Genomic DNA, 112,853 nt, shown 5'->3' on the forward strand with positions numbered 1-112,853 from the left:
GTACCCGGCGGCGCCCAGGGGGGCGAGCAGCATGCCGACGACGCGCCGCACGCGCTCGCCGGGGACCGGGGCCCCGCCGCGGTCGCGCACGAACGCCGCGGTCCCGGCCGCCCACACCGCGGCCACCACCGCGAGACCGACCGGGCGGGTCAGTCCCGCAAGCAGGGCCAGCGTCCCCGCCGTCACCCAGCGGCCGGTGAGGACCGCGTACAGCGACCAGGCCGCCAGCGCCGTGAACAGCGACTCGCTGTACGCCATCGACTGCACGATCCCGACCGGCAGGACGGCCCACAGCAGCACGGCGCAGACGCCCGCCCGGACGCCGTACGCGTGCTCCGCCACGGCGAAGATCCCCCAGGCCGCGGCGAGCGAGGCGAGCAGGGCGACCACGAAGCCGGCGTCGGCGTACGACAGCGGCGACACCGCCGCACCGAGCCACTCCAGCCCGGGCAGCAGCGGGAAGAACGCGAGACTGGAGTGCACGTCCCCGCCCGGCAGCCGCACCTCGTAGCCGTAGCCCAGCTCGGCCACCCTCGTGTACCAGAGCGCGTCCCAGCGGGCGGTCAGCAGCGTGTACGCGCTCTTGTCGCGTGCGGCGCTCCACAGGGCCAGGGCGATCAGGCCCAGGGCGCGTACGGCCGTGTAGCCCAGGAGCGCCGGGGCGGCCCGGCGCAGGGCCGGGAAGCGATCGGCCGTCACCCGCATGTCAAGATCGGTCACGGACCCGATTATCGGCATCGGTCACGGGCCCGATCACCGGCGGCCTCCGGAACCGGCAGGTCGGCCGGGCCGGCGCAGCGGACGAGCGCAGTGGCGTACGCCACATGCGTTACGCGCAACCGGTGAGAGGTCCGCCACGCGAGCGGCGCCCGGACTCGCGTACGCTGACGAGTCACTCGCGTTGCGCTGCGCGGCCCGGAGACCACCGCTCCGCTCCGGGCGAGCCGCGGGGAGTCCCCACCCCGCACAGCCCCGCCGGACGCGAGGGGACATCTGGGAGGTACGTACATGTCCGGGACGACCACGGCTGCCGTCGGGCTGCGCCGTCGGGCGGCCGGGGCCGGTGCCAACCGCTGGGTGGTGCTCGTCGTCCTCTGCGTCAGCCTGCTGCTGGTCGCCGTCGACGCCACCGTGCTGCACGTGGCGGTGCCCGCCGTCACCGAGGACCTCAGGCCCGGCGCGATAGAACTGCTCTGGATCGTCGACGTCTACCCGCTCGTCTGCGCCTCGCTGCTGATCCTGTTCGGCACGCTCGGTGACCGGGTGGGCCGCAGACGGATCCTCCTTCTGGGGTACGCCCTCTTCGGCGTCGCGTCCGCGCTGGCCGCCGTGGCCGACAGCGCGCAGGTCCTCATCGTGGCCCGGGCACTGCTCGGCGTCGGCGGCGCGATGATCATGCCCGCGACGCTGTCCATCCTGCGGCAGGTCTTCCCGGACCGGCGGGAGCGGGCGCTCGCCATCGGCGTCTGGAGCGCGGTGGCGGCGGTGGGCGCGGCGGTCGGGCCGCTGGTGGGCGGCTTCCTGCTGGAGCACTTCTGGTGGGGCTCGGTGTTCCTGGTGAACATCCCGCTGATGCTGGTCAGTCTGCCGGTGGGACGGCTGCTGCTGCCCGAGTCGAAGGGGGACGGCCAGGGCCCCTGGGACGTGGTCGGCGCGCTGATGGCGGCGGCCGGGCTCTTCGGGATGGTGCTGGGGGTGAAGCGGCTCGGCGGCGGGGAGCCGGTGGCGAGCGTGCTGACGGTGGTGCCGCTGGTGGTGGGCGCGGGGCTGTTGGTGGCGTTCGTACGGCGCCAGCGGCGGCGCCGGCATCCGCTGGTCGACCTGCAGATGTTCCGGCGGGCCGCGTTCAGCACGTCCGTCGGGTGCATCGTGCTGGCGATGCTCGCGCTGGTGGGTCTGGAGCTGATCGCGGCGCAGTACCTGCAACTGGTGCTGGGGCTGTCCCCGCTGGAGACCGGGCTGCGGCTGCTGCCGCTGACCTTCGCGGCGATGGCGGCCGGGCTGGCGGGGGCGCGGATGCTCCGGCGGTTCGGGCCGCGGCGGATGGTGTGCGCGGGGTTCTGCCTGACGGCGGGGGCCGTGGTGCTGCTGACGGCGATGGGGCGGGACGACAACTGCGCGCTGCTGCTCACCGGTTTCGTGCTGCTCGGGTTCGGGCTGGAGACGACGCTGTTCGGGGCGTACGAGTCGATGCTGAGCGAGGCGCCGCCGGAGCAGGCGGGCGGGGCGGCGGCGATCGGCGAGACGTCGTACCAGCTCGGGGCCGGGATCGGGATCGCGCTGCTGGGGAGCGTGATGAACGCGGCGTACGCGCCCGGGCTGGCGGGGGTTCCCGGGGTGCCGGCGTCGGCGTCGGCCTCGGCGGCGCATTCGCTGGGCGAGGCGTACGAGGTCGCTGCGCAGCTCGGCGGGCCGGTGGGGGCCGCTCTGCGGGAGGCGGCTCGGGATTCGTTCGTGCACGGGCTGCATGTGACGCTGCTGGTGAGCGCGGGGTTGTTGGTGCTGGGGGCGGTGATGGCGCTGCGGTTGCCGCGGGGGATGCAGTGCGAGGCGGTGAGTGTGCCGGCGCCCAGGGACGCGGTGGAGTCCCGCGTATCGGTGTGACCGCGGGGGCGTCGCCCACCCACGCGCCATCCGTTCACCGCCGATCGGCAGCCGAACGTCGCCCGTGGGGGTGCGCTCTCGCCGGCGGCCGCGGCCCCCGTCAGGCATCGGGCTCACCGCCCTACTGGCTGGTGAGCGGACGGCGCGTGGGTGGGCGAGGGACGCACAGGGAGAGTGGACGGGGGATGTACCGGCGCCGTAACGTCGGCACGAGTGCTTTAGCTAGCGGTGCTAGTTAACGAGTTCCGGGAGGATATGACATGGCCTCGTCCTCGAAGCCCCCCGCCTTCGACCCCGCCGACCCCCTCGGCCTCGACGACCTGCTCGAACCCGAGGACCTGGCCGTCCGGGACACCGTCCGCTCCTGGGCCGCCGAACGCGTGCTGCCCCACGTGGCCGAGTGGTACGAGCAGGGGGAGCTGCCCGGCATCCGCGAGCTCGCGCGCGAGCTGGGCGGGATCGGGGCGCTGGGCATGTCGCTCGACGGTTATGGCTGCGCCGGCGCCAGCGCCGTGCAGTACGGCCTCGCCTGCCTGGAGCTGGAGGCCGCCGACTCCGGCATCCGCTCCCTCGTCTCCGTCCAGGGCTCCCTCGCCATGTACGCCGTCCACCGCTTCGGGAGCGAGGAGCAGAAGCAGACCTGGCTCCCCCGTATGGCCGCCGGTGAGGTCATCGGCTGCTTCGGGCTCACCGAGCCCGACCACGGCTCCGACCCGGCCTCGATGCGGACCCACGCCAAGCGCGACGGGTCCGACTGGGTGCTCAACGGGCGCAAGATGTGGATCACCAACGGGTCGGTGGCCGGCGTCGCCGTCGTGTGGGCGCAGACCGATGACGGCATCCGCGGATTCGTCGTACCGACCGACACGGCCGGCTTCTCCGCACCCGAGATCAAGCACAAGTGGTCCCTGCGGGCCAGTGTCACCAGCGAGCTGGTCCTCGACGACGTACGACTGCCCGCCGACGCCGTCCTGCCGGAGGTCACCGGGCTGCGCGGTCCGCTCAGCTGCCTCTCGCACGCGCGGTACGGGATCGTCTGGGGTGCCATGGGGGCTGCTCGGAGCTGTTTCGACGCGGCCGTGGAGTACGCGAAGTCGCGGGAGCAGTTCGGGCGGCCCATCGGCGGATTCCAGCTGACGCAGGCCAAGCTCGCCGACATGGCGGTCGAACTGCACAAGGGGATTCTGCTCGCCCATCACCTCGGGCGGCGTATGGACGCCGGCCGCCTGCGTCCCGAGCAGGTCAGCTTCGGCAAGCTCAACAACGTACGGGAGGCGATCGGGATCTGCCGTACGGCCCGGACCATTCTCGGGGCCAACGGGATCTCCCTCGAATACCCCGTGATGCGGCACGCGACGAACCTGGAATCGGTGCTCACCTACGAGGGCACCGTCGAGATGCACCAGCTCGTGCTGGGCAAGGCGCTCACCGGAATCGACGCCTTCCGGTAAGCCGCGAAAGCGGACTGGAAGACGGTCGGAAGAGGACCGGGAGAAGACCAGAAGAGACCAGAAGAGGCCGGAAGAAGGCCCGGAAGGCCGGAAGGCCGGAAGAGGCGGGATGAGGCCGGAAGAGGCCGGAAGAGGGACGAGGGGCAGGGCCGGCGGTCGCGCGGCCCTGCCTCAGCTCTGGTTGAAGAAGCCGTCCGAGCGGTGCGCGGCCGGCTCGCCGCTGATGATCTGGGTGTCGGACGGGCTCAGCAGGAACACGCGGTTGGACACGCGCTCGATCGAACCGCGCAGACCGAAGATCAGTCCGGCCGCGAAGTCCACCACGCGCTTGGCGTCGGCGGGCTCCATGGCCGTGAGGTTCATGATGACCGGGACCCCGTCCCGGAACAGCTCGCCGATGGCACGCGCGTCCCGGAAACTGTCCGGGGTGACCGTGCCGATGCGACGGCCTCTCTCCTCGGCGACGTCCGCGGCCACCTTCACCCGCGGGTCCGTGACCCAGGCGTCCCCGGAGCCGGTGCCCTCGGAGTAGTCGTCGTCGTAGTAGCGCTCGTCTTCGTTGTCGTCGACGAGGCCGAGCCACGCACTCGCCTTGCGTACCGATCCCATGGACGCCTCCTCTCACAGCGGTCTTTCGTTCTTTCCGCATCCCTATGGTCATCCATGATGCGGACGTCGCGCCAAGTGGATAGACGCCGCGCGGGGGGTTTGTGACGGTACTGGTGCACAGCGAATCCGTCGAGAGTCCGTGTGTCCCAAGGGTCGTTTCCCAAACGGCTGCTGACTGTGAGTGAAATATGATTCTTCTCGGCGTACGGGTGATGTGCGGGGCGTCCGGGTGAACGGGCGGGCCGAGACGATGCCGCAGCTCAGCGTTCGCGTATCGGTGTTGACGGGGACTCAGACCGGTCCCGGCACCCCGCTGCCGCCGGACCGTGGAAGGGTGGCCCCATGACGACGACGGACGACGCGGCCGGCGCATCCGGCTCCTGGCGGCGATGGCACGAGCAGCGCGTCGCCACGGTGTCGGCGCCCTACGGGCCGCTCGCGCTGACCGGCACCCACTGGCCGGAGGACAATCCGGACGGTCGACTTCCGGACATCCCCGGGAACTGGCGTGCGGACGGTGACGCGGTACTGCTCACGGCCGCCGCGGCGGACGGGCTGACGGTCGACGGACGCCCCCTCGACGGTGCGGTGCGGCTCGCGGCCGACCCGGGACCGGCGAGCGCGGCCCGGGTCGGGGTCCCTCCACCCGAGCGACGCCGGGAGCGGGGGAGTACGGCGAACGGCGTCTGGTCGTGCTGGTCCGGGAGGGTGTCTGGGGCGTGCGCGACTTCGACCCCGCCGCCGAGGCCCGGCGGACGTTCCGCGGCATCGAGGCCACGCCGTACGATCCGCGCTGGTCGGTGCCGGGGCGCTTCACCCCGTACGACGCCGGGCGGCGTGAGGTGCGGGTGCCCAGCGCCGACGGGCGCGAGCGCGGGCTCGGGCTGGGCGGTGAGCCGGCCTTCACTCTGGCCGGGCGGGAGCTGACGCTCCAGGTGACGGTCGAGGAGGACGGCTCGCTGTGGGCCGTGTTCGCCGACGCCACCAGCGGCGACGGCAGTTACGGCTTCCGGTTCCTGCGCCCGGCCGCGCCGGACGCCGACGGCCGTACGACGGTCGATTTCAACCGCGCGCTGCTGCCGCCGTGCGCGTTCGCCGACCACTTCGTCTGTCCCTTCCCGCCCCCGGGGAACACGCTGGACGTCGCCGTCGCGGCGGGGGAGCGGAAGCTGCTCCAGGGGCCTGCTGCGAAAGCGGCGTCTGCCGCGCGACGTCCGGCCGAACCCCCACAGATCGTTCAAAGCTTGACGGCCGAAAGGCACCCTTGCGCCGACCGTCCGTTCGGCCGAATACTCCCCCTCAGCGCTTGTCAGGGGCACGGCGTGTACGAAATCCGGACACCCGGTGTTTGCCTGGCTGCGCCTCACGGGCCCGCAACCCCACGAAAGGGCCCCCGACTTCCCCTGTGGAGGAACGAAAAGTGAGGATCAAGCGCACCACCCCCCGCAGCGGCATCTCGAGACGGACTCGGCTGACCGCCGTATCCGCCGGCCTCGTGGCCGCCGCCGCGATCGCGGTCCCCAACGCGAACGCGTCCGACACTCCCGCCACCTTCAGCTCCGCCGAACTCAAGAGCGCGAGCGGCGCGGTGCTGAAGGCCGACGTCCCGGGCACCGCCTGGGCCGTCGACAGCAAGTCCGGCCGGGTGCTGGTCACCGTCGACAGCACCGTCTCCCAGGCCGAGATCGCCAAGATCAAGAAGCAGGCCGGCAACAACGCCGACGCGCTCACCATCAAGCGCACCCCCGGCAAGTTCACCAAGCTGATCCAGGGCGGTGACGCCATCTACGCGAGCAGCTGGCGCTGCTCCCTCGGCTTCAACGTCCGCAGCAGCAACGGCACCCAGTACTTCCTGACCGCCGGCCACTGCACCGACGGCGCGGGCACCTGGTACGCCAACTCCGGCCGTACCACGGTCCTCGGCTCGACCTCCGGGTCCAGCTTCCCGGGCAACGACTACGGCATCGTCCGGTACACCAACTCGTCCATCAGCAAGCCCGGCACCGCCAACGGCGTGGACATCACGCGCGCGGCCACGCCGAGCGTGGGCACCACCGTCATCCGCGACGGCTCGACCACCGGCACCCACAGCGGCCGGGTCACCGCCCTCAACGCCACCGTCAACTACGGCGGCGGCGATGTCGTCTACGGCATGATCCAGACCAACGTCTGTGCCGAGCCCGGCGACTCCGGCGGCCCGCTCTACGGCAGCAACGGCACCGCCTACGGTCTGACCTCCGGCGGCAGCGGCAACTGCCGCACCGGCGGCACGACCTTCTTCCAGCCCGTCACCGAGGCCCTGAGCGCCTACGGCGTCAGCGTCTACTAGGCGTCCGCCCGGCCGGACGCCGGACGCGGCCGGCAGCACCACCTCCGCCCCCGCACGCAACCACCGTGCGGGGGCTCCCTTCTGTGCGGGTGCGGCGTTTGCGCCTGGGGTACGAGCGCGCTCGCGACTGCGGGGCAGGAGTGCCGGGTGAATGGTGAAGGCGGTGTGCGCGCCTTGGAGTTGTCGTGCGCACGTCTTCAAGTCGGCCTTGTGTGCTACTGGCGGGTTAAGGAGAGTAAACGCTCGTCAACCAGCCTTCCGGTCCCCGAGGCCCCCACAGCCTCCCGGACCGACCCCCCACAGGAGGACGTGAGTTGAAGCACCGACGCATACCCAAGCGGCGGGCAGCCGTGGCAGGTGCGGGCATCACCGCACTGGTCGCCGCGGGAGTCACCTTCCAGAGTGCGAACGCCAGCGAGCCCACGACCCCCGCGCCCCGGACCCTGTCGGTCGCGGCGGCCGGAGAGCTCGCTTCCGCCCTCGTCGAGGACCTGGGCGCCGGCACGGCGGGCGCGTACTACGACGCCGAGGCCAAGAGTCTCGTGGTGAACGTGCTCGACGAGGCCGCCGCGCAGGCCGTCGAGGAGGCCGGCGCCAAGGCGAGAGTCGTCGAGAACTCGCTCGCCGAGCTGAGGAGCGCGCGCACCACCCTCAAGCAGGACGCGACCATCCCGGGCACCTCCTGGGTCACCGACCCGACCGCCAACAAGGTCGTCGTCACCGCGGACCGCACGGTGTCGAAGGCCGAGTGGGCCAAGCTCACCAAGGTGGTCGAGGGCCTGGGCGCCAAGGCGGAACTGAAGCGCACCGAGGGCGAGTACAAGCCCTTCATCGCGGGCGGCGACGCCATCACGGGCAACGGCGGGCGCTGCTCGCTCGGCTTCAACGTGACCAAGGGCGGCGAGCCGCACTTCCTCACCGCCGGGCACTGCACGGAGGGCATCTCCACCTGGTCGGACTCCTCCGGCAGCGCGATCGGCGAGAACGCGGCCTCCAGCTTCCCGGGCGACGACTACGGCCTGGTGAAGTACACCGCCGACGTGGCCCACCCGAGCGAGGTCAACCTCTACAACGGCTCCACGCAGGCCATCTCGGGCGCGGCCGAGGCCGCCGTCGGCATGGAGGTGACCCGCAGCGGCTCCACCACCCAGGTGCACTCCGGCAAGGTCACCGGCCTGGACGCCACCGTGAACTACGGCAACGGCGACATCGTCGACGGCCTGATCCAGACCGACGTCTGCGCCGAGCCCGGTGACAGCGGCGGCGCGCTCTTCTCGGGCGACAAGGCGGTCGGCCTCACCTCCGGCGGCAGCGGCGACTGCACCTCCGGCGGGGAGACCTTCTTCCAGTCGGTGACGGAGGCCCTGTCGGCCACCGGGACGCAGATCGGCTGATCCCCCCACGCACCACGTGAAGTCCCGCCCCGCGCGCGAGGGCGGGACTTCCGCGTGTCAGGCCACCTGGGTGGGCAGCTCCTCGTCCTGCCGTCGGCGGCGCAGCCCCGCCGCCAGCATCGTGACCAGGACGCCGCCCGCCGCCCACGCCGACAGCACCAGCAGCGGGCCGGTCAGGGCGTTGCCCTCGAAGTACGCGATCGAGCGTGCCGCCCAGGTGCCCGCGCCCGGCGGCAGCGCCGGGCCGATCGCCTCCCAGAACGGCGGCAGCATCGGCAGCGGGAAGGCGCCGCCCGCGCTCGGGTTGCCCGCGATCACCACGAGCAGGATCGCCAGCCCGATGCCGACGACCCCGAAGACGCCCTGGAGCGCGAGCGTGGCGGCGCCGACCGCGAAGGTGGTCAGCGCGCCGAGCCCCCACAGCGCCGCCACGCTGCCGGGCAGGGCGCCCAGGATCGGCCCGATGATCACCGCGCCGCCGAGGCCGCCGACGACCGACACCAGCGCCATCGCGATCAGCCGGATCGACGCGCGGCGCGGATTGGCGGGCCGGGCCCCGGTGCTGATCGCCAGGATCGAGGCGCACAGGTAGCCGCCGACGCACCAGCCGACGACGAGGTAGAAGGACGACAGCCCGTCGAAGTCCTGCGGCGAGGCCGGGGCCACGTCGACCGTCCGCAGCGTGCGTCCCTCGGCCTGCTCCAGGCGGGTGACGAGGCTCTCCAGGGTGGAGGCGAGGACGGTGCCGCCGCCGGAGGCGACCAGGAGCGTGTCCCTGCCGCCGCCCGGGTTCACGACCAGGGCGCCGTCGATCTCGCGGTCCATGATCTGTTGCCGGGCGGTCGCCTCGTCGGCGACCGCGCGCGGGTCCAGCGGTGAGCCGGGCAGCCGCTCCAGCCGGGCCACCGTCTGCCCGGTCGCGGCCGGGGGTGCGACGACCCCGAAGGGCACGTCCTTGGGCTTCGGGTCGTGCAGCGCTCCGACGTAGGAGGCGATGAACAGCAGCTGGAGCGCGATCACACCGAGCACCAGCAGCGTGGCCCGTGGGGTGACGGCGTCTTTCACCTCACCGAGGAACGAGCCGCGGGGGCTGCGCGGAGGTCCGGCGGGGGTGGTCTGTGTCATGCCCCCACGGTCCTGGGCGCCGGGCGTTTGCGCAGGTGGGGTGGGGCCGAACGGATGTCGCACACGCTTTCGAAAATTGGTCTATGGTGGGGGTGAGGTAGCTGGGAACAGACGTTCGAAAGAGCGTCGGCCTGACGTCGGGAGCTCACGAGTGCGGGAGGTGCGTGTGCCGGGTTTCACGCATCTGCACACCGTCTCCGGCTTCTCCCTGCGGTACGGGGCCTCCCACCCGGAGCGGCTGGCCGAGCGCGCCGCGGAGCGGGGCATGGACGCCCTCGCCCTCACCGACCGCGACACCCTCGCGGGCGCGGTCCGCTTCGCCAAGGCCTGCGCGAAGGCGGGCGTCCGCCCGCTGTTCGGCGCGGAGCTGGCGGTGGCGCCGCCCGCGTCCGGACCCGAGCGCTCGGAGACGTCCGTACGACGGGACCGGCGCCGCGCCCCCGTGCGCGGCGGCGCCTTCGTCGACGAGTCGGCGCAGCGCGTCACCTTCCTCGCCCGCGACGGTGCCCGCGGCTGGGCCGAGCTGTGCCGGCTGGTGTCCGCCGCGCACGCCGACGCGCGGACCGCGGCGGACACCCCGCTGCTGCCCTGGGCCGACCTCGCCCACCCCTGGGCCCACCCGGACCCCGCCCACCCCCGGGTCCACCCGGACACCCCCCATTCCCGGACCCGCCCGGACGGGGGAGTCCCCGTCGCCGACGGCCTGACCGTCCTGCTCGGCCCCGGCTCCGACGTCGGCCGCGCCCTCGCCGCGGGCCGCCCCGACCGCGCGGCGAAGCTCCTCGCCCCCTGGCGGGAGGTCTACGGCGACGCCCTGCGCCTGGAGGCCGTCTGGCACGGCCGCACGGGCACCGGTCCCGGCTCGCTGCGGCTGGCCGCCCGGACCGTCGGCTTCGCCGCCGAGCAGGGTGTGCGGCCCGTGCTGACCAACGCCGTCCGGTACGCCGACCCCGGTCAGGGCCCGGTCGCCGACGTGCTGGACGCCGCGCGCCGCCTGGTCCCGATCGGCGCGAGCAAGGAGCTGGACTCCGGGGAGGCCTGGCTGAAGGGCGCCGGCGCGATGGAGGACGCCGCCGAGCGGATCGTGGAGGCCGCGGGCTTCCGGCGCGACGCGGCGCACCGCCTGCTGGAGCAGACGCGGGCGACGGCCGCCGAATGCCTGGTCGACCCCGAGGACGACCTCGGCATCGGTACCGTCCACTTCCCCGAGCCGCACCTGGTGGGCGCCGGCCGGCGCACCGCCCAGCGGGCGCTCGCCTCCCGGGTGGCGGCGGGCATGGTGCTGCGCGGGTACGACCGGCGGCGCGCGTACTGGGAACGGGCCCACCACGAGCTGGACATCATCGCCCACCACGGCTTCGCCTCCTACTTCCTCACCGTCGCCCAGGTCGTGGACGACGTGCGGCGCATGGGCATCCGGGTGGCCGCCCGCGGCTCCGGCGCCGGTTCCCTCGTCAACCACCTCCTCGGCATCGCGCACGCCGATCCGGTCCAACACGGGCTGCTGATGGAGCGGTTCCTGTCCAAGGAGCGGGTCGTGCTGCCCGACATCGACATCGACGTGGAGTCCGCGCGCCGCCTGGAGGTCTACCGCGCGATCATCGACCGGTTCGGCGCCGAGCGGGTGGCGACGGTCGCGATGCCGGAGACGTACCGGGTGCGCCACGCGATCCGCGACGTCGGCGCCGCGCTGTCCATGGACCCGGCCGACATCGACCGGATCGCCAAGTCCTTCCCGCACATCCGCGCCCGCGACGCCCGCGCGGCCCTGGACGAGCTGCCCGAGCTGAAGGAGCTGGCCGGGGAGCGGGAGCGGTACGGAAAGCTGTGGGAGCTGGTCGAGGCGCTCGACGCCCTCCCGCGCGGGGTCGCCATGCACCCCTGCGGCGTCCTGCTGTCCGACGCCTCCCTGCTCTCCCGTACGCCGGTCGTGCCGACCAGCGGCGAGGGGCTGCCGATGGCGCAGTTCGACAAGGACGACGTCGAGGACCTCGGGCTGCTCAAGCTGGACGTGCTGGGCGTGCGGATGCAGTCGGCGATGGCGCACGCGGTCGCCGAGGTGGAGCGGGCGACGGGGGAGCGGATCGACCTGGACGCGGTGCCGGACGGCGACCCGGCGACGTACGGGCTGATCCGCTCCACCGAGACGCTGGGCTGCTTCCAGATCGAGTCGCCGGGCCAGCGGGACCTGGTCGGCCGGCTCCAGCCGAGCACCTTCCACGACCTCGTGGTCGACATCTCCCTCTTCCGCCCCGGGCCGGTCGCCGCCGACATGGTGCGGCCCTTCATCGAGGCCCGGCACGGACGGGCGCCGGTGCGCTTTCCCCACCCCGACCTGGAAGAGCCGCTGCGGGGCACCTACGGGGTCGTCGTCTTCCACGAGCAGATCATTGACATCGTCGACATCATGACCGGCTGCGGGCGCGGCGAGGCCGACCGGGTGCGGCGCGGGCTGTCCGACCCGGAGTCGCAGGGGCGGATCAAGGTGTGGTTCGCCCAGCACGCGACGGCGAACGGGTACGACGCGGAGACGATTCAGCGGACCTGGGAGATCGTCGAGGCCTTCGGCAGTTACGGCTTCTGCAAGGCGCACGCGGTCGCCTTCGCCGTCCCGACGTACCAGTCGGCGTGGCTGAAGGCCCATCACCCGGCCGCCTTCTACGCGGGGTTGCTCACCCACGACCCCGGGATGTACCCCAAGCGGCTGCTGCTGGCGGACGCGCGGCGGCGCGGGGTGCCGATCCTGCCGCTGGACGTGAACAAGTCGGGGGTCGCACACAGGATCGAACTGGTGTCTGAATCGGGGTCGCGCCGGCCGCCGGCGTGGGGTCTCCGGCTGGCCCTCTCGGACGTGCACGGCATCAGCGAGGCCGAGGCGGCGCGGATCGCCGAGGGGCAGCCCTACGCCTCCCTGCTCGACTTCTGGGAACGGGCCCGGCCCAGCAGGCCGCTGGCTGGCCGGCTCGCCCAGGTCGGCGCGCTGGACGCGTTCGGCGCCAACCGCCGCGACCTGCAACTGCACCTGACCGAGCTGCACCGGGGCGCCCGCGGTGGGCGCGGCGACCAGCTCCCCCTGTCCGGCGGGCGGAAGACGGCCCCCGCCGGGCTGCCCGACCTCAGCTCCGCGGAGAAGCTCAGCGCCGAGCTGGGCGTGCTGTCCATGGACGCCTCGCGCAATCTGATGGACGACCACCGCAGGTTCCTCGACGAGCTGGGCGTGGTCTCGGCACGCCGGCTGCGCTCGGTGCGGCACGGCGAGACGGTCCTGGTCGCGGGCGCCAAGGCGGCCACCCAGACGCCGCCGATCCGGTCCGGCCGGCGGGTCATCTTCTCCACCCTGGACGACGGCACCGGCCTGGTCGACCTCGCCTTCTTCGACGATTCCCACGACGCCTGCGCCCACACCGTCTTCCACTCCTGGCTGCTGCTGGTGCGTGGGGTGGTGCAGCGCCGCGGCCCGCGCAGCCTCAGCGTGGTGGGCGCCGCCGCCTGGAACCTCGCGGAGCTGCTGGAGGTGCGCCGGGAGGAGGGGCTGGAGGGCGTCGCGGCCCGGCTGGCCGGAACCGGCGGCTCCCGGGGCGACGCCCCCGAGGACGGCGCGGCCCGTCGGCGGCTCGCCGGTTCGGACGGGCGGCCGGCCCCGGCGGGCTCCGCGGGCCGGGACCCGGCGGAGCAGCGGACGATCCGCCTGCCCACGGGGTACGAGATGCACCCCTGGGCCGATCTGCGCCCCGCGGGCGAAGGGCCCGCGGCGGGAAGGAAGTTGTGGCACCAGAGTCCGGGGAGTGCGGGATGACCATTCTCTGCGTACGTTTCCAGCTGCCGCCGATGTACGAGGCGGCCCTGCCGGGGCTGCTCGGGTTGCTGGAGGAGTTCACGCCGGTCGTCGAGGCCCTGCCGCCGGACGGCGCGCTGGCCGATCTGCGGGGCGCCGAGCGGTACTTCGGGCGCAGCGCCGTGGAGCTGGCCTCGGTGATCCGGGTCCGCGCCCTCGCGCTGCACGGCGTCGACTGCGCGATCGGCGCCGGGCCGGGCCCGATGCTGGCCCGCGTGGCGCTCCAGGAGGCCCGGCCGGGGCTGACCCGCGCGGTGCCGGAGGACGCGGTGCGGGAATTCCTCGCCGGCAAGCCGGTGGCCGCGCTGCCCGGCGTCGGCACCGCCACCGCCCGCACCCTGTGCGAGTACGGCCTGGACACCCTCGGCCGGGTCGCCGCCGCCCCGCTGTCCACGCTCCAGCGCCTGGTCGGCGCGAAGGCGGGCCGCGAGCTGCACGAGAAGGCGAACGGCGTCGACCGGGGCCGGGTGGTGCCCAACGGCGTCTCCAGGTCCCTCGCCACCGAACGCCCCTTCACCCGCGACGAACTGGACCCCGACCGCCACCGCCGCGCCCTGCTGTCGGCCGCCGAGGAACTGGGCGCCCGGCTGCGCGCCGTGGACAAGATCTGCCGCACCCTCACCCTCACCGTCCGCTACGCCGACCGCTCCGCCACGACCCGTACGCGCACCCTCCCGGAACCGACCGCCCACTCGGCGGCGCTCACCCGGGCCGCGTACGGCATGTACGAGGCGCTCGGCCTCCAGCGTGCCCGGGTCCGCTCGCTCGCCCTGCGCGCCGAGGGGCTCGCCGCCGCCGAGCAGGCCTCCCACCAGCTCACCTTCGACCCCGTGGACGAGAAGACCCGCCGTATCGAGGAGGTCGCGGACCGCGCGCGGGCGAAGTTCGGCCCGAGGGCGGTGATGCCCGGGTCGCTGGCGGCGTGAAGCCCCCGTGGGACGAGTCGTGGCCGGCCCACGGGGGGTGACTCTCAGTTGGCCCACGGGGGAGTGAGCCGGGTGCCGTCGGCCAGCTCCGCCTCCAGGCCGACGGACGTGGTGACCCAGGTGACGGCGGTGCGGTCGGCGGGGTTCTCGACGGCGAGGGTCGCGCCGGAGCCGACGATCACCGTGTCGCCCGCGGTGACGTGCTCGGTGCGGCCGTCGAGGGTGATCAGCAGCTCGCCGTCGAGCAGATGCAGGATCTCCTCCCGGCTGACGGTGTGGGCGGGCGCCCTGGTCCCCGCGGGGATCTCACCCCGCCACGCGGCCAGCTCCCGGCTGCCGGTGCGGGGAGCGGCGTACGAGAGGAAGCGGGCGCCGTGGATCTCGTGGGTGACGGCGTCGGACGGTCGGACGACGGGCATGCGGGGGCTCCCGGAGAGTTGTAGTCAAGTAGCTTGACCATATGGTCAGGCTACTTGACCAACAGGTCAAGGGTGTTTCAATGCCTCCGTGCAGAACTCCGAGGCCATGGCCCTGTCCGCGACCCTGCTCGCCGTCGCCGGCGAGCTCACCCAGCGCATCCACGAGGGCGTCGTCGCCCGGGGCTTCGAGGGGCTGCGCCCCGTGCACGGATTCGCCTTCGTCCGGATCGCCCCGGGCGGTGCGACGGTCACCGATCTCGCCGGGCATCTCGGCGTGACCAAGCAGGCGGCCAGTCAGCTCGTCGACGAACTGGTGCGCAAGGGGTACGCCGAACGCCGGGCGCATCCCGGGGACGCGCGGGCCCGGCTGATCGTGCTGACCGAGCGCGGGCGGGCCTGTACGCGGGCCGCCGAGGAGGCGGCGGCGGAGGCCGTGCGGGCGTGGGCCGAGGTGCTGGGCGAGGAGCGGGTCCGCGCGCTGAGCGCCTCCTTGCTGCGGATCGCGCCCAACGGGCCTGTGCGGCCCGCCTGGTGAGCCTTTATCACATGCCGCACAAGCGCTGCCGGTTGTCGCTGAGAGTTTTTGCCGGCACGTAACTTCACACTTGGACTACTCGCTCGTAACTTGACGAGTGAACAGCATCCTCGTGATCCGGATCACAGGGCGTAGAGCCGTCGCACCTCCCTCGATCCGCAAGGAGATCACACGATGCTGCCCTGGCGACGAGTGTTCAGACCCCTGGCCGCGCTGCTGCTGACCGCCGCGGTCACCCTGGTCCCCACCGCCACCGCCCAGGCCTCCGCCGCTCCCGGCGCCGGCTGGAACGACTACGACTGCAAGCCCTCCGCCGCCCACCCCCGCCCCGTCGTCCTCGTCCACGGCACCTTCGGGAACTCCGTCGACAACTGGCTGGGCCTCGCGCCCTACCTGAAGGACCGCGGCTACTGCGTCTTCTCCCTCGACTACGGGCAACTGCCCGGCGTCCCGTTCTTCCACGGACTCGGCCCCGTCGACAGGTCGGCCGAGCAGCTCTCCGCCTTCGTCGACAAGGTGCTCGCCGCCACCGGCGCCGCCGAGACCGACATCGTCGGCCACTCGCAGGGCGGCATGATGCCCCGCTACTACGTCAAGTTCCTCGGCGGGGCCGCCAAGGTGAACGCCCTGGTCGGCATCGCGCCCAGCAACCACGGCACCACCCTGTCCGGGCTCACCCGACTGCTGCCGTACTTCCCCGGCGTCGAGGACCTGCTGAACGAGCACACCCCCGCCCTGGCCGACCAGGTCGCCGGCTCCGCCTTCCTCACCAAGCTCAACGAGGGCGGCGGCACCGTGCCCGGCGTCCGCTACACCGTCCTCGCCACCAAGTACGACCAGGTGGTCACGCCGTACCGCAGCCAGTTCCTGAGCGGCCCCGGCGTCCGCAACGTCCTGCTCCAGGACCTGTGCCCGGTCGATCTGTCCGAGCACCTGGCGATCGGGCTGTTCGACCGGATCGCCTTCCACGCGGTGGCGGGCGCCCTCGATCCCGCGCACGCCCGGCCCACCACCTGCGCGTCCGCCTTCGAGTGAGCCCTCCGGCGGGACGCCGCGGGGCCTGCCCGGCCTGAGCCGCCGGACAGGCCCCGAGTCCGCAGGGCGTCAGCGTCCGTGCCGCCCGGCGCCCGCCGCGCGGCGCCGGACCGACGCGAACAGTGCCGCGGCGCCCAGCGCCAGGGCGGCGGCGCCGCCGACGGCGATGTACGGCGTGCTGCTGTCGCCGCCGGTCTCGGCGAGGTCCTGGCCGGCGCCGGCGCCGGCGGCCTTCGGCTGATCGGCGCCGGCGTCCGCGGCGGGAGCCGAGCCGTTCCCGCTTCCCTGCCCGCTCTCGTTCTCGTTCTTGTTTCCGGCCCCGGGGTCCGTGCCGTCGGCGGGCGCACCCGTGGCCGGGTCCGCCGTGGTCTCGGCGTCGTGGTCGCCGTGGCCGTGGTTCTCGATGCCCGACTTGTCGTTGCCGGCCTCGATCTGCTCCTCGGACGGCGCGGAGGCCGTCGGCGCGGGGGCCGGGCCGCCCGCCGTGTCCGGGGCCTCGCCGGTGCCGCCACTGCCGCCGCTGGCGCCGCCGAAGGTGATGTCCGAGCAGGAGTAGAACGCCTCGGGGCTGTCCGAGCGCTGCCAGACCGCGTACAGCAGGTGCTTGCCGCTGCGCTCGGGCAGCTTGCCGGAGAAGGTGTAGAAGCCGCCCGAGGCCGCCGGGTCGGTGGCCGTCGCCACCGGGTTGGCCAGATCCAGGTCGTCCCAGGCCAGCGGCTGGGCCGGGTCGTAACCGGGCTTGGTGATGTACACGTTGAAGGTGCCCCTGTGCGGGGCGGTCACGCGGTACTTGAAGGTGTGCGGGCCGCTGCTCACGCTCGTCGCGGGCCAGTCGGCACGCGCCAGGTCCATGCCCTTGAACTGCTCGTCGTTGGCGCTGCACAGCTTGCCGTCCGGGATCAACTCCCGGTGCTTCCCGGCCGCGTTGCCGATGCGGATGCCGTTCCAGTCGTACAGCGCCTGGGCCCCGCCGGCCGCGACCGCCGCCTTGCAGGCGTCGGACGTCGGGCTCTCCGGGCCCTCGGCGTAACACTGCGAGACCCGGCTGACCGGGTCGCCCAGCGAACCGTGCGCGGACGCCGGGGCGGCGGACAGCGCGGTCAGGGCGAGCGGGGCGATACCGACGGCGGCGACGGCGGCGACCCTGCGGGGTGCGGGCATGGGGAGACTCCTTGGAACGGTCACTGGATTGCATGGGCCGGAACCCGTGGGGGGTGATCAGCAAGCTAGCCCCGAGAAACCGTGAAATCGCCTGCTGAGGGCGGGTGGGGGAGATCCTTATGGTCCCTTTAAGGGAGTGCTCAGGCTGCGCTCAGGTAGCTACCGTTCAGGCCATGGAGAGCAACGGGATCAGGCCGGCCGGCGCCGTCGACGTGCCCGCGGTGAAGGCGGTCACCGACGCGGCGTACCACCACTACATCGCGCGCATCGGTGTGGTGCCCGCGCCCATGGAGGCGGACCACGGGGCGAACGTGGCGCGGGGAAGGGTCTTCGTCACCGGTGACCCGGTGGTGGGCCTCGTCGTGGTCGAGGCGTGCGCGGACCATCTGTTCCTGGACAGCATCGCCGTCCACCCCGACGCGCACGGCAGGGGCGTGGGGAGACGGCTGCTGGGCTTCGTCGACGCACACGCGCGCGCCCTCGGCCTGCCCGAAGTCAGGCTCTACACGAACGCGATGATGTGGGAGAACCAGAAGATCTATCCGAAGTACGGCTACGAGCCGGTCGAGCGCCGTGTGGACGGGCCGTACGACCGCATCCACTACCGCAAGCGGCTGGACTGATACCGGCCGACACCGGTCGTACGGACGCTCAGCCATCCGGCCACCAGGTGCGGGCGATGTCCTTGCGGACCTCCGGACGGCCGGAGGAGGACGCCTCGGCCTCTTCGCGGAGCCGGCGCGCGTCGGTCTTCTTCAGGGGCTTCTGCACGGTCACACGGCGCATGGCTGCCTCCTCTGGGGTCCACCGGGTTCCGCTTTTCCACGGAGGTAGACCCATTTCCCGAGACTTCCTCATCGACACATCCCTGTCAGTGGCGGCTGTCACGAATCGATCGTCAGTGGCGGGTGTCACTCTTGGCCGTATGACGAACGCCAGTGACGCTCCGACTCCGCCTCGCATCGACTGGGACGCCCGGGCCGCCGTCTTCGACGACGAACCGGACCACGGTCTGCGCGCCCCGGACGTGCGCAGCGCCTGGGCGGAGCGGCTGCGCTCCTGGCTGCCGTCCCGGCCGGGTGACGTCCTCGACCTGGGCTGCGGCACGGGCAGCCTGTCACTCCTCGCCGCCGAACTGGGACATCGCGTCACCGGCGTCGACCGGTCCGCGGCCATGGTGGAGCGGGCCAGGGCCAAACTCGCCGGACGTGACGCCGTGTTCCTCCTCGGTGACGCGGTGGCACCGCCGGTGGGGGAGCGGCGCTACGACGCCGTCCTCGTGCGGCATGTGCTGTGGACGCTGCCCGACCCCGCCCGCGCGCTGCGGCACTGGCGTGAACTGCTGCGTCCGTCGGGGCGGCTGGTGCTGGTCGAGGGCGTGTGGGGCGCGGTCGCCCCCGTGGGTATACCCGCGGACCGGCTCGCCGCCCTCCTCCTCCCGCTCGGCGGCCGGGTGCGCGTGGAGCGGCTGTCGGACGACCCGTCGCTGTGGGGCGGACAGGTGGACGACGAGCGGTACGCGGTGGTCGTGCTGCCGGGTGAGGGGAACGCTGCGTGAGCAGCATCGGCGTCGCGTGAGCAGCGTCGGCGTCATGTGAGCAGCGTCGTGAGGCCCTCGCCGCGGGCCAGGCGCTCCAGTTCGTCCAAGGCGGCCACGGCCGCGGCGGCGGCGGCCGGGTCCCGGTCCGTCAGGCCGCTCTCGGCGAACTCGTCCTCGTCGAGGCGCCGTACGTCCGTGCCGTCCGCGGAGCACCACAGGTCGAGGTCGAGGTCCTCCACGACCAGCTCCGCGCCCGTGCGCACCGCGGGGCGGGTGACGTCGCAGTACCAGCCCTTCAGCGCGCCCGTGCCGGCCCGGACCTCCTTCACCGAATACCACCGGTCGCGCCAGTAGTACTCGGTGAAGACGTCACCCGGTTCGAAGCGCACGAAGCCGAAGTCGCGGACGGCCCCGCCCGCCCAGCCGGCGCGGACCGCGATGCGGGTGCCGTCGTCGTCCAGCAGCTCGCTCCCGTAACGGATCTTCGTACGGCCCGCCTTGACGAGCACGACTACCACCCGGCGGACCGGTTCAGCCGAGTTCGCGGACATACCGCACCTCCGTCGCGCAGACCTCGAACCCGAACCACTTGTTGATGGCGAGCATCGGCTCGTTGCCGGTGTCGTTCCCGGTGAAGGCCTCCGTGCACCCGGCCGCCCGGGCCCGGTGCAGCGAGTCGTTCTTGGCGAGCTTGGCCAGCCCCCGGCCCCGGAAGGCGCGGGCGGTTCCGGTCATGGCGGTGGAGTAGCGGCCGCCGCCGTCCGTGTAGGCGACGGTGAAGGCGGCGGGGCGGCCGTCCACGACCGCCACCGTGGTCAGGTCGCGGTCCAGCAGCGGATGCCGCCAGGTCTCGGCCAGCCACGCCTCGTAGTCCGTGAACTCCACGTCCACGTCGCTCGGTTCGTCCGCGGTCGTCTCCGCGTCCAGCGCGAACAGCGGGCGCGGGTCGCCGGCGAAGTCGGCGGCCGTGCGCAGTTCCACGCCGGGCGGCGGGGGCGACAGCGGCGGAAGTGCGCCGCCGGCCAGGTCCAGCCGCAGGAAGTGGGCGGAGCGGCTGCCCCGGTAGCCGCACCGCTCGGCGAAGGCCCGGTCGGCCGGCCGGTCCAGCACCCAGGCGAACAGCTTCACCGCGCCCTCGGCGGCCAGGTACTCCTCGGCCGTGCGCACCAGCAGCCGGCCCGCGCCGTGCCGGGTGCGGTCCGGGCGGACGTAGACGTTGAGGAAGCCCTGGCCGGGCTCCGGGCTGTCGTGCACCAGGCCGACCTGGGCCGTGCCGATCACCTCGCCGTCCGCCTCCGCGACGAGGGAGCGGAACCGCGCGCCGGGGTGGGTGTGGGTGAGCGCGTGGACGACGGACCGGGGGGTGACCAGCATGAAGGGCAGGGCGAGGTGCCGTACTCGGGCGAAGCCCTCCAGGTCGGACCGGTCCCCGGGGCGCAGATCTCGCACGATCACTGTCATGGAGCCGCACGCTACGCGGGGCGGACGACGCCGTGCCTCCGATTTTCCGGTGCGTACGGCACACCGGCGGGTACGGGACAATCGCCGGGTGACCTTGAAGATCCACATCGATGACGGAGCTCCGCCCTACGAGCAGGTGCGGGCACAGATCTCCGAGCAGGCGCGGTCGGGCGCGCTCCCGGTGGGATACCGGCTGCCGACCGTGCGGGGCCTCGCCGAGTCCCTGGGGCTCGCCGCGAACACGGTCGCCAAGGCGTACCGGGCCCTGGAGGCGGACGGGGTGATCGAGACGCGGGGCCGCAACGGCACGTTCGTCGCCGCGGCCGGCTCGGCGGCGCAGCGGGAGGTGGCGTCCGCCGCGCAGGCCTACGCCTCGCGGGCGCGGCGGCTGGGGGCCTCGGAGGCGGAGGCGCTGGCCGCCGTGCGGGATGCCCTGCGGGCGGCTTACGGGGGGTGAGCGCCGTGGGGGAGGCGGGGTCGGTCCTCGCCCCCGGGCCGGTCGGTGGCCGGTCGCGCGGTTCCCCGCGCCCGTGGCGGCGTTCGGGTGACCGGCAGGTTGGCGGCTCGGGCCAGTCGGGCGAACAGGATCGCGTCGCGGATCGCCGCCGCGTTCGGGTCGTTGTTGAAGTAGGCGTGGACGTCTTCGGTGTTCGGCCAGGTGGTCGCGATGCGGTCGAGCCACGTACGCAGGGACCGCTCTCCGTAGCGCGGCCAGGCGGCGGCCCGGCCCTGGTGGAAACGGACGTAGCCCCAGTCGGTGGTGCGCCACAGCGGTGTGACGGGCCGGGCCCGCACATCGGCCCAGCACAGGGCCGCGCCCCGGGCCTGGAGGACGTCGCGCACCTCGGGGGTCCACCAGGAGGCGTGCCGGGGCTCCACCGCGATCCGGGTGCCCGGCGGGAAGCAGGCGAGGCAGGCGTCCAGCAGGCCCGGGTCCGCCCGCAGCGTCGGCGGCAGCTGGAGCAGCACGGGGCCGAGGCGGTCGCCGAGGCCGGCGGCGTGGGTCATCAGGCGGTGCACCGGTTCCTCCGGGTCCCGCAGCCGCTTGATGTGGGTGAGGTAGCGGCTCGCCTTGACCGCGACCACGAAGTCGGCCGGCACCCGCTCCCGCCACGCCGCGAAGGTCTCCCGGGCCGGCAGCCGGTAGAATGCGTTGTTGACCTCGACCGTGGCGAAACCGGCCGCGTACTGCTCCAGCCACAGCCGCATCGGCAGTCCGGGCGGGTAGAGCACGCCCCGCCAGTCCCGATACTGCCAGCCCGAGGTGCCGACGAACAGGGTCATACCCCCATCAAAACACCCGGCTACAGATACAGCCCGGCGTCCGTTCCGTCCCGTGGCTCCGGCAGCGCCGTCGGCGAGGTGCCCCGGCGCAGCGCGTACAGCTCGGCCAGCGTCGCGCCCTCGCGGCCGACGGCGCCCTCCCGGCTCGCGGCCTCGCTGCCCAGCCAGTTCACCGCCTCGGCGCGGGTCAGCGGCCCGACCTCGATGCGGGCCAGGCAGCGGCCGGGCCGGACGACGGCGGGGTGCAGCCGCTCCAGGTCCTCGTTGGTCGTCACGCCGACCAGGACGTTGCGGCCCTGGCCGAGCAGGCCGTCGGTGAGGTTCAGCAGCCGGGACAGGGCCTGGCCCGCCGTGTGCTTGGCCTCGCCGCGGATCAGCTCGTCGCAGTCCTCCAGGAGCAGCAGCCGCCAGCGGCCCTTGCCGGTCGCGTCCTCCTCGCCGATGGCGATGTCCATGAGATAGCCGACGTCGGAGAACAGCCGTTCGGGGTCCAGTACGCAGTCCACCTGGCACCAGTCCCGCCAGGACCGGGCCAGTGTGCGCAGCGCGGAGGTCTTGCCGGTGCCGGGCGGGCCGTGCAGGAGCAGCAGCCGCCCGGCGATGTCCTCCGGGGTGGTCTTCATCAGGCGGTCCATCGCGTCCGCGACCGGCGCGGTGTAGTTGGCCCGCACCTCGTCCCAGGTGCCGGCCGAGATCTGGCGGGTGGTGCGGTGCGGGCCGCGGCGCGGGGAGACGTACCAGAAGCCCATGGCGACGTTCTCCGGCTGGGGTTCGGGCTCGTCCGCCGCGCCGTCCGTGGCCTGGCCGAGGACCTTCTCGGCCAGCTCCGCGCTGGTCGCCGTCACCGTGACGTCGGCGCCCCGGCTCCAGCGGGAGATCAGCAGGGTCCAGCCGTCGCCCTCCGCGAGCGTCGCACTGCGGTCGTCGTCGCGGGCGGAGCGCAGCACCCGCGCGCCGGGCGGCAGCAGCGTCGCGCCGGACCGCACACGGTCGATGTTGGCCGCGTGGGAGTAGGGCTGCTCGCCCGTCGCGAAGCGGCCGAGGAACAGCGCGTCGACGACGTCGGAGGGGGAGTCGCTGTCGTCGACGTTGAGCCGGATCGGCAGGGCGTCGTGCGGGTTCACGGACATGCGGCCATGATCCGGCACGGGCGCGCCGCGTGCACGCGGTTTCCCCCGGCGCGCGTGGTGTGCGGGCCGTGCCGGGCGGCAGGTCAGGCACGGGCGCCGAGGACCCGCCGGCCGGCCTGCCGGGTCCGGCGCACCAGGGCGTACCCCTTGGTCAGGGCCCGGTCCCGGGCGAAGGTGCGGCCGATCGCCCGGCCCTCCACCAGCCGGGCGAACTCCTCGATGCCCGTGCTGCGGCGCACGGTGACGCGCCGCAGGGCGTACGGTCCCTGGCGGCGGCGGGCCAGCCCGTTGCCGACGGCGAGGGCCTGGGCGTACCCCGTCTCGCGCACCGCCGCCCGCACCCGGCGGTCGGAGTAGCCGTAGGGATAGGCGAACGAGGAGGGTGCGGACCCGAGCTGGTCGGCGATGATCTCCTTGCAGTGGATCAGCTCGAACCGGAGCCCGTCCCCGTCGAGTCGGTCGAGCTGCGGATGGCTGTGGCTGTGCCCGCCGATCTCGACGCCGGCGGCCGCCAGGTCGCGGACCTGGGCCCAGTCCAGCATGGTGTCCAGGGCGCCCCCGGTGTCGTGGGGGCCGCGCAGCCAGCCGGTCGAGACGAACAGCGTGGCCGGGAAGCCGTGTTCGGCGAGCACCGGCAGGGCATGGCGGTGGACGCCCTCGTAGCCGTCGTCGAAGGTGACGAGGACCGGTCGTTCGGGCAACGGCCGCCCGCTCCGCCAGGCGGCGGCGAGTTCGGCCGTGCCGACCGGGGTGAGCCCCCGGTCGGCCACCACCGCCATCTGCTCCGCGAACGCCTCCGGTGTGACCGACAGGGCGCGGGTGGCGTCGTCCGGCTCGACCGCGACGGCGTGGTACATGAGGATCGGCACCGGCACGTCAGCCATCCCCGCCCCCTTCCCGCACGGCCCCGGCCGCGAGCGAACCGGCCGCCGACGGGCCGGCGTCCGCGTCCGCGCCCTCGCCCCCGCCGACCAGCGCGACCGGGAACGTCACCGCACCCCGCCGGGCCCGCACCGTGCCCACCACGTAACCGCCCGCCGCCGTGACCAGGCCGGCGACGATCGCACCCGCCCGCCCCGCGCCGCCCGGACGTGCGAGCAGGGCGTCGCGCAGGCCGCGGGCCACGCCGGACGGCAGCACCCGGGTGGTGTACCGGCGTTCCGCCTCCAGCCCCTTGCCCGCGCCGACGCTCCGCGCCACCAGAGCCTTGGACAGCCCCTCGGCGTAGGCACGGGTGCGGAAGTAGGCGAAGTGCTCGCGGGCCGCGGGCACCCGGTGGTGGATGACCGCACGGTCGTCGATCAGCAGGACGGCGTCCGGCCTGGCCCGGCCGAGCCGGATGCACAGTTCCGTCTCCTCGCAGCCCAGGGGCCGCTTGTCGCCGTCCCGTCCGATGCCGGTGGCGAAGCCGCCCGCCGCGTCGAAGGCGCTGCGCCGGAAGGAGGCGTTGCCACCGAGGACGTTGCGGACGCGCACCCGGCCCGGTGGCAGGCCGCGGTAGGTGCAGCCCACCACCCAGTCGAACTCCTCGGGGAACCAGGCCGGCCGGCGCCCCGACGCCCAGATGGGCACCGTACGCCCGCCGACCGCCATGACCCGCGGGTCGGCGTACCCCTCGGCGAAGTGCTTCAGCCAGTCGCGTTCGGCCACGGCGTCGTCGTCGAGGAAGGCGACGACCTCGCCGCGGGACGCCGCGATGCCGGTGTTGCGGCCGGCCGACAGGCCGCGGGGGCCCGCGTTGGCGAGCACCCGCACCTCCCCGGTCGCCGCGTGTTCCGCGTACTGCTCGGCCAGCCGCTGCCGCAGCCCCTCGTTGTGGTCGACGACCAGCAGTGTCTCCAGGGCGGGACGGGACTGCGCCCGCACCGAGGCGACCGCCGCGAGGATGTCCTCCCAGCGGTCCTCGGTGTACACGCAGACGACGACCGATATCCCGGGACCGCTCAAGACACCTTCCCCCGGACCGTGCCGAGCACCGGCGAGGGCCTGCGGCTGCGCAGGGCACGGCGGTTGGACCGCTCGCCCAGGATGACTTTGAGCACCCGCAGACCGTCCCGCACGGCCCGCAGGTTGCTGGTGCCGTGGATGCGCAGGTACTCGTGGCTGGGGATCTCCTGTACCTTCAGACCGGCCTTGACGACCCGGATGTTCATCAGCGTCTCCACCTCGAAGCCGGTGCAGTCGAGGTCGATCTTGTCCAGGCAGTGCCGCCAGAACGCGTTGTAGCCGTAGCAGAGGTCGGTGTAACGGGCGCCGAACTTCCGGTTGACGACCGCGCACAGGGCGCGGTTGCCGAGCTTGCGGACGAAGGTCATGTCGTCGGTGCCGCCGCCGTTGGCGAAGCGGGAACCCTTGGCGAAGTCGGCGCCGGAGACCAGGGCGGAGACGTACGACACGATCTCCTGGCCGTCGGCCGATCCGTCCGCGTCGACCATCACGATGATGTCACCGGTGCACGCCCGGAACCCGGTGATCAGCGCGTCCCCCTTCCCTCTGCCGCGCTGCCCGACCACCTTGACCTGCGGCCACAGCTCCCGGGCGACGGCCACGGTGTCGTCGGTGGAGTTGCCGTCCACCAGGACGACCTCGTGTATCCAATCCGGCAGCGTCTTGAAGACGTACGGGAGATTCTCCGCCTCGTTCATCGCGGGGATCACCACGCTCACCGGCGGCGCTATGGCCAGGTGGGTCGAGATCGGCCGGTACCTTCCGGCGGTCGACGGAGCTTCGCCCGTACTCGCCGGCTGCAGAACTGAGCTCATGAGTCTGGTCCCTCTCGTCCGGCGGACCGCCCGCCCCATGGGCGGTCCGGCTTGGTGTCCGGTTCGAAAGGGGGGTTGTTCTCACCCGGCACGGCGGAACTGCTCCGTCGTGCGTGCCAGGTGAGCTGGCAGATCTGGCCGGCGCCGGAAAACGGCAGCCGACCGCGCGGCACGACTCGGTCACCTGTGCGGTCACCGAGCACGGCACCCCCCTACCGCGCCCCGCCCGGGCCGTCGCGGTCCTGAGCCCCTCCCTGAACCACGTGCCGACAGCCGATGCGGGTGAGATGTATGACGGTATTGACGCTTGAGCCCGAATGGCAAGACCTGGAACGAGCCCTCACGTTTGTGTTGTTCTGCCTGTCATCGGATTTTTTGTCCGTCATCCGTTCGTCACGGAAGGCGAGTTCAGGCGGCGGCGCGGCTCGCGCGCAGGAGTGCGCGTCCGTCCGGCCGTTCCGCTTTGCCCCCCGAAGCCCCGGATGCCGGGCCTCAATGTCGCGCAGTGCGGCTCGGAGCGTCAAGACGGCATCGGGGCACCGGTCGATTTTCGTCCGACTTTGAACGACCAATAAGCCACATGTGACGGTTGAATTGGCATGGACACTTCCTGTCAACACGAGTAGCTGCTACCACGGTTGAAGCAGAGATCCTGCTAAAGGGAGGTTCCATGAGACGTTCCCGACTTGTCGGCTTCCTGAGTTCCCTCCTCCTCGCCGCCGGCGCCGCGCTCACCGGAGCCGCGACCGCACAGGCGGCCCAACCCGCAGCAGCAGACGGCTATGTGGCCCTCGGCGACTCCTACTCCTCCGGGGTCGGAGCCGGCAGCTACATCGCCGCCAGCGGCGACTGCAAGCGCAGCACGCGGGCCTACCCCCACCTGTGGCAGGCCGCCAACTCACCCTCGACGTTCCACTTCACCGCTTGCGCGGGCGCCCGAACGGGTGATGTTCTCGCCGGGCAGCTCGGCCCGCTCAACTCCTCCACCGGGCTGATCTCCATCAGCGTCGGCGGCAACGACGCCGGCTTCGCCGACGTCATGACGACCTGTGTGCTCCAGTCCGACAGCGCCTGCCTGTCCCGGATCGCCACCGCGAAGGCGTACGTCGACTCCACGCTCCCCGGCAACCTCGACAACGTCTACTCGGCGATCCGCGGCAAGGCGCCCAACGCCCACGTCGTCGTCCTCGGCTACCCCCGCTTCTACAAGCTGGGCACGTCCTGTGTCGGCCTGTCCGAGACCAAGCGGAAGGCGATCAACGACGCCTCCGACCACCTCAACACCGCGATCGCCAAGCGTGCCGCCGACCACGGCTTCACGTTCGGCGACGTACGGCCCACCTTCACCGGCCACGAGATCTGCTCCGGCAACTCCTGGCTGCACAGCGTGAAGTGGACCAACATCGGCGAGTCCTACCACCCGACCGCGGCCGGCCAGTCGGGCGGCTATCTGCCGGTCCTGAACAGCGCCGCCTGACCTCGCCGCCCCCTCACGGCGAGGCCGAACCGGAAGGAGAAGGGGAGGAGGCCCCGTCCGTCGGGGTCTCCTCCTCGCACGTCACCGAGAACGGCACCGGCCCGGACGTGACCTCCACCGGGTCCCGCACCCCCACACCGATCTCGCCCGCGAACCTGCCGTCCTCGTCGTACGTCGTCACGGTCACCGTGTCCTGCCGGGACCGGCCACCGTCCGCGGGGAGCGACAGCGTCTTCCAGCCGGCGCCGGCGACCGAACCGTCCTTCGCCACCCAGCGGTAGACCACCTCCGCCGGCAGCCGCCCCACGGTGAACGTCGCCGTGAACGCGGGCGCCCGCTCGTGCGGCGGCGGGCAGGCCCCCGAGTACGCGGTCCGGGTGCCGCTCACCGCCACCTTCACCGACTGCGGGGGAGGCGAACTCGTGGGGCTCTCCTCGTCCGTGCCGCCGGTCGTCGGTGACGGGCCCGGCTCCTTGCTCGTCTCCGTACGGCTCGGCGCGGGTTCGCTCACCCCGGGCTCCCGGCCGCCGGCCGAACCGGCGTCGTCGCCACCGCCCCCACCGCCGCCCCCACCGCCGCTCCCGCCGCCCCGGTTCGCCAGCGCGTACACCAGCCAGACCAGCGCCGGCGCCGGCAGGGCCAGGACGGCGACCAGCGCCACGACCGTGCGGCGGTCCCGGTCCACCGGCTCCGCCGTCACCGTGCCGGCCGTCGCGGGCCGCGGGGCCGCGACCGGCACGGGCATCGGCGGAGCCGGCGACGGCCGCTCCGGGTGGCCCGCGACCGTCGGCGCGGAGGCGCCGCCCACGGCCGTGTCCGGGCGCGGTGTGCCTCCCGCGCCGGCGAGCCGCAGCTCCCGCTCGGCCCGGTCGGCCGGCAGCCGTTCGGCCGGGTCCTTGCGCAGCAGCCCCTCGATGACCGGCCCGAGCGCCCCGGCCCGGCGCGGCGGCGGCAACTCCTCGTCGACGATGGCGCGCAGGGTGCTCAGCGGAGTGTCCTGACGGAACGGGGACGAGCCCTCGACGGCCGCGTACAGCAGCACGCCCAGCGACCACAGGTCCGACTCCGGCCCCGGCCTGCGGCCCAGCGCCCGCTCCGCCGCCAGGAACTCGGGGGAGCCCACCATCTCTCCCGTCATGGTCAGCGCGGAGCTGCCCTCGACCACGGCGATGCCGAAGTCGGTCAGCACCACCCGGCCGTCGTTGGCGAGCAGCACGTTCGCCGGTTTCACGTCCCGGTGCAGCACCCCCGCCGCGTGCGCGGCCCGCAGCGCGGCCAGCACCTCGGCGCCGATCCGCGCGGCCCGCCGCGGCGGCACCGGGCCCTCGGCGTCCAGCAGGTCGGCCAGGGACAGCCCGCGGACCAGCTCCATCACGATCCAGGGACCGCCCTCGGCGCCGTCCTCGGTCGCCACGTCGTACACCGTGACCACGTTGGGGTGGGCGACCCGCGCGGCGGCCCACGCCTCGCGCTCCAGCCGCGTGTACAGCCGGCGCACCTCGGCGTCCGGCAGCCCGGCGGGAGCGCGCACCTCCTTGACGGCGACCTCGCGGAGCAGCACCTCGTCGCGGGCGCGCCACACGGTTCCCATGCCGCCCTCGCCGAGAGCGGACAGGAGTCGGTAGCGGCCGGCGATCACACGCTCACCGCCGGGTTCCTCGAACACCGGCGCCCCCTACGACGTCTCGCGTGGTACTTCCCTGGTTGCTTCCCCCGATTTCTCCCCTGATTTCCCCAAAGCAGCTCAGCTGAGCGCGGATGCCGCCCCCCCTGAACACCAATCCGGCCCCGAGGCCCACCACGACGAACGCCGACCCCAGGGGCACGGCCCGCCGCACCCGGCCGGCCAGCGCGCCGCAGACCAGCGTGGCCACGCCCGCGCGCCCCGCCCCGCCACCGGTCCTGGACCGGGAAATGGCTGCCATGCCGTTCGTCCTCCTGCCGACTTGCCTGACGTACGGACCTTCGGAGCGGTGGCCGGCCCGGATCGGTCGGACCGGAGAAGGACCGGAATCCCATTGCCGCCCGCCCGACCCGCGTTTTCGGCCCGCTGATCCGTAACCCCTGCCGAGGGGGCCGGGCCCGGTCCCCGGAGAAGGGGAGAGACCGAGTGGAGGCGGACGAGCTGCTGACGCTCGTGGCGGGCGGCGACCAGAAGGCGTTCGAGCAGCTGTACGGGCTGGTGTCCGGCCCGGTGTACGGGCTGGTACGACGTGTGGTGCGCGACCCCGCCCAGTCCGAGGAGGTGGCCCAGGAGGTGCTGCTGGAACTGTGGCGGTCCGCCGCGAAGTTCGACCCCGGCCGGGGCAGCGCCCTGTCCTGGGTCCTCACCCTCGCCCACCGCCGCGCCGTCGACCGGGTGCGCAGCGCCCGTGCGGCCGGCGAACGCGAGCAGCGCGAGGCCCGGCGCGCCCACCACCCCGCCTTCGACCAGGTCGCCGAGGAGGTCGAAGCCGGGCTCGAACGCGAACGGGTGCGCCGCTGCCTGGACCGCCTCACGGCCCTGCAGCGCCAGTCGGTCACCCTCGCCTACTACGACGGCTACACCTACCGTGAGGTGGCCGAACGCCTGTCCCTGCCGCTGGGCACGGTGAAGACCCGGATGAGAGACGGACTCAGCCGGCTGCGGGACTGCCTGGGAGGTGCCGTATGAGCCTGTTCGGCCGGCTGTCGCGCCGCGGCGAGCTGCACTCGCTCGCCGCCCCCTACGCGCTCGACGCCCTGGAGGCCGCCGAGCGGGTCCGCTTCGAGAAGCACCTGCGCGGCTGCGACCGCTGCGCCGCCGAGGTGCGCGACCTGTCCGAGGACGCCGTCCGGCTGGCCTGGTCGACGGCCGCCCCCGCGCCGCCCGCCCTGCGCGCACGGGTCCTGGCCGCCGTACGGAACACCCCACAGGACCCCGCGCCCGCCCGCGTGCCGCGACTCCCGCCCCACGTCTGGGGCAACCGGCCGCCACCGGCGCGCTCCCGTGCGCCCCGGCCGCGCCCCCTGCTGGTGCCGTTCGCCACCACGACGGCCGCCGCGGCTCTCGTCGTCGCCTCCCTCTTCGCCGTCCAGGCGGACCGGACCCGGGACGAACTGGATGCCGCCCGGGACCGGTCGCGTGAGATCGCCCACGTTCTCGCCGCCCCGGACGCCCGGGCGGCGAGCGGCCGGGACGATCGGGGACGCCGTATCGGAGTGATCGCTTCCGCCGCGGAGGGCCGGGCGGTCGTCACCTTGCGCGGATACGGCGATCCCCCGGGCGGTCGCGTGCACCAGCTGTGGGCCATGCGCCCAGGCGCGCAACCGCGCTCCCTCGGGCTTCTGGAGGGCGACACGCCCCTGCTCGCCACCGGCCTCGACCGAGCCGTGTCGTCACTGGCCGTGACCGTCGAGCCCGACGGCGGATCGGTCCGGCCCACTAGCCAGCAGGTTGTGCAACTCGCCCTGGAATCTGTTGGATTCGGAGCGTAATCGTCGAGTAATCGTCAACGCCCTTACGGGGAAGGTGAATCCTGTGACCGCGATACACGCATGCCCCATGGGGGCGATAGGGTTACCCTGCCCGGGCCGGGTGGACTCGTACGGGTGGGGAGTGACATGGAACAGATAACAGTGCGCAGCAGGGCCAGGGTCCCTGCGATCACCTGCGGGAGCAGCGCGAGCAGTTCGCGACTCGACCGGCACCTGTCGGTGCTCGGCGGTCCTGCCGTCCCCCAGCGGGAGACGGTCGAGGCGACGTCGCTGATGCGCGAGCTGACCACGCGTGACACCGCGCACACACGCAGCGGCAGGGGCGCGCGGGTCCGCCGGGTCTCGCTGTTCGCGCCACTGCGCCGACTGCGCCGTTCGCTGTTCGGCGGCAGCTGACCCCCGCGCTCCGGCACCCGTACCGCCGCTTCCCGGGGCGGCGCCGCGCACCCGTCGTCCGTCATCCCCACGACACGCAGCGGCGCCCCGGAGCGCTCCCCGGTGCGGCCCCGTCCCCGTCAGCCCGCGTCCCGGCGTCAGTGCTCCCCGTGCGCGTACCGGTGGACGGCGAGCGGCACGAACACCGCCAGCAGCACCGCGCACCACATCAGTGATCCGGCGACGGGGTGGGCCACCGGCCAGGCCGCCCCGTCCGGTACCGGCGCGTTGCCGAACAGGTCCCGCAGTGCCGTCGTCACCGCGCTGATCGGGTTCCACTCCGCGACCGTCCGCAGCCAGCCCGGCAGCCCCTCGGTCGGGATGTACGCGTTCGACAGCAGCGGCAGGATGAACGTGGCGCCGCCCAGTTGACCGGCCGCCTCCTCGTTCCGGGTGAGCAGCCCCAGGAAGATCCCGATCCAGGTCGTCGCGAACCGGAACAGCAGCAGCAGCCCCACCGCGCCCGCCGCGGCGGGCGCGCCGCCCTCCACCCGCCAGCCCACCGCGAGTCCGGCCAGCAGGAAGGGCACCGTCCCGGCGGCGGTGACGAGGACGTCCGCGACCGACTGCCCGAGCGGTACCGCGGCCCGGCTCACCGGCAGGGTGCGCAGCCGGTCCGTCACGCCGCGGTGCGTGTCCTGGGCCGCCTGGAACATGCCCGTCATGAGGCCGTTCGCGGCCGTCGCGACCAGCAGGCCCGGCACCAGGAAGGACCGGTACTCCTCGCCCGGCATGGCCAGCGCGCTGCCGAAGACGTAGCCGAAGAAGAGCAGCATCGTGACCGGCATGGTCTGGGTGAGGATCAGCAGCCCCGGGTTGTTCCGGAGCCGGTGCAGCTGCCGCACCAGCATCGCGGCGCCGTCGTACGCCAGGTCGTACCCCGGGCTCTTCGCCGTCGTCGTGCTCATGCTGCAACCTCCTTGCCGCCGGTCAGGCGGAGGAAAACGTCGTCGAGGGTGGGCGGGCGCAGTCGGGCGTCCACCAGGGGCACGCCCGCCGCGTCGAGTTCGCGCACCAGGCGCGGGAGCGTCAGGGTCGGATCGGTGCTCGTCGCGCCCACGGCGCGGCGCTCGTGGTCGAGCGTCGGCTCGGTGCCGGTGAGCCGGTCGAGCACCGCCGCCGCCCCCGGCATGGCGTCCGCGTCCGCGACGACGGCCTCCGCGTGCATCCCGACCAGGGCCTTGAGCTCGGCCGGCGATCCCGTGTGCGCGACCCGGCCGCCGGTCATCAGGGCGATGTCGTCGGCGAGGCGGTCCGCCTCCTCCAGGTACTGGGTGGTGAGCAGCACGGTGGTGCCCTCCTCCTTCAGGGCGCGGACGGCGTCCCAGACCTGATTCCGGCCGGCCGGATCGAGCCCGGTCGTCGGCTCGTCCAGGAACAGCACCTCGGGCCGGCGGATCAGGCTCGCCGCCAGGTCGAGACGCCGCCGCGTACCGCCCGACAGGGTGGCCGCGGGCCGGTCGGCGGCGTCGGTCAGCGCGAAGCGGTCGAGCAGCTCGGCGGCGCGCGCCGAGGCGTCCCGCACCCGGTGCAGCCGGGCGAACAGCCGCAGGCTCTGGCGTGCGGTGAGGTCCCCGTCGACCGACGCGTACTGCCCGGTGACGCCGATCCGGCGCCGGACGGCCGGGGCCTCGCCGACGAGGTCGTGCCCGGCGACCCGCGCGGAACCGGCGTCCGGCCGCAGCAGCGTCGTCAGCAGCCGCACCGCCGTCGTCTTGCCCGCCCCGTTCGGCCCGAGCAGCCCGTACACCGCTCCCTCGGGCACCGCGAGATCCAGCCCGCGCAGCGCGCGGACCTCGCCGAACCGCTTCTGCAGACCCTCACTAAGTACAGCGTACGTAGTTGTCATGGGTGGACCATAGCGCACTACGTACGCTGTACGTAACTAGGATGGTGGCCGAGGTGATGAACGATGGCGGGCCGAGCGGCCGTACCCGAAGTGATCTGGGCGCGCCCCGAGCGCACGGGACGGGGGCCGAGACCGGCGTACACCCGGGCTGACATCGCCGCCGCCGCGGTGCGCATCGCCGACGCCGAGGGCCTGGACGCGGTCTCGATGCGCCACGTCGCCGCCGAGCTGGGCTGCGGCACGATGTCGCTGTACAACTACGTCCCCCGCAAGGAGGACCTGTACGAGCTGATGATGGACGCCGTCAGCGGTGAGCACGAGCTGTGGGAGCCGACCGGCGACTGGCGCGCCGACCTGCTCCGGGTGGCCCACCAGACGCGGTCCCTGATGCACCGCCACCCCTGGCTGCCGCGCCTGATGTCCCCGGTGTACGGCTTCAGCCCCAACGCCCTGCGCTACCTGGAGCACTGCCTTGCGTGCCTGGACCCCTACGAGGCGCCCTCCGGCACGAAGATGGAGCTGATCGCGATGGTGAACGGCGTGGTGACGACCTACGTCACGAACGAACTCGCCACCGCGGAACGCACCCGCTCGCTGCCCTGGTCCCAGGAGCAGGAGAACGCGGTGCGGATCGCCTACCTGGGCCGACAGCTCGCGAGCGGCGCCTATCCGCGGTTGGCGGCGTCCTTCTCGGAGGATCACGGACCGATCGACCTGGAGGCGGTCTTCGAGCGTGCGCTGGCCCGGGTGCTGGACGCGTTCGCCCGGCCGGACGGGTCCTGAGCCGGCCCGGCCGGCCCGCCGGCCCTACAGGAGCGCCAGCTGCCCCTCGGGCCCCTCTTCCCGCCCGTCCAGCACGGAGGCGGGCCGGCGGGCGGTGCCGGGCACCGGGAGTACTCCGGCCGCGTGCAGCTCGGCCGTCGTGACCGGGTCGGTCACCGTCAACTCCGCTCGCTGCGGGCGAAGTTCGGCGAGGAGTGCCAGGACCGTGATCAGTTCCAGCAGTTCGGAGGTCCAGGACTGCGGCCAGACGGCCGGGCGGATCGCGGCCAGGGTACCCGGCTCGGGCTCGGTGGTGCGGGCCGCGAACCACTGCTCCAGGACCCGTACGCCACCGGCCTCGAAGTCCCAGGCGTCCGGCGGCACCGGGGAGACACGGCCCTCGTCGAGGTGGAGGACCTCTTCGTCCCGGTCGTAGTGCAGGGTCAGCGGGCGCCGCGGCAGCGGGGCGCGGACGTACGGGCGGCGCCCGCCGGGCAGCTTGGGGCGCTCGCCGTCCCGGCGCATCAGCCACAGCACCCGGCGGCCCAGCGCGACGCCGCGGGCCCACAGCGCCGGGTCCGCGGTGAGCGGCACGGCGGTGGTGGTGCCGGGGCGTGCGGCCGCCACGATCCAGGCCAGCACGTCCAGCGGGTCGGGGCGGTGACCGAGGCGGGCGGCCAGGTGGTCCAGCAGCCCGGGGGCGAGGTTCGGCTCGGCGGCGCCGGGGCGGCGGTAGAGCGGGCGGACGCGGCCGGGGCCGAGCAGCGGGAGCAGTGAGGTCGCCAGGAGGCCGTCGGCGGCGTCGGCGCCCTCCAGCAGGAACACCTGCCGCTCGTCCGCCACCCGCCACAGCTCCGGCCGGGCCGCGTCGATCAGCCGGTGGTCGGGGATCAGCCACTGCTCGTCGAACGGCGCGCGCAGCACCCGTACCGGCTCGGGGCACGGCCCCGAGGCGCGGGCCAGCTTCTCCGTACCTGCCGAGCCGCCCGGCAGCTGCCCGACCGCCGAGTGCAGGGTGCGCGAGCGCGTCGGCTGGAGCAGGGCCGCGCGGTCCGGCTCCTCCGCCTTCACCAGGGCGTCCCAGCGGGCCTTGAGGGACGACGGGTCGGGGCCCGCCGGCCAGCCCCGGCCGAGCCGCGGCGGGGCGACGGACCACGGCATGAGATCCGCCAGCGGCGGAGCGTCGTCGTGCGTCACGCCGGGCATCGTACGACGGGCCGTCACCGCGGTCAGGTGGCGTCGAGCGTGACGGTGAAGGAGAAGCGGTCCCCCCGGTAGTGGATGACCGCCACGTCCAGCACCCGCCCGTCGGTGTCGTAGGTGATGCCGGTGTAGTGCAGGATCGGGCTGAGCAGCGGCACTTGGAGCAGCCGCGCGGTGTCCGGGTCCGCGAGCCGCGCCTCCACGGTGTCGGTGATGCGGCTGATGCCGACGCCCACCACGTCCCGCAGCACCTTGGTCATCGGCCAGCGGACCAGATCGCCCGGGTCGATGCGGGCGGCCAGTTCCGGACGGACGTAGTTGTGGGCGTGGTTGGTGGGCTCGCCGGTCTTCTCGTCGCTGCGCAGCCGGTGGTACGTCGCCACCTCGCCGACTCCCGGGAAGTACTGGGCCAGTTCCGCCGGCACCGGCCCGGTGCCCTGGTCCAGCAGTTCGGTCGCCATGCCGGACTGCTGGGCCACGATCGCGTCCACCGAGCCGAGCAGGCGCACCGGGGCTCCCCGCAGGGCGTGCGGCTCGATGAACGTGCCGCGCCGTCGGTGGCGGGTGATCAGCCCCTCGTCCTCCAGCTCCTTCAGTGCCTGCCGCATGGTCAGCACGCTGACGCCGTAGTGCCCGGCCAGCTGTTCCTCGGTGGGCAGGCGCAGCGGGTCCTGGGGCGAGCGGCCGAGTATCGAGGCGCGCAGCGACTGCGAGACCTGGTACCAGAGCGGCAGCTTGCGGTTCAGGACGATGGAGTCCGGGGCGAAGGAGGTCACGGCCTATCCGTACCGGGCGGGGACGCTCATGGCAACGGGCGGAAGTGCCGCTCGAGGCCCTGCCACACGTCGTCGTACCCCTGTTGCAGGTGCTCGGCCCCGGCCGCCTGGGGCGTGAGGGTCACCGGCCAGCGGGTCTCGAACATGAACGCCAGCCCGTCGTCGACCTTCTGCGGCTTCAGCTCGGCGGCGCTCGCCCTGTCGAACGTCTCCCGGTCCGGGCCGTGCGCCGACATCATGTTGTGCAGCGAGCCGCCGCCGGGGACGAAGCCCCCCTCTCCGGCCGCCTTCGCGTCGTAGGCGCCCTCGATCAGGCCCATGTACTCGCTCATCACGTTCCGGTGGAAGTAGGGCGGCCGGAAGGTGTCCTCGCCCACCAGCCAGCGCGGCGCGAACACCACGAAGTCGATGCCCGCGAGGCCCGGGGTGTCGGTCGGGGAGGTGAGCACCGTGAAGATCGAGGGGTCCGGGTGGTCGTAGGAGATCGTCCCGAGGACGTTGAAGCGCCGCAGGTCGTAGACGTACGGCAGGTGGTTTCCGTGCCAGGCGACGACGTCGAGCGGGGAGTGGCCGTAGGTGGCCGTCCAGAGGTTGCCGCAGAACTTGTTCACCACCTCGACTGGGCCCTCGACGTCCTCGTACGCCGCCACCGGGGCGAGGAAGTCACGGGGGTTGGCCAGTCCGTTGGCGCCGATCGGGCCGAGGTCGGGCAGGCGGAAGGGGGCGCCGTAGTTCTCGCAGACGTAGCCGCCGGCCGACTCGTCCAGGAGCTGCACCCGGAAGCGCACGCCGCGCGGGACCAGGGCGACATGGCCCGGCTCGGCGTGCAGCAGCCCGAACTCGGTGCGCAGCAGCAGGCCGCCGTGCTCGGGGACGATCAGCAGCTCGCCGTCGGCGTCGCTGAAGACGCGGTCCATGTCGGCGGTGGCGTGGTAGAGGTGCACGGCCATGCCGGTGCGCCGGGTCGCGTCGCCGTTGCCGCCGAGGGTCCACAGCCCGGCCAGGAAGTCCGTGCCGGCCGGGGGCTCGGGCAGGGGGTTCCAGCGCAGCCGGTTCGGGTCCGGCACGGACTCGGTGAAGGGGGCGGTGCGCAGCGCGCCGTTGTCCGTGCGGGTGAACGCCGGATGGGCGGCCGACGGGCGGATGCGGTACAGCCACGAGCGGCGGTTGTGCGCCCGCGGCTCGGTGAACGCCGTGCCGCTCAGCTGCTCGGCGTACAGCCCGAGGGGCGCCCGCTGGGGGGAGTTCCGGCCCTCGGGGAGGGCGCCCGGCACGGCCTCGGAGCTGTGCTCGTTGCCGAACCCCGTCAGGTAGGACAGCCCTTCCGCGGTCTTCCGCGCTTCCCCACGCTCGGACCCCCTCGCGCGGGAGGTACCCCCATCGCTCATGTTCGCTCCCTCGCCACCCGCGGCACACACGCCGACTGATTCCTATGTACTACCGTAGGATTGCGGTTGCCGTCGCGCAAGAGGGTTCGTGACCGTGACCGGAACCCGACCCAGGGGGGATCCGAGCCGTCGGACTCGTGTTCTACGCTCGCCGGCATGTCGTGGACGCGGAGACCTCGCATCGCGCTCTCGGCCCGCGCCCTGCCGCCGGCCGGCACCGCGGGCCGCGGTGCCGAGTGCCGCCTCGGCGCCGGTCCGGTCCCGCCCGGCGCGCACCACGTCGCCGTCCGCCCCCACTCCGACGGCGGGGCGGTCCGGGCGGCCGGGTCCCCGGCCGGCGGTGCGGGCCCGGCGGCCGGTGAGCCCGGTGCCGTGATGAGTGCCGCGGGGGTCCGGGTCCGTACCGGAGGCCACAGTTCACCGGACAGTGGCGGGAAGGCATCATGAAGACCGTGCCCCACGCGACCTCGCTCCGCCGTGCCCCCGTGCAGCGGCGCAGTGCCGAACGGCTGACCAGGATCCTGGACGCCTGTGCCGAACTCCTCGACGAGGTCGGCTACGACGCCCTGAGCACCCGTGCCGTCGCCCAGCGCGCCGGTGTCCCCATCGGCTCGGTGTACCGCTTCTTCGGCAACAAGCGGCAGATGGCCGACGCCCTCGCCCAGCGCAACCTGGAGCGGTACGCGGAGCGCGTGACCGAGCGCCTCGAGGGGGCCGGGGGCGGAGGCTGGCGCGCGGCACTGGACACGGTGCTCGACGAGTACCTGGCGATGAAGCGGTCCGCTCCCGGCTTCTCGCTGGTCGACTTCGGCAACCAGATCCCGGTCGGCCACCGCCCCTGCGTGCCGAACCACCGCGTCGCCGACCGCCTCACCGATCTGGTCTCCGGCCACCTCGGCCGCCGCCCCGACGACGACCTGCGCCGCACCTTCCTCGTGGCGGTGGAGGCCGCCGACGCCCTCGTGCAGCTGGCCTTCCGGATCGCCCCGGACGGGGACCGGAAGATCCTCCAGGAGGCGCGGGAGCTGTTGCGCGCCTATCTGGAGCGGGTGCTCGACTGAACGGCGCGGGTGCTCGACCGGACGGCCGGGTGCCCGACGGAACGGAGCGGGTGCTCGACGCGGAGCGGTGCCCGATACGGAGCGGTGCCCGACCGGACGGCGCGGGAATCCGGGACCTCCCGGCCCGAGGGGCTCCCCGGCATGCATACCGGTCGGTATGCTGCACCCTGCGTCCCTGCGTCCCTGCGTCCCAGCGCCCCCGCCGCCGCCCACCGGGAGGACCCGTGTCCCGCACCGCCCTGCGCATCTGTCCCCTGTGCGAGGCCACCTGTGGCCTGACCCTGACCATCGACGGCAGCCGTGTCACCGCCGCCCGCGGCGACCGCGACGACGTCTTCAGCCGGGGCTTCGTCTGCCCCAAGGGCGCCTCCTTCGGTGCCGTCGACTCCGACCCCGACCGGCTGCGCACGCCCCTGGTCCGCCGGGACGGCGCCCTGCGCGAGGCCTCCTGGGAGGAGGCCTTCGACGCGGTCGCCGCGGGCCTCCGGCCGGTCGTCGAACGGCACGGACCGCACGCCGTCGGCATCGTCCTCGGCAACCCCAACGTGCACACGATGGCCGGCGCCCTCTACCCGCCGGTCCTGCTCGGCGCGCTCGGCACCCGGAGCCTGTTCACCGCCTCCACGGTCGACCAGATGCCCAAGCACGTCTCCAGCGGGCTGCTGTACGGCGACGCCAACGCCATCCCCGTGCCCGACCTGGACCGCACCGACCACCTGCTGCTGATCGGCGCCAACCCCCTGGAGTCCAACGGCAGCCTGTGCACCGCCCCCGACTTCCCGGGGCGCCTGAAGGCGCTGAAGGCACGCGGCGGCACCCTCACCGTCATCGACCCGCGCCGCACCCGCACCGCGAAGCTCGCCGACCGGCACATCGCCGTCCGCCCCGGCACCGACGCCCTGCTGCTCGCCGCGACGGCGCACGTCCTGTTCGACGAGGACCTCGCCGACCTCGGCGCCCTCGCCCCGCACGTCCAGGGCCTCGGCGAACTCCGCGACGCACTGCGGGACTTCACGCCGGAGGCCGCCGCGGACGCCTGCGACGTGGACGCCGCCGTGATCCGCACCCTCGCCCGGGACCTCGCCGCCGCCCCCACCGCCGCCGTCTACGGCCGCATCGGCAGCTGCACGGTCCCGCACGGCACCCTCGCCAGCTGGCTCGTGGACGTCCTCAACATCCTCACCGGCAACCTCGACCGGCCCGGCGGCGCCCTCTTCCCCCAGGCCGCCACCGACAAGACCCCGCGCCCCGCCGGACCCGGCCGCGGCTTCGCGCTCGGCCGCTGGCACTCCCGGGTGAGCGGGCACCCGGAGGCGAAGGGCGAACTGCCGCTGTCCGCCCTCGCCGAGGAGATCGACACCGCCACCGACGAGGGCGAGCCGATCCGCGCCCTGCTCGCGATCGCCGCCAACCCCGTGCTGTCCGCACCCGACGGCGACCGCCTCGACAAGGCCCTCGACTCGCTCGACTTCATGGTCAGCGTCGACCCCTACCTCAACGAGACCTCGCGCCACGCGCACGTCGTGCTGCCGCCGCCCCCGCCCGCCCAGAGCCCGCACCACGACTTCGCCCTCAACACCCTCGCCGTGCACAACCAGGTCCGTTACACCCGCCCCGCCGTGCCGCTGGAGCCCGGCCGCATGGCGGAGACCGAGATCCTGGCCCGGCTGGTCCTGGCGGTGAGCGGCATGCACGGCGCCGACCCGGCCGCCGTCGACGCCATGGTGATCGAGCAGACCCTCGGCAAGGCGGTGCAGGACCCGCACTCGCCCGTGCACGGCCGCGACCCCGGTGAACTGACCGGACTGCTCACCGGCGACAACGGCCCCGAGCGCCGGCTGGACCTGATGCTGCGCCTCGGACCCTACGGCGACGGTTTCGGCGTACGACCGGACGGGCTGACCCTGGACAGGCTGCTCGCGCACCCGCACGGCATCGACCTCGGGCCGCTGTGCCCGCGCCTGCCGCAGCCGCTGAAGACCCGCAGCGGCAAGGTGGAACTGCTGCCGCAGCCGATCGCCGGCGACCTGCCCCGGCTGCGGCGGGCGCTCGCCGACCGCCCGGCCGGGCTCGTCCTGGTCGGCCGCCGTCACCTGCGCTCCAACAACAGCTGGATGCACAACATCCCCGCCCTGACCGGCGGCTCCAACCGCTGCACCGTGCACATCAACCCCGAGGACGCCGAACGCCTCGGCGTGCGGGACGGAGCGGCGGTACGCGTCAAGGGCGCCGGGGGAGAGGTGACGGCCCCGGCGGAGGTCACGGACGCGATCCGGACGGGCGTGGTGAGCCTCCCGCACGGCTGGGGCCACGACCGGCCCGGCACCCGGCTGCGGCACGCCGCCGACGACCCCGGAGTCAACGTCAACCAGCTCCTCGACGGCAGCCTGCTCGACCCGCTGTCGGGCAACGCGGTCCTCAACGGGGTGCCCGTCGAGCTGACCCCGGCACCGTAAGCAGGGCTGTGACCTGGAGTTTTGCGCTTATTGCTCGCTCGTCAACGTCTTGTTAACGCCGCTTTGCGGCACCTAACGTCGTCGCACCGCCTGCCCGGTGGGATGTTCAAGGGCGAACGTTAGGTATCCACTCATGCTGACCATCCTCGGCTTCGCCATGATCGCGACCTTCCTGGTCCTGATCATGCTGAAGAAGATGTCGCCGATCGCGGCGCTCGTGCTGATCCCCGCGCTGTTCTGCGTGCTCGTCGGCCAGGGCGCCCGGCTCGGCGACTACGTCATCGACGGCGTGACCGACCTCGCCCCCACCGCGGCGATGCTCATGTTCGCGATCGTCTACTTCGGCGTGATGATCGACGTCGGACTGTTCGACCCGATCGTCCGCGCCATCCTCCGGTTCTGCAAAGCGGACCCGATGCGCATCGTCGTCGGCACCGCGCTGCTCGCCGCGATCGTCTCCCTGGACGGCGACGGCTCGACCACCTTCATGATCACCGTCTCGGCGATGTACCCGCTGTACAAGCGGCTGAAGATGAGCCTGGTGGTGCTGACCGGTGTCGCCGCCATGGCCAACGGCGTGATGAACACCCTGCCCTGGGGCGGCCCCACCGCCCGTGCCGCCACCGCGCTGAAGGTCGACGCCGGCGACATCTTCGTTCCGATGATCCCGGCGCTCGCCGTCGGCCTGCTGTTCGTCATCGGCCTCTCCTACGTTCTCGGCCTGCGCGAGCGCAAGCGGCTCGGCACGCTCGCGCTGGACGAGGTGCTGGTGGAGGAGAAGGAGACCGTCCTGGTCGGCGCCGGTGCCGGTGCCGGTGCGGGTGCCGGGGGCTCCTCCGGCGGCCCGGCCTCCTCCGGCGGTGCGAAGGCCGGCGGCGCGACCCGGTCCGGTGCCGGCGAGGGCGAGGGCGATGGCGGCGGCGAGGCGGGCACCGAGGACGACGAGCGGTTCCAGGCCCTCGACCCGGACCGGCCCACCCTGCGCCCCAAGCTGTACTGGTTCAACGCGCTGCTCACGGTGGTCCTGCTCACCGCCATGATCATGCAGTGGCTGCCGATCCCGGTGCTGTTCCTGCTCGGCGCCGCGGTGGCGCTCACCGTGAACTTCCCGCGCATGGCCGACCAGAAGGCCCGGATCGCCGCCCACGCCGACAACGTCCTGAACGTCTCCGGCATGGTCTTCGCCGCCGCCGTCTTCACCGGTGTGCTCACCGGCACCGGCATGGTCGACCACATGGCGCGCTGGCTGGTGGACGTCATCCCCGACGGCATGGGCCCGCACATGGGCCTGGTCACCGGCCTGCTCAGCCTGCCGCTCACCTACTTCATGTCCAACGACGGCTTCTACTTCGGCATCCTCCCGGTCCTCGCCGAGGCCGGTCAGGCGCACGGGGTGTCCTCACTGGAGATCGCCCGCGCCTCGATCGTCGGCCAGCCGCTGCACATGTCGAGCCCGCTCGTCCCGGCCGTCTACGTCCTGGTCGGCATGGCCAGGGTCGAGTTCGGCGACCACACGCGGTTCGTGGTGAAGTGGGCCGCCCTCACCTGCCTGATCATCCTGGCGGCGGGCATCCTGTTCGGCATCGTCTGAACCGGCTGGGAGGACACGCGACATGGCGCCCGGTGGGAACCGCGGCTGGCTGCTCCGCCTCGTCATCGCCTTCAGCTTCGCGCAGGGAGCGGTGTCCATGGCCCGGCCCGCCGTCTCCTACCGGGCCCTCGCGCTGGGCGCGGACGAGCGGGCGGTCGGCGTCATCGCGGGCGTGTACGCGCTGCTGCCGCTGTTCGCGGCCGTGCCCCTGGGCCGCCGGACCGACCACGGCAGGTGCGCGCCGCTGCTGCCGGCCGGCGTGGTGCTGATCGCCGGTGGCTGCGCGCTCAGCGGTGCCGCCGGTTCGCTGTGGGCGATGGCGCTGTGGAGCGGGGTGATGGGCCTCGGCCACCTGTGCTTCGTGATCGGCGCCCAGTCGCTGGTCGCCCGGCAGTCGGCGCCGCAGGACCAGGACCGCAACTTCGGCCACTTCACGATCGGCGCCTCGCTCGGCCAGCTCGTCGGCCCCGTCGCGGCCGGCTCGCTGGTCGGCGGCCACACCATGGCGGCCGGCAGCGCGCTCGCCCTGCTGGTCGCGGGGGCGGGCGCGGCGATGGCGTTCACGTCGCTGTGGCGGATCGAGCACCCGACGGCCGCCAGTCCCCGTACCGAGCGGGGACGGCGGGTGCCCGTGCACCGCATCCTGCGGGCCCGCGGCGTACCCGCGGGCATCCTGATCAGTCTGTCGGTACTGTCCGCGACCGACGTCCTCACCGCCTATCTGCCGGTGGTCGGCGAGCACCGGGGCATCGCGCCGTCGGTCATCGGCGTGCTGCTCAGCCTCCGCGCGGCGGCCACGATCGCCTGCCGGCTGGTGCTGACGCCGCTGCTGCGGCTGGTGGGCCGCACCCTGCTGCTGACGGTCACCTGCCTGCTGGCCGCCCTGCTGTGCGCCGGCATCGCGCTGCCGGTGCCGGCGTGGGTGCTCGCGCTGATGCTGGTCCTGCTGGGCTTCTGCCTCGGGGTGGGCCAGCCGCTGTCCATGACCACCGTCGTCCAGGCGGCTCCCGCCGAGGCCCGCTCCACCGCCCTCGCCCTGCGCCTGAGCGGCAACCGGCTCGGCCAGGCCGCCGCGCCGGCCGGGGCGGGACTGGTCGCCGGTGTCGCGGGGGTGGCCGCACCGTTCTCCATGCTGGGCGCGCTGCTCCTGCTCTCCGCGGGCGTCGCCCTGCGCTCCCCGGCCGGACCGGCGCAGGACCCGGCCCCCGGAAGCGGTTCCCGCCGCCCCCGCCTGCCGGGCCGCGCCTCCCGCTGACGCGGGCCCCGGCCGGACCGGCCGTTCCACCCTGACCGCCCCGGACGGCCCACCACGACCGCCCCGGACGGTAGCCGCCGGGACCGCTCCGACCGCACCCGCCCGGTAGCCGCCGTGGCTGCCCCGACCGCACCGGACGGAACTGTCACGCCGCAGCGGCCCGGCCGCGACGGCCACGGCTGCAGGAACACAGGCATCCGCTTTCTCACCGGTCGGACAGTGGCGCCCGATACCGTCCCGCGTCTTCCCCGGCCGCGCACATTCCGTTAGCTTCCGTGACCCACACGCCCCGTTCGACCCGCACGAGGCGTCCGACCGCGGAGCTTCAGCGCTCAAGTCGGCCCCGGGGGGCACCCCTCATGACACGCGCCATCTCCCTGCACGACGTGAGCAAGACCTACCCGCGAGGCGTCCGCGTGGTGGACCGGCTGTCGCTGGACATCGCGCCCGGCGAGTTCCTCGTCCTGCTCGGCCCTTCCGGCTGCGGCAAGTCCACCGTCCTGCGGATGATCGCCGGCCTGGAGGAGATCACCGAGGGAGAGCTGCTGCTGGACGGCGAGTACGCCAACCACCTGCTCCGCGCCGAGCGGCGCATGGCGATGGTCTTCCAGAACTTCGCGCTCTACCCGAACATGACCAGCCGGGGCAACATCGGCTTCCCGCTGCGGGTCGAGGACCCGCAGACCGACCCCCGGCCCCGCGTGGACGCCACCGCCCGCATGCTCGGCATCGAGGATGTCCTGGACCGCTTCCCCGCCCAGCTCTCCGGCGGCGAACGCCAGCGCGTGGCGATGGGGCGGGCGATCGCCCGCCACCCCACCGCCTTTCTGATGGACGAGCCGCTGTCCAACCTCGATGCCAAGCTCCGCAGCCATCTGCGCGCCGAGATCGCGAAGCTCACCCGGGAGCTGGGCGTCACCACCCTGTACGTCACCCACGACCAGTCCGAGGCCATGTCGCTCGGCGACCGGGTCGCCGTGCTGCGCGGCGGCGCCCTCCAGCAGATCGGCTCCCCGCGCCAGGTCTACGCCCTGCCGGCCAACGTCTTCGCCGCCGCCTTCATCGGCACCCCGCGCATCAACCTGCTGCGCGGCCTGGTCCGCGCGCCGCTCGACGGGGCGATGAGCATCAGCCTGGGCAAGCAGTTCCTGCGCCTGCCCGAACCGCTCTCCCCGGACCACCAGTTGCTGCGCGTCCAGCAGGGCCGCGAGGTCATCGTCGGACTGCGCTCGGAGGCGGTGCGGATCGGCGAGCCCGCCGCCGCCGGCCCCGGCGAGGTGCACATCACCGGCCTGGTGGAACACGTCGAGTTCCAGGGGCACGAGGCGCTGGTCCACTTCGACACCGGCTCCCGCCCCGTCGTCGTACCGGAGCTGGAGGCCCCGCGGCCCGCCCGCCCCTCCCGGCGCCGCCGCCGCGAGAGCCGCGACGCCACGGTCCTGGACCGCCTGAGGGAGCGCGCCGGTGCGGCCCTGCGCGCCGGACCGGTCGCCGTGCTGGACGACCCGCCGGGCCCGCGGCCCGCCCCCGCGCCCCCCGATGGGCGCCTCCCCGGCGACCTCATCGTCCGTACCACCCCCGACATCGACCTCCGCCACGGCATGCAGGTCCCCCTCCTCGTCGATCTCGCCCACCTGTTCGTCTTCGATCAGCACGGCGAACGGATCTGCCCGGCCCCGGCACGGCTGCCCGATCTGGAGGAGTGAACCGGCGGCACGGTGACCCGTGCCATTCCGGAGGCCCCTGGTGCCAGAAAACTAACGGCGCTAGTTTGGAGTTTCGGACGACGAGGCCCGCCCGGAAGGAACGCCATGAAGGCACACGACGGCATGTACATCGACGGCACCTGGCGACCCGCCGACGGCCGGGACACGATCGAGGTCGTGAACCCGGCCGACGAGCAGGTGATCGGCCGGGTCCCGGCCGGCACCGCACTCGACGTCGACACCGCCGTACGGGCCGCCCGCACCGCCCTGCCCGGCTGGGCCGCCACCCCGCCCGCCGAGCGGGCCGCGCGGCTGGCCGCGCTCAGGGACGTCCTGGTGGCCCGCAAGGACGAGATCGCCGAGACCGTCACCGCCGAGCTGGGCTCGCCGCTGAAGTTCTCGCAGGCCGTGCACGTCGGCGCGCCGATCGCCGTCGCGGGCTCGTACGCCGAGCTGGCGGCGACGTACGCCTTCGAGGAGAAGGTCGGCAACTCCACCGTCCACCACGAGCCGATCGGCGTCGTCGGCGCCATCACCCCGTGGAACTACCCGCTCCACCAGATCGTCGCCAAGGTCGCCCCGGCACTCGCCGCCGGCTGCACGATCGTCCTGAAGCCCGCGGAGGACACCCCGCTCACCGCCCAGCTGTTCGCCGAGGCGGTGCACGAGGCCCGCGTCCCGGCGGGCGTCTTCAACCTGGTCACCGGTCTCGGCCCGGTCGCCGGCCAGGCCCTCGCCGAGCACCCGGGCGTCGACCTGGTCTCCTTCACCGGCTCCACCGCCGTCGGCCGGCGGATCGGTGCGACCGCCGGCGCCGCCGTGAAGAAGGTCGCCCTCGAACTCGGCGGCAAGTCCGCCAACGTCATCCTGCCGAGCGCCGACCTCGCCAAGGCGGTCAACGTCGGGGTCGCCAACGTCATGTCCAACGCCGGCCAGACGTGCAGCGCCTGGACCCGCATGCTGGTCCACCGCGACCAGTACGCCGAGGCCGTCGAACTGGCCGCGGAGGCCGCCGCCAAGTACGGCGAGCGCATCGGCCCGGTCGTCAACGCCAAGCAGCAGGAGCGGGTGCGCGGTTACATCGAGAAGGGCGTCGCCGAGGGCGCCCGGCTCGTCGCGGGCGGCCCGGACGCGCCGCGCGAGCGGGGCTACTACGTCAGCCCCACCGTCTTCGCCGACGTCGAGCCGGAGATGACCATCGCCCAGGAGGAGATCTTCGGGCCGGTACTGTCCCTCCTGAAGTACGAGGACGAGGAGGACGCCCTGCGTATCGCCAACGGCACGGTCTACGGCCTCGCCGGCGCCGTGTGGGCCGGCGAGGAGAGCGAGGCCGTCGCCTTCGCCCGGCGCATGGACACCGGCCAGGTCGACATCAACGGCGGGCGGTTCAACCCGCTGGCCCCCTTCGGCGGGTACAAGCAGTCGGGCGTGGGGCGCGAGCTCGGCGCGCACGGCCTCGCCGAGTACCTCCAGACCAAGTCCCTCCAGTTCTAGGAGAGTTGCTTCCGTCATGGCTGTCCGTGCCGCCGTCGTCCCCGCCATCGGCGCCCCGCTGGAGATCACCGGCGTCGAGCTGCCCGAGCCCGGCCCCGGCCAGGTCCGCGTCAAGCTCGCCGCCGCCGGGGTCTGTCACTCCGACCTGTCCCTGTCCAACGGCACCATGCGGGTGCCGCTCCCCGCCGTCCTCGGCCACGAGGGCGCCGGTACCGTCCTCGCCGTCGGGGAGGGCGTCACCCACGTCGCCCCCGGCGACGCCGTCGTCCTCAACTGGGCGCCGTCCTGCGGCGCCTGCCACCCCTGCTCGCTCGGCGAGGTGTGGCTGTGCGTCAACGCCCTGGCCGGCGCCGCCGACGTGTACGCCCGCCGCGCCGACGACGGCACCGAGCTGCACCCCGGCCTGAACGTCGCCGCCTTCGCCGAGGAGACGGTGGTGGCGGCGTCCTGCGTGCTGCCCGCCCCGGACGGCATCCCGCTCACCGACGCCGCCCTGCTCGGCTGCGCCGTGCTCACCGGCTACGGTGCCGTCCACCACTCGGCGCAGGTCCGCGAGGGCGAGACGGTCGCCGTCTTCGGCGTCGGGGGAGTGGGCCTGGCGACGATCCAGGCCGCCCGGATCGCCGGCGCCTCCACGATCGTCGCCGTCGACGTCTCCCCCGAGAAGGAGGAACTGGCCCGCGCCGCCGGCGCCACCGAGTACCTCCTCGCCTCCGACACCACCGCCCGCGAGATCCGCGCCCTCACCGGCAAGCAGGGCGTCGACGTGGCCGTGGAGTGCGTCGGACGGGCGGCCGCCATCCGTACCGCCTGGGACTCCACCCGGCGTGGCGGACGCACCACGGTCGTCGGCATCGGCGGCAAGGACCAGCAGGTCACCTTCAACGCCCTGGAGATCTTCCACTGGGGCCGCACCCTGTCCGGCTGCGTCTACGGCAACTGCGACCCGGCCCGCGACCTGCCGGTGCTGGCCGAGCACGTGCGCACCGGCCGCCTGGACCTGGGCGCCCTGGTGACGGAGCGCATCGCGCTGGACGGCATCCCGGCGGCCTTCGAGAACATGCTCGCCGGCAAGGGCGGCCGGGCCCTGGTGATCTTCTAGACGGGCACCGCGGAGGGGTGCCGGAACCGTCCCCGGCACCCCTCCGAGGGCTGTCTCTGGCCACCCGTCCTTCCTGACCTCCCAGGTCACCCCCGGCCCGTCAGCCCGTCGGGGCCGTCCCGGGCACCGTTTCGCACAAACTTCCTGCACGACCGTTGACCACATACCGTCCGGTCAGTACGTTCCCGGGAACGCCCCCCACGTCCCCCCTCGCAACCCCGGAGCGTGCACGCATGGGCACCACCCCCTCCGCTCAGCCTCCTTCCGCCGAGCAGCTCTCCACCGCCGCCCCGTCGACCGCCAACCGCCGCCGCGTCGCCACCGCCGCGGCCCTCGCCTCGGCCGTGGAGTGGTACGACTACTTCGTCTTCGGCATCGCCGCGGCCCTCGTCCTCGGGGACCTGTACTTCCCGGCCGGCAGCCCCACCGCCGGGGTCCTGGCCTCCTTCGCCACCTTCGCCGTCGGCTTCCTGGCCCGCCCGCTCGGCGGCATCGTCGCCGGTCAGCTCGGTGACAAGAAGGGCCGCAAGCCGATGCTGGTCCTCGCGCTCACGCTGATGGGCGTGGCCACCACCGGCATCGGCCTGCTGCCGACGTACGAGACGATCGGCGTCGCCGCGCCGATCCTGCTCGTCCTGCTCCGCATCGCCCAGGGCGTCGCCGTCGGCGCCCAGTGGGGCGGCGCGATGCTGCTGGCCACCGAGTACGCCCCCGAGGGCAAGCGCGGCATCTACGGCAGCGTCGTCCAGCTCGGCGTCCCGATCGGCGTGGTCACGGCCAACACCGTCTTCCTGCTGGCGGGCGCGTTCACCTCCGAGTCGGCGTTCGAGGCCTGGGGCTGGCGGGTGCCGTTCGTGGTCGGCCTGCTCGTCCTGGGCCTCGCCTGGTACATCCACACCCGCGTGGAGGAGACCCCCGAGTTCCGGCAGGCCGAGCGGGCGCTGGCCGAGAAGGAGCAGAGCGAGCAGTCCTCCCCGCTGCGCGCGATCCTGCGCGGTCACCTCGGCACGGTCCTGCTGGCCGGCGGCTCCTTCGCCGTGAACACCGCCACCTTCTACATCATCATCACCGGCGTCCTCGACTACACCACCCGCGAACTGGACATGGACCACGGAGCGGTGCTCGCCGTCTCGCTCGGTGTCAGCCTGACCCAGCTGGTGCTGATCCCGGGCGCCGCCGCCCTCTCCGACCGGTTCGGCCGCATCCGGATCTACACGGTCGGGGCGGTCGGCATCGCCGTCTGGGCCGTCCCGCTGTTCCTGCTCATCGACACCGGCTCGCTGCTGTGGCTGGCGGTCGCCACCTTCGTCGCCAGCTGCTTCCTCAGCATCATGTACGGCCCCCAGGCCGCCCTGTTCGCCGAGCTGTTCACGCCGGAGATGCGCTACACCGGCGCTTCCCTCGGCTACCAGATCGCGGCCGTCGGCGGCGGCGGGCTCGCGCCCTTCATCATGGTGCTGCTGCTGGAGGCGACGGGCACCTCGATGGCCGTCTCCGGCTACATCATCCTGCTCTCGGTGATCGCCCTGGTGTCCATCAAGGTGCTGGCCGACAGGGCGCGTTCACGCCGACCGTGAGGCACGCTCGGGCCGCGGCTCCGGAACCGCTCCCGGCGCCGCGGCCCCCGACCCGCGGGCCCCGCTCCGCGACCGGGAGACCGCCACTCCCGCCAGGCACAGCGCCCCGCCAGCCAGGGTGAGCGGGCCGGGCACCTCGCCCAGCGCCAGCCACGACATCAGCACCACCAGCGCCGGCACCGCGTACGTGGTCGCCCCCATCCGCCCGGCGGTGGTCCGGGCCAGGGCGTACGCCCAGGTCGTGAACGCCAGCGCGGTCGGGAAGACACCGAGGTACACCATGTTGAGCGTCGCGGAGAGCGGCGCGTCCGCCGCCTCGTGCACCAGCTGCCCGGCGAACGGCAGGCACAGCACCGTCCCGACCAGGCAACCGAACGTCGTGACCTGAAGGGCGCTCGCCCGCCCCAGCGCCGGCTTCTGCGCCACGACCCCGGCGGCGTACGCGACGGCGGCCAGCAGGCACAGCACCACCCCGAGGACGGAGGACCCGCCCTCGCCCGACATCGACAGTCCCACGGTGACCGCACCGGCGAACGACACCACCATCCCGGCCAGCAGCCGCGGTGGCATCGCCTCGCCGAGCAGCCGGGCGCCGAGCAGGGCGATGAGGAGCGGACCCACGTTCACCACCAGGGCGGCGGTCCCGGCGTCCACCTGCTGCTCGCCCCAGTTGAGTACGACCATGTAGACGCCGAACCACAGCAGGCCCGCCGTCGCTGTCCCCGGCCAGGCCGCCCGCGGCGGCCACCCTTCCCGCCGGACGAGACAGATCACCCCCAGCGTCAGGGCTCCGGCCAGCAGCCGCCCGAGCGCCAGCGCGCCCGGCGAGTAGGCCTCGCCGGCGCTGCGGATGGAGACGAACGCGGAGGCCCACAGCACGACGGTGACGGTGGCCGCACCGGCGGCGAAAAGCTCCGGACGACGGGACGAAGAGAGGTTCATCATGCTCCTGAAACCAGAGAGAAGAGCGAGACGGAAGCTCGCGGTTTCCAGACCCCGACACCGGACACCGAGCCCTCGCGGCCCCCGGGCCCTGAGTCCTCGTCGCCCCGAGCCCGGGCCCACCCGGAACGCCGGAACGCCTGGGCCCCGGAACCCCGGGGCCGTGCCCCCGGGAATCCCGTCCCGGGCCCCGAGCCTCCGGGGCCCCGGCGTGGCCCGGGGTTCAGTGCAGTGCCGTCGGCTCGATGCCCAGTAGTTCGGACAGTGCGCGCTCACCCGTCGGCGTCACCTTCACCGCGCGCTCCGAGCCGATGCGCACGCACCAGCCCGAGTCCAGGGCGTGCCGGCACAGGGCCGCGCCCGCGACGCCGGCGAGGTGCGGGCGGCGCTCCGTCCAGTCCAGGCAGGCCCGGGCCAGCGGGCGGCGCCCGGTGCGCTCCAGGCGGATACCGACGGTGCCGAACCAGGTCAGCCCCGTGTCCGTGAGGGCGAAGCCGGCGTCCTGCCGCAACAGGCCCCGGGCGGTCAGCCCGTCGGTCACCGCGATACCGAGGCGTCCGGCGAGATGGTCGTAGCAGGTGCGCCCGCGGGCCATCGCCGAACCGGCGCTCGATGCCCGCAGCGTGCGCGGTCGCCGCGCCGCCGCCTCCGGCGCGACCTGGGCCGCCAGATCCTCCACCAGCTGGGCCACCCGCGCGTCGGCCAGCCGCACGTACCGGTGCCGCCCCTGTCGCTCCTCGGCGAGCAGACCTCCCGCGACGAGCTTGCCGAGGTGCTCGCTGAGCGTGGAGGCCGCGACCCCCGCGTGCCGGGCCAGCTCCCCGGCGGTCCACGCCCGCCCGTCCAGCAGCGCCAGCAGACACGCGGCCCGTGTCTCGTCGGCGATCAGCCCGGCCAGCCGGGCGAGCCCGACCGCCGTGGCGTCCCTGGTCGTCATGGCCCCAGCATGCGGCACGGACACTTCGGTCCCCGCCGAACCGTGAACCGGGCTACTCGTCCTGCCCCAGCTGCTCGTACTGCTGCACCAGCCCGTCCAGCAGGGCCGTCAGCCCCGTCTCGAAGGCGCGCTCGTCGATCTTCTCCTGCTGTTCGGCCAGCAGGTGGGCCTGTCCCAGGTGGGGGTAGTCGGCCGGGTCGTAGGCGCTCGCGTCGTCCACGAAGCCCCGGGCGAAGGAGCCGAGCGCGGAGCCCATGATGAAGTACCGCATCAGCGCGCCGATCGAGGTGGCCTGGGCCGGCGGCCAGCCCGCCTCGACCATCGCGCCGTACACGGCGTCGGCGAGCCGCAGCGCGGCCGGGCGGCGGCCGGGTCCGCTCGCCAGCACCGGGACGACGTTCGGGTGGTCGCGCAGGGCCGCCCGGTAGGAGACGGCCCAGTCGTGCAGGGCGGTCCGCCAGTCCCGGCCGTCCTCGAACATCGACAGGTCGACCTGCGCGCTCACCGAGTCGGCGACGGCCTCCAGGATCTCGTCCTTGGTGCGGAAGTGGTTGTACAGGGAGGGTCCGCTGACCCCCAGTTCCGCCGCGAGCCGACGCGTGGAGACGGCCGCGAGGCCCTCCGCGTCCACCAGCGCGCGGGCCGTCTCGACGATCCGGTCGGTGCTCAGCAGGGGCTTGCGCGGTCGGGCCATGGCGCACATAGTAGGGCTGCGAACAGAAACTAGCAGTGCTAATTTAAATGTACGACATTCAAGATCCGTCTTCTGTGGGGTGACGCGCCATGAACCTGGAGCTCAGCGAGGAGCAGACCGCCGTACGGCAGCTCGCCCGGGACTTCGTGGAGCGCGAGATCGCCCCCCACGTCGTCGCCTGGGACCGGGCCGAGGAGGTCGACCGGTCGCTCGTGAAGAAGCTCGGCGAGGTCGGCTTCCTCGGGCTGACCGTCGGCGAGGAGTACGGCGGCTCGGGCGGCGATCACCTCGCGTACTGCCTGGTGACGGAGGAGCTGGGCCGCGGCGACTCCTCGGTGCGCGGCATCGTCTCCGTCTCCCTCGGCCTGGTCGCCAAGACGATCTCCGCCTGGGGGAGCGAGGAGCAGAAGCGGCGCTGGCTGCCGGGGCTGACCTCCGGCGAGCTGGTCGGCTGCTTCGGCCTGACCGAACCGGGCACCGGCTCCGACGCCGGGAACCTCGCCACCCGGGCGGTCCGCGACGGCGACGACTACGTCATCAACGGCACGAAGATGTTCATCACCAACGGCACCTGGGCCGACGTCGTCCTGCTCTTCGCCCGCTCCACCGACGCCCCCGGCCACCAGGGCGTCTCCGCCTTCCTGGTGCCGGCCGACACCCCCGGGCTGACCCGCCGCACCATCCACGGCAAGCTCGGCCTGCGCGGCCAGGCCACCGCGGAACTGGTGCTCGAGGACGTGCGGGTGCCCGCGTCCGCGATGATGGCACCGGAGGGCAAGGGCTTCTCGGTCGCGATGTCGGCCCTCGCCAAGGGCCGGATGTCGGTCGCGGCGGGCTGCGTCGGCATAGCCCAGGCCGCGCTGGACGTGGCCGTGCGCTACGCGGGCGAGCGCGAGCAGTTCGGGAAGACCATCGCCCACCACCAGCTGGTGCAGGAGCTGATCAGCGACATCGCCGTCGACGTGGACGCCGCCCGGCTGCTGACCTGGCGGGTCGCCGATCTGATCGACCGCGGGCAGCCCTTCGCGGTCGAGTCCTCCAAGGCCAAGCTGTTCGCCTCGGAAGCCGCCGTCCGCGCGGCGAACAACGCCCTCCAGGTCTTCGGCGGTTACGGCTACATCGACGAGTACCCGGCGGGCAAGCTGCTGCGGGACGCCCGCGTGATGACCCTCTACGAGGGCACCAGCCAGATCCAGAAGCTGGTGATCGGGCGGGCGCTGACGGGTGTCTCCGCGTTCTGAGTACGGGGACTGAGTATCCGGGCGGATGTGGCGGCGGCCACATCCGCCGATGCTTGCTCCCATGAGCGACACACCGGTCAAGCAGCAGAGCACGGCCGCCTTCTACGGCCAGGCCGTCGCTTCCTTCGCGGTCGCCCTGGCCGCCACGGCCATCGGCATCTTCAACCTCCAGACCGACGCCTGGGTGCGCGCCTTCCTTGCCGTCGCCGTCCTCTACCTCGTCACCTCCGCCTTCACCCTGGCCAAGGTCATCCGCGACCGCCAGGAGGCCGGGCGGATCGTGAGCCGCGTCGACCAGGCGAGGCTGGAGAAGCTGCTCGCCGAGCACGATCCGTTCGAGAAGCTGTGAGGGGCGGCGCGGTGCGGGCCGCCGGTCACTCCTCCGCACCAGCTCTCTAAGCGACCGCTCACCTTCGCCGGGTATGGTGGAGCCTCCTGTCACCGAGAGAGGCGAGAGCGAGATGAGTACGGCGGAGGAGACGGCGGGCGGCGAGATCGAGCCGTGGGGCGAGGTCACGCCCGACGCGGCACGGCGGCTGCTGGTGGCCGCCGTGGAGGCCTTCGCCGAGCGCGGGTACCACGCGACGACCACCCGGGACATCGCGGGCCGTGCCGGAATGAGCCCGGCCGCGCTCTACATCCACTACAAGACCAAGGAAGAGCTGCTCCACCGCATCAGCCGGCTCGGCCACGACAAGGCGCTGAACATCCTGCGCGCGGCGGCCCGGGGAGAGGGCAGCGCGACCGAGCGGCTCGCCGACGCCGTCGGCTCCTTCGTCCGCTGGCACGCCGGGCGGCGTACGACCGCGCGGGTGGTCCAGTACGAACTGGACGCGCTCGGACCGGAGGCCCGCGCCGAGATCCTCGCGCTGCGCCGCCAGTGCGACGCCGAGGTGCGCGCGATCATCGAGGACGGCGTGGCGAGCGGCGAGTTCGAGGTGCTGGACCTCAAGGGCACGACCCTCGCCGTGCTCTCGCTCTGCATCGACGTCGCCCGCTGGTTCAACGTGGCCGGGCCCCGGACGCCCGACGAGGTCGGCGCGCTCTACGCCGACCTCGTACTGCGCATGGTGGGTGCGAAGCGTCCCGAGGCCGCTGGGCGATAGCCGCTCAGAGGTAGTAGCGCGAAACGGACTCCGCCACGCACACCGGCTTGTCGCCGCCCTCGCGCTCCACGGTGAAGGCGAGGCTCACCTGAACGCCGCCCTTGACGTCCTCGACGCCGGTGATCGTCGCGGTGGCGCGCAGGCGCGAGCCGACCGGGACGGGGGCGGGGAAACGCACCTTGTTGGTGCCGTAGTTGACGCCCATCCGCACGCCCTCGACCCGGATCAGCTGCGGTCCGAAGAGCGGAAGCAGCGACAGGGTGAGATAGCCGTGCGCGATGGTGCCGCCGAACGGCCCCCGGGCGGCCTTCTCCGGGTCCACGTGGATCCACTGGTGATCGCCGGTCGCGTCCGCGAACAGGTCGATGCGCTTCTGATCGATCTCCAGCCAGTCGGTGTACCCCAACTGCTCGCCCGTCGCCGCCTTCAGGTCGTCGACGGAGGTGAAGCTCCTCGGCTCTGCCATGTCCCGGCCTCCAATCTAAGCGACTGCTTAGCATGGTCGGTCGGGAGTCACATGTCAACGGACCACCGGGGCGGGCGGGTGGGTAGGGTTGCCGGAGTGCCCCAGATTCCAGAGAAGATCCACGAGCTCACGGTCGGCCAGCTCGCCGCGCGCAGCGGGGCCGCCGTCTCCGCCCTGCACTTCTACGAGTCCAAGGGACTGATCACCAGCCGTCGCACCGCGGGCAACCAGCGCCGCTTCAGCCGTGACGCGCTGCGCCGGGTCGCCTTCGTCCGGGCCGCGCAGCGCGTCGGCATCCCGCTGGCCACGATCCGCGAGGCGCTGGAACAGCTGCCTGAGGAGCGCACCCCGACCCGGGACGACTGGGCCCGGCTCTCCGAGGCCTGGCGCTCCGAACTGGACGAGCGCATCAAGCAGCTGAGCCGGCTGCGCGACCACCTCACCGACTGCATCGGCTGCGGCTGTCTGTCCCTGGACACCTGCGTGCTGTCCAACCCGGACGACCAGTTCGGGGAAACCCTCGCCGGTTCCCGTCTGATGGCGGAACGCCCGGGTCGGGCGGGTGCCCCGCGCCGTGCCGCGCGGGAGCCGGGGGCGCGGCGCCGCGACTGAACCCGGCGGGCGCCGGGCCCGGGCCCCGGGGCGGATCGGCGTACCGCGCCCCGGGGGGTCGCCCCGGCCCGCCGGGAGGCCGGGTGCCGGTTTGCCCGGGCCGGCCCGCGCAGCTCCCCGCGTCCCGGGGCAGGGGCCGGCACCCGGGCGATGTCCGGGGAGCCGTCAGCCCCTTCGGCTCAGCCTCTGCGGCTCAGTATCTTCGGCTCCCCCTCGCCGTCCTGCCGGGCGGACGTCCACTGGGCCAGGCCCGCCGTGACCAACTCGGCGTTCGACGCCGCCCGTCGGCCGTCCGGCAGGCGCGGGGTGTCCTCCAGGCCGATGCGGGTCGCCAGACCCAGCCGGCCGGCCAGCCGGAGAACCGGCCAGGCGCCCCCGTCCTCACCGTGCAGCAATATGGGTCGCCCGTGCGCCGCGCCGAGGTCGGACAACAGGGCGCGCGCCGACTCCGGTGCCGTCGCCGCGTCGGTGTCCGTGACCTCCGCGAGCACCCGCAGCACCCTCGGCCCGAGCCGGGAGCGGGCGAACCGCAAGGCCCCGTCCGTCCCCGACCACAGGCCCGCCTCCACGCCCACGCCCCGCTCGAGCAGCGCGGCGGCCAGCTCCTCCGCGCCCGGCTCGTGCCAGTTCACCGAGGCGTGGTCCGGCAGCACGGTCCAGCTCCGCACGCGCTCGACGCGGGCCGCCGGATCCGGTTCCGCCCAGGCGCCCGTGGTCACGCCGACCGGCACCCGCACCCGCGCCCGGATCGCCTCCAGCGTCGCCGCGAGCACACGGGGCGACAACGTGTCGTGCCCGCACGGGGTCTTGGGGTGGACATGAACGTCCGTCGCCCCGGCCGCCACCGCCGCGGCCGCCGAGTCGGCCATCGACTCCGGCGAGAGCGGCACCATCGCGCCGTCGGCGGCCCCGCGGGTCCCGTTCAGACACACCTGCACCATGCCCATGCCCATGCCCATGCGCCGATGGTGCCGGACGCCACTGACAACGGGCTTGCGCCGGCCGTGACTCCGGAGGCCGACGCAAGGCCCCTCGGCGTCCGGCCCGCCCGCTGACAGCCGGTCCACCGGGCCCCTGGGGCAGCTGGCCCACCGGCCCTCTGTGACAGCCGATCCGGCGGACCTGCGGGGCAGCCGATCTGGCGGACTGCGTGGCACCGGCGGACCTGCCTGGCAGCCGATCCGGTAAAGCCCTGTCGCACCCGGTCCGCCGGATGACGCACCCGGTCCGCCGCGCCCCACACCCGGAGCCGCTCGCCGGGCCCATCGCGCCGGATCCCTCCACCGCCCGGCCGCAGGCCGCAGCGCACCCGTTCACCCCGGCGTGCCGGTGGCCGTCGTCTTCGCGCCACCGACCCGCCGGACGGGTCCTACGCCGACGCCAGCAGCAGCCGCCCGCGGCGGGTGACCGCCAGGGCCTCGGGGGTCAGCACCGGACGCGGCACCAGGATGCCGCAGTCGGTGCACACCGGGCCCGCCGAAGGCTCGTGGTCCAGTCCGTACCTCCACACCAGCCGCTCACTCGTGCACACCGGGCAGGCCGATCCCGGCTCCCGCTCCAGCGCGGCGATCAGCCGGCGCAGCACCTCGGCCAGCGGCTCACGGGGATGAAGCCGCGGGTCGTCGCACCACGCCACACCGAAACCGCCCCAGGTCAGCCGGTGCCAGTCATCGACACTCCCCGGCCTGCGCAGCCCGTCGTGCTTCTCCTTCCTGCGCCGTTCGGCGAACTCGACCTCGTAGGCCAGCCACACCGAGCGCGCCTCCTCCAGCTCGTCCAGTGCGGCCACGAGCCGCGCCGGATCCGGTGACCTGTCCTCCGGTCCGAACCCCCAGCGGGAGCACAGATGGTCCCAGGTCGCCCTGTGCCCGTAAGGGGCGAACCGCTCAAGGCACTTGCGCAGCGAGTAGCGCCGCAGCGCCAGGTCGCACCGTGGATCTCGCACCTGTCTTGCCAGACTTCGGAAACCGGCCATCGCCCTACACCTCCGTCACACCTGCACCTGTAGTCCGGTCACTTCGGCGTCGCTGTACGGGCGTCGTACGGACGTCGCCGAGTAGACGTACGGACAGGCGAATCGGCTCCATCCGATTTCCGATGGCCCCCATAACCGGTTTCTCTGACATGTCGCCTGCCCATCGCCGTGTCCGTGTCGTCGCCGGTCGTGCTGCCTACTCCGAAAAGTGACGCATGTTCATCTTCGATCCGGGGATACCGGCGGTAACGTCCGGGCCCGTTCCTCGTCGGGAGGAGCCGCCATGCCACGGCGCACCCCACGTGCCGCCCTCATCGGACTGAGAACTCCCCGCGGAATCCACGGGTTCCTGAAGTCCGCAACGCTATGCGCCCTCATTGCCGGACTTTTGTCACCGTTTTCCCCGGCGGTGGCGGCCGACGCCCCCGTCGGCACTGTGCGGTCCGCCGCCGCAGCGGCCGAAGACCGCTGCGGCGGCCGGTGTTCCGACATCCTGCCGCCCGGTCAGAACGGCCACGCCACCCACGCCCAGATCCTGCTCCACCGGTCCTTCGGTACCCGGCCCCCGCACGCCGACGACCAGCTCGGCCCCTACGCGCGACTCGCCACGGGTCACCAGTCGCTCACCGACGACACGATCAACACCTTCTTCAACGACGCCTCGTTCGGCGTCCCCGCCGACCAGGCCGCCTCCACCCTCCGGCCCGCCGGACGCGGCCGGTTGACCCCGTTCGCGGGCGGCGCCCCCGCCAACCAAGGCCTGGAACAGCAGTTCTGGCGCAACGCGCCGTACACCGAGGCCGAACTCCAGGCACAGATCGACGGCGCGGTCGCCGGGCCGGCGAACGCGGCGAGCCGGCCCGGGCCGACGTGCACGCCCACGTCGACGGGATCAACGCCTGCATCGACGCCTCGGACCGCGGCCGCCACTTCCCCGGCGAGTACGTCCTGACCGGCCACAAGGGCGCCGTCACCAACGCCGGCACGATCGAGTACACCGCCTTCACCCGCAACCTCCCCGTCGACGAGTCCCCGTCCGCCGCCCACGGCCCGACCGGCGGGCACGCCGGAAGCGCCTTCCCGTACGGATGGTGGAGCCATGTCGACAAGGACATACGTTCGGTTTTCGGTGAGCGGGTCAGAGGGCCGCTCGCGCGCGTACTGCGGCGGCGGCGACCTCGCCGCCTGCCGGGACACCCTGATCGGCACGCTGAAGGAGGCGGCCGGCCGGACCGCCGCGCAGACCTGTCCGGGGGACGAGCACTGCGCGGCGGGCGACCAGTGGTGCGCCGACTCGATCGTCCACCGGGTCCTGGGCGGCATCGAGCACGGCGGCACCGGCTGGCAGAACCGGCCGACCTACCAGCAGGTCGTGCGTTCACCTCACACCGGTAGGTCACCGGTAGAGCAGGTACTGGCGGCGGGTCCGGCGGAACGCCGCCAGTTCCTCCTGCCAGCCGGCCACCACCTCGTCGGTGTCCGCGCCCGCGTCGATCATCGTGCGCACCTGTGCGGAGCCGGTCAGCTTGTCGATCCAGTTGTCGGGCCGCCAGGCGAATCCGTCCCAGACCCGCCTGGCGGTCACCAGCAGCCCGATCCCGGTGCGCACCGGGTCGAACGCCTCCCGGTCGTGCACATGGAGCTGCACACCCCCGACGGTCTTCCCCTGGAACTTGGAGAACGTCGGCGCGAAGTACGCCTCCCGCAAACGCACCCCGGGCAGGCGCAGTTCGTTCGCCGCGGCGGCCCAGCGGCCGTCGATCCCCTCCGCGCCCAGCAGTTCGAACGGGCGGGTGGTGCCGCGCCCCTCGGACAGGTTCGTGCCCTCGAACAGACACGTCCCGGAGTACACCAGAGCGGTCTCGGGCGTCGGCATGTTCGGGCTCGGCGGCACCCAGGGCAGCCCGGAGGCGTCGTAGAACTCCGACCGCTTCCAGCCGCTCATCCGTACCGTCTCCAGCGGCACCGGCGAGGACAGGAACTCGCCGTTGAACAGCCGCGCCAGTTCCGCGACCGTCATGCCGTGCGCCTGGGCGACGGGCTGCCGTCCGACGAAGGTCGCGAACTCCTTGTGCAGGACCGGCCCCAGCGCCGCCCGCCCGGTCACCGGGTTCGGCCGGTCGAGGACCACGAACCGCCTGCCGGCCAGCCGGGCGGCCTCCATGCAGTCGAACAGGGTCCAGATGTACGTGTAGAAGCGCGCGCCCACGTCCTGGATGTCGAAGACGACGGTGTCCACACCGGACGCCGCGAAGATGTCCGCGAGCGGCTGCCCGCTCTTGAGGTAGGTGTCGTAGACGGGCAGCCCGGTGGCAGGGTCGTCGTAGCGGCCCTCGGAGCCGCCGGCCTGCGCGGTGCCCCGGAAGCCGTGCTCCGGCCCGAAGACGGCGATCAGGTCCACGCGGTCGTCGGCGTGCATCACGTCCACGATGTGGCGCACGTCCCGGGTGATGCCGGTCGGGTTGGTCACCACGCCCACCCGCTGTCCGTCGAGCGGCGCGTAACCGTCGGCCACCAGTTGCTCGAAGCCGGTGCGCATGCGGCGACCGCCGCCCGAGGGGGCCGCATGAGCCGTGCCGGTGGTGGCCGCCACCGCGGCCGAGGTGGCGAGCAGGGTCCGTCTGGACAGCGTCATGCGGTGACCTCCGTGATCGCGGCGGGTGTCATGCGCACGCACGCTAGCGCGCGCCCGGGCCGTACGGAACGAGGCGAACCGCGGCGCCCTCTTCCGCTGTACATACCGACTGGTTAGTCTGACGTGGCAACAGGGCCGGAGCCGACGTTCGTCGGGGCCAGGACGCGACGAAGGAGACCGATGGTGGAAGCCGTGCAGGACGCGGGAGTCGTCGTCACCGGGGCGGGCGGCGGCATCGGGGCCGCGCTGGCCCGCCGCTTCGCCACCGAGGGCGCCCGGGTCGTCGTCAACGACCTCGACGCCGAGCGCGCGAAGGCCGTCGCCGACGAGATCGGCGGCATCGCCGTCCCCGGCGACGCCTCCGCGGTCGTCGCCGAGGCCCGCGACGCGCTCGGCGGCACCGTCGACGTCTACTGCGCCAACGCGGGCGTCGCCAGCGGCGGCACGGAAGCCTCCGAGGAGGCGGTCTGGGCGCTCGCCTGGGACGTCAACGTGATGGCCCACGTCCGGGCGGCCCACGAACTGCTCCCGGACTGGCTGGAGCGCGGCGGCGGCCGGTTCGTCTCGACGGTCTCGGCGGCCGGGCTGCTCACCATGATCGGCGCCGCCCCCTACAGCGTCACCAAGCACGGCGCCTACGCCTTCGCCGAGTGGCTGTCGCTCACGTACCGCCACCGGGGCGTCAAGGTGCACGCCATCTGCCCGCAGGGCGTGCGCACCGACATGCTGACCGCCAGCGGCAGCGCCGGCGATCTGGTGCTCCGGCCCACCGCGATCGAGCCCGAGGAAGTGGCCGACGCGCTGTTCAAGGGCATGGAGGAGGACCGCTTCCTGATCCTGCCGCACCCGGAGGTCGCCGAGTACTACCAGGCGCGGGCCGCCGAGCCCGACCGCTGGCTGGCCGGGATGAACCGCCTCCAGCGGCAGTGGGAGGCGAACCGGTGACCGGGCCGCGCTACGCGGACAAGCCCTGGCTGGACCTGCTGACCGACGTCCAGAAGGCCCCGGCCGCCCCGGACGCCTCCCTGGTGCACGCCCTGCGCCGGTCCGTCGCCGAGGCCCCCGACCGCACCTTCCTCGCCTACTTCGACGGCCGCCTGAGCTACCGCGAGGTGGACGAGCTGAGCGACTCCGTCGCCGGGCACCTCGCCGCGCGCGGACTTCGGCGCGGCGACCGGGTCGCCGTCCTGCTGCAGAACTCCCCGCACTTCGTGCTCGCGGTGCTGGGCGCCTGGAAGGCGGGCGGCATCGTCGTCCCCGTCAACCCCATGTACAAGGCGGGGGAGGTCGGCCACGTCCTGCGGGACGGCGGGGTGGCCGCGCTGATCTGCTCCGACCGGGCCTGGGAGTCGTACCTCGGCGAGACGGCCGCCGACTCGCCGGTGCGGATCGTGCTGACCGGCTGTGAGCTGGACTTCCAGACGCGCGGGGACGCCCGCGTGCTGGCCTTCGAGCGGCGGCCCGGGACCACCGACGACCTGGCGGAGGCGGCCCGGGCCGGCCACAAGGCCCCGGAGGGCCGCGACCCGGCCCCGGACGACATCGCGCTGATCAGCTATACCTCGGGCACCAGCGGCACCCCCAAGGGCGCCACCAACACCCACCGCAACATCATGTACAACGCCGAACGGCAGCGCACCGGCCTCGGGCTGCCCGAGGCGCCGGTCTACTTCGCCCTGGCGCCGCTGTTCCACATCACCGGGATGGTCTGCGAGTTCGGCGCCTGCCTGAACAGCACGGGCACGCTCGTCCTGGCCTACCGCTTCGAGGCGGGCGTCGTCCTCGACGCGTTCGCCGAACACCGGCCGCACTACACCGTCGGCCCCTCCACCGCCTTCATGGCGCTGGCCGCGCACCCGTCGGTCACCCGCGAGCACTTCGCCTCCTTCGTGAACATCTCCTCCGGCGGCGCCCCGCTGCCGCCCGCCCTGGTGGAGAAGTTCCGGGCGGGCTTCGGGCCGTACATCCGCAACGGCTACGGCCTCACCGAGTGCACCGCCCCCTGCGCCTCCGTCCCGCCGCACCTGGAGGCACCCGTCGACCCGGCCTCGGGGACGCTCGCGGTGGGCGTGCCCGGCCCGGAGACGGTCGTACGGATCGTCGACGACGAGGGCACGGAGGTGCCCTTCGGCGAGCAGGGCGAGATCGTCGTCGACGGGCCGCAGGTCGTGCCCGGCTACTGGCGCCGCCCGGACGCCACCGCCGAGACCTTCCCCGGCGGCGAGCTGCGCACCGGCGACATCGGCTTCATGGACCCGCAGGGCTGGCTGTACGTCGTCGACCGCAAGAAGGACATGATCAACGCGTCCGGCTTCAAGGTCTGGCCGCGCGAGGTCGAGGACGTGCTCTACACCCATCCGGCGGTGCGCGAGGCCGCCGTCGTGGGGGTGCCCGACGGCTACCGCGGGGAGACCGTCAAGGCGTACATCAGCCTCCGTCCGGGCGCCGAGACCGACCCCGAGGCACTCGCCGCGTACTGCAGGGAGAGACTGGCCGCCTACAAATATCCGCGCCGGGTGGAGATCCTGCCCGACTTGCCGAAGACCGCGAGTGGGAAGATCCTCCGTCGGGAACTGCGTTCCCGCATCCACCAGGACTAGCAGCGACACGGAACGGAAAGGCAGGTGGCGGCAGTGCCCCAGAAGACGGACGGGGACGGCACACCGGTGCCGCAGCGGCTCCTGGCGGCCGCCACCCGGCTCTTCGCCGAGCAGGGCTACGACCGCACCTCGGTGCAGGAGATCGTCGAGGCGGCCGGCGTCACCAAGGGAGCGCTGTACCACTACTTCGGCTCCAAGGACGACCTCCTGCACGAGGTCTACGCGCGCGTGCTGCGCGTCCAGCAGGAGCGCCTGGACGCCTTCGCGGGCGCCGACGCGCCGGTGGAGAAGCGGGTCCGCGACGCCGCGGCCGACGTCGTCGTCACGACGATCGAGAACCTCGACGACGCGTCGATCTTCTTCCGCTCCATGCACCATCTGAGCCCGGAGAAGAACAAGCAGGTGCGCGCGGAGCGCCGGCGCTACCACGAGCGCTTCCGCGCGCTCATCGAGGAGGGCCAGCGCACCGGCGTCTTCTCCACCGCCACACCGGCCGACCTGGTGGTGGACTACCACTTCGGCTCCGTCCACCACCTGTCCACCTGGTATCGCCCCGACGGCCCGCTCAGCCCGCAGGAGGTCGCCGACCACCTCGCCGACCTGCTGCTGCGGTCGCTGCGCCCGTGAGGTGACCGGCGAGTGCCGCGCCCCCACCGAGGAGGCGCGGCTTTCGTCAGAGGTACTTCTTCAGCTCCCGGCGGGCCAGCGACCGCTGGTGCACCTCGTCCGGCCCGTCGGCGATCATGAGGGTGCGGGCGCCGGCGTAGAGCTCGGCCAGGGGGAAGTCCTGGCTGACGCCGCCCGCGCCGTGCAGCTGGATCGCCTTGTCGAGGATGTCGACCACCGCGCGCGGGGTGGCGATCTTGATCGCCTGGATCTCCGTGTGGGCGCCCCGGTTGCCGACGGTGTCCATCAGCCAGGCCGTCTTCAGCACCAGCAGCCGCAGTTGCTCCACGGTGACCCGGGCGTCCGCGATCCAGTTGTGCACCACGCCCTGCTGGGCGAGGGCCTTGCCGAACGCCGTACGGGACACGGCACGCCGGCACATCAGCTCGATGGCCCGCTCGGCCATGCCGATCAGCCGCATGCAGTGGTGGATACGGCCCGGGCCCAGGCGGGCCTGCGCGATGGCGAAGCCGCCGCCCTCCTCGCCGATGAGGTTGGCGGCCGGCACCCGCACCTCGTCGAAGGTCACCTCGGCGTGACCGCCGTGGTAGTGGTCCTCGTAGCCGAACACCCGCATCGCCCGCTCGACGGTCACGCCCGGGGTGTCGCGGGGGACCAGCACCATGGACTGCTGGCGCCGGATGTCCTCGCCGTCCGGGTCCGTCTTGCCCATCACGATGAAGATCCGGCAGTCCGGGTTCATCGCCCCGGAGATGTACCACTTGCGGCCGGTGACGACGTACTCGTCGCCGTCCCGCCGGATGTGCGTGGTGATGTTCGTGGCGTCGGAGGAGGCCACGTCCGGCTCGGTCATCGCGAACGCCGAGCGGATCTCACCGGCCAGCAGCGGCTGGAGCCACTGCTTCTTCTGCGCCTCGTCGCCGAACTGGGCGAGGACCTCCATGTTCCCGGTGTCGGGCGCGGCGCAGTTCGTCGCCGTCGGGGCCAGCTGCGGGCTGCGGCCGGTGATCTCGGCAAGCGGGGCGTACTGGAGGTTGGTGAGGCCGGCGCCGTGCTCGGCATCGGGCAGGAAGAGGTTCCACAGGCCCTGGCGGCGGGCCTCGGCCTTCAGGTCCTCCACCACCTGCGGGGTGTCCCACGGGGAGGCCAGGCGCTCGCGCTGCTCGTGCGCGACCTGCTCGGCGGGGTAGACGTATTCGTCCATGAAGGCGAGCAGCCTGGCGCGCAGCTCCTCGGTGCGTGCGTCGAACGCGAAGTCCATGCCGATCAGCCCTCCTGAAGGCCCGTGTGCAGTGTCGTCAGACCGTGCTCGATGAAGACCGGGACGAGGTCGCCGATGCGGTCGAAGCCGCGGCCGACGGTCTGGCCCAGGGTGTAGCGGTAGTGGATGCCCTCCAGGATCACGGCGAGCTTGAACCACGCGAACGCCGTGTACCAGGAGACCGCGGAGACGTCGCGCCCCGAGCGCGCGGCGTAGCGTTCGATCAGCTCGGCCGGGGCGGGATGGCCGGGCGCCTGGGCGGTGGTGGAGACGGGGGACTCCGGCATCTCCAGCGGCTGGCTGTACATCACCAGCAGGCCGAGGTCGGTGAGCGGGTCGCCGAGCGTGGACATCTCCCAGTCGAGGATCGCCCTGATCCGGTCGTCGTCGCCGATCAGGACGTTGTCCAGCCGGTAGTCGCCGTGCACGACGGCCGGGGCGGGGGAGCCGGGCAGCTCCCGGCCGAGCGCGGCGTGCAGCTCGTCGATGCCGGCCAGGTCGCGGTTGCGGGAGGCGTCCAGCTGCTTGCCCCAGCGGCGCAGCTGGCGGTCGAGGAAGCCCTCGGGGCGCCCGAAGTCCGCCAGGCCGACCTCGGCCGGGTCCACCGCGTGCAGCTCGACCAGGGTGTCCACCAGGTTCAGCACGGCGCCCCGGGTGCGCTCGGGGCCCAGCGGGGCGAGCTGGTCGGCGGTGCGGTACGGGGTGCCCTCGACGAACTCCATGACGTAGAAGGGAGCGCCGAGCACCTCCTCGTCCTCGCACAGCAGCTCCGTGCGCGGCACGGGTACGCCGGTGGGGTGCAGGGCGCTGATCACCCGGTGCTCGCGCTTCATGTCGTGCGCGGTGGCCAGGACGTGGCCGAGCGGCGGGCGGCGCACGACCCACTCGAGGGTGCCGTCGGAGACCGCGTAGGTGAGGTTCGACCGTCCGCCTTCGATCAGCCGGCCGGTCAGCGGGCCGTTCACCAGGCCGGGCCGCTCACGGTCGAGCAGGCCGCGCAGCCGATCGAGATCGAGACCGGGCGGGTGGTCGGGGCTCATCGTCGCTCCTGGAGGCAGGTGATCGGTACCCGCCTATGATGCCGACCAGTCGGTATGCCGTCCAGTGCGGGTGCGGAACGTGTTCTGCGCCACGCGGAAAGGGCAGCCCTCTGCGCGGATGGCGGAGAGCTGCCCGACGGTGCGTTCAGTGGTCGTCCCAGTGGCCTTCGTGGGCGGCGTGCCGGTGGCCGTCGTGCAGGTAGTCGACGTGGTCGCCGTGCTGCACGCGCGCGTGCCCGCAGTCCTGGCCGTGCTGGTGGCCGTGGCCTTCGTGCGGGGCGTGGGCGGAGGGCTCGCACTCGTCCCAGTGGCCGTCGTGCTCGCGGTGCAGATGGCCGTCGTGGGCGTAGTCGGTGTGGTCGCCGTGCCGCACGCGCGTGTGGCCGCAGTCCGGCGCGTGGATGTGCGTGTGGTCGGTGTGTTCCTGATGCGGGGTCGTGGTCATGGTGCTCACCTTCGGGGACATTCCGCTGGTGCGCCGTCCGGGTACCCGACTGGAGGGGTGGGCCCACCAGGCCGGGTGGCCTGTCCGCGAGCGGCTCTAGAGGAGCACGAGGGCCGCTCCGGCCGCGGCCGTCGCCACCGTGCACAGGGCCGCCGCGGTGACCGGCCCGGGCGTGAGCGCCGGTGGCCTGGACGTCGTGGAGAGGTCCCGGATGCGGCGGTGCGCGATGCCGAGGAGGACGGCCCAGAGGGCACAGCACAGGGCGCCGGTGACGAGGGTCGCGGGGGAGGCGCCGCCGTGCAGCGCGGTCTTCGCCGCGAGTACGGCGGCGACGGCGCCGGCGAGGGTGGTGCGGCGCCAGGCGAGGCGGGTGCGTTCGGGCTGGAGGCCCGGGTCGCGGTCGGGGGTCATCCTGCCCAGCCGAGGAGGACGACGAGGATCATGGCGACGGCCACGACCGCGACCACCACGCTGAGGAGGGCCGGGAAGCGGGAGACGGGCAGGTCGTCGCCGCGGCGCATGGCACGCTCGCAGCGGATCCAGTGGTTCACGGCGCGCAGGGAGCACAGGACGCCGGCCCCGAGGAGCGCGAGCGCGAGACCGACGCGCCAGCCCCAGCGCAGGTCGGGGAGGAACTGGTCCACGGCGAAGCCGCCGCCGATCAGGGCGAGGGCGGTGCGCAGCCAGGCGAGGAAGGTGCGCTCGTTCGCGAGGGAGAAACGGTAGTCGGGAGTGCCGCCCTCCTGCCGGACTTCCTGGGGTGCGAACCAGAGCCGGACGCTTCTAGCGAATTCGATCACACGGAAACACTATCGGGGGCGTACCGGGGGCCGAGGCAGCCCCGCAGTACCTCGGCTCTCGCTACCTCGGCTCTCGCTACCTCGGCTCTCGCTACCTCGGCTCTCGCTACCTCGGCTCTCGCTACGTCGGCTCTCGCTACCTCGGCTCTCTTCGCCTCGGTTCTCGGCACCCCGGCCCTCGCCGCCCCCGCCCCGCAGCCGCTCGTACGCCGCCAGGCCGTCCGGCACCCACTCCCAGTCCGCCAGCCGCCGCTCGACCTCCCCCTCCGTCAGGAAGGCGTACCACTCCACCTCCTCGACCTGCGGCCGCACCGGGCCCTCGCACCGCACCTCGTACACCGCCGACCACCACGACCGCCCGGCGCCGTCGTCGTACAGGAACTTGAAGAGGAAGCGAGGCAGCGGCAGGCCCGTCACCCCGAGTTCCTCCTCCGCCTCCCGCAGCGCCGCGTCGTCGTAGGACTCGCCCGCGCCCACCACCCCGCCGACGAACATGTCGTACAGGGAGGGAAAGACCAGCTTGTCCGGCGTGCGGCGGTGGACGAAGACCCGTCCCCGCGCGTCCCGGGCCCGGACGAACACGCACCGGTGGCGCAGCCCTTTCGCGTACACCTCGCCGCGCGGTGCCCGGCCGACCACACGGTCCCGCTCGTCGACGATGTCGAGGATCTCCTCAGAAGGGTTCACGGACCCCATCCAAGCAGGACCGCACCGCCCGCCCGGCCCGGTCCCGCAAGTGGCCGTGCGGATACGCCAGTTGACGCGTGTAACGCGTCGGCGGCCCTTGACGTCGAGCCTTGGCTCCCGGTTTGCTGTGCGTGATCCGTTCATGGCAATCAGCGACCGACGGCCAGCCGCGTCGCATGAAGGATGTTCCCGCGGTGCCCCCACCTCCGCCTCCCTTCGGCCGCGCCCGCAGACGCGCGGGCCAGACCTTCGACGAGGCCCTCGACGACGCCGCACTCGTCTCCGCCCGCACCGACCTCGCCCAGGGCAGGTGGCAGACCGCCCGGTCGCTGCTGGTGCACACGGGCGACGACTGGGACCGCCGCGGACACCGGATCACCGTCCTCGCCCACGAGCCCTACTGCACCGCCTGGGCCCGCGAGTGGCTGCTCGCCGAGCCCGAGTCCGCCGACGCCTCCGTCCTGCTGGCCCTCGCCCTGGTCCGGCGCGCCCTGCGCGGCAAGGAGAAGCCCGGGCCGGTCGGACAGGCCTGCCGGGACGCCGCCGAACGGGTCCCGGGTGACCCCACCCCCTGGCTCGGGCTGCTGATGCTGGAGCGGGCGCTGGGGACGGAGGACGAGGCCGAGCGGGCCTTCGAGGCCGTCCGCGCACGCCACCCCGACCACCATCACGCCCACCACCTGATGGTCGCCCGGCTCGCCGAGCGCCGAGCCGACATCGGCCCCGACCCGCTGCACGAGGTCTACGACTTCGCCGGCTGGGCCGCCGAACAGGCCCCCGCGGACTCCCCGCTGGCCATCCTGCCGGTCGTCGCCCATGCCGAGCGCTACCGCGTGCTCGCTGCTGCCGGGCACGAACCCCCCGACCCCCGCGCCTCCGGCCACTGGGCCGGCCGGCGGGCCCGGCTGGTGCTGAAGGCGGCCTTCGACTGGTGGCTGGAGTGGGAGCAGGACGGCCACCCCCGCCGTCTGATCGACCTCAACTTCCTCGCCCACGCCAAGTACTGCGAGGGCCGCGGCGCCGAGACCGCCGCCCTGTTCCTGCGCATCGGCGAGCACATGACGCCCGTTCCGTGGTCCTACCCGGACCGCGATCCGTACCCCGCCTTCCGTGCCGCCCGCGCCAGTGCGCTCGGTACGCCCTGACCCCGCACCCCCGAATCCCGACGAAGGACGGTCCTTTCCGATGAGCACGGGCAGTTCGCGCACGAGACGCCCCCCGGCCGACGGCGGCATCAGCACGTTCAAGGGCGAGGAGCGCGCGCTGCGCGCCGACCGTCTCGGCACCGGGGGGCTGCTGCTCTCCGTCCTCGCCGCCACCGCCCCGCTCATGGTGGTCGCCGGGGTCATGCCCACCACCTTCGCGGTCATGGGCATCGTCGGGCAGCCGCTGCTCTTCGTCGTCCTGGGCGTCGTGCTGGTCCTGTTCAGCATCGGGTACGCCGAGATGAGCCGGCACGTGCACAACGCGGGCGCGTTCTACGCCTATATCTCCCGCGGGCTCGGCGGCACCGCGGGAGCGGGCGCCGCCCTCGTCGCGCTCGTCGCCTACAACTCCCTCCAGGTCGGCATCTACGGCATCTTCGGCTTCGAGGTCTCCGGACTCCTCGCCACCTACGCCGGCCTGGAGGTCGCCTGGTGGATCCCGGCGCTGCTCGCGGTGATCGCCGTCGGCACACTGGGCTGGCTGAAGATCGACGTCAACGCGCGCGTGCTGGGCGTCCTGCTGCTCATCGAGGTCGTCCTCGTCGTGGTGTTCGACATCGCCGCCGTCGCCGACCCGGGGGCGCAGGGTCTGTCGCTGCACGCCTTCAACCCCGACACGCTGACCGGGGCCGGTGTCGGGACCGCGCTGTGCTTCTGCATCGCCGCCTTCCTCGGCTTCGAGCAGGCGCCCGTCTACGCCGAGGAGACCAGCCGGCCGCACGTCCTGGTGCCCCGGGTGATGTTCCTCGCCGTCGCCGGTGTCGCCGTCTTCTTCGCGATCAGCAGCTGGGCGCTGACCGTCGCCACCGGGCCCGGCGAGATCGTCGGTACGGCCCAGGAGCACAGCGCCGGACTGCTGTTCTCCCTCACCGAGTCACGGCTCGGCGGCACCTTCACCGACGTGCTGCACGTGCTGTTCGTGACCGGGATGTTCGCCGCCCTGCTCAGCTTCCACAACGTCGTCGCCCGGTACGCCTTCGCGATGGGCCGCGAAGGGCTGCTGCCCGCCGCCTTCGGGCGGACGAGCGGGAGCAGCGGCGCTCCCGGCACGGGCTCGCTGCTCCAGACCACCGTGTCGGCGGTCGTCGTCATCGGCTTCGCCATCGCCGACGACAAGCCCGCCGGCGACCCCACCGAGCCCGTCCTGCACCTGTTCACCTGGGGCGGCAACATCGGTGCCCTCGGCGTGATCGTCCTGATGGCCGCGGCCTCGTTCTCCGTGGTCGCCTTCTTCGTGCGGCGCGGCGCCGCCGGTGCCCAGGGCCCGCGGCTGGTGACGTCCGCGCTGGCCGGACTGGCCCTGCTGGGGATCGCCGGATACACCGTCAGGGACTTCGACGTCCTGGTGGGTACGGGTCCGGACTCGGCGCTGAGCTGGATGCTGCCCGGCATCATCGGCCTGGCCGCCGTCGCCGGCCTGGTGCAGGGAGCGGTCCTGCGCGCCCGGGCGCCGGAGCGGCACGCCCGCATCGGGCTCGGCAACGAGGCGTTCCAGCTGGAGAAGGCCGCGGAGAAGACCACCTGAGACGCGTCCGCGAAGTCCCGTCGTCCGCCCGCAGGGCGGGCCCCGCGGCCTCCGGCGCGTGCGACGCGAGGCGCCGGAGGCCGCGGCGCGGAGCCACCGGGACCGTTCGGCGACGCGGCCGGGGCTCCTTCATGCCGTTCGGACAGGGGCGGAGTGCGTGCCAGGCGTCGCGGGGCAGGGGGACCTCGCGGACAGGACCCGGGCGGGGGCGGCGGCCGCCCGGCACCGGCCTCGGCGTTCCGCCGCGGTCACGCCCGCGCGGCCCCGCCCCCGCTCCGCCTCCGTCCCGCACCCCCGAGGCACATCGGCCCGGCGCCGGCCGCCCGGAGCACCACAGCGGTACAGCCACCTGTTTCCAGTGGGCGGCAGGGCGCGGGCGCGGCGAGCGCCCTCACTCCGGCGGGGCCGACTCCACGGGAGGCGTCGGCGAGGGCTCGTCCGACGCGGGTACGGCGGCGATCGTGAAGGCGTCCTGCAGGACCGCCTCCGAACCGCCGTACCGGACGCGTACCTCCACCGGCGTCGCCGGGTCCGCCGGCACGGCCGGCACCGCGACGGAGAGGACCAGCCGGTCACCCGCCTCCGACAGCGCCGTGAGCGGGCCCTCGACGTCCACCCCGCCGACGGACACGCCGCCGTGCCGCAGGAGTTCCGCGTGGTCGGCGAAGGTGCCGCGCAGCTCGACCGCGACGAACTCGCCCGGGCGGGCGGCTCCGTCCTCGCCCGCGTCCACCGCGGCGATCCCGTAGTCGCACGCGGCGGCCTCACCTTCGGGTGCCGCGGGGAGCCGTACGGTCGCCGTGGGATGCAGCCGGTGGAACTCCAGCAGGCCGCCCAGTACGGCGTACGCGGCCCGGCCCTTGCAGGTGGCGGCCCGTCCCGCGAGCGCCGTGTGCTCCCGCGTCGCCTCCTCCCAGCTGCCGCTCTTGCCCTGCACCGCCAGACAGGCGTGGGCCAGGGCGCGCAGCACCCGCCACTCGTCGGTCTCCGGCTCCGCGGGGATCGTGCGCAGCGCCTCCGCGCACCGGTCCGGCGTGCGCAGGCGGTCGTAGACGCTGTGCGGATCGGGGACCCCGTCGGCGTCCGGCGAGTCGGGGCCGGGCGGCAGCCAGGCGGGCACGGTGAGGACGGGGGCGGTCGTGGTGGTGGCGCTCGGGCTCTCGGCGCGCGGAGCCGGGGCGGGGGCGCTCGGTGACACCGGGGCCGGGGCCGGTGTCACCACCGGTGGCGCGGGGCCGCCCATCGGTCCGCCGATGCCGTCCGCCGGCCAGGAGGGGGCGCTGCCCGGTGAGGCGGCCACGGCGTCGGGAGCGCCGCCCCGGCCGCCGCTCGACAGGCCGCCCGCCGCACTCATGCCCCCACCGCCGTCCGGGCGCGCGCCCTGTTCCACGGCCGCGCAGGAGGCCGCGACCACCGCCACCGCCCCCGCCACGAACAACCCCGTGACCCGTTCCCCGAACGAAATCCCCATCCCCGTGCCGCCCCCGGTGTTCGACTCCGGCCTCGCGCCGAAGGGTCCCATCATCACAACGGCGTACCCCGCCGGGGAAGTCGCCCCCGGCGGGGTACGCCGTCGTCGTGCCGCGTGGGCCGTCGCCGTATCGCTGAATCGACGAGGACGATCGCTAGATCACCAGGGACAACAGCAGCACCAGCGCCCCCGCGACCACCGAGATGATCGTCTCCATCACGGACCAGGTCTTGATGGTCTGCCCGACGTCCAGGCCGAAGTACTCCTTCACCAGCCAGAACCCCGCGTCGTTGACGTGGCTGAAGAACAGTGAGCCGGCGCCGATCGCCAGGACCAGCAGGGCGGCGTGCGTCGTCGACATGTCGGCCGCCAGCGGAGCCACCAGACCGGCCGCGGACACCGTGGCCACGGTCGCCGAACCCGTCGCCAGCCGGATCGCCACCGCGATCAGCCAGGCCAGCAGCAGCGCCGGGATCGACCAGTCCTCGGTGATCTCCAGGATCATCCGGCCCACGCCCACGTCGATCAGCGTCTGCTTGAAGCCCCCGCCCGCGCCGACGATCAGCAGGATGCCCGCGATCGGCGCGAGGCCCTTCTCGACCAGGCCCGAGACGCGCTCCTTGCTGAACCCGGCGGGGCGCAGCAGCGTGAAGATGCCCACGAGCACGGCGGCCAGCAGGGCGATGAGCGGGGAGCCGACCACGTCGAAGACCCGCTGCACCAGGGCCTCGGGGTCGTCGACGACGATCTCGACCAGCGCCTTGGCGAGCATCAGCACGACCGGCAGCAGCACCGTGATCAGGGTGGCGCCGAAGCCCGGACGCCGCTCCAGCTGCTCGGAGGCGCGCTGCGGAATCATGCGGTCGGGCGCAGGGACGTCCACCCAGCGGGCGGCGTACCTGGAGAACAGCGGCCCGGCGATGACCACGGTCGGGACGGCGACCAGCACACCCAGCGCCAGGGTCACGCCCAGGTTGGCGCCGAGCGCGTCGATCGCGACCAACGGGCCGGGGTGCGGCGGGACCAGACCGTGCATCACGGACAGACCGGCCAGTGCCGGGACGCCGATGCGCATGAGCGAGTAGTTGCCGCGCTTGGCGACCATCAGCACGACCGGGATCAGCAGCACGATGCCGACCTCGAAGAACAGCGGCAGACCGATGACGGAGGCGATGAGCACCATCGCCCACGGCATCGACCGGCCGCCGGCCCTGGCGAGGATCGTGTCGACGATCTGGTCCGCACCGCCGGAGTCGGCGAGCATCTTGCCGAGGATCGCCCCGAGGGCGATCAGTACGCCGACGCCGGCGACGGTGGAACCGAGGCCGGTGCTGAAGCTGGTGATGACCTCGTCCAGCGGCGCCCCGGCGAACGCGCCGAGCGCCAGCGACCCGATGGTCAGCGCCAGAAAGGCGTGCAGCTTGAACTTGGTGATGAGCAGGACGATGACGGCGATACCCGACAGCACGGCGATGCCGAGCTGGGCATGGCCGGCCGAGGTGATCGGCTCGACGGCGTCCGCTGCCAGCATCTCGACGCTGAGTCTGGTCACGGTGATGGATTCCCTTGCGATGACGGGGAGGCGGGGGAAAGGACGGGGCCGCGCGCGCCCGGGGGGCGGCGGCACGGCCCCGTCGAGGTGGGGGCGGGGTTACGGGGTCGGCCCGGACAGTGCCTTCAAGGCGTCCACGGCCCGTTCGGCGATCTCCTCGGGGCTGCCGGCGACGTCCACCGCGACCCCCGCCTCGTCCGGCTGGAGCGGCTGGAGCGTGGCGAACTGGGAGTCGAGCAGGGCCGTCGGCATGAAGTGCCCCTGCCGGTGCGACATCCGTTCCTCGATCAGCTCGCGGCTGCCGGTGAGGTGCACGAAGACGACCTCGGGAGCGGCGGCCCGCAGCCGGTCGCGGTACGACCGCTTCAGCGCCGAGCAGCTCACCACCCCGCCGAGCCCCGCCCGCCCGCGCGCCCAGGCGCCGATGGCGTCCAGCCACGGCATGCGGTCCTCGTCGGTGAGCGGGGTGCCGGCCGTCATCCTGTCGATGTTGGCCGGCGGGTGGAAGTCGTCGCCCTCGGCGTAGAGAACGCCGAGCCGGGCCGCGAGCAGGGCACCGATGGTGGTCTTGCCGGTGCCCGACACGCCCATGACCACGACGACACGGGGGGTGCGCAGTTGCTGCATCGTGCTCTCGCTGTCTGCTGTCTTCGTCGACACGTGATGTCGACGTAACTGAAACCCATTAGGTACGACTAATTCAAGAGTCTGTGACATATAAGTCTGACTTTTTGCTCCGGTGATCCGCCCCGTACGCTGAGTGCATGAGCACAACCGGCCGGGGGCTGCACGGCCGCGTACTGGACGCCCTCGGCCCCGCCATCACCGCGGGCGAGTACCCAGCGGGCAGCGTCCTGCGCACCGACGAACTGGCGCAGCGTTTCGACGTGTCGCGCTCCGTGATGCGCGAGGCCGTCCGGGTGCTGGAGTCCATGCACCTGGTCGCGTCCCGCCGCCGCGTCGGTGTGACCGTCCTGCCCGAGCGCGAGTGGAACGTCTACGACCCGCAGGTCATCCGCTGGCGGCTGGCCGGCGCCGACCGTCCGCGCCAGCTGCGCTCCCTCACCGTGCTGCGCTCCGCGGTGGAACCGGTGGCCGCGGGCCTGGCCGCGCAGCACGCCACGTCCGAGCAGTGCGCGGAACTGACCGAGTGCGCGCTGGGCATGGTCGCCAACTCACGCGGTCACAGGCTGGAGCGGTACCTCTTCCACGACGTGGCCTTCCACCGCTTGATCCTCACCGCCTCCGGCAACGAGATGTTCGCCCGCCTCGGCGACGTCGTGGCGGAGGTCCTCACCGGACGCACGCAGCACGACGTGATGTTCCCCGACCCCGACCCGGCGGCCGTCACCCTGCACGTCCAGGTCGCGGAGGCGGTGCGGGAGCGCGACGCCGAACGGGCGGAGCGGCTCACCCGCGAGATCACGGTCGGGGCGCTCCAGGAGCTGGACGTCCTGGCGCCGTAGCGGTCAGTCCAGGAACTCCCCGTCCACGTACACCCACGCGCCGTCGATGCGCTCGAACCGGCTGCGCTCGTGCAGCGAACCGCCCCGGTAGGACGCCCGGAAGGTCACGGTCCCGGTGGAGTGGAAGGCGGACCCGTCGGCCGCGCCCAGGATCTCCAGCCCGGTCCACCGCGTCCGCGGGTCGAGATCGAGCCGCGCCGGACGCGTCCGCGGGTGCCAGGTGCGTAGCAGATACGGCGCGTCCCCGCGGACGAAAGCGCTGTAGCGCGACCGCATCAGCGCCTCGGCGGTCGGGGCCGCCGCGGTGCCCGCGTGGTAGCGGCCGCAGCACTCGTCGTACGCCTCGGGCAGCCCGCACGGGCAGGAACGCGTGGTCATACCGGCCATTGTGCCCGGTCGGCCGGGCACCCGGAAAACAACAAGACCCCTGCTCAGCAGGGGTCTGTGTGGTGTCCGAGGGGGGACTTGAACCCCCACGCCCGATAAAGGGCACTAGCACCTCAAGCTAGCGCGTCTGCCATTCCGCCACCCGGACCAGGTGTCTGCAGTGCGGGGTGTTCCCGCGGCGACGACGTAAACATTACCAGGCTTTCCCGGGTGCCCGATCACCCCCCTCCCCGCCGTGAACGGCGTGTGACGGGCCGGGTCCGGTCTTGGGCGGCACCGGCGTCGGGTGGAGGATGAGGGGGACCCACCAGCAGTGACAGCGGGAGGAAGCACGTGAGCGAGACGGGCACGACCAGGAGCGTCACCGGCGAGGACGAGGTCGTGGACCTCTGCCGCGAGCTGATCCGGATCGACACCAGCAACTACGGCGACCACTCGGGTCCGGGCGAGCGCAAGGCGGCGGAGTACGTCGCCGAGAAGCTCGCCGAGGTGGGACTCGAACCGCAGATCTTCGAATCGCACCAGGGGCGCGCCTCCACGGTGGCCCGGATCGAGGGCGAGGACCCGTCCCGCCCGGCACTGCTCATCCACGGCCACACCGACGTCGTCCCCGCCAACGCGGACGACTGGACCCACCACCCCTTCTCCGGCGAGATCGCCGACGGGTGCGTGTGGGGCCGCGGCGCCGTCGACATGAAGGACATGGACGCGATGACGCTGGCGGTCGTCCGCGACCGGCTGCGCAGCGGCCGCAAGCCGCCCCGCGACATCGTGCTGGCGTTCCTCGCGGACGAGGAGGCCGGCGGCACGTACGGCGCCAAGTACCTGGTGCGCAAGCACCCGGAGCTGTTCGAGGGCGTCACCGAGGGGATCGGCGAGGTCGGCGGCTTCTCCTTCACCGTCAACGAGAAGCTGCGGCTCTACCTCGTCGAGACCGCCGAGAAGGGCATGCACTGGATGCGGCTCACCGTGGACGGCACGGCCGGCCACGGTTCGATGACCAACACCGACAACGCCATCACCGAACTGTGCGAGGCGGTCGCCCGGCTGGGCCGGCACACCTGGCCGGTCCGGGTCACCAAGACCGTACGGGCCTTCCTGGACGAGCTGTCCGACGCGCTCGGCACCGAACTCGACCCCGAGAACATGGAGGAGACGCTCGCCAAGCTCGGCGGCATCGCCCGCATGATCGGCACCACGCTGCGCAACTCGGCGGCGCCGACGATGCTCGGCGCCGGCTACAAGGTCAACGTCATCCCGGGCCAGGCCACCGCGCACGTCGACGGCCGCTTCCTGCCCGGCTACGAGGAGGAGTTCCTCGCCGACCTCGACCGCATCCTCGGCCCGCGCGTCAAGCGCGAGGACGTGCACGCCGACAAGGCGCTGGAGACCGACTTCGACGGCCGGCTCGTCGACGCCATGCAGACCGCCCTGCGCGCCGAGGACCCGATCGCGCGGGCGGTGCCGTACATGCTCTCCGGCGGCACCGACGCCAAGTCCTTCGACGACCTGGGCATCCGCTGCTTCGGCTTCGCCCCGCTGAAGCTGCCCCCGGGGCTGGACTTCGCGGGCATGTTCCACGGCGTCGACGAGCGGGTGCCGGTGGAGGGCCTGAAGTTCGGCGTGCGCGTGCTGGACCGGTTCATCGACGCCTCCTGAGGCCGGTGTGCGGCCGGTATTCGGCCGCCTGTGCGGTACTGACCCAGGAAGGGTGAATGCGACCATAAGCTCGTAGCTCCATTACTCCCTCCTCGTTACAGCTCATGTGATCCGCACATTGGATCGCTTTGCCTACAAGGAGGAATAATGATCAAGAGGGTCGTCGCTGCTGCCGCCGCCACCGGTGGGCTGGTTCTCGCGGGCGCGGGCATGGCCGTGGCCGACTCGGGTGCCCAGGGTGCCGCCGTGCACTCCCCGGGTGTCCTGTCCGGCAACGTCGTTCAGGTGCCCGTGCACGTTCCGGTGAACGTCTGCGGCAACACGGTCAACGTGATCGGTCTGCTGAACCCCGCCTTCGGCAACACCTGCATCAACAAGTGACGTTGAGCCTCGCCCGATGAGGGCCTGAGCCCGTCGGCCCCGGAGCGCGCGCCATGCGCTCCGGGGCCGACCGGCCTTTGGAATCTTTCGAGAATGTCGGCACAAGGTCGAAGGCAGGTAATGCAGCACATGCGACAGGTCACCCGCAAGGGCCTGATGACGATGGCGGCGGCGACCGGTGTGATCGCCGCCGCGGGCGGCGCCGCACACGCCGATTCCGGAGCGCAGGGCTCCAGTTCGGGCTCGCCCGGCGTGCTGTCCGGCAACACGGTGCAGGCACCGGTGCACGCACCGGTCAACGTCTGCGGCAACACGGTCAACGTCGTGGGCGCCCTCAATCCCTCCATGGGCAACTCGTGCGCCAACAAGAGCGGCGGCGAGCACGGAGGGTACGGCGACTCCGGCGGCCACGGGACGCCCGGGGGCTCCCACTCCGGCGGTCACGCCGCCGACTCGCCCGGCGTCGGCTCCGGCAACCACGTCCAGGCGCCGGTGCACGCGCCGGTGAACGTCTGCGGCAACAGCGTGGACGTCATCGGGATCGGCAACCCGAGCACGGGCAACTACTGCGGCAACGGTGGCTACGGCGGTGGAGGCGGCGACCACACCAACCCGCCGGGTGGTGGCCACGAGACGCCCCCGGGTGAGCCCGGTGGTCCGGAAGGGCCGGGTGGGCCCGGTGGTCCTGGTGGGCCTGAGGGTCCTGGTGGGCCTGAGGGCCCCGGCGGGCCTGGTGGGCCTGAGGGTCCCGGTGGCCCTGGGGGCCCCGGCGGGCCTGGTGGGCCTGAGGGTCCCGGTGGCCCCGGCGGCCCTGAGGGTCCTGGTGGCCCCGGCGGCCCTGAGGGTCCCGGTGGTCCTGAGGGTCCCGGTGGTCCTGACGGGCCCGGTGACGACGGGAAGCCTGGAGGCCCCGAGGACGACACGTCCGGCGGCGCCACGGACGGCGACCGTCCCGACGGGCACTTCGTCAGCCAGTCCCAGGACTCCGCGGAGCTGGCGCAGACCGGCAGCGACCTGCCGCTCGGCCTGGCCCTGCCGGCGGGCGCGGGCGCGCTGCTCGCGGGTGCGGTGCTGTACCGCAAGGCACGCACCTCCGCCTGACGGCGCATTTCCCTGGTGACCCGGCCGCCGCTGCCGGGTCACCAGGTGGCGCGTACCTGGCGGATGATCCGCCGGCGCAGCCGCACCCTGCGGCTGCCGTCCCGCAGCAGGCTCAGGCGGTACAACTCCCAGTGTCCGTACTCGGCGTGGTCCGTCAGCAGACGTGTCGTCTCCTTGCGGGAAACCCCGCGCGGCAGGTGCACATCGACAAATTCGTATTCCGGCATCGCATCTATTGTGCGGGCTGGTGCCTGGTACGGATAGCGTCTGCTGTATGTCTGATGCTGCGCAGCCCACCGCTGCCGAGGTACGGGCCGCCGCCGAGGCGGTCAAGACCGCACTCGACCGCCACCTGGCCGCCGTCGAACGCCGGTCCGGGGAGGACGATCCGGAGGTCTACGAGGCGTTCAACCAGCTCGCGGCGGCCGCCGAGGCGTACGACGAGCTGCTCTACGACCGCTACGACGAGGTCACGCCCTTCGAGATCCCCAGCGGGGACGACGAGCTGCCGCCGTATCTGGGTCCCGAGGAACCGCACGCCCTGAGCGTGCTGATCCGCCGTGACTACGCCGTGGTGGAGCCCCAGCGGCTGCTGGCACAGGCGCGGCTGATCGAGGCGGCGGACGACGACACGGACGGCGAGGGGACGGACGCCGCCGAGACGGTCCACGGAGCCCTCGGGATCCTGTTCGGCGAGTTCGAGGCGGACGAGATCGCCTCCCGGCACAAGGAGTTCGGCCTGGACGAGGGCGACTCCACGCTGTGGGTGACGGCCGCGGACGAGCCCGCCGAGGCCGGTGAGTGGCTGGAGGCGCCGTTCGACCAGGTCGACCCGCAACGGGTGGTCTGCCGCTTCGACGTCAGCGCGGTGTTCGACGACGAGCCGGACGACGACCTGGACGACGACCTCGACGACGAGGACGCCGACGCGGGCGGTCCTCGCAAGGGCCCGGACGATCTCGACGAACTCGACACCGACCTGGACGGGGACGACGAACTGGAACCGCTGGACGCGGACCGCTGAACGGGGACCGCTGAACGCCGACCGCCACCCGCCCGGCCCCTACTCCGACAACCGCCCCGCCCCACCCGCCATCCCTGTCCAGGCGGCCGCCCCTGAGGCCCTCCGGAGCCCGCCCGGCACTGCCCGGCGGGCTTCGCCGGCCCTGCCGTGCCTGGCGGTCTCTGCCCCGGCGGTGGCGTTCCGGTGCCCGACCGCCGTCGCCCTGGCAGGTCCGCCGGGCTCGGGGCGTCCGACCGGCCCGGTCCGGCGGGCGTCCCTCTGCCCTGCGGCGCCCGAGCTCCTCTGCCACGGGGCGCGGCCCCCGGCCCTCCGACCGCCCGGCGACCTCCGGCGCCCCCGGTCGTCCGAGGGCGGCGCGGAGGCGGCCCGCTTCCCGCGCGGGCGGCGGGCCGGAGGGGGCGGCGCCGTCGGCGCCGTTGCCCTCTCGGGGCTCCCTTCGGCCTTGGCGGGTCAGCTTTCCGTCGGTACCTGCGGAGCGAGCAGTGCCGGCAGGCGGGTGGTGCGCGGCTTGGCCGGTACCTCGGCCACGGCACGGGGCAACGCCTGCTCCACGCCGTGCACCACGGACAGATGGCGCTCGGCCCGGCCGAACGCTGTGTAGACCCACGGACGGCTGAGCGCCGGCACGGCATCGCCGGGCAGCACCACGACCACCGCGGGCCACCGGCCGCCCACCGCCTGGTGCGCGGTCACCGCCCACCCGTGCCGTACGCAGCCCTCCACCCGCTCCTTCGGTACGACCACGTCCTCGTCCGCGCAGGACAGGTGCAGCCCCTCGGCGTCGGCCCGCACCACCCGGCCCGGCACCACCCGGCCGGGCGCGGGGGAGTGGACGACGCGGTCGCCGGGGTCGAAGCCGCCGAAGCGGCCGGGGCCGGGATTGAGCCGTTCCTTCAGCGCCGCGTTGAGCGCGCGGGTGCCGACCGCACCGCCGTGCCCCGGCGTGATCACCTGGGTGTCCTCGGCGGGGACGCCGATCGCGCGCGGCACCGAGTCCACCACGAGCTGCACGGTCCGGTGCACGGCCTCGCCCGCGTCCCGCACCGGAACGATCACGACCTCCTTGCCGGGGGCCTCCACCTGGTTCAGCTCGCCGACGCCGATGCCGGAGACCAGCTCGCCCAGCGGGCCGGGGTCGGGCCGCCGAGAGGCGATGTGCGGGCAGACCCGCGCCGCCAGCAGGTCGGCGAAGACCCGGCCGGGGCCCACCGACCACAGCACCGCCGGGTCCCCGGCCAGCACCAGCCGGGCACCGTCCGGCAGCGACTCCACCAGTAGGGCCGCCGCCTCAACGTCCAGCTGCGGGGCGTCGAACACCACGAGCAGGTCCAGGTCCAGGGCGCCGTCGCCGTCCCGCCCCGGCCCCTCGGCGCCGGCCAGCAGACCGGCGACGGTGGCGACGGGCGGCCGCGCATCCGCCGTCGCCGCGGACACCCCGTCCAGCAGGGCCGCGAAACGGCGGCGGCCGACAAGGCTCGGGGTGGCGGCCCAGGCGCGCAGGCCGAGCCGCTCGGCGACGGACAGCAGGGCCGCCGGTTCGGCCAGGGCCGCCTCACCGCCGGTGTGCAGGACCAGCCCGTGGTCCGCCACCGCCCGGATCAGCTCGGCCGCGCTGCCCCGCGCGCCGGCGGCGGCCCGCTCCCAGTCCTCCGCCGAACCGTCCTGCTTCGGCACCGAGTTGACCAGCCGGGCGAGTCCGTCGGCGAGGCTCTCCTCCGCGAGCGCGTACCGCTCCAGGCCGACCAGGACCCGTACGGGGCGCTCCTCGCCCCCCTCCTGGCCCGCCTCTTCGTCGGTCTCCGCGTCGCCCGCCGCCGCGTCGCCCGCCGCCGCGTCGGTCCGCCGGTCCGGACCGGCGGGCTCGTCCAGGCCGTCCTGGAAGGCCAGGGCTTCGGCCTCGGCGAGCGCGCTCTGCACGGCGGCGTCGGGGTCCGGCACACCCCGCCGGCCCAGCTCGGCTGTCAGCCTCGGCAGCTCCAGCGCCGTGTGCCCGGCCAGTGCCGCCTGCTCCAGGAGCCAGACCGTGACCGCGCGTCCCCGCCGCTCGTCCTCCGGGCCGCACTCCGGGCCGAGCAGCGCCCGCGCGAACCCGTCGGCCTGCTCCGGCCGCACCCCGGCGACCCGCAGCAGCTGCCAGGGGTCCGCGCGCAGGCCCTCGTCCGCCCCCTCGCCGAGCACCGCGACGATCTGCGGCGCGAGCCCCTCGGGTGCGCCGCCCTCCGCCAGCACGCGCCGTACGGCCTGAACGGCCTCCGGGGCAGGCGGCGCGGGCGCTTGGGCCGTACGCTCCGGTGCCGGCACCGGCTGCGGCCGTCGTACCGGCGCGGACTCGGGAGCCGGGCGCAGCGGCGCGGGACGGGCCTCGGCGAAGACCGTGGCCGGCGGCTTCTCGCCGCTCTCCACGGCGCGCACGGCGGCGAGCAGGTCGGCGGCCGTGCCGCTCAGCTTGGTCCCGGCCTCGATCGGCGCCGCCTTCTCCGCCTTGCGCCGCTCGATCCGCTCCCGCTCGATCCGCTGGGCGGCCATCTCGGCCTCCGCCTCGGACACCTGCCCGACCCCGGCTGCCCCGGACCCCTGCTCGGCCCCGGCCGCTTGCCCGGCCTCTGTCTCCGGCCTCTGCTCGGCCTTGGCCGCTTGCCTGGCCTCTGTTTCCGGCCCCTGCTCGGCCCTGGCCGCTTGCCCGGCCTCGGTCTCCGACCCCTGCCCGGCCCTGACCGCGCCGGACCCCTGCCCGGCCTGTCCTTCCGACCCCTGTCCGGCCCCGGCCGCCCCGGACCCTTGCTCGGCCCCGGCCGCTTGCCCGGCCTCTGTTTCCGGCCCTTGCTCGGCCCCGGCAGCTTGCCCGGCCTCGGTCTCCGACCCCTGCCCGGCCCTGACCGCGCCGGACCCCTGCCCGGCCTGTGCCTCCGACCCCTGTCCGGCCCCGGCCGCCCCGGACCCTTGCTCGGCCCCGTCCGCCTCGGTCGCCTGCTCGGCCCCGGCCGCCTCCGCCGCGCCGGTGTCCCGGACGTCTCCGGTGCCCTCGACGCCTCCGGTGTCCCCGTCGGCGGGCCCCCGGGCTCCGGTGTCCTCACCCTCCGGCGCGGTGGCGTGCCCGCCCGGCGGCACCGGCTCGGTGTCCACGGCATCCTCAGCGGGCTCGGGCTCCGTGCTCACAGCGTGCTCCAGTCGTGATCGGGATAGCGGTGCACGGGCGCCGACACGTCGTCGAGCGCCCGGCAGATCTCGTCAGGAAGACTAAGGGCCTCCACTGACAACGCCGCCGTGAGCTGCTGCGCGTTGCGCGTGCCGACGATCGGCGCGACCACGCCGGGCCGGTCCCGGACCCAGGCGAGGGCGACCTGGAGCGGGCTGACCGCCAGCCCGTCCGCCGCCGTCGCCACCGCGTCCACGATGCGGCTCGCCGTGTCGTCGAGATACGGCGCGACGAACGGCGCCATGTGCTCGGAGGCGCCCCGCGAGTCCGGCGGCCTGGCGTCGCCCCGGTACTTGCCGGTGAGCACGCCCCGCCCGAGCGGGGAGGAGGGCAGCAGACCGACGCCCAGGTCGCGCGCGGCCGGCAGCGCCTCGCGCTCGACGCCCCGCTGGAGCAGCGAGTACTCCAGCTGTGTGCTGGCCAGCCGGTTGCGCGCCCCCGGCGCGGCCAGCTGCCAGGTGGCCGCCTTGGCCAGCTGCCAGCCGCAGAAGTTGGACACCCCGGCGTAGCGGGCCCGGCCGCTGCCGACCGCCAGGTCCAGGGCGTGCAGGGTCTCCTCCAGCGGGGTGGCGGGGTCGTAGGCGTGCACGTGCCACACGTCGACGTGGTCGGTGCCGAGCCGGGCCAGCGACGCGTCCAGCGCGGAGAGCAGATGGCCGCGCGAGCCGTCGAAGCGGCGGTCGGGGTCGGGCACGCTGCCCGCCTTGGTGGAGATCACCAGATCGCGGCGCGGGACCAGGCCGTCCATGAGCCTGCCGAGCAGATATTCGGCCTCTCCGTCGCCGTACACGTCCGCCGTGTCGACGAGGTTCCCGCCCGCCTCCCAGAACGTCTTCAAGAGGTCCGCCGCGTCGTGCTCGTCGGTGGCCCGGCCCCAGGTCAAAGTGCCGAGACCGATGCGGGACACGCGCAGGCCGGTGCGGCCGAGATGCCTCTGCTCCATGAACGCCGAGATTACTGGCCAGGACTTCCACTGTGGGGTCCTGTGGACAACGGATTTCCGCACGCTAAGGTCGGGACACCAGCGACGTTACCGATCGGTAAGGGGAATGGGCCATGCAGCTCGGGATCAACCTCGGCTACTGGGGCGCCGGGATGGACGCGGACAATCTCGCCGTCGCCCAGGAGGCCGACCGGCTCGGCTACGCCGTCTGCTGGGCCGCGGAGGCCTACGGCTCCGACGCCGCCACGGTGCTCTCCTGGGTCGCCGCGCAGACCGAGCGCATCGACGTCGGCTCGGCGATCTTCCAGATCCCGGCCCGCCAGCCGGCGATGACCGCGATGACGGCCGCCACTCTCGACTCGCTCTCCAAGGGCCGCTTCCGGCTCGGCCTGGGCGTCTCGGGCCCCCAGGTCTCCGAGGGCTGGTACGGCGTCAAGTTCGACAGGCCGCTGGCCCGCACCCGCGAGTACGTCGAGATCGTCCGCAAGGCGATGACCCGGGAACGGCTGTCGTACGAGGGCGAGCACTGGACGCTGCCGCTGCCCGGCGGCCCCGGCAAGCCGATCAAGCTGACCGTGCACCCCCAGCGCGAGCACATCCCGCTGTACATCGCCGCCATCGGCCCGAAGAACCTGGAGCAGACCGGCGAGATCGCCGACGGCGCCCTGCTGATCTTCCCGTCCGCCGATCACCTGGAGGAGACCGCGATCCGGTATCTGCGCGCCGGACGCGAAAAGGCCGGCCGGACGCTCGACGGCTTCGACGTCTGCCCGACCCTCCCACTGGCCGTCGGCGACGACAAGGACGTCACCGCGCTCGCCGACACCTTCCGGCCCTACACGGCGCTGTACGTCGGCGGCATGGGCAGCGCGAAGCAGAACTTCTACAACCAGCTCGCCCAGCGCATGGGCTACGAGCGGGAGGCCGCCGAGATCCAGGAGAAGTACCTGTCCGGCGACAAGCAGGGCGCCGCGGCCGCCGTCCCGCACGACCTGATCGACCGCACCACCCTGCTCGGCTCCGTCGACCGCATCGCGGACCGGATGAAGGCCTACGCGGCGGCCGGTGTCACCACCCTGAGCCTCGCCCCGGCCGGCTTCACCCTGGAGGAACGCATCGCCTCGCTGCGGGCCGGCACCGAGGCCCTGGAACGCGCCGGGCTCGCCTAGGGGCCGGCGGCGGAGGATTCTGCGGCCGTGGTGGGGGCTCGGGGGTCTTCCCCGCCACGGCCGTCACGGGGAACAACGCGCACGCACGCGCCCGGTTACGCCCTTGGGCGCCCCTGACTGTCCTTCTTTCGGCGGAGTTGCCGACAGCGCTGTTGCTCCGCCTCGCCGGTCCGGTCTTGACTCTCCCTGCGGAGCCGCGCGGAACCCCGCAGAGGCAGAGAGGTGCACCGATGCTTTCGGCCAGGAGCCTGTTCCAGGAGATCCTCGACGACGACGATTCCTTCCGTCTGTTCTGCTCCATCGCGGCCAGCGGGGAGTCCCAGGGCGGTTGGGAGAACGGGCGCATCGCGGCCCTGGTACCGGAGAGCGAACGCGCTCTCGCCCCCAGGATCAGCCGGCACGGAGCCGACGAGGACAAACACGGGCGGATCTTCAACGCCCTGATGAAGAAGCGCGGCCTGGAACCCGTCGAGGTCCCGCCGGAGACCGACTACACGATGCTCCTGGAGCGGCACGGCATCGGTCTCGCCCACGAGAAGCTCAAGGCGGACCAGCCGCTCACGGTGCACGACATCATCACGTACCTCGCCCACAGCAGGGTCACCGAGCAGCGCGCCGCCGAACAGATGGTGATGCTGCGCAGGCACTTCGGCGACCACCCGGACATCGGCAGGGCCGTCCGCATGATCTCCGAGGACGAGGACAACCACCTCGCGTACTCCCACGAGGAACTGCTCCGCTTCGCCGCCGCCGGACACGGCCGGCTCATCCAGCGCGCCCTGCGCGAGTGCGCCCTCGCCGAGATCCGCGTCTACCGGGACGTCAGCCTCGCGGTCATGGCCCACATGGGGCGCCTCCTCGGCTGGCCGAGGGCCAAGTCGGCGGCCCTGACGGCCGGTATCCACGCGCTGTACCTCTACGAGCGGCTCGGCGGCTGGCGCCGCATGGTGACCCTGAGGATGCCCGAGCGGCGCGACGCCATGGGCGGCCCGGCCCCGGCGGCTCCCGAGACCGCCTGACCGACGCCACCGACGCCACCTGAGCCGACGAGGCCGACGACGACAGCGCCTACAGCCAGCCCCGCCGCTTGAACGTCCGGAACAGCAGCACCTCCAGCGCGGCCATGACCACGATCACGGCCGGATACGACCACACCCAGTTCAGCTCCGGCATGTGCTCGAAGTTCATGCCGTAGATCCCCGCGATCATCGTGGGGATCGCGGCCATGGCCGCCCACGCGGAGATCTTCCGCATGTCGTCGTTCTGCCGGACGCTCATCTGCGCCAGATGCGCCGACAGGATGTCCGACACCAGCCGGTCCAGGCCCTCCACCGACTCGTTCACGCGTGTGAGGTGGTCGTGCACGTCCCGGAAGAACGGCCGCGCGCTGTCGTTGACGAACGGCACCGGCGCGCCGAACGCACCGTTGCCGGCCAGCCGGGTCACCGGAAGCGCCAGCGGGACGGTCGCCCGGCGGAACTCCAGGATCTGCCGCTTGAAGTTGTAGATCCGCGACGCGGTGTGCCGGGAACCGCCGCCGTCCGGCGAGAAGACCTCGGCCTCCAGGTCCTCCAGGTCCTGCCCCAGCTCGGTCGCCACGTCCAGGTAGTGGTCGACGGCGGCGTCCGCGATCGCGTACAGCACGGCGGTGGGGCCCTCGCCGAGCAGCTCCGGTTCCCGCTCCAGCCGCTGCCGCACCGCCCCCAGCGGGGCGCCCTCACCGTGCCGGACGGTGACCACGAAACCGTCCCCGAGGAAGACCATCAGCTCACCGGTGGACACCGTGTCGCTCCGCGGCTCGTACACCACCGGCTTGAGGACCACGAACAGCGAGTCCTCGTACACCTCCAGCTTGGGCCGCTGGTGCGCCTTCAGGGCATCCTCGACGGCCAGCGGATGCAGCCCGAACTCCTCCGTGACCAGGTCGAACTCCTTCTCCGTCGGCTCGTGCAGCCCGATCCACACGAAACCGCCCGCGGCCCGCGCCTCACCGAGCGCGTCGGAGAGGTCCTCCGGGCCCTCGGAGCGGTGTCCGTCCCGGTAGACGGCGCAGTCGACGATCACCGAACGCATCCTCCCTTCGCCCCGGCGCCGGCACCCGCCGCCGTACGCCTACCCTTGGCGCATGCCCACGCTGATCCTGGTCAGGCACGGACGTTCCACCGCCAACACCGAGGGAGTGCTCGCCGGCTGGACGCCCGGCGTCGCCCTCGACGACCGCGGCGCCGCGCAGGCCGCCGCACTGCCCGGCCGGCTCGCCGGGCTGCCGATCGCCGAGGTGGTCGCCAGCCCGCTGCAGCGCTGCCAGGAGACGATCCGGCCGCTGCTGGACGCCCGGCCGGGCCTGCGCGCCCACACCGACGAGCGGATCGGGGAGTGCCACTACGGCGACTGGTCCGGGCGCAAGCTCGCCGACCTCAAGGACGAGCCCCTGATGGAGGTGGTGCAGTCGCACCCCTCGGCGGCGGCGTTCCCCGGCGGCGAGTCGATGCGCGCCATGCAGACCCGCGCCGCCGAGGCGGTGCGCGAGTGGAACGCGCGCGTGGAGCGCGACCACGGCCCCGACGCCGTCTACCTGATGTGCTCGCACGGCGACATCATCAAGTCGCTCGTCGCCGACGCCCTCGGTCTTCACCTCGACCTCTTCCAGCGGATCTCCGTCGAACCCTGCTCCGTCACCGTGATCCGCCACACTCGGCTGCGGCCCTTCCTGGTGCGCCTCGGCGACACCGGCGACCTGGCTTCCCTGGCGCCGCGCGAGGAACCGCCCGGCGACGACGCCACGGTCGGGGGCAGTGCGGGCGCACCGTGATCGTCGGCCGCAGTAGGGTGAAGCGGTCCCAGCAGTAGCCACCCACCGACTCTCAATGGAGACAGGACGTGTCCCGTCAGGTGTTCCTCTACGACCAGCCGGACCGTTTCGTGGCCGGCACGGTCGGACTGCCCGGGCGCCGTACGTTCTTCCTCCAGGCCTCCGCCGGCTCCCGGGTGACCAGCGTGGCCCTGGAGAAGACCCAGGTCGCCGCGCTCGCCGAGCGCATGGACGAACTGCTCGACGAGGTCGTGCGCCGCAGCGGCGGCAGCGCGGCCGTCCCCGCCATGGCGCCCACGGAGATCGCCGACACCGCCCCGCTGGACACCCCCGTGGAGGAGGAGTTCCGCGTCGGCACCATGGCGCTGGCCTGGGACGGTGATGACCAGCGCATGATCGTTGAGGCCCAGGCCCTCGTGGAGCTGGAGGCCGACTCCGAGGAGGACCTCGCGGAGGCCGAGGAGCGGTTGCTCCAGGACGAGGAGAACGGCCCCCCGATGCTGCGGGTGCGTCTCACCGGCGCGCAGGCCAGGGCCTTCGCCAAGCGCGCCCTCGACGTCGTCAACGCCGGGCGGCCGCCGTGCCCGCTGTGCAGCCTCCCGCTCGACCCGGAAGGACACGTATGTCCGCGCCAGAACGGATACCGCCGCGGAGCGTGACGACCGCCGAGCTGCTCACCGAGGGTGAGCTGACCGTCCGCGGCCGCATCCGCGAGGCCTCCAACGCGGCGCTGTACTGCACGGTGGCGTACGACGGGCAGGAGGCCGCCTGCGTCTACAAGCCGGTCGCCGGGGAACGACCGCTGTGGGACTTCCCCGACGGCACGCTCGCCCAGCGGGAGGTCGCCGCGTACGAGGTCTCCGAGGCCACCGGCTGGGGGCTCGTGCCGCCCACCGTGCTGCGCGACGGGCCGTACGGCGAGGGCATGTGCCAGCTGTGGATAGAGGCGGCACCGGAGGCCGAGCTGCTCGCCCTGGTGGACGCCGAGGAGCCCGGCCCCGGCTGGAAGGCCGTCGGCTTCGCGGAGGCCGGCGACGGGCGGACCGCCCTGCTGGTGCACGCCGACGACGCGCGGCTGCGGCGGCTCGCCGTCCTGGACGCCGTGATCAACAACGCCGACCGCAAGGGCGGTCACCTGCTGCCCGCCGGCGAGGGGCGGCTGTACGGCATCGACCACGGGGTCACCTTCCACGCCGAGAACAAGCTGCGCACCCTGCTGTGGGGCTGGGCCGGGGAACCGCTGACCGCGGAGGCCGTGACGGTGCTCGGCACCCTCCAGGAGCAGCTCAAGGACGACGCCGCCCTGGCGACCCGGCTGTCCGCCTTGATCACACCCGCCGAGCTCGACGCCACCCGCGCGCGCGTCACCGCGCTGCTGGCCTCGGGCCGCCACCCGGAACCGACCGGTGACTGGCCGCCCATCCCGTGGCCACCGGTCTGACACGCGGCGACCCCGCGCACATCCGAAGGCCCCGCACAAGACCGCCTTCCCGGCCAACCGCACCGTCCGGTTCGTGGACGGAACATCCGTCCGGTTAGGCTCATGTACATGCATGCCTGGCCCGCTTCCGAGGTCCCCGCCCTGCCCGGTCAGGGCCGCGACCTCAGGATCCACGACACCGCGACCGGCGGCCCGGTCACCCTCGACCCCGGTCCCATCGCCCGCATCTACGTCTGCGGCATCACGCCGTACGACGCCACCCACATGGGGCACGCGGCGACCTACAACGCGTTCGACCTCGTACAGCGCGTGTGGCTCGACACCAAGCGGCAGGTTCACTACGTCCAGAACGTCACCGACGTCGACGACCCCCTCCTGGAGCGGGCCGTGCGGGACGGCATCGACTGGGCCGCGCTCGCCGAGAAGGAGACCGCCCTCTTCCGCGAGGACATGACGGCGCTTCGGATGCTCCCGCCGCGGCACTACATAGGTGCCGTGGAGGCCATACCCGGCATCGTCCCGCTCGTCGAGCGGCTCCGTGACGCGGGCGCCGCCTACGAGCTGGACGGCGACATCTACTTCTCCGTGGAGTCCGACCCCCACTTCGGGCAGGTCTCCCACCTCGACGCCGCCGCCATGCGGCTGCTGTCCGCCGAGCGGGGCGGCGACCCCGACCGGCCGGGCAAGAAGAACCCGCTCGACCCCATGCTGTGGATGGCGGCCCGCGACGGCGAGCCCAGCTGGGACGGCGCCTCCCTCGGCCCCGGGCGCCCCGGCTGGCACATCGAGTGCGTCGCCATCGCCCTCGACCACCTCGGCATGGGCTTCGACGTCCAGGGCGGCGGCTCCGACCTCGCCTTCCCGCACCACGAGATGGGCGCCTCGCACGCCCAGGTGCTCACCGGCGAGTTCCCCATGGCCAAGGCCTACGTCCACGCCGGCATGGTCGCCCTGAACGGCGCGAAGATGTCCAAGTCCAAGGGCAACCTCGTCTTCGTCTCCAAGCTGCGCCACGACGGTGTCGACCCCGCCGCGATCCGGCTGACGCTGCTCGCCCACCACTACCGGTCCGACTGGGAGTGGACCGACCAGGTGCTGCGGGACGCCGTCGCCCGCCTCGACCGGTGGCGTGCCGCCGTGTCCCGGCCCGACGGCCCGCCCGCCGACGCCCTCGTCGAGGAGATCCGCGAGGCCCTCGCGGACGATCTCGACTCGCCGGCCGCGCTCGCCGCGGTCGACCGCTGGGCCGCGCTCCAGCAGGAGACCAGCGGCACGGACCCGGGCGCCCCCGGCGTGGTCTCCCGCGCGGTCGACGCGCTGCTCGGCGTCGCGCTCTAGACGTACGAGCCGCTCCGGACGCACGAGTCGGTCTCGTCGTACGCGTCGCTCCGGACACACGAGTCAGGGGCGCTTCCGGAAACGGAAGCGCCCCTGCTGTCCTCGGTGGCCGCCCCTGCCGGCCTCGGTCGCGAACCGTCCTCGGTCGTGGGGGCCGCTCAGTCCTCCGACGACTCCTCGTCCTCCCCGCCCGCCTTCGGCGGCTTCGGCGGGCGCGTACGCCCGCTGGGGTTGTCCCGCAGATACGGCGCCCCCGGTGTCCCGTCGCCGCCGTCGGCCGTGGCGTGCCCACCGGAGGGGCCGGCCCCGTCCCGGCGCCGCAGATACCGCTCGAACTCACGGGCGATCGCCTCGCCCGACGCCTCCGGCAGCTCCGCCGTGTCCCGCGCCTCCTCCAGCGACTGGACGTACTCGGCGACCTCACTGTCCTCGGCGGCCAGCTGGTCCACGCCCACCTGCCAGGCGCGCGCGTCCTCGGGCAGCTCGCCCAGCGGGATGCGCACGTCGATCAGGTCCTCCAGGCGGTTCAGCAGCGCCAGCGTGGCCTTAGGGTTCGGCGGCTGCGACACGTAGTGCGGCACCGCGGCCCACAGCGACACCGCCGGCACACCGGCGTGCGTGCACGCCTCCTGGAGGATGCCGACGATGCCCGTCGGGCCCTCGTACTTGGTCTCCTCCAGGTCCATGCGGCGGGCCAGGTCCGCGTCCGACGTGGTCCCGCTGATCGGGACCGGACGGGTGTGCGGAGTGTCACCGAGCAGGGCGCCCAGGATGACGACCAGCTCGACGCCCAGCTCATGGGCGAAACCCAGCAGCTCGTTGCAGAACGAGCGCCAGCGCATGGACGGTTCGATGCCCCGGACGAGGACGAGATCGCGCGGCTTCTCGCCGCCGACCCGGACCACGGACAGCCGCGTCGTCGGCCAGGTGATCTTGCGGACGCCGGCGTCCATGAAGACCGTGGGGCGGTTCACCTGGAAGTCGTAGTAGTCCTCGGCGTCCAGCGCCGCGAACACCTCGCCCTTCCATTCCCTGTCCAGATGCGCGACCGCGGTGGAGGCGGCGTCGCCGGCATCGTTCCAGCCCTCGAACGCGGCCACCATGACCGGGTCGATCAGCTCGGGAACCCCCTCGAGCTCGATCACCCAGTGCCTCCTTCCGACGTCCCTCACGTACGCCCCAACCTTACGGCGTGCCCAGGGGGCGCCCGCAGCCCCCTTGCACGGGGGAGTGAACGGATCACTGCCCCGTTCCCCGGGCCCGGACACCCCGGAGCGACGCGAGGCCGGCACAGGTGGAGGGCGGCGGCTCCATCGGTGCGGAGCCGCCGCCCCTCGCGGCCGGTGAGCCACTCCGTGGTGAACCGCCTCGTGGTGAACTACCGCGTGGCGAACTGATTTACGGAGTGCTCGGCGGTGAACTGCTGTGCGGGCGCTACTTCTTGCCGAGCAGGTCCTCGACCCTGCCGCGGACCTCGTCCGTGGCCAGGCCGCGGATCGTCAGCGTCGTCCGGCGGCGCAGCACGTCGTCGGCCGTCTGAGCCCACTCGTGGTCGCGGGCCCACACGACCTGGGCCCAGATCTCCGGGGCGTCCGGGTGGACGCGCTCGGCCAGCTCCGGGTTCTCGTTTGCGAGCCGGGCGATGTCGAAGGCCAGCGAGCCGTAGTGCGTCGCCAGGTGCCTGGCGGTGTCCGCGGCCATCCGCGGGCCCGGCGCCGGGCGGTCCACCAGCAGCCGGTGGGCCACGGCCCGCGGGTTGGCGACACCCGGCAGCGGCAGCTTCTTCGGCAGCGACGCGATCGGCTCGAAGTCGTCACCCAGCGGGTGGCCCGGCAGCGACTCCAGCTTCTTCATCACCGTACGGCCGATGTGGCGGAAGGTGGTCCACTTGCCGCCCGCGACCGACAGCATGCCGCCCCGGCCCTCGGTGACCACCGTCTCGCGCTTGGCCTTCGCCGTGTCGCCGGGACCGCCCGGCAGTACCCGCAGCCCGGCGAAGGCGTACGTGATCAGGTCCCGGTCGAGCTGCTGGTCGCGGATGGAGAACGCGGCCTCGTCCAGGATCTGCGCGATGTCCTTGTCGTTGACCGCGACGTCCGCCGGGTCGCCCTCGTACATCTCGTCGGTGGTGCCGAGCAGCAGCATGTCCTCCCAGGGGAGGGCGAAGGTGATCCGGTACTTGTCGATCGGGGTCGCCAGCGCGGCCTTCCAGGGGGAGGTGCGCTTCAGGACCAGATGCGCGCCCTTCGACAGGCGGATGGACGGCGCGGCGTTCGGGTCCTCCATGCGGCGCAGGTGGTCCACCCACGGGCCGGTGGCGTTCAGCACGAGCCGGGCGCTGACGCCGAACTCGTCACCGGAGAGCCGGTCCTTCAGCTCGGCGCCGGTCACCCGGCCCCGGGTGAAGCGCAGGCCGGTGACCTCGGCGTGGTTGAGGACGACCGCGCCCGCCTCGACCGCCGCGCGGACCGTCATCAGCGCCATGCGGGCGTCGTTCATCTGGTCGTCCCCGTAGACGGCCACGGCCTTGAGGTTCTCGGTGCGCAGCTCGGGGACGTCCGCCTGCGCCTTGGCGGGGGACAGCAGGTGGCCGACCCCGTCGCCGAAGGCGGACAGCGCCGAGTAGGCGAAGACACCGGCTCCGAGCTTCGCCGCGCCGTGCGGGCCGCCCTTGTACACGGGGAGGTAGAAGGTGAGCGGGTTCGCCAGGTGGGGGGCCACCTGGCGGGAGATCGCACGGCGCTCGAAGTGGTTCTCCGCCACCAGCTTCACCGCGCCGGTCTGCAGGTAGCGCAGACCGCCGTGGAGCAGCTTGGAGGAGGCGGAGGAGGTGGCGCCGGCGAAGTCGCCGGCGTCGACCAGAGCCACCCTGAGGCCGGACTGCGCGGCGTGCCAGGCGGTGGAGATGCCCAGGATGCCGCCGCCGACGACGAGGAGGTCGTACGACGCCTGGGAGAGCTGCTCCCGGGTCTCGGCTCGGCTCGGGTTCGAGCCGGAGGCCGGGCGCGTCCCCAGGGCAGGTATGGACTGCAGGGCGGACTGAGTGGTCATTGCGGTTTCTTACTCCTCGTCAGTCTTCGTCGTCGATCCAGCCCATGGTCCGCTCGACGGCCTTGAGCCAGCTCTTGTACTCACGGTCGCGGGTCTCCGCGTCCATGCGGGGGGTCCACTCGGCGGCCCGGCGCCAGTTGGCGCGCAGGTCGTCGGTGCTGTTCCAGAAGCCGACGGCGAGGCCGGCGGCGTAGGCGGCGCCGAGGCAGGTGGTCTCGGCGACCATCGGGCGCACCACGGGGGCGTCCACGAAGTCGGCGAGGGTCTGCATCAGCAGGTTGTTGGAGGTCATGCCGCCGTCGACCTTGAGGGCGGCCAGCTCCACACCGGAGTCCTTCGTCATGGCGTCGGCGATCTCCCGCGTCTGCCAGGCGGTGGCCTCCAGCACGGCGCGCGCGAGGTGCGCCTTGGTGACGTACCGGGTCAGGCCGGCGATCACGCCACGGGCGTCGGAACGCCAGTAGGGGGCGAACAGACCGGAGAAGGCCGGCACGAAGTAGGCGCCGCCGTTGTCCTCCACCGAAAGGGCGAGGGTCTCGATCTCGGCGGCGGTGGAGATCAGGCCCATCTGGTCGCGCATCCACTGCACCAGGGAGCCGGTGACGGCGATCGAGCCCTCCAGGGCGTAGACCGGCTTCTGCGCGCCGATCTGGTAGCCGACGGTGGTCAGCAGCCCGCTGTAGGAGTTGATGATCTTGTCACCGGTGTTCATCACCATGAAGGTGCCGGTGCCGTACGTCGACTTGGTCTCGCCCTCCGAGAAGCAGGTCTGGCCGAACAGGGCCGCCTGCTGGTCGCCGAGCGCGGAGGCGACCGGGATGCCGCCGAGCAGGTCGCCGAGCCTGCCGCCCTTGATCTCGCCGTAGACCTCGGCGGAGGAGCGGATCTCGGGCAGCATCCGCTGCGGCACGCCGATCGACTCGCAGATCTTCTCGTCCCACTGCATGGTGTGCAGGTTCATGAGCATGGTGCGCGAGGCGTTGGTGACGTCGGTGACGTGCTGCCCGCCGTCGACACCGCCGGTCAGGTTCCAGATGACCCAGGTGTCCATGGTGCCGAAGAGCAGGTCGCCCGTCTCGGCGCGCTCGCGCAGACCGTCGACGTTGTCGAGCAGCCAGCGGGCCTTGGGACCGGCGAAGTAGGAGGCGAGGGGAAGGCCGGTCTCGCGGCGGAAGCGGTCCTGGCCGACGTTGCGGCCCAGCTCCTTGCACAGCGCGTCGGTGCGGGTGTCCTGCCAGACGATGGCGTTGTGGACGGGCTCACCGGTGTTCCGGTCCCACACCACGGTGGTCTCGCGCTGGTTGGTGATGCCGATGGCCTTGATGTCGTCGCGGGTGATGCCGGCCTTCTCGACGGCCCCGGCGACGACCTCCTGGACGTTGGTCCAGATCTCGGTGGCGTTGTGCTCCACCCAGCCCGGCTTGGGGAAGATCTGCTCGTGCTCCTTCTGGTCGACGGAGACGATGCGGCCGTCGCGGTCGAAGACGATGCAGCGGGAGGAGGTCGTGCCCTGGTCGATGGCTGCGATGAACGGGCCGGCGGTGTGAGCGTCGGTCACTGTGTGCTCCTGAGTTCCGTGGTTGAGGTCGGTACGTACGTCGCGTGCTGTGCGGCTCGGGCGCGGCCGGGCCGGTGCCCGGTCAGGCGAAGGCGACGTTGTAGACACCTGCGGCGATCGCGCCGCCGATCAGCGGACCGACGATCGGGACCCAGGCGTAGCTCCAGTCGGAGCCGCCCTTGTTGGGCAGGGGCAGCAGGGCGTGCACGATGCGGGGGCCGAGGTCACGGGCCGGGTTGATGGCGTAGCCGGTCGGTCCGCCGAGGGACAGACCGATCGAGACGACCACGAGGGCGGTGATCAGTCCGCCGAGGACACCCAGGCCGTTGCCCTCGTCGTTCAGGCCCTGCGTGAGCACGGCGATCAGCAGCACGAAGGTGCCGATGATCTCCGTGGCGAGGTTCTGCACCGTGTTCCGGATCTCGGGACCGGTGGAGAAGACGCCCAGGACCGGGCCGGCGCCCTTCTCCTGCGCTTCGACGGCCTTCGCCGCCGTGTCCTGCGCGCCCGGGCCGCCGACGATCTCCCGGTCGGTGAGGTGGCTCTGGAACTGGCCGTAGTACGCGAGCCAGACCAGCACCGCGCCGATCATGGCGCCGAGCAGCTCGCCGGCGAAGTACGTCGGAACGTTGCTCCAGTCGCCGTCCTTGATGGCGATGCCGACCGTGACGGCGGGGTTGAGGTGGGCGCCGGAGAGCGGACCGGCGACGTACACCGCCGTCATGACGGCGAAACCCCACCCGAGGGCGATGGCGAGCCAGCCGGCGTTGCGGGCCTTGGAGGCCTTGAGCGTGACGGCGGCGACGACTCCGCCGCCGAGCAGGATGAGTATGGCGGTACCGATGGTCTCGCCGATGAAGATGTCGGAGCTGGACACCCGCGACTCCTTTGTCCTTCGTCCAGGGAGCCGACCCCCGGGTCCCACCGGGGGTCGGCGCCCTCTGGGGTGAGAGCGATGCCGGCCCTTGGCGTTGTCACACCCTAGCGCGTATTGCCGGTAGGTGTTCGACAATGCCGACCGATGGACGGGAGTCTTTCCTCGTGGTCAGGCGTGCGTCAAGAGCCCTGTTGTCGAAAACGCGATCGTTACTGATCGCTTCCACGCGCCGATCTTGGATGCATGTGGGCTCTTTCACCCTGTTCCATGCGACTTGTGGGTATCGGGACACGCCGAAAACCGGAACGCCGTGCCGCGTCCCGGTGCTCACCGCTGTCGTGTCCGCGCCTCAGAAACGCCCGGCGCCCAGATCCCGCGACACCGCGCGGGCGCAGTCCCGTACCGCCGCCACCAGCTCCGGGCGCAGTTCCCCGTCCCGGCACACCCGCTCCACGGCGCCGGTGATGCCGACCGCGCCGACCGGCATCCGCCGTCGGTCGTGGATGGGTGCGGCGATGGAGGCGACGCCCTCCCAGGTCTCCTCGACGTCCGCCGCGTACCCACGCGCGCGCGTGATGTCCAGGATGTGCTCGAAGGCGTCCGGCTCGCAGACGGTCCGGTCGGTGAACGCCTTGCGGTCGGCCTCCAGCGCCTCGCTGTGCGCGACCGGGTCGTACGCCGACAGCACCTTGCCCAGGGCCGTGGAGTGCAGGGGCTGCATCGCCCCGATCTCCAGCACCTGCCGGCTGTCGTCGGGCCGGAAGACGTGGTGCACGATCAGCACGCCCTGCTGGTGCAGCACCCCCAGATGGACGCTCTCGCCGCTGGAACGGGCCAGGTCGTCCGCCCACACCAGGGCGCGGGCCCGCAGCTCGTGCACGTCCAGGTACGTCGTGCCCAGCCGCAGCAGCTCGGCGCCCAGCTGGTAGCGCCCGGAAGCGTCGTCCTGCTCGACGAAGCCCTCCTGCTGGAGGGTGCGCAGAATGCCGTGCGCGGTGCCCTTGGCGAGGCCCAGCGAGGAGGCGATGTCCGACAGGCCGAGCCGCCGCTCGCCGCCCGCGAGCAGGCGCAGCATCGCTGCCGCCCGTTCGAGCGACTGGATGTTCCGTGCCATCGCCGTACTGCCTCCGTCCCCTTCGACCGTCGACCCGCGACGCCGCTGCCGCCGTTCGGCAATGTCGAACACTACCGGTCCATGCCGACCTCCCGCTAATGCCCGGTGGGCAACTCTTAGCACTCGTCGCCCGTCGCGCGCCCTCCCCGGATGCCGTACGCCGTGCGCGACACCCCCGTCCCGGACCGTGGACGCCCTGACCATCGACCTGCGGTCCCGGCTACCCTGGCGGCGTGCGTCCTGCCCGGGGCGTTGCCCGCAGTGGACTCCGGGAAGCCGCAAAGCCGACAGCCGTCGCATCCATAGGGAGCCCCTTCATGGCCTCGTCGCCGTCCACCTCGTCCGCCGACACCCGGACCCGTGTCACCGCCCTCCGTGAGGCGCTCGCCACCCGTGTGGTGGTCGCCGACGGGGCGATGGGCACGATGCTCCAGGCCCAGAACCCCTCGCTGGACGACTTCCAGCAGCTGGAGGGGTGCAACGAGGTGCTGAACCTGACGCGGCCCGACATCGTCCGCTCCGTGCACCAGGAGTACTTCGCCGCCGGCGTGGACTGCGTGGAGACCAACACCTTCGGCGCGAACCACTCCGCCCTGGGCGAGTACGACATCGCCGACCGTGTCCACGAACTGTCCGAGGCCGGTGCCCGGGTGGCCCGCGAGGTCGCCGACGAGTTCGCCGCCGAGGACGGGCGACAGCGCTGGGTGCTGGGCTCCATGGGCCCCGGCACCAAGCTCCCCACCCTCGGCCACGCCCCGTACGGCGTACTGCGCGACGCCTACCAGCGGAACGCCGAGGGCCTGGTCGCCGGCGGCGCCGACGCGCTGCTGGTGGAGACCACGCAGGACCTGCTCCAGACCAAGGCCGCCGTGCTCGGAGCCCGCCGCGGTCTGGAGGCGCTCGGCGTCGACATGCCGGTGATCGTGTCGGTGACGGTGGAGACGACCGGCACGATGCTGCTGGGCTCGGAGATCGGCGCGGCGCTGACCGCGCTGGAGCCGCTCGGCATCGACATGATCGGCCTGAACTGCGCGACCGGCCCGGCGGAGATGAGCGAGCACCTGCGCTACCTCGCCCGGCACTCCCGCGTCCCGCTGTCCTGCATGCCGAACGCCGGCCTGCCGGTGCTGGGCAAGGACGGTGCCCACTATCCGCTGACGGCGCCGGAGCTGGCGGATGCCCAGGAGACGTTCGTGCGGGAGTACGGGCTGTCGCTGGTGGGCGGCTGCTGCGGTACGACGCCGGAGCACCTGCGGCAGGTGGTGGAGCGGGTGCGGGATCTGGCTCCGGCGGAGCGTGACCCGCGGCCCGAGCCGGGCGCCGCCTCCCTCTACCAGTCGGTGCCGTTCCGGCAGGACACGTCGTACCTGGCGATCGGTGAGCGGACGAACGCGAACGGGTCGAAGAAGTTCCGGACCGCCATGCTGGAGGGCCGCTGGGACGACTGTGTGGAGATGGCCCGCGAGCAGATCCGTGAGGGCGCGCACATGCTGGATCTGTGCGTGGACTATGTCGGCCGGGACGGCGTCGCCGACATGGCGGAGCTGGCCGGCCGTTTCGCGACCGCCTCGACGCTGCCGATCGTGCTGGACTCCACCGAGGTCGACGTGATCCGGGCCGGGCTGGAGAAGCTCGGCGGCCGCGCGGTGATCAACTCGGTGAACTACGAGGACGGCGCCGGACCGGAGTCGCGGTTCGCGCAGGTCACACAGCTCGCCAAGGAGCACGGGGCGGCGCTGATCGCGTTGACGATCGACGAGGAGGGCCAGGCCCGCACGGCCGAGAAGAAGGTCGAGATCGCCGAGCGCCTGATCGCGGACCTGACCGGGAACTGGGGCATCCACGAGGAGGACATCCTCGTGGACTGCCTGACGTTCACGATCTGCACCGGCCAGGAGGAGTCCCGCGGGGACGGCATCGCCACCATCGAGGGCATCCGGGAGCTGAAGCGGCGCCACCCGAAGGTGCAGACCACGCTCGGCCTGTCGAACATCTCCTTCGGCCTGAACCCGGCCGCCCGCATCCTGCTGAACTCCGTGTTCCTGGACGAGTGCGTGAAGGCCGGGCTGGATTCGGCGATCGTGCACGCCAGCAAGATCCTGCCGATCGCCCGGTTCGACGAGGAGCAGGTCAGCACCGCCCTCGACCTGATCTACGACCGCCGCCGCGAGGGTTATGACCCCCTGCAGAAGCTGATGGCGCTGTTCGAGGGCGCGACGGCGAAGTCCCTGAGGGCCTCCAAGGCCGAGGAGCTGGCGGCGCTGCCGTTGGAGGAGCGGCTCAAGCGGCGGATCATCGACGGTGAGCGCAACGGTCTGGAGGCCGACCTCGACGAGGCGCTCCGGGAGCGTCCGGCGCTGCAGATCGTCAACGAGATCCTGCTGGACGGCATGAAGGTCGTCGGTGAGCTGTTCGGGTCGGGGCAGATGCAGTTGCCGTTCGTGCTGCAGTCCGCGGAGGTGATGAAGACGGCCGTGGCTCATCTCGAGCCGCACATGGAGAAGACCGACGAGGCGGGCAAGGGCACGATCGTGCTGGCCACGGTGCGCGGGGACGTGCACGACATCGGCAAGAACCTGGTCGACATCATCTTGTCGAACAACGGCTACAACGTCGTCAACCTGGGGATCAAGCAGCCGGTGTCGGCGATCCTGGAGGCGGCCGAGGAGCACAAGGCGGACGTGATCGGCATGTCCGGGCTGCTGGTGAAGTCCACGGTGATCATGAAGGAGAACCTGGAGGAACTCAACCAGCGCGGCCTGGCCGCCGACTACCCCGTCATCCTCGGCGGCGCCGCGCTGACCCGGGCCTACGTCGAGCAGGACCTCCACGAGATCTACCAGGGCGAAGTCCGCTACGCCCGGGACGCGTTCGAGGGCCTGCGGCTGATGGACGCGCTGATCGGCATCAAGCGGGGCGTGCCCGGCGCCCGGCTGCCCGAGCTGAAGCAGCGCCGCGTCAAGGCGGCCACCGTGCAGGTGGAGGAACGCCCGGAGGAGGGCAGCGTCCGCTCCGACGTCGCCACCGACAATCCCGTTCCCACCCCGCCGTTCTGGGGCACCCGGGTGATCAAGGGCATCCAGCTCAAGGAGTACGCCTCCTGGCTGGACGAGGGCGCCCTGTTCAAGGGCCAGTGGGGACTGAAGCAGACCCGCACCGGCGACGGGCCGTCCTACGAGGAACTCGTCGAGACCGAGGGCCGGCCCCGGCTGCGCGGCCTGCTGGACCGGCTCCAGACGGAGAACCTGCTGGAGGCGGCCGTGGTCTACGGCTACTTCCCGTGCGTCTCCAAGGACGACGACCTGATCCTGCTGGACGAACAGGGCAACGAGCGCACCCGCTTCACCTTCCCCCGCCAGCGCCGCGGCCGGCGCCTGTGCCTCGCGGACTTCTTCCGCCCGGAGGAGTCCGGGGAGACCGACGTCGTCGGCCTCCAGGTCGTCACCGTCGGCTCCCGCATCGGCGAGGAGACCGCCAAGCTCTTCGAGTCCAACGCCTACCGCGACTACCTCGAACTGCACGGACTGTCCGTCCAGCTCGCCGAGGCCCTCGCCGAGTACTGGCACGCGCGCGTGCGCGCCGAGCTGGGCTTCGCCGGTGAGGACCCGCAGGAGATGCAGGGCATGTTCGAGCTGAAGTACCGCGGCGCCCGCTTCTCCCTCGGCTACGGCGCCTGCCCCGACCTGGAGGACCGCGCCAAGATCGCCGAGCTGCTCCAGCCCGGGAGGATCGGCGTCGAGCTGTCCGAGGAGTTCCAGCTGCACCCCGAGCAGTCCACGGACGCCATCGTCATCCACCACCCGGAGGCCAAGTACTTCAACGCCCGCTGAGCCGCGTCCGCCGTGCGTGCCGAGAGGCACACCGGTTGAACCAGGCGCTTCGCCCGCGCGCGACGTACACTGGTCGATCCACTGCAGGCCGGTTCCCCGTGTGGGAACCGGCCTGATCGTCCCTCAAGGAGGTAGGTGGATGACCAGTACGGTCCCCGCGCTCGGAACCCGTACGGCCGAAGGCTCAGCCCTGCAGGCCGTGCTCCTCGACATGGACGGCACCCTCGTCGACACCGAGGGCTTCTGGTGGGACGTCGAGGTCGAGGTCTTCGCCTCCCTGGGGTACACCCTCGACGAGTCCTGGCGCCATGTCGTGGTCGGCGGCCCCATGAGCCGCAGCGCGGGCTTCCTGATCGAGGCCACCGGCGCCGACATCTCGTTGGCCGAACTGTCCGTGCTGCTCAACGACGGCTTCGAGGAGCGCATCGGCCGCGCTCTGCCCCTCATGCCCGGCGCCGTCCGGCTGCTGGCGGAGCTGTACGAGCACGAGATCCCCACCGCCCTGGTCTCCGCCTCGCACCGCCGCATCATCGACCGCGTGCTGACCAGGCTCGGCGCCCACCACTTCGCCCTCACGGTCGGCGGCGACGAGGTGCCGCGCACCAAGCCGCACCCCGACCCCTACCTGGCCGCCGCCTCCGGTCTCGGCGTGGACCCCGCCCGGTGCGCCGTCGTCGAGGACACCGCGACCGGTGTCGCCGCCGCCGAGGCCGCCGGCTGCCACGTCGTGGCGGTGCCCTCCGTCGCCCCCATCGCCCCGGCCGCCCGGCGTACCGTCGTGACCTCACTGGAAGAGGTCGACCTGACATTTCTGCGCGGACTGATGTCGCGGCTGAACTAAGCGTTCACACAGCGTGCACCCGCGATAGCACGTGAATTCGGGGAACGCTTGTGCGTCGCTCTCCGGGGGGTGACCGGACAGGCCGTCCGGAGAAATTCAGGCCATTCGGGCGGCCGAATTCCGGCCCTGCCGACCCTGTCCGGACCTGTGACGTTCGCCACGCCGTCGAGGGTCGACAGGGCTGTGTACGTGTGCTGCGGGCCGTGCGGTACGGCCGGCCGGCGCGCCCATGTGTCCCGATTGATGGAACCCTGCACGAATCCTTCCGCTGTCGGGTTTTCGGACTGTCCACGCCCGGTTTCGCAGCGTGATGAGGGCTCAACTCCGGTTGCCGCGAACCCCGCTGCAGGCGCGGACTAATCTCGTCGCGAGAACATCGCCCTCATCCCCGTGATCCGCCGCACCACCCATGCATGCCGGATGCACGGACCCGACAGCTGTGGAGTAACTCGAGCATGAACCGCAAGACTCTGGTGCTGCCGGCCGTAGTCGGCCTGCTCGGGCCGGCGCTCGCCGCCTGCGGCGGGGCCGACAGCGGCAGCGGTGGTGGCGCGATCGTCGTCGGCACCACGGACCGGTTCACCGCCTCGAAGGACACTCCTGCGCCCTTCGACCCGGCCTACGCCTACGACGTCGGGCCCTGGAACGTCCTGCGCCAGACCGTGCAGACCCTGATGATCCAGCCCCGCGGCGACGGGCAGCCGGTGCCGGAGGCCGCCGAGAAGTGCGGCTTCACCGACACCGGCAACGAGCGGTACGCGTGCACCCTGCGCGACGGCCTGACGTTCGCCGACGGAGACCCCGTCACGGCGGCCGACGTGAAGTTCTCCATCGAGCGCGCGCTGTCCATCAAGGCGGACAGCGGTGTGTTCGCACTGCTGTCCACCATCGACACCGTCGAGACGCAGGGCGACCGCGAGGTCATCTTCCACCTCAAGACCGCCGACGCCACCTTCCCGTTCAAGCTGTCCACCCCCGTCGCCGGCATCGTCAACCCCGACGACTACGACAAGGGCAAGCTGCGCGAGGGCTTCGAGGTGTCCGGCTCCGGCCCGTACACCCTGAAGGCGCAGACCGAGGACGGGAGCCTGACCAAGGCCGTGTTCACCAAGAACCCCGAGTACAAGGGGAGCCTGACGGTGAACAACGACAAGGTCGAGATGGTCTCCTTCGACGACGCCGAGGCCATGGGCGCCGCCGTCGAGAAGGGCGACATCGACGTGATGACCCGCAGCATGACGCCGGAGCAGGTCACCCGGCTCGCCAAGACCTCGGGCGGCGACGTCGACCTGGTCGAGATGCCCGGCCTGGGGATCCGTTACCTCGCCTTCAACACCAAGGCGGCCACCGTGCGGGACAAGGCCGTCCGCCAGGCCATGGCCCAGGTGATCAACCGCAGCGAACTCGTCTCCGAGGTCTACGGCACCCAGGCCGAGCCCCTGTACTCGCTGGTCCCGGCCACCATCACCGGGCACTCCAACTCGTTCTTCAACAAGTACGGCGACCCGAGCGTGGCCGAGGCCGAGTCCCTGCTGGAGGACGCCCACATCAGCACGCCGGTCAAGCTGACGCTGCACTACACCACCGACCACTACGGCGCCGCGACCGAGCAGGAGTTCGAGGTGCTGCAGAAGCAGCTCAACGCCAGCGGTCTGTTCGACGTCGACATCAAGGGCACGCCCTGGGACAAGTTCCGCCCGGCCGAGTTGAAGGGCGAGTACGACGTCTACGGCATGGGCTGGTTCCCGGACTTCCCGGACGCCGACAACTTCCTCGCGCCCTTCCTCGACAAGGACAACTTCCTCAACTCGCCGTACACCAACAGCGACGTCATCAACAAGTTGATCCCGGAGTCCCGCCGCGAGGCCGACCGGCTCTCCGCCGCCGAAAGCCTCACGCAGATCCAGGACATCGTTGCCGAGGACGTTCCGGTGATCCCGCTGTGGCAGGGCAAGCAGTACGTGGCCGCGCGGGACGACATCACGGGCACGGCCTACGCGCTCAACTCGTCCTCGACGCTCCAGCTGTGGGAACTCGGCCGCGGCGTGAGCGGCTGACGTCCCGCACTCCCTCGGGGCCGCCGGCACGGCGGTCCCGCTCCTCAAGCTCCAGGCACTGACGACAAGGCACGAAGCACGTGAACATACGCAACCAGTGGCCGGCCCTGCCCCTCGTGGCGGTCCTGGCCTCCGGCCTGCTGACCGGCTGCGGCTCGGAGGGCTCCGGAAACGCGAGCGACAGCTCCACCGTGGTGGTCGGAATGTCCGACGACGTCCTGGCCACCGACCCCGCCTCGGGCTACGACCCCGGGTCCTGGCTGTTGTTCAACAACGTCTTCCAGTCGCTGCTGAGCTTCCCCAAGGGAGCCACCGAGCCGCAGCCGGAAGCCGCCGAGCAGTGCGAGTTCACCGACTCCCAGGCCCGGGTGTACGAATGCACGCTGCGGGACGGTCTGAAGTTCAGCAACGGCTCCTCGCTCACCTCGGAGGACGTAAAGTTCTCCTTCGACCGCATGCTGAAGATCGACGACGACGCCGGCCCCGCGGTCATGTTCAGCACTCTGGAGAAGGTCGAGACGCCCGACGAGAAGACCGTCGTCTTCCGGCTGAACGCGCCCGACGCCACCTTCCCCAGCAAGATCGCGTCCGGTGCCGGGTCCATCGTCGACCACCGGGAGTACGACGCGGACGGGCTGCGCAAGGACGGCGGGGCGGTCGGCTCCGGCCCCTACAAGCTCGACTCCTTCGGCCAGGACGAGGCCGTCTTCTCCGTCAACGAGCACTACAAGGGCACCGCCGAGGTGAAGAACGGCGGCGTCACGCTCCGCTTCTTCCACGGCGACCGCACCGGCCTGAAGAAGGCCGTCCTCGGCGGTGACGTCGACATCGCCTACCGCGGCCTCACCGCGGACGACATCGACGACATCCAGAAGTCCACCGACGGCACCGGCGTCGAGGTCGTCGAGGGCAGCAGCGCCGAGGTCCAGCACCTCGTCTTCAACATGGACGACCCGGTCGCCGGAAAGCTCGGCGTCCGCAAGGCCATCGCCCACCTCGTGGACCGCGACGCCCTCATCCAGGACGTCTACCGGGGCACGGCGACCCCGCTGTACTCCATCGTCCCGGCCGGTATCGCCGGCCACAACACGGCCTTCTTCGACACCTACGGTGCCCGGCCCTCCAAGTCCAAGGCCGCCGCCGCGCTGCGCGAGGAGGGCATCACCGGCAAGGTGAAGCTGACCCTCTGGTCCACTCCGTCCCGCTACGGCCCCGCCACCGACGAGGAGTTGACGGCGATCGCCGAGCAGCTCAACGCCAGCGGGCTGTTCGACGCCGAGATGAAGTCCGTACCCTTCGAGCAGTACGAGAAGGACATCGAGGCGGGCAAGTACGGCGTGTACGTCAAGGGCTGGGTGCCCGACTACCCGGACGCCGACAACTTCACGGGCCCGTTCTTCGGCGAGGGCAACGTGCTCGGCAACAACTACGCCAACGACACGATCACCGGCTCGCTCATCCCGAGCACCGCGGCCCAGAGCGACCGCTCCGCGACCGACGAGGAGTTCGGCCGGCTCCAGGACATCGTCGCCGAGGACCTGCCCATCCTGCCGGTCTGGCAGGCCAAGCAGTACGCCGTGGTCGGCGACGGCGTCTACGGTGTGGAGGCCTGCCTGGACGCCTCGACCGTCTTCCGCTTCTGGGAGCTCAGGAAGGGCTGACCCGGACCCGACGCAGAAGGCTCCCCCAGCGCCGGGGGGAGCCGACACAAGAAGGGCGGCCCCCACGAAACGGGGGGGCCGCCCTTCTTCCGCCTGCGCGGGTGCGGCCCGTCTTGCGCGGTGCGCGGCCTGCGGCGCGGTCTACTGCTGCCGGCCTACTGCGCTCCGGGACGCACCAGCCCGCTCTCGTACGCGTACACCGCCGCCTGCACCCGGTCGCGCAGCCCCAGCTTGGTCAGGACGTGCCCGACATGCGTCTTCACCGTGGTCTCGCTGACGAACAGATCGGCGGCGATCTCCGCATTGGACAGGCCCCGCGCCACCAGTTTCAGCACCTCCACCTCACGGTCGGTCAGCGTGTGCAGGGTGTCCGGCACGGGCTCCTCGCCGGACGGCAGATGCGTGGCGTACTTGTCGAGTAGCCGCCTGGTGATGCTCGGCGCGAGCATCGCCTCCCCGGCCGCCACCACCCGGATGGCCTGCACCAGCTCGCCCGCCGGGGCGTCCTTCAGCAGGAAGCCGCTGGCCCCGGCCTTCAGCGCCTCCACCACGTACTCGTCGAGGTCGAACGTGGTCAGCACCAGCACCTTCGCCGGGCCGTCGCGATCGGGTCCGGTGATCTGCCGGGTCGCCTCCACGCCGTCCATCCGCGGCATGCGGATGTCCATCAGAACCACATCGGGCTGCAGCGCCCGCACCTGGTCCAGGGCCTGGAGGCCGTCGCCGGCCTCGCCGACGACCGCGATGTCCTGCTCCGCCTCCAGGATCATCCGGAAGCCCGTACGCAGCAGCGGTTGGTCGTCGACCAGTAGGACGCGGATGGCCACGTAAGTCTCCTTCGCTAGTCCGGCCCCATTCTGCCCTGCGGGACGGCGCCGGACTCAGGCACCCTCAGCGGCAGCGGATACGGCGGGGGAGTGCCCCCGAACTCCGGACAGTGGGCCTGGTGGTCGCACCAGCCGCACAGCTTGGTCGGACGCGGCCGCCAGTCACCCGTCTCGGTCGCCTGCCGAATGGCGTCCCACAGCGCCAGCAGCTTGCGCTCCACCCGTTCGAGATCGGCCGTCACCGGGTCGTACGTGACCACGTCACCGCTGCCGAGATAGACCAGCTGGAGCCGCCGGGGGACCACCTGCTTCAGCCGCCACACCACCAGCGCGTAGAACTTCATCTGGAACAACGCGCCCTCGGCGTACTCCGGCCGGGGTGCCTTGCCCGTCTTGTAGTCGACGATCCGGACCTCGCCCGTCGGTGCCACGTCGACCCGGTCGATGATGCCGCGCAGCCGCAGCCCCGACTCCAACTCGGCCTCGACGAACAGCTCCCGCTCGGCTGGCTCCAGCCGGCTCGGGTCCTCCAGCGTGAACCAGCGCTCCACCAGCCGCTCCGCCTCGGCCAGCCAGCGTGCCAGCCGCTCCCCTTCCGGGTCCTCGGCGAACAGCTCGGCGACCTCCGGCCGGGACTCGCGCAGCCGGTCCCACTGCCCCGGGATCAGCGCCTTCGCCCGCGGCGCCGTGCGCTGCGCCGCCGGGGCGTCGAAGAGGCGTTCCAGCACCGCGTGCACCAGCGTGCCCCGGGTCGCCGCCTCGCTGGGCTTCTCCGGCAGCCGGTCGATCACCCGGAACCGGTACAGCAGCGGACACTGCATGAAGTCGGAGGCGCGCGACGGCGAGAGCGACGCCGGCGGTATGGCGGTGACCGGGTCGGGCACGGTGGCCGGCTCCGCCGCGCACGCCGCTTCCCCGTCCACCGCCGTCGTCGCGACACCCTCGAAGCTCGTCTCCATGACGACAGACCTTACGGCCCGCCACTGACAGCGACCCAGCCGCGGGCGTGACCCCTGTGCTGGAGGGGAACCACAGGGGTGCCGGGACGGAATGGGCGGCGACGGCCGCATACCATCGAGTCGAGACCCTTCCGGCCGGCAGGCGGAAGACGCATCGAACGAGGGGACAGGCGTGGACGTGAGCGGCGGGAGCGGGCAGCCGCGGTCCGGCAGCGACGAGTCGGCCGAGCACCACGCGGGGCCGGCGGCCCCGGCCGCCGACCCCGCACGCCCCGACCCGGCCCCCGACGACCACACCACCGCCCCTGCCCACCCCGCCCCGGACGACGAGGACCGTCCACCACGCACCCCCCGCCTCGACGAACGGGAATCGGCCTCCGGCGCCGACAACCGCGACGGGGAAACCCCGGCCCGGCCCGGCGACACCGACGCGGCGACCCGGTCCCGGCCCGGCGACGCCGACGGGACGGGCACGGGCCGGCACGGAGACCCCGGCGAGACGGGCACGGCTCCGCAGGGCGGCCCGGCCGAGGAGGGCACAGGCCCGCACGGCGGCGCCACTGAAAACGGCGTGGGCCCGCGCGGCGACACCGGCGAAGCGGGCGCGGGCGGGCCCGGGAACCTCGGTGAGGCGGGCGCACGTCCGCACGGCGCCACCGGCGAGGCGGGTTCGGACCCGGACGGCGGCAACCGTGGCGCGGGCGCTGACCCGCGCGTCGCCGCCGCGGACTCCGCAGACCCCCGGCACGGCTCCGACGCAGACCCCGGGACCCGGCCTGAGCCCACCCCCATCGGCGGTCACACGCCCGGCCGGCAGCAGACCCATCCCGGCGACAGCCCCCGGCCCGACCCGTACGGCGGCACTGCGCCCGCCCCCGGCGAGGGCACCCGGCCCGGCCCCTACGACGGCAGCGCCCCCGGCTCCTCCGGCGGCACTGCGCCCGCCCCCGGCGACGGCGCCGCCCCCAACCCCTACGACAAAGCCGCCCCCGGCCCCTACGACGGCACCCCGCCCGGCCCCTACGACGGCACCCCGTCCGGCCCCGTCGGACGAGCCCGGGCCGAGGTCGGGGCCGCGCCCGGGCGTCCGCCGCAGCGACCCCCGGAGCCCGGAGGCGGCCTGCTCATGGGGCGGCTGTTCGGCGTGCCGGTGTACGTGGCACCGAGCTGGTTCCTCGTCGCCGCCCTGATCACCTGGGTGTTCGGCGGTCAGCTCGACCGGATCCTGCCCGAGCTGGGTGCCGCCCGCTACCTGGTCTCCCTCTTCTTCGCCGTCGCCTTCTACGCCTCCGTCCTGGTTCACGAGCTGGCCCACACCGTCGCCGCACTCCGCTTCAAACTGCCCGTGCGCCGCATCCAGCTCCAGTTCTTCGGTGGCGTCTCCGAGATCGAGAAGGAGGCCGAGACCCCCGGCCGCGAGTTCGTCCTGGCCTTCGTCGGCCCGCTGCTCTCCCTCGCCCTGGCCGGCGTCTTCTACCTCGCCCTGCAACCCATCGAACCCGCCACCGTCCCCGGCGTCCTGCTGGCCGGCCTGATGATCTCCAACCTCATCGTCGCCGCCTTCAACCTCCTGCCCGGCCTGCCCCTCGACGGCGGCCGGATGCTCCGCGCCGTGGTCTGGAAGCTCACCGGCAAGCCCATGACCGGCACCGTCGCCGCCGCCTGGGTCGGCCGCGCCCTCGCCGTCTCCGTCCTCATCGGGCTGCCCCTGTTCACCCAGTCCGGGGCGCTCGGCGCCGACGCCGTCGACAACGTCGGCATGGACACCGTCATGGACGCCCTGCTCGCCGCGATCCTCGCCGCGATCATCTGGACCGGCGCCGGAAACAGCCTGCGCATGGCCCGCCTGCGCGAGCACCTCCCGGAACTGCGCGCCCGCCACCTCACCCGCCGCGCCGTCCCCGTCTCCGCCGACACCCCGCTCTCGGAGGCCCTGCGCCGCGCCAACGCCGGCGGAGCCCGTGCCCTGGTCGTCGTCGACGGCGAGGGCACCCCGGTCTCCCTCGTCCGCGAGGCCGCCATCGTCGGCGTACCCGAGCACCGCCGCCCCTGGGTCGCGGTCAGCGGCCTCGCCCAGGACCTCACCGACGGCATGCGCGTCTCGGCGGAGCTGTCTGGGGAGGAACTGCTGGACGCCCTGCGGGCCACCCCGGCCACGGAGTACCTGGTGGTCGAGGACACCGGCGAGATCTACGGCGTCCTGTCCGCCGCAGACGTCGAGCGGGCCTTCGTCAAGGCCATGGCCCGCCCCTCCTGACGGCCCGCGTGGTCGGCGGCCCCGCCGCGGACCGGTAGGCTGGTCACATGTCCGAACCGACCGGTGCCGCCCGCAGGCGCGGGCCCTTCAAGGTCGGGGACCAGGTACAGCTGACCGACCCCAAGGGCCGCCACTACACGTTCACGCTCGAGGCCGGGAAGAACTTCCACACCCACAAGGGTTCCTTCCCGCACGACGAACTGATCGGCGCTCCCGAGGGCAGCGTTGTCCGCACCACCGGGAACGTCGCGTATCTCGCGTTGCGCCCCCTGCTCCCCGACTACGTCCTGTCCATGCCCCGCGGGGCGGCCGTCGTCTATCCGAAGGACGCGGGGCAGATCCTCGCCTTCGCCGACATCTTCCCGGGCGCGCGCGTCGTCGAGGCGGGCGTCGGCTCCGGCTCGCTCAGCAGCTTCCTGCTGCGCGCCATCGGCGACCAGGGCATGCTGCACTCCTACGAGCGCCGCGCCGACTTCGCCGAGATCGCCCAGGCCAACGTCGAGCGCTACTTCGGCGGCCCGCACCCCGCCTGGCAGCTCACCGTCGGCGATCTCCAGGACAACCTGTCCGACACCGACGTCGACCGCGTCATCCTCGACATGCTCGCCCCCTGGGAGTGCCTGGAGGCCGTCTCCAAGGCACTCGTCCCCGGCGGCATCCTCTGCTGCTACGTCGCCACCACCACCCAGCTCGCCCGGACCGTCGAGTCCATCCGCGAGATCGGCTGCTTCAACGAGCCGACCTCCTGGGAGACGATGATCCGCAACTGGCATGTCGAAGGCCTGGCCGTCCGCCCGGACCACCGGATGATCGGCCACACCGGCTTCCTCCTCACCGCCCGCCGCCTTGCCGACGGGGTCGAGCCGCCCATGCGCCGCCGCCGCCCCGCCAAGGGCGCCTACGGCGAGGACTACACGGGCCCCAACGCCGGCGGAGGCGCCGGCCGCTAGGCGGCCCGTACCCCTGCAACGCGCACACGCCGTGGTGGAGTTCCCGGCCCTGTCCGGGAACTCCACCACGGCGTCTTGTCGTTGACCCGGCCTGCCGTCGACCGAAGCCGCACCGGGTACCCACCCCGCCGTTCCCTCGCACTGTGACGTGTGGCACGATGCTGGCCACCCCCACCGGCACAGCCCTCACAGGAGACACTCCTCGTGCAGCACCCCGCCGTTCCGGACCTCGCGCACACGCACACCCGCCCGATCCACTGGGCCGCCACCGCCACCGCCGTCGCGGCCGTCATGGCCCTGTCCTCCGTCCTGCAGCCCGACGCCGCCACGGCCGCCCAGGCGGCCGGCCCCGAGACGAAGACCGCCCCGGCGCGCATCGCGCCGCCCGACCCGGAGGGCGTCGACTTCGGCCTGGAATGCGGCCCGGTGGAAGCGGTCGTGGTGCAGCGGGCCTCCGGTGACCTGGACGGCGACGGGCGGCGGGAGACGGTCGCCGTGGTGCACTGCGACGCCCCCATGGGCACCCCGCCCGACGGCGTCTACGTCCTCACCCGGGGTGCCGCTGGCGGCGGGCCCCGCGTGGTGGCCACCCTGGTCGACCCCGCGGACCGCCGGACCGTCACCGACGTCGCGGTGCGCGACGGCGCCGTCCTCGCCACGCTCCTCGGCTACTCCTCGGCCGATGTGCCCAGTTGCTGCCCCGACCTCAAGGACGACGCGAAATGGCAGTGGAAGAACGGCGCGTTCGTCCGCTCCACGCCCTCCCGGGCCCACGCCGTATGACGAACTCCGGGCGGGCCACCGCCGCGAGAGCGTGCGAGCAGGCTGTGAGTCATCAGACAGCGGTCACGCAGCGTAGGTAATTGGACGGAATTCGGTCACTCTGCGTCCGGGCCGTACACTTCGACCCTGTCCGAAACTCGACGCACGTGGATGCACTCGCCCGGACACTCCTTGGCGGAGTCGACCACGTCCGTGAGAAGCGGCAACGGCACGGGCGTTGTCGCCCCCTTGTCCTGCAGAAGCTCCTCGCTCGCGCCCTTGACGTACGCCAGACCGTCGATGTCCAGCTCGAACACCTCGGGCGCGTACTGCGCGCAGATACCGTCGCCGGTACACAGGTCCTGGTCGATCCAGACCTCAAGGGCCTCGCCGTCGACTCCGGCCTCCTGCTGCACGGTCACCTCTCCTGCCGTCCGATGCGCCGAGCCGCTCGGGAATCCGGCCAGCTCTGACGGGTGTTGAACACTTCGACCCTACCTCTGCCTGGGTTCCAATCACGTCCGGTGGGTATTCCCCTGGCGTGAGGGAGAGCGCAAGGGTGAAGATCGGACACACCCCGACCGTCTTTGTGATCTAGGGGTTTCAATCGACACCCGCCCAGGTAGGGTCTGGAAGCGTCCAGCTCCCCTTGGAGGAGGTGAGGACCGTGGCAGCCCACGACGACGACATGAACCGCGGCATCCGCCCGGGACGCGGGTCCGACGACCCGACCGGGCAGATCGCCTACCTTGAGCAGGAGATCGCCGTCCTGCGACGCAAGCTCGCCGACTCTCCGCGGCACACGAGAATTCTCGAAGAGCGGATCGTCGAGCTGCAGACCAATCTGGCCGGCGTGTCCGCACAGAACGAACGACTCGCCAACACGCTCCGTGAGGCCAGAGACCAGATCGTGGCCCTCAAGGAGGAAGTCGACCGGCTCGCACAGCCACCGGCCGGCTTCGGTGTCTTCCTGGAGGCGAACGAAGACGGTACGGCCGACATCTTCACCGGCGGCCGTAAGCTCCGGGTCAACGTCAGCCCGAGCGTCGAGCTCGACGAGCTCCGGCGCGGCCAGGAAGTGATGCTCAACGAAGCGCTCAACGTGGTCGACGCCATGGAGTTCGAGCGCGTCGGCGACATCGTCACCCTCAAGGAGATCCTCGAGGACGGCGAGCGCGCCCTGGTGCTCGGGCACACCGACGAAGAGCGGGTGGTCCGGCTCGCCGAGCCACTGCTGGACGTCACCATCCGCGCCGGCGACGCGCTCCTGCTCGAGCCCCGCTCCGGCTACGTCTACGAGGTCATCCCGAAGAGCGAGGTCGAGGAACTCGTCCTCGAAGAGGTCCCCGACATCGGCTACGAGCAGATCGGCGGCCTCGGCAACCAGATCGAGATGATCCGCGACGCGGTCGAGCTGCCCTATCTCTACCCGGACCTGTTCAAGGAGCACGAGCTGCGTCCGCCCAAGGGCGTCCTGCTCTACGGACCTCCCGGATGCGGCAAGACCCTGATCGCCAAGGCCGTCGCCAACTCGCTGGCCAAGAAGGTCGCCGAGGTGACCGGCCAGGCCGCCGGCAAGAGCTTCTTCCTCAACATCAAGGGCCCCGAGCTGCTCAACAAGTACGTGGGCGAGACCGAGCGGCAGATCCGCCTGGTCTTCCAGCGGGCCCGGGAGAAGGCCAGCGAGGGCACCCCCGTCATCGTCTTCTTCGACGAGATGGAGTCCCTCTTCCGCACCCGCGGCTCCGGCGTCAGCTCGGACGTGGAGAACACCATCGTCCCGCAGCTGCTCGCCGAGATCGACGGCGTGGAAGGTCTGCAGAACGTGGTCGTGATCGGTGCCTCCAACCGTGAGGACATGATCGACCCCGCCATCCTGCGGCCCGGCCGGCTCGATGTGAAGATCAAGATCGAGCGTCCGGACGCCGAGGCGGCCAAGGACATCTTCGGCAAGTACCTCACTGAGCGCCTCCCGCTGCACGTGGAGGACCTCAAGGAGCACGGCGGCGACAAGGGCTCCACCGTCCAGGCGATGATCCAGACGGCGGTGGAACAGATGTACGCCGAATCGGAGGAGAACCGCTTCCTCGAGGTGACCTACGCCAACGGCGACAAGGAAGTCCTCTACTTCAAGGACTTCAACTCCGGCGCCATGATCGAGAACATCGTGGGCCGCGCCAAGA

The 112,853-nt window shown here is 72.7% G+C and carries 100 protein-coding genes, 1 tRNA gene and 3 pseudogenes (2 of these 104 only partly in view); 55 read left to right on the forward strand and 49 right to left on the reverse strand.

Going from position 1 to position 112,853, the window contains the following annotated elements:
• Positions 1-720, reverse strand: partial view of a hypothetical protein gene (locus tag ACLGIH_RS27275; RefSeq protein ID WP_416527930.1) — the 5' portion only. It extends 444 nt beyond the left edge of the window; the window shows 720 of its 1,164 coding nt (coding positions 1-720); it begins with the start codon at positions 718-720; the stop codon falls past the left edge of the window.
• Between the two features lie 288 nt (positions 721-1,008).
• Here ACLGIH_RS27275 and ACLGIH_RS27280 point away from each other — a divergent pair, with 288 nt between their 5' ends.
• Together ACLGIH_RS27280 and ACLGIH_RS27285 are read left to right on the forward strand one after the other, a co-directional pair.
• Positions 1,009-2,604 carry an MFS transporter gene (locus tag ACLGIH_RS27280; RefSeq protein ID WP_416527931.1) on the forward strand — a complete coding sequence of 532 codons (1,596 nt, stop codon included), beginning with the start codon at positions 1,009-1,011 and terminating at the stop codon, positions 2,602-2,604.
• 260 nt (positions 2,605-2,864) lie between these two features.
• Entirely contained in the window at positions 2,865-4,055 is a 1,191-nt protein-coding gene (locus ACLGIH_RS27285) for an acyl-CoA dehydrogenase family protein (RefSeq protein WP_416527932.1), read from the forward strand.
• 171 nt (positions 4,056-4,226) lie between these two features.
• Here the strand turns inward: ACLGIH_RS27285 and ACLGIH_RS27290 are convergent, their stop codons facing one another.
• Positions 4,227-4,664 (reverse strand): cell division protein SepF, encoded by a 438-nt coding sequence (locus ACLGIH_RS27290; protein ID WP_416527933.1) that lies wholly within the window; start codon positions 4,662-4,664, stop codon positions 4,227-4,229.
• Between the two features lie 342 nt (positions 4,665-5,006).
• Between ACLGIH_RS27290 and ACLGIH_RS27295 the strand changes: the two are divergent.
• From ACLGIH_RS27295 to ACLGIH_RS27305, 3 genes and pseudogenes are all read left to right on the forward strand, one after another.
• Positions 5,007-5,836: pseudogene (locus tag ACLGIH_RS27295) on the forward strand (DUF1684 domain-containing protein); the annotation flags it as partial.
• 248 nt (positions 5,837-6,084) lie between these two features.
• Positions 6,085-6,993, forward strand: a complete 909-nt coding sequence (locus ACLGIH_RS27300) for a S1 family peptidase (protein ID WP_416527934.1) — start codon at positions 6,085-6,087, stop codon at positions 6,991-6,993.
• Positions 6,994-7,307: 314 nt separating this feature from the next.
• Positions 7,308-8,387 carry a S1 family peptidase gene (locus ACLGIH_RS27305; RefSeq protein ID WP_416527935.1) on the forward strand — a complete coding sequence of 360 codons (1,080 nt, stop codon included), beginning with the start codon at positions 7,308-7,310 and terminating at the stop codon, positions 8,385-8,387.
• A gap of 57 nt (positions 8,388-8,444) precedes the next feature.
• Here ACLGIH_RS27305 and ACLGIH_RS27310 read toward each other — a convergent pair whose 3' ends face one another.
• The gene (locus ACLGIH_RS27310; protein WP_416527936.1) at positions 8,445-9,512 is read right to left on the reverse strand and encodes a DUF3533 domain-containing protein; all 1,068 of its coding nucleotides are present in this window, start codon (positions 9,510-9,512) and stop codon (positions 8,445-8,447) included.
• A gap of 166 nt (positions 9,513-9,678) precedes the next feature.
• On the opposite strand from ACLGIH_RS27310, the gene ACLGIH_RS27315 reads away from it, so the two are divergent.
• Together ACLGIH_RS27315 and ACLGIH_RS27320 are read left to right on the forward strand one after the other, a co-directional pair.
• Positions 9,679-13,308, forward strand: a complete 3,630-nt coding sequence (locus ACLGIH_RS27315) for a DNA polymerase III subunit alpha (protein WP_416527937.1) — start codon at positions 9,679-9,681, stop codon at positions 13,306-13,308.
• Positions 13,305-14,273, forward strand: coding sequence for a DNA polymerase Y family protein (locus ACLGIH_RS27320; protein WP_416527938.1), 969 nt, complete (start codon positions 13,305-13,307; stop codon positions 14,271-14,273). The genes ACLGIH_RS27315 and ACLGIH_RS27320 overlap by 4 nt, the downstream gene beginning before the upstream one ends.
• Positions 14,274-14,317: 44 nt before the next feature.
• Here ACLGIH_RS27320 and ACLGIH_RS27325 read toward each other — a convergent pair whose 3' ends face one another.
• Positions 14,318-14,692 carry a cupin domain-containing protein gene (locus ACLGIH_RS27325; protein WP_416527939.1) on the reverse strand — a complete coding sequence of 125 codons (375 nt, stop codon included), beginning with the start codon at positions 14,690-14,692 and terminating at the stop codon, positions 14,318-14,320.
• A gap of 88 nt (positions 14,693-14,780) precedes the next feature.
• On the opposite strand from ACLGIH_RS27325, the gene ACLGIH_RS27330 reads away from it, so the two are divergent.
• Together ACLGIH_RS27330 and ACLGIH_RS27335 are read left to right on the forward strand one after the other, a co-directional pair.
• The gene (locus tag ACLGIH_RS27330; protein WP_416527940.1) at positions 14,781-15,227 is read left to right on the forward strand and encodes a MarR family winged helix-turn-helix transcriptional regulator; all 447 of its coding nucleotides are present in this window, start codon (positions 14,781-14,783) and stop codon (positions 15,225-15,227) included.
• Between the two features lie 174 nt (positions 15,228-15,401).
• Positions 15,402-16,262: an esterase/lipase family protein gene (locus ACLGIH_RS27335; RefSeq protein WP_416527941.1), complete on the forward strand. Its 861-nt coding sequence runs from the start codon at positions 15,402-15,404 to the stop codon at positions 16,260-16,262.
• 69 nt (positions 16,263-16,331) lie between these two features.
• Here the strand turns inward: ACLGIH_RS27335 and ACLGIH_RS27340 are convergent, their stop codons facing one another.
• Positions 16,332-17,423: a lytic polysaccharide monooxygenase gene (locus ACLGIH_RS27340; RefSeq protein ID WP_416527942.1), complete on the reverse strand. Its 1,092-nt coding sequence runs from the start codon at positions 17,421-17,423 to the stop codon at positions 16,332-16,334.
• A 173-nt stretch (positions 17,424-17,596) separates the two neighbouring features.
• On the opposite strand from ACLGIH_RS27340, the gene ACLGIH_RS27345 reads away from it, so the two are divergent.
• Positions 17,597-18,046 carry a GNAT family N-acetyltransferase gene (locus ACLGIH_RS27345; protein WP_416527943.1) on the forward strand — a complete coding sequence of 150 codons (450 nt, stop codon included), beginning with the start codon at positions 17,597-17,599 and terminating at the stop codon, positions 18,044-18,046.
• Positions 18,047-18,074: 28 nt separating this feature from the next.
• Here the strand turns inward: ACLGIH_RS27345 and ACLGIH_RS27350 are convergent, their stop codons facing one another.
• Positions 18,075-18,209 (reverse strand): hypothetical protein, encoded by a 135-nt coding sequence (locus ACLGIH_RS27350; protein ID WP_416527944.1) that lies wholly within the window; start codon positions 18,207-18,209, stop codon positions 18,075-18,077.
• Between the two features lie 139 nt (positions 18,210-18,348).
• Here ACLGIH_RS27350 and ACLGIH_RS27355 point away from each other — a divergent pair, with 139 nt between their 5' ends.
• Positions 18,349-18,981 (forward strand): class I SAM-dependent methyltransferase, encoded by a 633-nt coding sequence (locus ACLGIH_RS27355; RefSeq protein ID WP_416527945.1) that lies wholly within the window; start codon positions 18,349-18,351, stop codon positions 18,979-18,981.
• A gap of 32 nt (positions 18,982-19,013) precedes the next feature.
• On the opposite strand, the gene ACLGIH_RS27360 is transcribed toward ACLGIH_RS27355, so the two are convergent.
• Both ACLGIH_RS27360 and ACLGIH_RS27365 read right to left on the reverse strand, forming a co-directional pair.
• On the reverse strand, positions 19,014-19,514 hold the full coding sequence (locus tag ACLGIH_RS27360) for a ribonuclease FAU-1 family protein (RefSeq protein ID WP_416527946.1): 501 nt from the start codon (positions 19,512-19,514) through the stop codon (positions 19,014-19,016).
• Positions 19,495-20,424, reverse strand: a complete 930-nt coding sequence (locus tag ACLGIH_RS27365; protein ID WP_416527947.1) for a GNAT family N-acetyltransferase — start codon at positions 20,422-20,424, stop codon at positions 19,495-19,497. The genes ACLGIH_RS27360 and ACLGIH_RS27365 overlap by 20 nt, the downstream gene beginning before the upstream one ends.
• A gap of 88 nt (positions 20,425-20,512) precedes the next feature.
• Here ACLGIH_RS27365 and ACLGIH_RS27370 point away from each other — a divergent pair, with 88 nt between their 5' ends.
• The gene (locus ACLGIH_RS27370) at positions 20,513-20,881 is read left to right on the forward strand and encodes a GntR family transcriptional regulator (protein WP_416527948.1); all 369 of its coding nucleotides are present in this window, start codon (positions 20,513-20,515) and stop codon (positions 20,879-20,881) included.
• Here ACLGIH_RS27370 and ACLGIH_RS27375 read toward each other — a convergent pair.
• The 5 genes from ACLGIH_RS27375 to ACLGIH_RS27395 form a co-directional block, all read right to left on the reverse strand.
• Positions 20,869-21,708, reverse strand: a complete 840-nt coding sequence (locus tag ACLGIH_RS27375; RefSeq protein ID WP_416527949.1) for a DUF72 domain-containing protein — start codon at positions 21,706-21,708, stop codon at positions 20,869-20,871. The genes ACLGIH_RS27370 and ACLGIH_RS27375 overlap by 13 nt on opposite strands.
• Positions 21,709-21,728: 20 nt before the next feature.
• Positions 21,729-22,838, reverse strand: a complete 1,110-nt coding sequence (locus ACLGIH_RS27380) for a DUF5925 domain-containing protein (protein WP_416527950.1) — start codon at positions 22,836-22,838, stop codon at positions 21,729-21,731.
• A gap of 83 nt (positions 22,839-22,921) precedes the next feature.
• Entirely contained in the window at positions 22,922-23,722 is an 801-nt protein-coding gene (locus ACLGIH_RS27385) for a polysaccharide deacetylase family protein (RefSeq protein ID WP_416527951.1), read from the reverse strand.
• Positions 23,715-24,785, reverse strand: a complete 1,071-nt coding sequence (locus ACLGIH_RS27390; RefSeq protein ID WP_416527952.1) for a glycosyltransferase family 2 protein — start codon at positions 24,783-24,785, stop codon at positions 23,715-23,717. Before ACLGIH_RS27390 ends, ACLGIH_RS27385 begins: the two co-directional genes overlap by 8 nt.
• Entirely contained in the window at positions 24,782-25,600 is an 819-nt protein-coding gene (locus ACLGIH_RS27395; protein WP_416527953.1) for a glycosyltransferase family 2 protein, read from the reverse strand. The genes ACLGIH_RS27390 and ACLGIH_RS27395 overlap by 4 nt, the downstream gene beginning before the upstream one ends.
• A 670-nt stretch (positions 25,601-26,270) precedes the next feature.
• Here ACLGIH_RS27395 and ACLGIH_RS27400 point away from each other — a divergent pair.
• Complete coding sequence (locus ACLGIH_RS27400) at positions 26,271-27,077, forward strand: SGNH/GDSL hydrolase family protein (protein ID WP_416527954.1); 807 nt, start codon at positions 26,271-26,273, stop codon at positions 27,075-27,077.
• Between the two features lie 13 nt (positions 27,078-27,090).
• Here the strand turns inward: ACLGIH_RS27400 and ACLGIH_RS27405 are convergent, their stop codons facing one another.
• Entirely contained in the window at positions 27,091-28,743 is a 1,653-nt protein-coding gene (locus tag ACLGIH_RS27405; RefSeq protein ID WP_416527955.1) for a serine/threonine-protein kinase, read from the reverse strand.
• A gap of 387 nt (positions 28,744-29,130) precedes the next feature.
• Between ACLGIH_RS27405 and ACLGIH_RS27410 the strand changes: the two genes are divergently transcribed.
• The 3 genes from ACLGIH_RS27410 (at position 29,131) to ACLGIH_RS27420 (ending at position 30,929) form a co-directional block, all read left to right on the forward strand.
• Positions 29,131-29,730 (forward strand): sigma-70 family RNA polymerase sigma factor, encoded by a 600-nt coding sequence (locus ACLGIH_RS27410; RefSeq protein WP_416529490.1) that lies wholly within the window; start codon positions 29,131-29,133, stop codon positions 29,728-29,730.
• A complete protein-coding gene (locus tag ACLGIH_RS27415) occupies positions 29,727-30,533 on the forward strand; it encodes an anti-sigma factor (RefSeq protein ID WP_416527956.1) in 807 nt (268 codons plus the stop codon). Before ACLGIH_RS27410 ends, ACLGIH_RS27415 begins: the two co-directional genes overlap by 4 nt.
• Positions 30,534-30,659: 126 nt before the next feature.
• Complete coding sequence (locus tag ACLGIH_RS27420) at positions 30,660-30,929, forward strand: hypothetical protein (RefSeq protein ID WP_416527957.1); 270 nt, start codon at positions 30,660-30,662, stop codon at positions 30,927-30,929.
• 137 nt (positions 30,930-31,066) lie between these two features.
• On the opposite strand, the gene ACLGIH_RS27425 is transcribed toward ACLGIH_RS27420, so the two are convergent.
• Together ACLGIH_RS27425 and ACLGIH_RS27430 are read right to left on the reverse strand one after the other, a co-directional pair.
• Positions 31,067-31,876: an ABC transporter permease gene (locus ACLGIH_RS27425; protein WP_416527958.1), complete on the reverse strand. Its 810-nt coding sequence runs from the start codon at positions 31,874-31,876 to the stop codon at positions 31,067-31,069.
• Positions 31,873-32,817 (reverse strand): ATP-binding cassette domain-containing protein, encoded by a 945-nt coding sequence (locus tag ACLGIH_RS27430; protein ID WP_416527959.1) that lies wholly within the window; start codon positions 32,815-32,817, stop codon positions 31,873-31,875. The genes ACLGIH_RS27425 and ACLGIH_RS27430 overlap by 4 nt, the downstream gene beginning before the upstream one ends.
• Before the next feature lie 63 nt (positions 32,818-32,880).
• Here ACLGIH_RS27430 and ACLGIH_RS27435 point away from each other — a divergent pair, with 63 nt between their 5' ends.
• On the forward strand, positions 32,881-33,600 hold the full coding sequence (locus tag ACLGIH_RS27435) for a TetR/AcrR family transcriptional regulator (RefSeq protein ID WP_416527960.1): 720 nt from the start codon (positions 32,881-32,883) through the stop codon (positions 33,598-33,600).
• A gap of 24 nt (positions 33,601-33,624) precedes the next feature.
• On the opposite strand, the gene ACLGIH_RS27440 is transcribed toward ACLGIH_RS27435, so the two are convergent.
• Genes ACLGIH_RS27440 through hmgA form a run of 3 tightly spaced genes read right to left on the reverse strand, consistent with a single transcriptional unit; the run spans position 33,625 to position 36,946 of the window.
• Positions 33,625-34,785, reverse strand: a complete 1,161-nt coding sequence (locus ACLGIH_RS27440) for a type ISP restriction/modification enzyme (RefSeq protein ID WP_416527961.1) — start codon at positions 34,783-34,785, stop codon at positions 33,625-33,627.
• A gap of 23 nt (positions 34,786-34,808) precedes the next feature.
• A complete protein-coding gene (locus ACLGIH_RS27445) occupies positions 34,809-35,558 on the reverse strand; it encodes a GntR family transcriptional regulator (protein WP_416527962.1) in 750 nt (249 codons plus the stop codon).
• A gap of 26 nt (positions 35,559-35,584) precedes the next feature.
• Positions 35,585-36,946 (reverse strand): homogentisate 1,2-dioxygenase, encoded by a 1,362-nt coding sequence (gene hmgA, locus ACLGIH_RS27450; RefSeq protein WP_416527963.1) that lies wholly within the window; start codon positions 36,944-36,946, stop codon positions 35,585-35,587.
• A 443-nt stretch (positions 36,947-37,389) separates the two neighbouring features.
• Between hmgA and ACLGIH_RS27455 the strand changes: the two genes are divergently transcribed.
• The 8 genes from ACLGIH_RS27455 (at position 37,390) to ACLGIH_RS27490 (ending at position 49,188) form a co-directional block, all read left to right on the forward strand.
• On the forward strand, positions 37,390-38,007 hold the full coding sequence (locus tag ACLGIH_RS27455) for a TetR/AcrR family transcriptional regulator (RefSeq protein WP_416527964.1): 618 nt from the start codon (positions 37,390-37,392) through the stop codon (positions 38,005-38,007).
• A gap of 224 nt (positions 38,008-38,231) precedes the next feature.
• The gene (locus ACLGIH_RS27460) at positions 38,232-40,463 is read left to right on the forward strand and encodes a molybdopterin oxidoreductase family protein (RefSeq protein ID WP_416527965.1); all 2,232 of its coding nucleotides are present in this window, start codon (positions 38,232-38,234) and stop codon (positions 40,461-40,463) included.
• 133 nt (positions 40,464-40,596) lie between these two features.
• Entirely contained in the window at positions 40,597-42,054 is a 1,458-nt protein-coding gene (locus tag ACLGIH_RS27465; RefSeq protein WP_416527966.1) for a CitMHS family transporter, read from the forward strand.
• A 22-nt stretch (positions 42,055-42,076) separates the two neighbouring features.
• Complete coding sequence (locus tag ACLGIH_RS27470) at positions 42,077-43,309, forward strand: MFS transporter (protein WP_416527967.1); 1,233 nt, start codon at positions 42,077-42,079, stop codon at positions 43,307-43,309.
• Positions 43,310-43,668: 359 nt separating this feature from the next.
• A complete protein-coding gene (locus ACLGIH_RS27475) occupies positions 43,669-45,015 on the forward strand; it encodes an ABC transporter ATP-binding protein (protein ID WP_416527968.1) in 1,347 nt (448 codons plus the stop codon).
• A gap of 105 nt (positions 45,016-45,120) precedes the next feature.
• A complete protein-coding gene (locus ACLGIH_RS27480) occupies positions 45,121-46,509 on the forward strand; it encodes an aldehyde dehydrogenase family protein (protein ID WP_416527969.1) in 1,389 nt (462 codons plus the stop codon).
• A 16-nt stretch (positions 46,510-46,525) separates the two neighbouring features.
• The gene (locus tag ACLGIH_RS27485) at positions 46,526-47,611 is read left to right on the forward strand and encodes a Zn-dependent alcohol dehydrogenase (RefSeq protein ID WP_416527970.1); all 1,086 of its coding nucleotides are present in this window, start codon (positions 46,526-46,528) and stop codon (positions 47,609-47,611) included.
• A gap of 233 nt (positions 47,612-47,844) precedes the next feature.
• On the forward strand, positions 47,845-49,188 hold the full coding sequence (locus ACLGIH_RS27490) for an MFS transporter (RefSeq protein WP_416527971.1): 1,344 nt from the start codon (positions 47,845-47,847) through the stop codon (positions 49,186-49,188).
• Here ACLGIH_RS27490 and ACLGIH_RS27495 read toward each other — a convergent pair.
• From ACLGIH_RS27495 to ACLGIH_RS27505, 3 genes are all read right to left on the reverse strand, one after another.
• Positions 49,174-50,130: a DMT family transporter gene (locus ACLGIH_RS27495; RefSeq protein ID WP_416529491.1), complete on the reverse strand. Its 957-nt coding sequence runs from the start codon at positions 50,128-50,130 to the stop codon at positions 49,174-49,176. The genes ACLGIH_RS27490 and ACLGIH_RS27495 overlap by 15 nt on opposite strands.
• A 223-nt stretch (positions 50,131-50,353) precedes the next feature.
• Complete coding sequence (locus tag ACLGIH_RS27500) at positions 50,354-51,067, reverse strand: ArsR/SmtB family transcription factor (protein WP_416527972.1); 714 nt, start codon at positions 51,065-51,067, stop codon at positions 50,354-50,356.
• A 52-nt stretch (positions 51,068-51,119) separates the two neighbouring features.
• The gene (locus ACLGIH_RS27505) at positions 51,120-51,761 is read right to left on the reverse strand and encodes a TetR/AcrR family transcriptional regulator (protein WP_416527973.1); all 642 of its coding nucleotides are present in this window, start codon (positions 51,759-51,761) and stop codon (positions 51,120-51,122) included.
• Between the two features lie 89 nt (positions 51,762-51,850).
• Between ACLGIH_RS27505 and ACLGIH_RS27510 the strand changes: the two genes are divergently transcribed.
• The 3 genes from ACLGIH_RS27510 to ACLGIH_RS27520 all read left to right on the forward strand — a co-directional run bounded on the left by ACLGIH_RS27510 (position 51,851) and on the right by ACLGIH_RS27520 (position 54,108).
• Entirely contained in the window at positions 51,851-53,002 is a 1,152-nt protein-coding gene (locus ACLGIH_RS27510; RefSeq protein WP_416527974.1) for an acyl-CoA dehydrogenase family protein, read from the forward strand.
• 61 nt (positions 53,003-53,063) lie between these two features.
• Entirely contained in the window at positions 53,064-53,351 is a 288-nt protein-coding gene (locus tag ACLGIH_RS27515) for a YiaA/YiaB family inner membrane protein (RefSeq protein WP_416527975.1), read from the forward strand.
• 112 nt (positions 53,352-53,463) lie between these two features.
• Positions 53,464-54,108: a TetR/AcrR family transcriptional regulator gene (locus ACLGIH_RS27520; RefSeq protein ID WP_416527976.1), complete on the forward strand. Its 645-nt coding sequence runs from the start codon at positions 53,464-53,466 to the stop codon at positions 54,106-54,108.
• Between the two features lie 4 nt (positions 54,109-54,112).
• Here the strand turns inward: ACLGIH_RS27520 and ACLGIH_RS27525 are convergent, their stop codons facing one another.
• Positions 54,113-54,574: a MaoC family dehydratase gene (locus ACLGIH_RS27525; protein WP_416527977.1), complete on the reverse strand. Its 462-nt coding sequence runs from the start codon at positions 54,572-54,574 to the stop codon at positions 54,113-54,115.
• A gap of 96 nt (positions 54,575-54,670) precedes the next feature.
• Between ACLGIH_RS27525 and soxR the strand changes: the two genes are divergently transcribed.
• On the forward strand, positions 54,671-55,186 hold the full coding sequence (soxR, locus tag ACLGIH_RS27530; RefSeq protein ID WP_416527978.1) for a redox-sensitive transcriptional activator SoxR: 516 nt from the start codon (positions 54,671-54,673) through the stop codon (positions 55,184-55,186).
• Positions 55,187-55,365: 179 nt separating this feature from the next.
• Here the strand turns inward: soxR and ACLGIH_RS27535 are convergent, their stop codons facing one another.
• Both ACLGIH_RS27535 and ACLGIH_RS27540 read right to left on the reverse strand, forming a co-directional pair.
• A complete protein-coding gene (locus ACLGIH_RS27535) occupies positions 55,366-56,127 on the reverse strand; it encodes a 3-keto-5-aminohexanoate cleavage protein (protein ID WP_416529492.1) in 762 nt (253 codons plus the stop codon).
• 428 nt (positions 56,128-56,555) lie between these two features.
• Positions 56,556-57,161, reverse strand: a complete 606-nt coding sequence (locus tag ACLGIH_RS27540) for a hypothetical protein (RefSeq protein ID WP_416527979.1) — start codon at positions 57,159-57,161, stop codon at positions 56,556-56,558.
• Between the two features lie 409 nt (positions 57,162-57,570).
• Between ACLGIH_RS27540 and ACLGIH_RS27545 the strand changes: the two genes are divergently transcribed.
• Positions 57,571-58,113 carry a hypothetical protein gene (locus ACLGIH_RS27545; protein ID WP_416527980.1) on the forward strand — a complete coding sequence of 181 codons (543 nt, stop codon included), beginning with the start codon at positions 57,571-57,573 and terminating at the stop codon, positions 58,111-58,113.
• A gap of 29 nt (positions 58,114-58,142) precedes the next feature.
• Positions 58,143-58,556, forward strand: a pseudogene (locus tag ACLGIH_RS27550) (penicillin acylase family protein); the annotation flags it as partial.
• Between the two features lies 1 nt (position 58,557).
• On the opposite strand, the gene ACLGIH_RS27555 reads toward ACLGIH_RS27550, so the two are convergent.
• The gene (locus ACLGIH_RS27555; RefSeq protein WP_416527981.1) at positions 58,558-59,796 is read right to left on the reverse strand and encodes an exo-beta-N-acetylmuramidase NamZ family protein; all 1,239 of its coding nucleotides are present in this window, start codon (positions 59,794-59,796) and stop codon (positions 58,558-58,560) included.
• A gap of 180 nt (positions 59,797-59,976) precedes the next feature.
• Between ACLGIH_RS27555 and ACLGIH_RS27560 the strand changes: the two genes are divergently transcribed.
• Genes ACLGIH_RS27560 through ACLGIH_RS27570 form a run of 3 tightly spaced genes read left to right on the forward strand, consistent with a single transcriptional unit; the run spans position 59,977 to position 63,023 of the window.
• Positions 59,977-60,741: an SDR family oxidoreductase gene (locus ACLGIH_RS27560; protein ID WP_416527982.1), complete on the forward strand. Its 765-nt coding sequence runs from the start codon at positions 59,977-59,979 to the stop codon at positions 60,739-60,741.
• Positions 60,738-62,396: a class I adenylate-forming enzyme family protein gene (locus ACLGIH_RS27565; RefSeq protein ID WP_416527983.1), complete on the forward strand. Its 1,659-nt coding sequence runs from the start codon at positions 60,738-60,740 to the stop codon at positions 62,394-62,396. Before ACLGIH_RS27560 ends, ACLGIH_RS27565 begins: the two co-directional genes overlap by 4 nt.
• A gap of 33 nt (positions 62,397-62,429) precedes the next feature.
• On the forward strand, positions 62,430-63,023 hold the full coding sequence (locus ACLGIH_RS27570) for a TetR/AcrR family transcriptional regulator (RefSeq protein WP_416527984.1): 594 nt from the start codon (positions 62,430-62,432) through the stop codon (positions 63,021-63,023).
• Positions 63,024-63,069: 46 nt separating this feature from the next.
• Here ACLGIH_RS27570 and ACLGIH_RS27575 read toward each other — a convergent pair whose 3' ends face one another.
• The 6 genes and pseudogenes from ACLGIH_RS27575 to ACLGIH_RS27600 form a co-directional block, all read right to left on the reverse strand.
• A complete protein-coding gene (locus tag ACLGIH_RS27575) occupies positions 63,070-64,284 on the reverse strand; it encodes an acyl-CoA dehydrogenase (RefSeq protein WP_416527985.1) in 1,215 nt (404 codons plus the stop codon).
• 5 nt (positions 64,285-64,289) lie between these two features.
• Positions 64,290-65,324, reverse strand: coding sequence for a phosphotransferase family protein (locus tag ACLGIH_RS27580; RefSeq protein WP_416527986.1), 1,035 nt, complete (start codon positions 65,322-65,324; stop codon positions 64,290-64,292).
• A 145-nt stretch (positions 65,325-65,469) separates the two neighbouring features.
• Positions 65,470-65,769 (reverse strand): hypothetical protein, encoded by a 300-nt coding sequence (locus ACLGIH_RS27585; protein ID WP_416527987.1) that lies wholly within the window; start codon positions 65,767-65,769, stop codon positions 65,470-65,472.
• Between the two features lie 96 nt (positions 65,770-65,865).
• Positions 65,866-66,180, reverse strand: a complete 315-nt coding sequence (locus ACLGIH_RS27590) for a DUF202 domain-containing protein (protein WP_416527988.1) — start codon at positions 66,178-66,180, stop codon at positions 65,866-65,868.
• Positions 66,177-66,569 (reverse strand): YidH family protein, encoded by a 393-nt coding sequence (locus ACLGIH_RS27595; RefSeq protein ID WP_416527989.1) that lies wholly within the window; start codon positions 66,567-66,569, stop codon positions 66,177-66,179. The genes ACLGIH_RS27590 and ACLGIH_RS27595 overlap by 4 nt, the downstream gene beginning before the upstream one ends.
• A gap of 192 nt (positions 66,570-66,761) precedes the next feature.
• Positions 66,762-67,265, reverse strand: a pseudogene (locus tag ACLGIH_RS27600) (NUDIX hydrolase); the annotation flags it as partial.
• A 185-nt stretch (positions 67,266-67,450) separates the two neighbouring features.
• On the opposite strand from ACLGIH_RS27600, the gene ACLGIH_RS27605 reads away from it, so the two are divergent.
• Positions 67,451-68,401 carry a hypothetical protein gene (locus ACLGIH_RS27605; RefSeq protein WP_416529493.1) on the forward strand — a complete coding sequence of 317 codons (951 nt, stop codon included), beginning with the start codon at positions 67,451-67,453 and terminating at the stop codon, positions 68,399-68,401.
• Positions 68,402-68,441: 40 nt separating this feature from the next.
• Positions 68,442-69,986: an APC family permease gene (locus ACLGIH_RS27610; RefSeq protein WP_416527990.1), complete on the forward strand. Its 1,545-nt coding sequence runs from the start codon at positions 68,442-68,444 to the stop codon at positions 69,984-69,986.
• A 391-nt stretch (positions 69,987-70,377) separates the two neighbouring features.
• On the opposite strand, the gene ACLGIH_RS27615 is transcribed toward ACLGIH_RS27610, so the two are convergent.
• From ACLGIH_RS27615 to ACLGIH_RS27625, 3 genes are all read right to left on the reverse strand, one after another.
• Positions 70,378-71,457, reverse strand: coding sequence for a hypothetical protein (locus tag ACLGIH_RS27615; protein WP_416527991.1), 1,080 nt, complete (start codon positions 71,455-71,457; stop codon positions 70,378-70,380).
• A 154-nt stretch (positions 71,458-71,611) separates the two neighbouring features.
• On the reverse strand, positions 71,612-73,009 hold the full coding sequence (locus ACLGIH_RS27620) for a GntP family permease (RefSeq protein ID WP_416527992.1): 1,398 nt from the start codon (positions 73,007-73,009) through the stop codon (positions 71,612-71,614).
• 99 nt (positions 73,010-73,108) lie between these two features.
• Positions 73,109-73,636, reverse strand: coding sequence for a gluconokinase (locus tag ACLGIH_RS27625; protein WP_416529494.1), 528 nt, complete (start codon positions 73,634-73,636; stop codon positions 73,109-73,111).
• Positions 73,637-73,773: 137 nt separating this feature from the next.
• Between ACLGIH_RS27625 and ACLGIH_RS27630 the strand changes: the two genes are divergently transcribed.
• Positions 73,774-74,475, forward strand: coding sequence for a FadR/GntR family transcriptional regulator (locus ACLGIH_RS27630; RefSeq protein ID WP_416527993.1), 702 nt, complete (start codon positions 73,774-73,776; stop codon positions 74,473-74,475).
• Between the two features lie 3 nt (positions 74,476-74,478).
• Here ACLGIH_RS27630 and ACLGIH_RS27635 read toward each other — a convergent pair whose 3' ends face one another.
• The gene (locus ACLGIH_RS27635; protein ID WP_416527994.1) at positions 74,479-74,853 is read right to left on the reverse strand and encodes a YchJ family protein; all 375 of its coding nucleotides are present in this window, start codon (positions 74,851-74,853) and stop codon (positions 74,479-74,481) included.
• Positions 74,854-74,922: 69 nt separating this feature from the next.
• Positions 74,923-75,010 (reverse strand) — tRNA-Leu (locus ACLGIH_RS27640).
• A 185-nt stretch (positions 75,011-75,195) separates the two neighbouring features.
• Here ACLGIH_RS27640 and ACLGIH_RS27645 point away from each other — a divergent pair.
• The 3 genes from ACLGIH_RS27645 (at position 75,196) to ACLGIH_RS27655 (ending at position 78,003) form a co-directional block, all read left to right on the forward strand.
• On the forward strand, positions 75,196-76,521 hold the full coding sequence (locus tag ACLGIH_RS27645) for a M20/M25/M40 family metallo-hydrolase (protein ID WP_416527995.1): 1,326 nt from the start codon (positions 75,196-75,198) through the stop codon (positions 76,519-76,521).
• Between the two features lie 147 nt (positions 76,522-76,668).
• Complete coding sequence (chpH, locus tag ACLGIH_RS27650; protein WP_416527996.1) at positions 76,669-76,902, forward strand: chaplin ChpH; 234 nt, start codon at positions 76,669-76,671, stop codon at positions 76,900-76,902.
• A gap of 129 nt (positions 76,903-77,031) precedes the next feature.
• Positions 77,032-78,003 (forward strand): chaplin, encoded by a 972-nt coding sequence (locus tag ACLGIH_RS27655; protein ID WP_416527997.1) that lies wholly within the window; start codon positions 77,032-77,034, stop codon positions 78,001-78,003.
• Positions 78,004-78,041: 38 nt separating this feature from the next.
• Here the strand turns inward: ACLGIH_RS27655 and ACLGIH_RS27660 are convergent, their stop codons facing one another.
• The gene (locus ACLGIH_RS27660; RefSeq protein ID WP_359202201.1) at positions 78,042-78,230 is read right to left on the reverse strand and encodes a DUF5703 family protein; all 189 of its coding nucleotides are present in this window, start codon (positions 78,228-78,230) and stop codon (positions 78,042-78,044) included.
• Positions 78,231-78,277: 47 nt separating this feature from the next.
• Here ACLGIH_RS27660 and ACLGIH_RS27665 point away from each other — a divergent pair, with 47 nt between their 5' ends.
• Positions 78,278-79,027 carry a hypothetical protein gene (locus ACLGIH_RS27665; protein ID WP_416527998.1) on the forward strand — a complete coding sequence of 250 codons (750 nt, stop codon included), beginning with the start codon at positions 78,278-78,280 and terminating at the stop codon, positions 79,025-79,027.
• 450 nt (positions 79,028-79,477) lie between these two features.
• Here ACLGIH_RS27665 and ACLGIH_RS27670 read toward each other — a convergent pair whose 3' ends face one another.
• Both ACLGIH_RS27670 and ACLGIH_RS27675 read right to left on the reverse strand, forming a co-directional pair.
• On the reverse strand, positions 79,478-82,183 hold the full coding sequence (locus tag ACLGIH_RS27670; protein ID WP_416527999.1) for a helix-hairpin-helix domain-containing protein: 2,706 nt from the start codon (positions 82,181-82,183) through the stop codon (positions 79,478-79,480).
• The gene (locus ACLGIH_RS27675; RefSeq protein WP_416528000.1) at positions 82,180-83,166 is read right to left on the reverse strand and encodes an aldo/keto reductase; all 987 of its coding nucleotides are present in this window, start codon (positions 83,164-83,166) and stop codon (positions 82,180-82,182) included. Before ACLGIH_RS27675 ends, ACLGIH_RS27670 begins: the two co-directional genes overlap by 4 nt.
• Before the next feature lie 113 nt (positions 83,167-83,279).
• Between ACLGIH_RS27675 and ACLGIH_RS27680 the strand changes: the two genes are divergently transcribed.
• Both ACLGIH_RS27680 and ACLGIH_RS27685 read left to right on the forward strand, forming a co-directional pair.
• A complete protein-coding gene (locus tag ACLGIH_RS27680; protein WP_416528001.1) occupies positions 83,280-84,335 on the forward strand; it encodes an LLM class F420-dependent oxidoreductase in 1,056 nt (351 codons plus the stop codon).
• 230 nt (positions 84,336-84,565) lie between these two features.
• Positions 84,566-85,354, forward strand: a complete 789-nt coding sequence (locus tag ACLGIH_RS27685) for a ferritin-like domain-containing protein (RefSeq protein ID WP_416528002.1) — start codon at positions 84,566-84,568, stop codon at positions 85,352-85,354.
• A gap of 49 nt (positions 85,355-85,403) precedes the next feature.
• On the opposite strand, the gene corA is transcribed toward ACLGIH_RS27685, so the two are convergent.
• Positions 85,404-86,399 carry a magnesium/cobalt transporter CorA gene (gene corA / locus ACLGIH_RS27690; protein WP_416529495.1) on the reverse strand — a complete coding sequence of 332 codons (996 nt, stop codon included), beginning with the start codon at positions 86,397-86,399 and terminating at the stop codon, positions 85,404-85,406.
• 61 nt (positions 86,400-86,460) lie between these two features.
• Here corA and ACLGIH_RS27695 point away from each other — a divergent pair, with 61 nt between their 5' ends.
• The 4 genes from ACLGIH_RS27695 to mshC all read left to right on the forward strand — a co-directional run bounded on the left by ACLGIH_RS27695 (position 86,461) and on the right by mshC (position 89,926).
• Positions 86,461-87,147, forward strand: a complete 687-nt coding sequence (locus ACLGIH_RS27695) for a histidine phosphatase family protein (protein ID WP_416528003.1) — start codon at positions 86,461-86,463, stop codon at positions 87,145-87,147.
• A 68-nt stretch (positions 87,148-87,215) separates the two neighbouring features.
• On the forward strand, positions 87,216-87,806 hold the full coding sequence (locus ACLGIH_RS27700) for a DUF3090 domain-containing protein (RefSeq protein WP_416528004.1): 591 nt from the start codon (positions 87,216-87,218) through the stop codon (positions 87,804-87,806).
• The gene (locus ACLGIH_RS27705) at positions 87,770-88,588 is read left to right on the forward strand and encodes an SCO1664 family protein (protein ID WP_416528005.1); all 819 of its coding nucleotides are present in this window, start codon (positions 87,770-87,772) and stop codon (positions 88,586-88,588) included. The genes ACLGIH_RS27700 and ACLGIH_RS27705 overlap by 37 nt, the downstream gene beginning before the upstream one ends.
• A 108-nt stretch (positions 88,589-88,696) precedes the next feature.
• Positions 88,697-89,926, forward strand: a complete 1,230-nt coding sequence (gene mshC, locus ACLGIH_RS27710; RefSeq protein WP_416528006.1) for a cysteine--1-D-myo-inosityl 2-amino-2-deoxy-alpha-D-glucopyranoside ligase — start codon at positions 88,697-88,699, stop codon at positions 89,924-89,926.
• Between the two features lie 158 nt (positions 89,927-90,084).
• Here mshC and ACLGIH_RS27715 read toward each other — a convergent pair whose 3' ends face one another.
• The 5 genes from ACLGIH_RS27715 to ACLGIH_RS27735 form a co-directional block, all read right to left on the reverse strand.
• Positions 90,085-91,071, reverse strand: a complete 987-nt coding sequence (locus ACLGIH_RS27715) for a PAC2 family protein (RefSeq protein ID WP_416528007.1) — start codon at positions 91,069-91,071, stop codon at positions 90,085-90,087.
• Positions 91,072-91,360: 289 nt separating this feature from the next.
• Positions 91,361-92,977: a glycerol-3-phosphate dehydrogenase/oxidase gene (locus tag ACLGIH_RS27720; RefSeq protein ID WP_416528008.1), complete on the reverse strand. Its 1,617-nt coding sequence runs from the start codon at positions 92,975-92,977 to the stop codon at positions 91,361-91,363.
• 19 nt (positions 92,978-92,996) lie between these two features.
• Positions 92,997-94,535 carry a glycerol kinase GlpK gene (glpK, locus tag ACLGIH_RS27725; RefSeq protein ID WP_416528009.1) on the reverse strand — a complete coding sequence of 513 codons (1,539 nt, stop codon included), beginning with the start codon at positions 94,533-94,535 and terminating at the stop codon, positions 92,997-92,999.
• Positions 94,536-94,617: 82 nt separating this feature from the next.
• The gene (locus ACLGIH_RS27730) at positions 94,618-95,412 is read right to left on the reverse strand and encodes an MIP/aquaporin family protein (RefSeq protein WP_416528010.1); all 795 of its coding nucleotides are present in this window, start codon (positions 95,410-95,412) and stop codon (positions 94,618-94,620) included.
• 349 nt (positions 95,413-95,761) lie between these two features.
• Complete coding sequence (locus tag ACLGIH_RS27735; protein WP_416528011.1) at positions 95,762-96,526, reverse strand: IclR family transcriptional regulator; 765 nt, start codon at positions 96,524-96,526, stop codon at positions 95,762-95,764.
• Positions 96,527-96,843: 317 nt separating this feature from the next.
• On the opposite strand from ACLGIH_RS27735, the gene metH reads away from it, so the two are divergent.
• The 4 genes from metH to ACLGIH_RS27755 all read left to right on the forward strand — a co-directional run bounded on the left by metH (position 96,844) and on the right by ACLGIH_RS27755 (position 104,915).
• On the forward strand, positions 96,844-100,356 hold the full coding sequence (gene metH / locus ACLGIH_RS27740; RefSeq protein ID WP_416528012.1) for a methionine synthase: 3,513 nt from the start codon (positions 96,844-96,846) through the stop codon (positions 100,354-100,356).
• A 139-nt stretch (positions 100,357-100,495) separates the two neighbouring features.
• Positions 100,496-101,197: an HAD family hydrolase gene (locus tag ACLGIH_RS27745; RefSeq protein ID WP_416528013.1), complete on the forward strand. Its 702-nt coding sequence runs from the start codon at positions 100,496-100,498 to the stop codon at positions 101,195-101,197.
• 455 nt (positions 101,198-101,652) lie between these two features.
• Complete coding sequence (locus ACLGIH_RS27750; RefSeq protein ID WP_416528014.1) at positions 101,653-103,254, forward strand: ABC transporter substrate-binding protein; 1,602 nt, start codon at positions 101,653-101,655, stop codon at positions 103,252-103,254.
• 80 nt (positions 103,255-103,334) lie between these two features.
• Positions 103,335-104,915 (forward strand): ABC transporter substrate-binding protein, encoded by a 1,581-nt coding sequence (locus ACLGIH_RS27755; protein ID WP_416528015.1) that lies wholly within the window; start codon positions 103,335-103,337, stop codon positions 104,913-104,915.
• Positions 104,916-105,070: 155 nt separating this feature from the next.
• On the opposite strand, the gene ACLGIH_RS27760 is transcribed toward ACLGIH_RS27755, so the two are convergent.
• Positions 105,071-105,742, reverse strand: coding sequence for a response regulator (locus ACLGIH_RS27760; protein ID WP_416528016.1), 672 nt, complete (start codon positions 105,740-105,742; stop codon positions 105,071-105,073).
• Positions 105,743-105,756: 14 nt separating this feature from the next.
• Positions 105,757-106,701, reverse strand: coding sequence for a RecB family exonuclease (locus tag ACLGIH_RS27765; RefSeq protein WP_416528017.1), 945 nt, complete (start codon positions 106,699-106,701; stop codon positions 105,757-105,759).
• Between the two features lie 172 nt (positions 106,702-106,873).
• Between ACLGIH_RS27765 and ACLGIH_RS27770 the strand changes: the two genes are divergently transcribed.
• The 3 genes from ACLGIH_RS27770 to ACLGIH_RS27780 all read left to right on the forward strand — a co-directional run bounded on the left by ACLGIH_RS27770 (position 106,874) and on the right by ACLGIH_RS27780 (position 110,691).
• Positions 106,874-108,958 carry a site-2 protease family protein gene (locus tag ACLGIH_RS27770; RefSeq protein ID WP_416528018.1) on the forward strand — a complete coding sequence of 695 codons (2,085 nt, stop codon included), beginning with the start codon at positions 106,874-106,876 and terminating at the stop codon, positions 108,956-108,958.
• Positions 108,959-109,005: 47 nt separating this feature from the next.
• Entirely contained in the window at positions 109,006-109,908 is a 903-nt protein-coding gene (locus ACLGIH_RS27775) for a tRNA (adenine-N1)-methyltransferase (RefSeq protein WP_416528019.1), read from the forward strand.
• A 204-nt stretch (positions 109,909-110,112) separates the two neighbouring features.
• Complete coding sequence (locus ACLGIH_RS27780; protein WP_416528020.1) at positions 110,113-110,691, forward strand: hypothetical protein; 579 nt, start codon at positions 110,113-110,115, stop codon at positions 110,689-110,691.
• A 95-nt stretch (positions 110,692-110,786) separates the two neighbouring features.
• Here ACLGIH_RS27780 and ACLGIH_RS27785 read toward each other — a convergent pair whose 3' ends face one another.
• A complete protein-coding gene (locus tag ACLGIH_RS27785) occupies positions 110,787-111,092 on the reverse strand; it encodes a ferredoxin (RefSeq protein ID WP_416528021.1) in 306 nt (101 codons plus the stop codon).
• Between the two features lie 245 nt (positions 111,093-111,337).
• Here ACLGIH_RS27785 and arc point away from each other — a divergent pair, with 245 nt between their 5' ends.
• A protein-coding gene (gene arc, locus ACLGIH_RS27790) for a proteasome ATPase (RefSeq protein ID WP_416528022.1) crosses the window boundary here: on the forward strand, positions 111,338-112,853 show its 5' portion. It continues 251 nt past the right edge of the window; 1,516 of the gene's 1,767 nt are visible here — the first part of the coding sequence; the start codon lies at positions 111,338-111,340; its stop codon lies beyond the right edge, outside the window.

Source organism: Streptomyces hamibioticus (assembly GCF_047946815.1).
GTDB lineage: Bacteria > Actinomycetota > Actinomycetes > Streptomycetales > Streptomycetaceae > Streptomyces.

Bases quoted from the DNA above. Each gene is read 5' to 3' on its own strand.
- ACLGIH_RS27280 (WP_416527931.1), top strand. From the start codon at position 1,009: ATGTCCGGGACGACCACGGCTGCCGTCGGGCTGCGCCGTCGGGCGGCC.
- ACLGIH_RS27285 (WP_416527932.1), top strand. From the start codon at position 2,865: ATGGCCTCGTCCTCGAAGCCCCCCGCCTTCGACCCCGCCGACCCCCTC.
- ACLGIH_RS27290 (WP_416527933.1), bottom strand. From the start codon at position 4,664: ATGGGATCGGTACGCAAGGCGAGTGCGTGGCTCGGCCTCGTCGACGAC.
- ACLGIH_RS27310 (WP_416527936.1), bottom strand. From the start codon at position 9,512: ATGACACAGACCACCCCCGCCGGACCTCCGCGCAGCCCCCGCGGCTCG.
- ACLGIH_RS27320 (WP_416527938.1), top strand. From the start codon at position 13,305: ATGACCATTCTCTGCGTACGTTTCCAGCTGCCGCCGATGTACGAGGCG.
- ACLGIH_RS27325 (WP_416527939.1), bottom strand. From the start codon at position 14,692: ATGCCCGTCGTCCGACCGTCCGACGCCGTCACCCACGAGATCCACGGC.
- ACLGIH_RS27335 (WP_416527941.1), top strand. From the start codon at position 15,402: ATGCTGCCCTGGCGACGAGTGTTCAGACCCCTGGCCGCGCTGCTGCTG.
- ACLGIH_RS27340 (WP_416527942.1), bottom strand. From the start codon at position 17,423: ATGCCCGCACCCCGCAGGGTCGCCGCCGTCGCCGCCGTCGGTATCGCC.
- ACLGIH_RS27345 (WP_416527943.1), top strand. From the start codon at position 17,597: ATGGAGAGCAACGGGATCAGGCCGGCCGGCGCCGTCGACGTGCCCGCG.
- ACLGIH_RS27350 (WP_416527944.1), bottom strand. From the start codon at position 18,209: ATGCGCCGTGTGACCGTGCAGAAGCCCCTGAAGAAGACCGACGCGCGC.
- ACLGIH_RS27355 (WP_416527945.1), top strand. From the start codon at position 18,349: ATGACGAACGCCAGTGACGCTCCGACTCCGCCTCGCATCGACTGGGAC.
- ACLGIH_RS27360 (WP_416527946.1), bottom strand. From the start codon at position 19,514: ATGTCCGCGAACTCGGCTGAACCGGTCCGCCGGGTGGTAGTCGTGCTC.
- ACLGIH_RS27365 (WP_416527947.1), bottom strand. From the start codon at position 20,424: ATGACAGTGATCGTGCGAGATCTGCGCCCCGGGGACCGGTCCGACCTG.
- ACLGIH_RS27375 (WP_416527949.1), bottom strand. From the start codon at position 21,708: ATGACCCTGTTCGTCGGCACCTCGGGCTGGCAGTATCGGGACTGGCGG.
- ACLGIH_RS27380 (WP_416527950.1), bottom strand. From the start codon at position 22,838: ATGTCCGTGAACCCGCACGACGCCCTGCCGATCCGGCTCAACGTCGAC.
- ACLGIH_RS27385 (WP_416527951.1), bottom strand. From the start codon at position 23,722: ATGGCTGACGTGCCGGTGCCGATCCTCATGTACCACGCCGTCGCGGTC.
- ACLGIH_RS27395 (WP_416527953.1), bottom strand. From the start codon at position 25,600: ATGAGCTCAGTTCTGCAGCCGGCGAGTACGGGCGAAGCTCCGTCGACC.
- ACLGIH_RS27400 (WP_416527954.1), top strand. From the start codon at position 26,271: ATGAGACGTTCCCGACTTGTCGGCTTCCTGAGTTCCCTCCTCCTCGCC.
- ACLGIH_RS27415 (WP_416527956.1), top strand. From the start codon at position 29,727: ATGAGCCTGTTCGGCCGGCTGTCGCGCCGCGGCGAGCTGCACTCGCTC.
- ACLGIH_RS27420 (WP_416527957.1), top strand. From the start codon at position 30,660: ATGGAACAGATAACAGTGCGCAGCAGGGCCAGGGTCCCTGCGATCACC.
- ACLGIH_RS27425 (WP_416527958.1), bottom strand. From the start codon at position 31,876: ATGAGCACGACGACGGCGAAGAGCCCGGGGTACGACCTGGCGTACGAC.
- ACLGIH_RS27430 (WP_416527959.1), bottom strand. From the start codon at position 32,817: ATGACAACTACGTACGCTGTACTTAGTGAGGGTCTGCAGAAGCGGTTC.
- ACLGIH_RS27435 (WP_416527960.1), top strand. From the start codon at position 32,881: ATGGCGGGCCGAGCGGCCGTACCCGAAGTGATCTGGGCGCGCCCCGAG.
- ACLGIH_RS27440 (WP_416527961.1), bottom strand. From the start codon at position 34,785: ATGCCCGGCGTGACGCACGACGACGCTCCGCCGCTGGCGGATCTCATG.
- hmgA (WP_416527963.1), bottom strand. From the start codon at position 36,946: ATGAGCGATGGGGGTACCTCCCGCGCGAGGGGGTCCGAGCGTGGGGAA.
- ACLGIH_RS27455 (WP_416527964.1), top strand. From the start codon at position 37,390: ATGAAGACCGTGCCCCACGCGACCTCGCTCCGCCGTGCCCCCGTGCAG.
- ACLGIH_RS27465 (WP_416527966.1), top strand. From the start codon at position 40,597: ATGCTGACCATCCTCGGCTTCGCCATGATCGCGACCTTCCTGGTCCTG.
- ACLGIH_RS27470 (WP_416527967.1), top strand. From the start codon at position 42,077: ATGGCGCCCGGTGGGAACCGCGGCTGGCTGCTCCGCCTCGTCATCGCC.
- ACLGIH_RS27475 (WP_416527968.1), top strand. From the start codon at position 43,669: ATGACACGCGCCATCTCCCTGCACGACGTGAGCAAGACCTACCCGCGA.
- ACLGIH_RS27480 (WP_416527969.1), top strand. From the start codon at position 45,121: ATGAAGGCACACGACGGCATGTACATCGACGGCACCTGGCGACCCGCC.
- ACLGIH_RS27485 (WP_416527970.1), top strand. From the start codon at position 46,526: ATGGCTGTCCGTGCCGCCGTCGTCCCCGCCATCGGCGCCCCGCTGGAG.
- ACLGIH_RS27490 (WP_416527971.1), top strand. From the start codon at position 47,845: ATGGGCACCACCCCCTCCGCTCAGCCTCCTTCCGCCGAGCAGCTCTCC.
- ACLGIH_RS27495 (WP_416529491.1), bottom strand. From the start codon at position 50,130: ATGAACCTCTCTTCGTCCCGTCGTCCGGAGCTTTTCGCCGCCGGTGCG.
- ACLGIH_RS27500 (WP_416527972.1), bottom strand. From the start codon at position 51,067: ATGACGACCAGGGACGCCACGGCGGTCGGGCTCGCCCGGCTGGCCGGG.
- ACLGIH_RS27505 (WP_416527973.1), bottom strand. From the start codon at position 51,761: ATGGCCCGACCGCGCAAGCCCCTGCTGAGCACCGACCGGATCGTCGAG.
- ACLGIH_RS27510 (WP_416527974.1), top strand. From the start codon at position 51,851: ATGAACCTGGAGCTCAGCGAGGAGCAGACCGCCGTACGGCAGCTCGCC.
- ACLGIH_RS27515 (WP_416527975.1), top strand. From the start codon at position 53,064: ATGAGCGACACACCGGTCAAGCAGCAGAGCACGGCCGCCTTCTACGGC.
- ACLGIH_RS27520 (WP_416527976.1), top strand. From the start codon at position 53,464: ATGAGTACGGCGGAGGAGACGGCGGGCGGCGAGATCGAGCCGTGGGGC.
- ACLGIH_RS27525 (WP_416527977.1), bottom strand. From the start codon at position 54,574: ATGGCAGAGCCGAGGAGCTTCACCTCCGTCGACGACCTGAAGGCGGCG.
- ACLGIH_RS27535 (WP_416529492.1), bottom strand. From the start codon at position 56,127: ATGGTGCAGGTGTGTCTGAACGGGACCCGCGGGGCCGCCGACGGCGCG.
- ACLGIH_RS27540 (WP_416527979.1), bottom strand. From the start codon at position 57,161: ATGGCCGGTTTCCGAAGTCTGGCAAGACAGGTGCGAGATCCACGGTGC.
- ACLGIH_RS27555 (WP_416527981.1), bottom strand. From the start codon at position 59,796: ATGACGCTGTCCAGACGGACCCTGCTCGCCACCTCGGCCGCGGTGGCG.
- ACLGIH_RS27560 (WP_416527982.1), top strand. From the start codon at position 59,977: ATGGTGGAAGCCGTGCAGGACGCGGGAGTCGTCGTCACCGGGGCGGGC.
- ACLGIH_RS27575 (WP_416527985.1), bottom strand. From the start codon at position 64,284: ATGGACTTCGCGTTCGACGCACGCACCGAGGAGCTGCGCGCCAGGCTG.
- ACLGIH_RS27580 (WP_416527986.1), bottom strand. From the start codon at position 65,324: ATGAGCCCCGACCACCCGCCCGGTCTCGATCTCGATCGGCTGCGCGGC.
- ACLGIH_RS27585 (WP_416527987.1), bottom strand. From the start codon at position 65,769: ATGACCACGACCCCGCATCAGGAACACACCGACCACACGCACATCCAC.
- ACLGIH_RS27590 (WP_416527988.1), bottom strand. From the start codon at position 66,180: ATGACCCCCGACCGCGACCCGGGCCTCCAGCCCGAACGCACCCGCCTC.
- ACLGIH_RS27610 (WP_416527990.1), top strand. From the start codon at position 68,442: ATGAGCACGGGCAGTTCGCGCACGAGACGCCCCCCGGCCGACGGCGGC.
- ACLGIH_RS27615 (WP_416527991.1), bottom strand. From the start codon at position 71,457: ATGGGGATTTCGTTCGGGGAACGGGTCACGGGGTTGTTCGTGGCGGGG.
- ACLGIH_RS27625 (WP_416529494.1), bottom strand. From the start codon at position 73,636: ATGCAGCAACTGCGCACCCCCCGTGTCGTCGTGGTCATGGGCGTGTCG.
- ACLGIH_RS27630 (WP_416527993.1), top strand. From the start codon at position 73,774: ATGAGCACAACCGGCCGGGGGCTGCACGGCCGCGTACTGGACGCCCTC.
- ACLGIH_RS27635 (WP_416527994.1), bottom strand. From the start codon at position 74,853: ATGACCACGCGTTCCTGCCCGTGCGGGCTGCCCGAGGCGTACGACGAG.
- chpH (WP_416527996.1), top strand. From the start codon at position 76,669: ATGATCAAGAGGGTCGTCGCTGCTGCCGCCGCCACCGGTGGGCTGGTT.
- ACLGIH_RS27655 (WP_416527997.1), top strand. From the start codon at position 77,032: ATGCGACAGGTCACCCGCAAGGGCCTGATGACGATGGCGGCGGCGACC.
- ACLGIH_RS27660 (WP_359202201.1), bottom strand. From the start codon at position 78,230: ATGCCGGAATACGAATTTGTCGATGTGCACCTGCCGCGCGGGGTTTCC.
- ACLGIH_RS27665 (WP_416527998.1), top strand. From the start codon at position 78,278: ATGTCTGATGCTGCGCAGCCCACCGCTGCCGAGGTACGGGCCGCCGCC.
- ACLGIH_RS27675 (WP_416528000.1), bottom strand. From the start codon at position 83,166: ATGGAGCAGAGGCATCTCGGCCGCACCGGCCTGCGCGTGTCCCGCATC.
- ACLGIH_RS27680 (WP_416528001.1), top strand. From the start codon at position 83,280: ATGCAGCTCGGGATCAACCTCGGCTACTGGGGCGCCGGGATGGACGCG.
- ACLGIH_RS27685 (WP_416528002.1), top strand. From the start codon at position 84,566: ATGCTTTCGGCCAGGAGCCTGTTCCAGGAGATCCTCGACGACGACGAT.
- ACLGIH_RS27695 (WP_416528003.1), top strand. From the start codon at position 86,461: ATGCCCACGCTGATCCTGGTCAGGCACGGACGTTCCACCGCCAACACC.
- ACLGIH_RS27705 (WP_416528005.1), top strand. From the start codon at position 87,770: ATGTCCGCGCCAGAACGGATACCGCCGCGGAGCGTGACGACCGCCGAG.
- mshC (WP_416528006.1), top strand. From the start codon at position 88,697: ATGCATGCCTGGCCCGCTTCCGAGGTCCCCGCCCTGCCCGGTCAGGGC.
- ACLGIH_RS27720 (WP_416528008.1), bottom strand. From the start codon at position 92,977: ATGACCACTCAGTCCGCCCTGCAGTCCATACCTGCCCTGGGGACGCGC.
- ACLGIH_RS27735 (WP_416528011.1), bottom strand. From the start codon at position 96,526: ATGGCACGGAACATCCAGTCGCTCGAACGGGCGGCAGCGATGCTGCGC.
- metH (WP_416528012.1), top strand. From the start codon at position 96,844: ATGGCCTCGTCGCCGTCCACCTCGTCCGCCGACACCCGGACCCGTGTC.
- ACLGIH_RS27745 (WP_416528013.1), top strand. From the start codon at position 100,496: ATGACCAGTACGGTCCCCGCGCTCGGAACCCGTACGGCCGAAGGCTCA.
- ACLGIH_RS27750 (WP_416528014.1), top strand. From the start codon at position 101,653: ATGAACCGCAAGACTCTGGTGCTGCCGGCCGTAGTCGGCCTGCTCGGG.
- ACLGIH_RS27765 (WP_416528017.1), bottom strand. From the start codon at position 106,701: ATGGAGACGAGCTTCGAGGGTGTCGCGACGACGGCGGTGGACGGGGAA.
- ACLGIH_RS27775 (WP_416528019.1), top strand. From the start codon at position 109,006: ATGTCCGAACCGACCGGTGCCGCCCGCAGGCGCGGGCCCTTCAAGGTC.